General features: G+C 64.6%; 91 protein-coding genes and 1 pseudogene. 49 read left to right on the forward strand and 43 right to left on the reverse strand.

What is annotated here, in order from left to right; all coding sequences use genetic code 11:
- Positions 1–193: hypothetical protein (locus AC1DC5_RS17805; protein WP_476866023.1), on the forward strand; the 193-nt coding region annotated here is incomplete at its 5' end.
- Positions 194–658: 465 nt separating this feature from the next.
- Here AC1DC5_RS17805 and AC1DC5_RS17810 read toward each other — a convergent pair.
- Entirely contained in the window at positions 659–1330 is a 672-nt protein-coding gene (locus AC1DC5_RS17810) for a hypothetical protein (RefSeq protein ID WP_476866024.1), read from the reverse strand.
- 199 nt (positions 1331–1529) lie between these two features.
- On the opposite strand from AC1DC5_RS17810, the gene AC1DC5_RS17815 reads away from it, so the two are divergent.
- Positions 1530–1712, forward strand: a complete 183-nt coding sequence (locus AC1DC5_RS17815) for a PspC domain-containing protein (protein ID WP_476866025.1) — start codon at positions 1530–1532, stop codon at positions 1710–1712.
- Between the two features lie 165 nt (positions 1713–1877).
- Here AC1DC5_RS17815 and AC1DC5_RS17820 read toward each other — a convergent pair whose 3' ends face one another.
- Positions 1878–2072, reverse strand: coding sequence for a hypothetical protein (locus AC1DC5_RS17820; RefSeq protein WP_476866026.1), 195 nt, complete (start codon positions 2070–2072; stop codon positions 1878–1880).
- Between the two features lie 129 nt (positions 2073–2201).
- On the opposite strand from AC1DC5_RS17820, the gene AC1DC5_RS17825 reads away from it, so the two are divergent.
- A complete protein-coding gene (locus AC1DC5_RS17825; RefSeq protein WP_476866027.1) occupies positions 2202–4010 on the forward strand; it encodes an AfsR/SARP family transcriptional regulator in 1809 nt (602 codons plus the stop codon).
- A 264-nt stretch (positions 4011–4274) separates the two neighbouring features.
- On the opposite strand, the gene AC1DC5_RS17830 is transcribed toward AC1DC5_RS17825, so the two are convergent.
- The gene (locus AC1DC5_RS17830) at positions 4275–4478 is read right to left on the reverse strand and encodes a cold-shock protein (protein WP_024365339.1); all 204 of its coding nucleotides are present in this window, start codon (positions 4476–4478) and stop codon (positions 4275–4277) included.
- Positions 4479–4806: 328 nt separating this feature from the next.
- Here AC1DC5_RS17830 and AC1DC5_RS17835 point away from each other — a divergent pair, with 328 nt between their 5' ends.
- Positions 4807–5190: a TfoX/Sxy family protein gene (locus tag AC1DC5_RS17835; RefSeq protein ID WP_476866028.1), complete on the forward strand. Its 384-nt coding sequence runs from the start codon at positions 4807–4809 to the stop codon at positions 5188–5190.
- A gap of 87 nt (positions 5191–5277) precedes the next feature.
- Here the strand turns inward: AC1DC5_RS17835 and AC1DC5_RS17840 are convergent, their stop codons facing one another.
- Both AC1DC5_RS17840 and AC1DC5_RS17845 read right to left on the reverse strand, forming a co-directional pair.
- The gene (locus AC1DC5_RS17840) at positions 5278–6015 is read right to left on the reverse strand and encodes a hypothetical protein (RefSeq protein ID WP_476866029.1); all 738 of its coding nucleotides are present in this window, start codon (positions 6013–6015) and stop codon (positions 5278–5280) included.
- 361 nt (positions 6016–6376) lie between these two features.
- Positions 6377–7588, reverse strand: coding sequence for an acyltransferase family protein (locus AC1DC5_RS17845; RefSeq protein ID WP_476866030.1), 1212 nt, complete (start codon positions 7586–7588; stop codon positions 6377–6379).
- 265 nt (positions 7589–7853) lie between these two features.
- Between AC1DC5_RS17845 and AC1DC5_RS17850 the strand changes: the two genes are divergently transcribed.
- Both AC1DC5_RS17850 and AC1DC5_RS17855 read left to right on the forward strand, forming a co-directional pair.
- A complete protein-coding gene (locus tag AC1DC5_RS17850; protein ID WP_476866031.1) occupies positions 7854–8333 on the forward strand; it encodes a hypothetical protein in 480 nt (159 codons plus the stop codon).
- 106 nt (positions 8334–8439) lie between these two features.
- Complete coding sequence (locus AC1DC5_RS17855; RefSeq protein ID WP_476866032.1) at positions 8440–10020, forward strand: alkaline phosphatase D family protein; 1581 nt, start codon at positions 8440–8442, stop codon at positions 10018–10020.
- A gap of 25 nt (positions 10021–10045) precedes the next feature.
- On the opposite strand, the gene AC1DC5_RS17860 is transcribed toward AC1DC5_RS17855, so the two are convergent.
- Entirely contained in the window at positions 10046–10900 is an 855-nt protein-coding gene (locus AC1DC5_RS17860) for an esterase/lipase family protein (protein WP_476866033.1), read from the reverse strand.
- Between the two features lie 493 nt (positions 10901–11393).
- Positions 11394–11756 carry a hypothetical protein gene (locus AC1DC5_RS17865; RefSeq protein WP_476866034.1) on the reverse strand — a complete coding sequence of 121 codons (363 nt, stop codon included), beginning with the start codon at positions 11754–11756 and terminating at the stop codon, positions 11394–11396.
- 170 nt (positions 11757–11926) lie between these two features.
- Here AC1DC5_RS17865 and AC1DC5_RS17870 point away from each other — a divergent pair, with 170 nt between their 5' ends.
- Positions 11927–12502, forward strand: coding sequence for an HNH endonuclease (locus tag AC1DC5_RS17870; protein ID WP_476866035.1), 576 nt, complete (start codon positions 11927–11929; stop codon positions 12500–12502).
- A 143-nt stretch (positions 12503–12645) separates the two neighbouring features.
- Here the strand turns inward: AC1DC5_RS17870 and AC1DC5_RS17875 are convergent, their stop codons facing one another.
- The 4 genes from AC1DC5_RS17875 to AC1DC5_RS17890 all read right to left on the reverse strand — a co-directional run bounded on the left by AC1DC5_RS17875 (position 12646) and on the right by AC1DC5_RS17890 (position 16917).
- Complete coding sequence (locus AC1DC5_RS17875) at positions 12646–13407, reverse strand: HpcH/HpaI aldolase family protein (protein WP_476866036.1); 762 nt, start codon at positions 13405–13407, stop codon at positions 12646–12648.
- Positions 13408–13472: 65 nt separating this feature from the next.
- The gene (locus AC1DC5_RS17880) at positions 13473–14450 is read right to left on the reverse strand and encodes an aldo/keto reductase (RefSeq protein ID WP_476866037.1); all 978 of its coding nucleotides are present in this window, start codon (positions 14448–14450) and stop codon (positions 13473–13475) included.
- 68 nt (positions 14451–14518) lie between these two features.
- Positions 14519–15469, reverse strand: coding sequence for a phosphoglycerate dehydrogenase (locus AC1DC5_RS17885; protein WP_476866038.1), 951 nt, complete (start codon positions 15467–15469; stop codon positions 14519–14521).
- A 29-nt stretch (positions 15470–15498) separates the two neighbouring features.
- Positions 15499–16917: an Nramp family divalent metal transporter gene (locus AC1DC5_RS17890; RefSeq protein WP_476866039.1), complete on the reverse strand. Its 1419-nt coding sequence runs from the start codon at positions 16915–16917 to the stop codon at positions 15499–15501.
- Between the two features lie 169 nt (positions 16918–17086).
- On the opposite strand from AC1DC5_RS17890, the gene AC1DC5_RS17895 reads away from it, so the two are divergent.
- The 4 genes from AC1DC5_RS17895 to AC1DC5_RS17910 all read left to right on the forward strand — a co-directional run bounded on the left by AC1DC5_RS17895 (position 17087) and on the right by AC1DC5_RS17910 (position 21694).
- Positions 17087–18301, forward strand: coding sequence for a four-carbon acid sugar kinase family protein (locus AC1DC5_RS17895; RefSeq protein ID WP_476866040.1), 1215 nt, complete (start codon positions 17087–17089; stop codon positions 18299–18301).
- Positions 18298–19302: a 4-hydroxythreonine-4-phosphate dehydrogenase PdxA gene (pdxA, locus tag AC1DC5_RS17900; protein ID WP_476866041.1), complete on the forward strand. Its 1005-nt coding sequence runs from the start codon at positions 18298–18300 to the stop codon at positions 19300–19302. Before AC1DC5_RS17895 ends, pdxA begins: the two co-directional genes overlap by 4 nt.
- Positions 19303–19407: 105 nt before the next feature.
- Positions 19408–20205 (forward strand): DeoR/GlpR family DNA-binding transcription regulator, encoded by a 798-nt coding sequence (locus AC1DC5_RS17905; protein ID WP_476866042.1) that lies wholly within the window; start codon positions 19408–19410, stop codon positions 20203–20205.
- 211 nt (positions 20206–20416) lie between these two features.
- Positions 20417–21694, forward strand: a complete 1278-nt coding sequence (locus AC1DC5_RS17910; RefSeq protein WP_476866043.1) for a flavin-containing monooxygenase — start codon at positions 20417–20419, stop codon at positions 21692–21694.
- Between the two features lie 30 nt (positions 21695–21724).
- Here the strand turns inward: AC1DC5_RS17910 and AC1DC5_RS17915 are convergent, their stop codons facing one another.
- Both AC1DC5_RS17915 and AC1DC5_RS17920 read right to left on the reverse strand, forming a co-directional pair.
- Positions 21725–22483 carry a hypothetical protein gene (locus AC1DC5_RS17915; RefSeq protein ID WP_476866044.1) on the reverse strand — a complete coding sequence of 253 codons (759 nt, stop codon included), beginning with the start codon at positions 22481–22483 and terminating at the stop codon, positions 21725–21727.
- Between the two features lie 166 nt (positions 22484–22649).
- A complete protein-coding gene (locus AC1DC5_RS17920) occupies positions 22650–23588 on the reverse strand; it encodes an endonuclease NucS domain-containing protein (RefSeq protein ID WP_476866045.1) in 939 nt (312 codons plus the stop codon).
- A gap of 459 nt (positions 23589–24047) precedes the next feature.
- On the opposite strand from AC1DC5_RS17920, the gene AC1DC5_RS17925 reads away from it, so the two are divergent.
- Positions 24048–24269 (forward strand): hypothetical protein, encoded by a 222-nt coding sequence (locus tag AC1DC5_RS17925; RefSeq protein ID WP_476866046.1) that lies wholly within the window; start codon positions 24048–24050, stop codon positions 24267–24269.
- A 1136-nt stretch (positions 24270–25405) separates the two neighbouring features.
- Here the strand turns inward: AC1DC5_RS17925 and AC1DC5_RS17930 are convergent.
- The gene (locus AC1DC5_RS17930; protein ID WP_476866047.1) at positions 25406–27067 is read right to left on the reverse strand and encodes a hypothetical protein; all 1662 of its coding nucleotides are present in this window, start codon (positions 27065–27067) and stop codon (positions 25406–25408) included.
- Positions 27068–27224: 157 nt separating this feature from the next.
- Here AC1DC5_RS17930 and AC1DC5_RS17935 point away from each other — a divergent pair, with 157 nt between their 5' ends.
- Both AC1DC5_RS17935 and AC1DC5_RS17940 read left to right on the forward strand, forming a co-directional pair.
- On the forward strand, positions 27225–28436 hold the full coding sequence (locus tag AC1DC5_RS17935) for a GmrSD restriction endonuclease domain-containing protein (RefSeq protein ID WP_476866048.1): 1212 nt from the start codon (positions 27225–27227) through the stop codon (positions 28434–28436).
- A gap of 17 nt (positions 28437–28453) precedes the next feature.
- Positions 28454–29062: a hypothetical protein gene (locus AC1DC5_RS17940; protein WP_476866049.1), complete on the forward strand. Its 609-nt coding sequence runs from the start codon at positions 28454–28456 to the stop codon at positions 29060–29062.
- A gap of 839 nt (positions 29063–29901) precedes the next feature.
- On the opposite strand, the gene AC1DC5_RS17945 is transcribed toward AC1DC5_RS17940, so the two are convergent.
- On the reverse strand, positions 29902–30402 hold the full coding sequence (locus AC1DC5_RS17945; RefSeq protein ID WP_476866050.1) for a very short patch repair endonuclease: 501 nt from the start codon (positions 30400–30402) through the stop codon (positions 29902–29904).
- A 140-nt stretch (positions 30403–30542) separates the two neighbouring features.
- On the opposite strand from AC1DC5_RS17945, the gene AC1DC5_RS17950 reads away from it, so the two are divergent.
- The gene (locus AC1DC5_RS17950) at positions 30543–31736 is read left to right on the forward strand and encodes an MvaI/BcnI family restriction endonuclease (protein WP_476866051.1); all 1194 of its coding nucleotides are present in this window, start codon (positions 30543–30545) and stop codon (positions 31734–31736) included.
- Between the two features lie 105 nt (positions 31737–31841).
- On the opposite strand, the gene AC1DC5_RS17955 is transcribed toward AC1DC5_RS17950, so the two are convergent.
- The 3 genes from AC1DC5_RS17955 to AC1DC5_RS17965 form a co-directional block, all read right to left on the reverse strand.
- Positions 31842–33215, reverse strand: coding sequence for a DNA cytosine methyltransferase (locus tag AC1DC5_RS17955; protein ID WP_476866095.1), 1374 nt, complete (start codon positions 33213–33215; stop codon positions 31842–31844).
- Between the two features lie 500 nt (positions 33216–33715).
- Positions 33716–34675 (reverse strand): hypothetical protein, encoded by a 960-nt coding sequence (locus AC1DC5_RS17960; RefSeq protein ID WP_476866052.1) that lies wholly within the window; start codon positions 34673–34675, stop codon positions 33716–33718.
- A gap of 505 nt (positions 34676–35180) precedes the next feature.
- Entirely contained in the window at positions 35181–35867 is a 687-nt protein-coding gene (locus AC1DC5_RS17965) for a helicase associated domain-containing protein (protein ID WP_476866053.1), read from the reverse strand.
- Positions 35868–36578: 711 nt separating this feature from the next.
- Here AC1DC5_RS17965 and AC1DC5_RS17970 point away from each other — a divergent pair.
- The 5 genes from AC1DC5_RS17970 to AC1DC5_RS17990 all read left to right on the forward strand — a co-directional run bounded on the left by AC1DC5_RS17970 (position 36579) and on the right by AC1DC5_RS17990 (position 42806).
- On the forward strand, positions 36579–37586 hold the full coding sequence (locus tag AC1DC5_RS17970; RefSeq protein ID WP_476866054.1) for a LacI family DNA-binding transcriptional regulator: 1008 nt from the start codon (positions 36579–36581) through the stop codon (positions 37584–37586).
- 126 nt (positions 37587–37712) lie between these two features.
- On the forward strand, positions 37713–39032 hold the full coding sequence (locus AC1DC5_RS17975; protein ID WP_476866055.1) for an ABC transporter substrate-binding protein: 1320 nt from the start codon (positions 37713–37715) through the stop codon (positions 39030–39032).
- An 86-nt stretch (positions 39033–39118) separates the two neighbouring features.
- The gene (locus AC1DC5_RS17980) at positions 39119–40189 is read left to right on the forward strand and encodes a carbohydrate ABC transporter permease (protein ID WP_476866056.1); all 1071 of its coding nucleotides are present in this window, start codon (positions 39119–39121) and stop codon (positions 40187–40189) included.
- The gene (locus AC1DC5_RS17985) at positions 40186–41127 is read left to right on the forward strand and encodes a carbohydrate ABC transporter permease (protein WP_476866057.1); all 942 of its coding nucleotides are present in this window, start codon (positions 40186–40188) and stop codon (positions 41125–41127) included. The genes AC1DC5_RS17980 and AC1DC5_RS17985 overlap by 4 nt, the downstream gene beginning before the upstream one ends.
- Complete coding sequence (locus AC1DC5_RS17990) at positions 41124–42806, forward strand: alpha-amylase family glycosyl hydrolase (RefSeq protein ID WP_476866058.1); 1683 nt, start codon at positions 41124–41126, stop codon at positions 42804–42806. Before AC1DC5_RS17985 ends, AC1DC5_RS17990 begins: the two co-directional genes overlap by 4 nt.
- Before the next feature lie 302 nt (positions 42807–43108).
- Here the strand turns inward: AC1DC5_RS17990 and AC1DC5_RS17995 are convergent, their stop codons facing one another.
- Positions 43109–43903, reverse strand: coding sequence for a hypothetical protein (locus tag AC1DC5_RS17995; RefSeq protein WP_476866059.1), 795 nt, complete (start codon positions 43901–43903; stop codon positions 43109–43111).
- A gap of 44 nt (positions 43904–43947) precedes the next feature.
- The gene (locus AC1DC5_RS18000; protein ID WP_476866060.1) at positions 43948–45396 is read right to left on the reverse strand and encodes an AAA family ATPase; all 1449 of its coding nucleotides are present in this window, start codon (positions 45394–45396) and stop codon (positions 43948–43950) included.
- A 348-nt stretch (positions 45397–45744) separates the two neighbouring features.
- Between AC1DC5_RS18000 and AC1DC5_RS18005 the strand changes: the two genes are divergently transcribed.
- The 5 genes and pseudogenes from AC1DC5_RS18005 to AC1DC5_RS18025 all read left to right on the forward strand — a co-directional run bounded on the left by AC1DC5_RS18005 (position 45745) and on the right by AC1DC5_RS18025 (position 48659).
- Positions 45745–46122, forward strand: a complete 378-nt coding sequence (locus AC1DC5_RS18005) for a serine hydrolase (protein WP_476866061.1) — start codon at positions 45745–45747, stop codon at positions 46120–46122.
- Positions 46123–46577: 455 nt separating this feature from the next.
- A complete protein-coding gene (locus tag AC1DC5_RS18010; RefSeq protein WP_476866062.1) occupies positions 46578–46841 on the forward strand; it encodes a hypothetical protein in 264 nt (87 codons plus the stop codon).
- Between the two features lie 119 nt (positions 46842–46960).
- Positions 46961–47314 carry a prefoldin domain-containing protein gene (locus AC1DC5_RS18015; protein WP_476866063.1) on the forward strand — a complete coding sequence of 118 codons (354 nt, stop codon included), beginning with the start codon at positions 46961–46963 and terminating at the stop codon, positions 47312–47314.
- Positions 47315–47452: 138 nt separating this feature from the next.
- Positions 47453–47566, forward strand: a pseudogene (locus tag AC1DC5_RS18020) (ArsR family transcriptional regulator); the annotation flags it as partial.
- A 214-nt stretch (positions 47567–47780) separates the two neighbouring features.
- Positions 47781–48659 (forward strand): alpha/beta hydrolase, encoded by an 879-nt coding sequence (locus tag AC1DC5_RS18025; RefSeq protein ID WP_476866064.1) that lies wholly within the window; start codon positions 47781–47783, stop codon positions 48657–48659.
- Between the two features lie 3 nt (positions 48660–48662).
- Here AC1DC5_RS18025 and AC1DC5_RS18030 read toward each other — a convergent pair whose 3' ends face one another.
- Both AC1DC5_RS18030 and AC1DC5_RS18035 read right to left on the reverse strand, forming a co-directional pair.
- A complete protein-coding gene (locus tag AC1DC5_RS18030) occupies positions 48663–49043 on the reverse strand; it encodes a VOC family protein (protein ID WP_476866065.1) in 381 nt (126 codons plus the stop codon).
- 53 nt (positions 49044–49096) lie between these two features.
- On the reverse strand, positions 49097–49462 hold the full coding sequence (locus AC1DC5_RS18035) for a hypothetical protein (RefSeq protein WP_476866066.1): 366 nt from the start codon (positions 49460–49462) through the stop codon (positions 49097–49099).
- 239 nt (positions 49463–49701) lie between these two features.
- On the opposite strand from AC1DC5_RS18035, the gene AC1DC5_RS18040 reads away from it, so the two are divergent.
- The 5 genes from AC1DC5_RS18040 to AC1DC5_RS18060 all read left to right on the forward strand — a co-directional run bounded on the left by AC1DC5_RS18040 (position 49702) and on the right by AC1DC5_RS18060 (position 52332).
- A complete protein-coding gene (locus AC1DC5_RS18040; RefSeq protein ID WP_476866067.1) occupies positions 49702–50169 on the forward strand; it encodes an SRPBCC family protein in 468 nt (155 codons plus the stop codon).
- A 64-nt stretch (positions 50170–50233) separates the two neighbouring features.
- Positions 50234–50815, forward strand: coding sequence for a histidine phosphatase family protein (locus tag AC1DC5_RS18045; protein ID WP_476866068.1), 582 nt, complete (start codon positions 50234–50236; stop codon positions 50813–50815).
- Between the two features lie 40 nt (positions 50816–50855).
- Positions 50856–51122: a type II toxin-antitoxin system Phd/YefM family antitoxin gene (locus AC1DC5_RS18050; protein ID WP_476866069.1), complete on the forward strand. Its 267-nt coding sequence runs from the start codon at positions 50856–50858 to the stop codon at positions 51120–51122.
- Complete coding sequence (locus tag AC1DC5_RS18055) at positions 51119–51517, forward strand: type II toxin-antitoxin system VapC family toxin (RefSeq protein WP_476866070.1); 399 nt, start codon at positions 51119–51121, stop codon at positions 51515–51517. Before AC1DC5_RS18050 ends, AC1DC5_RS18055 begins: the two co-directional genes overlap by 4 nt.
- Positions 51518–51573: 56 nt before the next feature.
- Positions 51574–52332: a DinB family protein gene (locus AC1DC5_RS18060; RefSeq protein ID WP_476866071.1), complete on the forward strand. Its 759-nt coding sequence runs from the start codon at positions 51574–51576 to the stop codon at positions 52330–52332.
- A 53-nt stretch (positions 52333–52385) separates the two neighbouring features.
- On the opposite strand, the gene AC1DC5_RS18065 is transcribed toward AC1DC5_RS18060, so the two are convergent.
- The 7 genes from AC1DC5_RS18065 to AC1DC5_RS18095 all read right to left on the reverse strand — a co-directional run bounded on the left by AC1DC5_RS18065 (position 52386) and on the right by AC1DC5_RS18095 (position 58237).
- Positions 52386–52802 (reverse strand): ester cyclase, encoded by a 417-nt coding sequence (locus AC1DC5_RS18065; RefSeq protein WP_476866072.1) that lies wholly within the window; start codon positions 52800–52802, stop codon positions 52386–52388.
- 302 nt (positions 52803–53104) lie between these two features.
- Positions 53105–54466, reverse strand: coding sequence for an MFS transporter (locus tag AC1DC5_RS18070; RefSeq protein ID WP_476866073.1), 1362 nt, complete (start codon positions 54464–54466; stop codon positions 53105–53107).
- 188 nt (positions 54467–54654) lie between these two features.
- Positions 54655–54933: a hypothetical protein gene (locus tag AC1DC5_RS18075; RefSeq protein ID WP_441407061.1), complete on the reverse strand. Its 279-nt coding sequence runs from the start codon at positions 54931–54933 to the stop codon at positions 54655–54657.
- A gap of 23 nt (positions 54934–54956) precedes the next feature.
- Positions 54957–55724 carry an amino acid ABC transporter ATP-binding protein gene (locus AC1DC5_RS18080; RefSeq protein WP_476866074.1) on the reverse strand — a complete coding sequence of 256 codons (768 nt, stop codon included), beginning with the start codon at positions 55722–55724 and terminating at the stop codon, positions 54957–54959.
- Positions 55721–56740 (reverse strand): amino acid ABC transporter permease, encoded by a 1020-nt coding sequence (locus AC1DC5_RS18085; protein WP_476866075.1) that lies wholly within the window; start codon positions 56738–56740, stop codon positions 55721–55723. Before AC1DC5_RS18085 ends, AC1DC5_RS18080 begins: the two co-directional genes overlap by 4 nt.
- A gap of 6 nt (positions 56741–56746) precedes the next feature.
- Complete coding sequence (locus AC1DC5_RS18090) at positions 56747–57649, reverse strand: ABC transporter substrate-binding protein (RefSeq protein WP_441407064.1); 903 nt, start codon at positions 57647–57649, stop codon at positions 56747–56749.
- 84 nt (positions 57650–57733) lie between these two features.
- The gene (locus tag AC1DC5_RS18095) at positions 57734–58237 is read right to left on the reverse strand and encodes an alpha-hydroxy acid oxidase (RefSeq protein ID WP_476866076.1); all 504 of its coding nucleotides are present in this window, start codon (positions 58235–58237) and stop codon (positions 57734–57736) included.
- A gap of 55 nt (positions 58238–58292) precedes the next feature.
- Here AC1DC5_RS18095 and AC1DC5_RS18100 point away from each other — a divergent pair, with 55 nt between their 5' ends.
- Positions 58293–58460 carry a helix-turn-helix domain-containing protein gene (locus AC1DC5_RS18100; protein WP_476866096.1) on the forward strand — a complete coding sequence of 56 codons (168 nt, stop codon included), beginning with the start codon at positions 58293–58295 and terminating at the stop codon, positions 58458–58460.
- A 23-nt stretch (positions 58461–58483) separates the two neighbouring features.
- On the opposite strand, the gene AC1DC5_RS18105 is transcribed toward AC1DC5_RS18100, so the two are convergent.
- From AC1DC5_RS18105 to AC1DC5_RS18115, 3 genes are all read right to left on the reverse strand, one after another.
- Positions 58484–59809 (reverse strand): diacylglycerol/lipid kinase family protein, encoded by a 1326-nt coding sequence (locus tag AC1DC5_RS18105; RefSeq protein WP_476866077.1) that lies wholly within the window; start codon positions 59807–59809, stop codon positions 58484–58486.
- Between the two features lie 56 nt (positions 59810–59865).
- Positions 59866–60201 (reverse strand): cupin domain-containing protein, encoded by a 336-nt coding sequence (locus AC1DC5_RS18110; protein ID WP_441407067.1) that lies wholly within the window; start codon positions 60199–60201, stop codon positions 59866–59868.
- 224 nt (positions 60202–60425) lie between these two features.
- Positions 60426–60731 carry an acylphosphatase gene (locus AC1DC5_RS18115; protein WP_346924946.1) on the reverse strand — a complete coding sequence of 102 codons (306 nt, stop codon included), beginning with the start codon at positions 60729–60731 and terminating at the stop codon, positions 60426–60428.
- Between the two features lie 200 nt (positions 60732–60931).
- Here AC1DC5_RS18115 and AC1DC5_RS18120 point away from each other — a divergent pair, with 200 nt between their 5' ends.
- Positions 60932–61195: a YegP family protein gene (locus tag AC1DC5_RS18120; protein ID WP_476866078.1), complete on the forward strand. Its 264-nt coding sequence runs from the start codon at positions 60932–60934 to the stop codon at positions 61193–61195.
- A gap of 52 nt (positions 61196–61247) precedes the next feature.
- Positions 61248–61586 (forward strand): hypothetical protein, encoded by a 339-nt coding sequence (locus tag AC1DC5_RS18125; RefSeq protein WP_476866079.1) that lies wholly within the window; start codon positions 61248–61250, stop codon positions 61584–61586.
- Positions 61587–61598: 12 nt separating this feature from the next.
- Here the strand turns inward: AC1DC5_RS18125 and AC1DC5_RS18130 are convergent, their stop codons facing one another.
- Together AC1DC5_RS18130 and AC1DC5_RS18135 are read right to left on the reverse strand one after the other, a co-directional pair.
- Positions 61599–62420 (reverse strand): hypothetical protein, encoded by an 822-nt coding sequence (locus AC1DC5_RS18130; protein WP_476866080.1) that lies wholly within the window; start codon positions 62418–62420, stop codon positions 61599–61601.
- Between the two features lie 4 nt (positions 62421–62424).
- Positions 62425–63141, reverse strand: a complete 717-nt coding sequence (locus AC1DC5_RS18135) for a hypothetical protein (protein WP_476866081.1) — start codon at positions 63139–63141, stop codon at positions 62425–62427.
- 191 nt (positions 63142–63332) lie between these two features.
- Here AC1DC5_RS18135 and AC1DC5_RS18140 point away from each other — a divergent pair, with 191 nt between their 5' ends.
- On the forward strand, positions 63333–64598 hold the full coding sequence (locus AC1DC5_RS18140; RefSeq protein ID WP_476866082.1) for a mechanosensitive ion channel family protein: 1266 nt from the start codon (positions 63333–63335) through the stop codon (positions 64596–64598).
- 165 nt (positions 64599–64763) lie between these two features.
- Positions 64764–66557 (forward strand): glycoside hydrolase family 13 protein, encoded by a 1794-nt coding sequence (locus AC1DC5_RS18145; RefSeq protein WP_476866083.1) that lies wholly within the window; start codon positions 64764–64766, stop codon positions 66555–66557.
- 405 nt (positions 66558–66962) lie between these two features.
- Here the strand turns inward: AC1DC5_RS18145 and AC1DC5_RS18150 are convergent, their stop codons facing one another.
- Positions 66963–67757 (reverse strand): alpha/beta fold hydrolase, encoded by a 795-nt coding sequence (locus AC1DC5_RS18150; protein ID WP_476866084.1) that lies wholly within the window; start codon positions 67755–67757, stop codon positions 66963–66965.
- Positions 67758–67948: 191 nt separating this feature from the next.
- Positions 67949–68824, reverse strand: a complete 876-nt coding sequence (locus AC1DC5_RS18155; protein ID WP_476866085.1) for a pullulanase X25 domain-containing protein — start codon at positions 68822–68824, stop codon at positions 67949–67951.
- A 263-nt stretch (positions 68825–69087) separates the two neighbouring features.
- On the opposite strand from AC1DC5_RS18155, the gene AC1DC5_RS18160 reads away from it, so the two are divergent.
- Together AC1DC5_RS18160 and AC1DC5_RS18165 are read left to right on the forward strand one after the other, a co-directional pair.
- Positions 69088–69921: a CPBP family intramembrane glutamic endopeptidase gene (locus tag AC1DC5_RS18160; protein WP_476866086.1), complete on the forward strand. Its 834-nt coding sequence runs from the start codon at positions 69088–69090 to the stop codon at positions 69919–69921.
- 8 nt (positions 69922–69929) lie between these two features.
- Positions 69930–70547, forward strand: a complete 618-nt coding sequence (locus tag AC1DC5_RS18165; protein ID WP_476866087.1) for a hypothetical protein — start codon at positions 69930–69932, stop codon at positions 70545–70547.
- A 21-nt stretch (positions 70548–70568) separates the two neighbouring features.
- Here AC1DC5_RS18165 and AC1DC5_RS18170 read toward each other — a convergent pair whose 3' ends face one another.
- Positions 70569–72302, reverse strand: coding sequence for a SulP family inorganic anion transporter (locus AC1DC5_RS18170; RefSeq protein ID WP_476866088.1), 1734 nt, complete (start codon positions 72300–72302; stop codon positions 70569–70571).
- 309 nt (positions 72303–72611) lie between these two features.
- On the opposite strand from AC1DC5_RS18170, the gene AC1DC5_RS18175 reads away from it, so the two are divergent.
- The gene (locus tag AC1DC5_RS18175) at positions 72612–73586 is read left to right on the forward strand and encodes an aldo/keto reductase (protein ID WP_476866089.1); all 975 of its coding nucleotides are present in this window, start codon (positions 72612–72614) and stop codon (positions 73584–73586) included.
- A gap of 91 nt (positions 73587–73677) precedes the next feature.
- On the opposite strand, the gene AC1DC5_RS18180 is transcribed toward AC1DC5_RS18175, so the two are convergent.
- Entirely contained in the window at positions 73678–74769 is a 1092-nt protein-coding gene (locus tag AC1DC5_RS18180; RefSeq protein WP_476866090.1) for an adenosine deaminase, read from the reverse strand.
- A gap of 48 nt (positions 74770–74817) precedes the next feature.
- On the opposite strand from AC1DC5_RS18180, the gene AC1DC5_RS18185 reads away from it, so the two are divergent.
- Both AC1DC5_RS18185 and AC1DC5_RS18190 read left to right on the forward strand, forming a co-directional pair.
- Entirely contained in the window at positions 74818–77493 is a 2676-nt protein-coding gene (locus AC1DC5_RS18185) for an excinuclease ABC subunit UvrA (RefSeq protein ID WP_476866091.1), read from the forward strand.
- Between the two features lie 259 nt (positions 77494–77752).
- Positions 77753–78475, forward strand: a complete 723-nt coding sequence (locus tag AC1DC5_RS18190) for a transglycosylase family protein (protein ID WP_441407228.1) — start codon at positions 77753–77755, stop codon at positions 78473–78475.
- A 143-nt stretch (positions 78476–78618) separates the two neighbouring features.
- On the opposite strand, the gene AC1DC5_RS18195 is transcribed toward AC1DC5_RS18190, so the two are convergent.
- Positions 78619–79146 carry a hypothetical protein gene (locus AC1DC5_RS18195; protein ID WP_441407229.1) on the reverse strand — a complete coding sequence of 176 codons (528 nt, stop codon included), beginning with the start codon at positions 79144–79146 and terminating at the stop codon, positions 78619–78621.
- A gap of 214 nt (positions 79147–79360) precedes the next feature.
- On the opposite strand from AC1DC5_RS18195, the gene AC1DC5_RS18200 reads away from it, so the two are divergent.
- Positions 79361–80260, forward strand: coding sequence for an MSMEG_6728 family protein (locus AC1DC5_RS18200; protein WP_441407230.1), 900 nt, complete (start codon positions 79361–79363; stop codon positions 80258–80260).
- Between the two features lie 92 nt (positions 80261–80352).
- Here the strand turns inward: AC1DC5_RS18200 and AC1DC5_RS18205 are convergent, their stop codons facing one another.
- Positions 80353–80814, reverse strand: coding sequence for a hypothetical protein (locus tag AC1DC5_RS18205; RefSeq protein ID WP_441407231.1), 462 nt, complete (start codon positions 80812–80814; stop codon positions 80353–80355).
- Positions 80815–80984: 170 nt separating this feature from the next.
- Between AC1DC5_RS18205 and AC1DC5_RS18210 the strand changes: the two genes are divergently transcribed.
- Together AC1DC5_RS18210 and AC1DC5_RS18215 are read left to right on the forward strand one after the other, a co-directional pair.
- Positions 80985–81929 carry a response regulator transcription factor gene (locus AC1DC5_RS18210; RefSeq protein ID WP_441407232.1) on the forward strand — a complete coding sequence of 315 codons (945 nt, stop codon included), beginning with the start codon at positions 80985–80987 and terminating at the stop codon, positions 81927–81929.
- Between the two features lie 54 nt (positions 81930–81983).
- Positions 81984–83219: a GAF domain-containing sensor histidine kinase gene (locus AC1DC5_RS18215; RefSeq protein ID WP_476866092.1), complete on the forward strand. Its 1236-nt coding sequence runs from the start codon at positions 81984–81986 to the stop codon at positions 83217–83219.
- On the opposite strand, the gene AC1DC5_RS18220 is transcribed toward AC1DC5_RS18215, so the two are convergent.
- From AC1DC5_RS18220 to AC1DC5_RS18230, 3 genes are all read right to left on the reverse strand, one after another.
- Complete coding sequence (locus AC1DC5_RS18220; RefSeq protein WP_441407234.1) at positions 83216–83611, reverse strand: hypothetical protein; 396 nt, start codon at positions 83609–83611, stop codon at positions 83216–83218. The two genes, AC1DC5_RS18215 and AC1DC5_RS18220, sit on opposite strands and share 4 nt — an antisense overlap.
- Positions 83608–84264 (reverse strand): signal peptidase I, encoded by a 657-nt coding sequence (locus tag AC1DC5_RS18225; protein WP_441407242.1) that lies wholly within the window; start codon positions 84262–84264, stop codon positions 83608–83610. The genes AC1DC5_RS18220 and AC1DC5_RS18225 overlap by 4 nt, the downstream gene beginning before the upstream one ends.
- Before the next feature lie 100 nt (positions 84265–84364).
- A complete protein-coding gene (locus AC1DC5_RS18230) occupies positions 84365–84976 on the reverse strand; it encodes a TasA family protein (RefSeq protein WP_441407235.1) in 612 nt (203 codons plus the stop codon).
- Positions 84977–85235: 259 nt separating this feature from the next.
- Here AC1DC5_RS18230 and AC1DC5_RS18235 point away from each other — a divergent pair, with 259 nt between their 5' ends.
- The 6 genes from AC1DC5_RS18235 to AC1DC5_RS18260 form a co-directional block, all read left to right on the forward strand.
- The gene (locus tag AC1DC5_RS18235) at positions 85236–85580 is read left to right on the forward strand and encodes a PadR family transcriptional regulator (protein WP_441407236.1); all 345 of its coding nucleotides are present in this window, start codon (positions 85236–85238) and stop codon (positions 85578–85580) included.
- Positions 85577–85969: a DUF1129 domain-containing protein gene (locus AC1DC5_RS18240; RefSeq protein ID WP_441407237.1), complete on the forward strand. Its 393-nt coding sequence runs from the start codon at positions 85577–85579 to the stop codon at positions 85967–85969. The genes AC1DC5_RS18235 and AC1DC5_RS18240 overlap by 4 nt, the downstream gene beginning before the upstream one ends.
- 124 nt (positions 85970–86093) lie before the next feature.
- Complete coding sequence (locus AC1DC5_RS18245; protein WP_476866093.1) at positions 86094–86966, forward strand: SDR family oxidoreductase; 873 nt, start codon at positions 86094–86096, stop codon at positions 86964–86966.
- Between the two features lie 44 nt (positions 86967–87010).
- The gene (locus AC1DC5_RS18250) at positions 87011–87400 is read left to right on the forward strand and encodes a DUF1622 domain-containing protein (protein ID WP_441407239.1); all 390 of its coding nucleotides are present in this window, start codon (positions 87011–87013) and stop codon (positions 87398–87400) included.
- 30 nt (positions 87401–87430) lie between these two features.
- The gene (locus tag AC1DC5_RS18255; protein WP_441407240.1) at positions 87431–88246 is read left to right on the forward strand and encodes a YqjF family protein; all 816 of its coding nucleotides are present in this window, start codon (positions 87431–87433) and stop codon (positions 88244–88246) included.
- Between the two features lie 277 nt (positions 88247–88523).
- On the forward strand, positions 88524–90188 hold a 1665-nt coding region (locus AC1DC5_RS18260; RefSeq protein ID WP_476866094.1), incomplete at its 3' end, for a DUF222 domain-containing protein.

A 90188-nucleotide genomic window follows, 5' to 3' on the forward strand; every position in this document is an offset into this window, starting at 1 on the left:
TGGTATCAACAAACTTGGCACACTATTGAGTTCTCAAACAACAGACACACCCGGCACCACCACAACCTCAGCCGTGGATCGCTCCGGAGCAACTTATCTAACTTACCCGAACCCGGAAGCCTTAGCAAATCAGCGTTACCGCGACTCACAACTCCACAAGCAGGATCCCCACCCGAAATCAGCGCGTAACTAACCGCGCCATTTTCCAGGCTGTTCAGAAGGGGGTCGGTCGCTATCTTTCCGCATCAGCGGCGGCGACTCGAACAACAATACACGCCCCCAGCACCCGGCACAAATCCACCCCCACCACCCCACCCGCACCCCCAAAAACCCCGCCACCACACCGCAACCAGTCACCCAAAGAAGCCCCCGCCGGCCAAAACCACACCACCCGGCTTTTGTGCGGTGCATCACCCGCCACGGGCCCGCCTCACGGAATGGGGCATCCCGCCGGACGGTGTGAGCATCCGGCCGCAAGCCGGCGTCGGGCATCGGCCCACCGCCCGCCGTCGGACATCCGGCTGCAAGCCGGCATCGTCGTCACTTACGACGTCGAGCTGCGGGCCGCCGTCGGGCGGGGACGCCGGCCTTAACTAACTCTCCCCCGGCACCCGCGGAACCTTGGGTCAGCCCGGTGAGTACGAGCTGCTGGGCGCTACTAGACGGGGAGGACTTTCGTCTTCTCCTTGCTGTCCGCCCAGGCGATCGTCGCGTAGTACGTCGAAGAAGCCGGCGAGACTAGCTTTTTAGCCCCCAGGGTTACCGTGCCGGTGGCACCGCCGGTCCGGCTCTTGGTTTTTGCCGACGATACAAATTTGATGCCCTCGGAAATGTACTTGGACTTGGCAAACGTAGTGGAGGCTGGAGCCGTGGCCCGGAAGGACAGGTCGGCTGTTAGCGGCGAAACTACCGGGTTGTCGGGGTCGGCATAGTTCGTGAATTCCAGGGACATCTTCAACTGCCCCTTAGCCAACCCGTTCGGAACGACCAGGTTCAGGGATTCCGTCTCCCCGGATCCGTCGATCAGTGTTGTTTGTGTGCAGGTGTTGTCCTGCGTGACAGACACAAAGCCCAGTTTCTCGGGCGCATTGGATCCGCGGAGCGTTAGGGCGCTGCCGAACACGCTGACCCTCGTCCGTATGCAACCATCCGTCTGGTCAAATTCCGCGGTCAGCGCCTCGCCTCTCACCACGGTTTTCGTAACGCCGGGCTTCGGAGTGACGGGTTTCGGAGTGACGTGCCGCTCCGCCGCGATGCTCGCTCCGGCGCTGGCGAGTTGAACGACGAGTGTCCCAGCGAGTGCCAGTACTCCTAGTGCTGTCCTTTTCATGGCGCGTCTCTCTTTCGTCGGGCTGCGAGTCCTCACGGTTATCGGATGGTAGGACCTCGAGGTTGAGAAAACAATGGAACGCACGCTGCCAATGGAGGCCTAGGCCCGGCACTGCGTCTGGAGCGGGACTCATCGGCTGGGCCAGGGCATGTGGACGGCTTCTGTTCACCTGAAGCGCCCGCACTGCTACCTTGGCTGGATGGAACGATCACTGGTGAGGCCAAGGAACCGCAAGATCCTCGCGGGCGTGTGCGCTGCCCTCGCTGACCGCTTCGGCGTTTCCGTGAAACTGGTCCGCCTCGGATTCGTGCTGTTCGGCTTCTTTGGCGTCGGTGAGCTCGTCTACATCGCGCTGTGGATCCTCATTCCGAAAGCCAGTTAGCGGCAGGTTCGACGGCGGCTGCCGGCTGAGTGCCGACGTCGCCAACGCGCCGCCGGCGGCCGCGGCGTTGCGTAACGTGCCGGGCACCGAGAGGGCGGCGGACCGCCGGCCCGCCGCCCCACACAAGTTCGCTGTACGGGCGCTTGTCCTGGTCAAAATCAACCTCTACTGCACCCGCGACCCCGGCAGGTACCAGGCCAAGGATGACGTGAAGGGTTCGCTGGGCAGGTTTCCGGCGTTCCACGAGTCGGTGGACCGCACCACGGGAGTGTGGCCGTGGCCGTCCTTGAGCACGGCGCGGACCGTGGCGGTTCCGGCGACGATCACGAGTCCGAACAGCAGGACTACGAACAGTTCCATTTTTGGTTCCTCAGGGGTTGAGCGGATTGGATGGCTCCAGTGTCGGCAGCCACCGTGTGAGCAACCGTGTGAATCCCTGCGACTTAATTTCCCGGGACGCCAAAGAGCCCGCGGCGTAAAATGACTCCTATGGCCGAGACGTGGATCCGCCTCCTCGGTCCGCCAAAGATCGAGTCCTCGGGCACCGCTCCCCCACAGCCCAAAGGCCGCAAAGCCTGGGCTGTGCTGGCCTACCTTGCCCTGCAGCCGGACGGCGTGAGCCGCTCCCGGACCGCCATGCTGCTGTTCCCGGATGCCGCGGATCCGCTGGGCGCCCTGCGCTGGAACCTGTCCGAGCTGCGCCGGACCCTGGCTGGCGTCTCCATCACCGGCGACCCGCTCCGGCTGGCGCTCCTGCCGCCGTGGCATTGCGATGCCTTGGACCTCATCGGCTCGGCCAACGGCCACGGCCTGGACCCCCGAACGGTTAACGGCCAACTGCTGGAGGGGCTCTCCTTCGCGGACAACGCCGTCTTTGATTCCTGGCTGGCGGACCAGCGGTACCGGCTCGAGAACTGCGTCCAGTCGCTGCTGTACGAAGGGGCACTGTCCGCCCTCGCCGCGGGCGCCCCAGCCGACGCCGTGGAACTCGCCTCGCTGGCACTGCGCCGCGATGCCTTCCACGCGGACTGCACCGCGGTCCTGGTGAAGGCCCTTGTCGCCCTGGGCGATCACCGGCGGGCGCGGGAGGAAGTCGCCAAATGCGCGGACCTCTACCACCGTGAGCTGGGCCTGCCGCTGCCGGCGGAAGTCCGCCGTGCCCTGGCCGACTCGGAGCCGGTGGCCGACCCCGAGCTTCACGCCACCGTTGCCACCGTCCGGTCCTATCTCGACGCCGGCAGCGCCTCCTTGTCGTCGGGCGCCGTCGACCGGGGGCTCGACCAGTTGCGCCTGGCCGTCGTCCTGGCCCAGCGGACCGCGGACCGGCATCTCGTGGCCGAGTCGCTGGTGACGCTGTCCGGGGCGCTGATCCACCAGGCGGGCGGGCGCGGCGCCGAGGTGGCCGACTTCCTGCACCGCGCACTGTCGGCGGAAGCGCCCGACGGCGTCTCCCGGACTGCCGCCGCGGCGTACCGCGAGCTGGGCTACTTGTCGGTCCAGCGCGGGGTGCCGGACCGTGCGGCCGGCTGGCTGGACCGGGCGATTCAGGCGGCCGAGGGAATCCCGGAGGAGCGGGCCAGGATCCTTGCGATCCAGGGCATGCTGGCCTCGGACACAGCGCACTATGGCGATGCGGTGGCTGACTTCGCGGAGTCCAGAAGGCTCGCCAAGGCGGTCCCGAACCGCCGGCAGTTGGCGTTCAGCGAGGCGCTGCTGGGGCGTGTGCACCTGTTGCGCGGGGACCTCGGGCTGGCGGCCGCCGCCTTGGACCGGGCGCTTGAAGGGGTGGCTGCGGAACACTGGACCGCGTTCGAACCGTTTGTCGCCGGGGTCCGGGGTGAAACCTACCTGGCCGCCGGGCGGCTGGAGGAGGCGGCGGACCTGATCGACCGGGCCTGGGTGATGGCCGAACTCGCCGGCGACCACTGCTTCCTGGCCCTGGCGGCCGGGGCCGAAGCCCGGCTGTTCCTGGCCCACGGCGACCTCGCTGCCGCGGAACACTGGATCGACCGGGGCCTCGAGCCGAAGCCGTGGTACCTCTGGTACACGGCCCGGCTGCTGGATGTCGCGGCGGAGGTCACCATCGCCACGGGCTCGCCGCGGGCATCCCAGTTCACAGAGCGGCTGGCCAGTCTGGCCAGCCGGAGCGGGATGCGGGAGTTCGTGGTGCGGGCGCAGTCACACCGGGCGGCACTCGGCGACGAGGCCGCGGCCCAGTCCGTGCCCTGGCTCGCGAAGGAAATCGACAACCCCGCGCTGACCGCGTTCCTGGCCCGCCGGCACAGCGTCTCCCTTTGAGCTGACCGGCAGTGAGCTGACCGCCGTCGAGCGGGGCCGGAGCCGGTTCCGGAAGCCCGGTCCCGCCGTCGTCCGCGCTCCCGTGAAGCCCACCCCCAACTGACCGGCAGCAGGGGCCGCTTCGGGGGCTCAAAACGGGCCCCATCTGCCAGCTATTGGGGATGAAGCACACCCGGGTTAAACAAAAGCAGGGCCCGTCAAAGACGGACCCTGCTCGAAACCTGTAAGGTTCCGGACTCAGAAGAGTTAGCTGGAAGCTAAGTCTTAGAGAGCCTGGATGTTTACGGCCTGGGGACCCTTGGGGCCCTGCTCGGTTTCGAAGGAGACCTTCTGGTTCTCTTCGAGGGAGCGGAAGCCGGAGGAAGCGATCGCGGAGTAGTGTGCGAAGACGTCCTGTGAGGAGTCATCGGGGGAAATGAAGCCGAAGCCCTTTTCAGCGTTAAACCATTTGACGGTACCAGTAGCCATTATTTTTTGTCCTTCGTGAAGGTGGAGGAAAAGTCCCGACTTTCGGGTCCTCCGGTGTGGGGTGCTCAAAACCGCTGCTTCAGAAGAACAAGGTCTCTCAACCTTGCGTACTGCCTGAACTACGAACTGCATAAACACAACAACAGGATCAACTCTACAGGAGATTTGCGGGGCGGCTTACCACAGCCCCGCCGTCCTGCCGTCCGCGGCAGGCCCGCCCGGCCCCGGCCGGGTCCCGCACCGGACCGGCAGGCCGTCTGTACCGTACCGGGCCGCAGGCATATCCTGCAGGAAGACCAGCCCGCCGCCCGTTATAAGAGGGAGACTCATGGAAATGCCGAAAGCGTCCGACGCCGACAAGGACCACTTCCGCTCGGTGCTGCCCGACCATCCCGAGGTGGTCGTCAAGCCGATGTTCGGGAACCTGGGGGCCTTCGTGAACGGGAACATGTTCGCCGGCCTGTTCGGCCCCACCATCGGCGTGAAGCTGGACGAGCAGGACAAAGAGACGCTTGAAAGCACCGAGCGGACCGTTCCGTTCGGGCCGCCCGAGCGCCCCATGGGCGGCTACACCGGACTGCCGGAAGTCTGGAACGCCGAGGGCGACGGCGACAAGGCACGGGCCAAGGCCTGGGTGGAGAAAGCATTCGAGCACGTGGCCGGGCTGCCGCCCAAGGAGCCGAAGGCTTCCAAGCCCCGGCCCAAAAAGTAGCCCCCGCCGTCGGACTTCTGATTGCGGCGCATGGCCTCTCGAATTCGGAGGCGCCTGATGAGCCGCTGCAAGAGAGTTGTTCAACGCCTAAGGCAGGGTCAAGTTCACGAGTTCTGACCGGCTCCCTGTCGTCAGGTCCTCGGTCAGGACCAGGGCGCCGACCTCGGGGCAGTGGTATTTGTACTCCCGCGCGTTCTTTTCCAGCGGCGTCCAGTCGTAGACCTTGACGCAGTCCTTGTAGGTGCCGGATTTCGTGGTGACGGTCTCGCCGGTCGTGACGGTGTCCCGGATATCCTCCGCATGGCCGACGTAAAATTCCTGCCGGTAGGAATCGCCGGGGCGCTGCTCGGCCTTCATCCAGATGCCGGCTTTGGCCCCGTCTTTTCCATGCAGGAAGCTGCCGGAGTGGCTCAGCAGGATTCCATTCGAGTAGTTGTCCACGTCCTCGCCGAAGTACCACACGTCGCCGTTCTTGTGCTGCGCCAGGTAGTCCCGGGTTTCCTCGACGAGCTGCCCGTTCTTGTATTCCTTGTCCAGATACACCACCGTCTCCACACCCGCGATGGTCATGGTCTCGGGCAGGATTTCGATCTCGACCCTCTCGGCGACCTTTCCCTGTTCGGCGGTCTCGTACGTCAGTTTCTTGCCGACCGGGAGGGCGAAGTATTTATTGGTGATCTTGGTGGTGAAATCGGCAGGATTGATCTGCGGGTTGTACTCCGCGGTACTGCTCTTGTTTGTGGTGTCGAAGCCAAACAGCGACACCCCGCCCACAACCAGCAACAGCACGATGACACCAAAAAAGATTCTGGTTCGTGGATTCATGACCTTCCCACTCCTTCTGAGCAGAAAATCCCGTCCGGGTCAGAGCACCGCTGCGTGCTCATGGCCACGTAGAAAAGGTAGGGCAGTCCGCATCGAACCAGGACACCCTTGACGAACACCACGCGTGGAGAGGCACCGCTTCCCCGGAGCGACAGAGAAGAAACCAACGGTCGCAGCGGGCAGGCACCGTCCGGCTTTATTTTGCCCGAGTCTCTTCGGGGAAGACCAGAGGCTTCCGGGCTTTACGGGACACTATTGCGCGAGCTGCTGGCCCCTGCCGGCCTGTAACCGCGGCACCCGCTTGAACGCCCGACGGCGGCCACCCTCCGGAGTGATGGTGCTGCAGCCGGGGTCCGCGCTACTAGTAACCCGACGTCGCGTCCGCCATCTCCCGGACGGGCGGAGTCGCAGGAATGACTTTTGCGTCCGGGATGTTCGGGGTTTCCGCCCGTGTGTCGCGGCGGGTCCGGCGCGCAACGGCGCGGCCTGCCGCCGTCGAGAGCCGGTGGGCGGGCTGTTCCACGTAGCGGAAGAACAGCTCGGCGATTCCGAACGAGGCGGCCACGGAGAGCGCGAGCGCCAGGGGAAGCGAGACGGAGCGGAGCAAGGTGACGCCGGCCAGGATGATCGGGAGGTGCACCAAATAGAGGCTGAAGGACACACGTCCCAGCCATTGCGCCACGGCCGTATCACCGAGCTTCTTGGCCGAGCCGCAGGACACGAACAGCAGGACGATCAGCAAGGCCCCCACGGTGACGACGGCCTCGACGCCGGGGATCGGCTGCTCGCGGCTGATCCATTCCGCGTTGGCCAGGAACAGGCCGGCGGCGGCCACGAAGAACCAGACAAAGCGCGGCCAGGATTGGGTCAGGTCGCGGACCCGCTCACGTTCAGCGCCGAGGACGGCCCCGATGGCGAAGATCGGGAGGTACGTCAGCCAGTCCACGTCCTGCACCCCTCCCACCACAGCGAGCAGGAGGGCAAGGCCGATTTTCACGTGCCAGAGGCGCCGCCAGCGGAGGGCGAGAAAGACGTAGGCCGGCAACAGGAGGGAGAACGCGACCTCCCATTTGAGTGACCACAGCGGGGTGTTGATGGTGCTCGCGCTCAGCATCAGCAGTCCGTCCTTGAGGACCTGGCCCACGCTGGGGTGGGTCACGTACATGTCCGCCCACGGACTCTGCAGCGGCGACGCCGTCCGGGGAATCATCAGGACCAACGCCACGGCCACCGCCAGGGACGCCCAGGCCGGCAGGTAGAGGCGGAAGAAGCGCTTGGCGTAGTACTGCGCCCAACTCCTGGCGGCCCCCGGCCGGGTGAACGGCAGGACCAGCACGAAGCCGGAGAGCACAAAGAAGACGTGGACCGCCGGAGTGCCGTTCCAGAGGACGTGCAGTGGAGAAAAGACAGCCCATGACTCGGCGGTGGTGAGTTCCGTGGAGCGGTCGCCGTTGACAGCGCTCCCGATTCCGGGGAGCGTCGACATAACGTGGCAGGCGACAACCACCAGGGCGGCAATCCCCCTGAGGCCATCCAGCTGAGTGACTCTTGATTGACCAGACTTAGAGCGCATTCACCTTATGTTACCAGTTCGTTACATTGCGTCCCTCGCCGGACGATGGTTCCCGAGCCCGGCTTCGCGGCTTCGGGACGGCCCCTGCCCTTGCCGTCGTTGCCGCGGGAGACGTGGTCATCGTCTTCGCCGTCGGCGGGAGGTCCAATTGCCCCCTCGATGTGGGCCTCCCCGAGAAATAGTTCCGCATCACCGGACTGGATGCTCCCCGCGGGTCTAGGGTGAGACGGTCGGCACCCGCCGCGAAAACCCTCAAGGAGGGTGCATGACTTTAAGCCAGTCCAGCTCCGAACAATTCGGACAGCATCTGAAAAGCGTCGGCGGCTCAGAGGCCGACGCCGACGGTTCCACCTACGTCGTCACGGAGGAAGACACCGTGGAAAGCGTCGTCTCGGGCCTGCGGATGAAACAGCAGGAGCACGGAAATCAGGCCAGCGAGCCCTCCGTCCTCCATGCGTCGGCCCAAGTCCTCATCAGCAGGCGTGATGAGCAGGATCCGGCCCATCACGCCGGGACCTCCCAACCGGGGACGTATCAGCTGGACATTCACTTCGGCGGGGGCCACAGCACCCGGGAATCCATCCCCGAAAAAGACCTGGAAGCCGCCCAGATCTGGGCCCAGGGCCGGATCGACGCCGATGCCGCGGACTTCGGTGCCATCTATTTTCCCTCCGGCGGCGGCATTGCCCCCGGAACGGGTGCACTGGAGTGCAGCTACGACCGTGCGGTGGGCTGGTACCGGTAAGAAAACCGGACCTGTCGAACCCAGCCGACAGCTCTTGTCACGCAGTTAACCGCTCATTCACATCGCACTCGCAACCTGTCCAACCGGCCGCCGTACGGTCGACGGCATGGACAACATTTCACGCAGATCCCTTCTTTCCGCCGGCCTCGGGGCCGGGCTCGTCGCCGCCTGGCCGGGTACCGCCGTCGCCGTTTCCACCGCGGACGACGCCGGCCTCCGCACTGATCCGTTCCTGCTGGGCATCGCCTCCGGCGAGCCGTGGCCGGACGGCTTCGTGATCTGGACCCGGCTGGCCCTGGACCCGGTGGCCGGCGACGGCCAGGGCGGGATGCCGTCGCGCAACGTCGCGGTGGCGTGGGAAGTGGCCGAGGATGCCGGCATGCGCAGGGTCGTAGCCCGCGGCGTCGAACACGCACGGATCGAAACCGCGCACTCCGTGCATGTAGAGCTGAAAGGCCTGCGCCCGGGACGCGAATACTTCTACCGGTTCCGCACCGGCAGGCACGTCAGCGCGGTGGGCCGGACCCTCACCAGCCCGGCGCTGCACGAGACTCCGGCGGCGCTGGCCATGGCGTTCGCCAGCTGCGCGCAGTACGAGCACGGCTATTTCACCGCCTATGCGCGGCTGGCGCAGGACCACCCGGACCTGGTGCTGCACCTGGGCGACTACCTGTACGAGTACAAGAAGGACAGCTACGTGATCGGAGGCGGCAACCCGCGCGACCACGAAGGTCCCGAGACCACCACCCTGGCCGGCTACCGGCAGCGGCACGCGCAGTACAAGGCCGACGCCGACCTGCAGGCAGCGCACGCGGTGGCGCCGTGGCTGGTGGTGTGGGATGACCACGAGGTGGACAACAACTGGGCGGATGAGGTCCCGGAAAACAGGGATGCCGGGCAGCTGAACGACACCTCCGAGCATTTCCGGCAGCGCCGTGCGGCCGCGTTCCAGGCGTACTACGAGAACATGCCGCTGCGGGCCTCGTCCGTGCCGGCCAGGTTCGACATGAAGATCTACCGCACCATCCAGTGGGGCCAGCTGGCCAACTTCCACATGATGGACACCCGGCAGTACCGCGACGACCAGCTCGCCGGCGACGGCTGGAAGAAGAACGTGGCCGGGCGCTTGGCCGAGGACCGCACCATCACCGGCGCGGAGCAGGAGAAGTGGCTGCTGGACGGCTTCCGGAACTCCACGCAGCGCTGGGACATCCTGGGCCAGCAGGTCTTCTTCGCCGAGCGGGACAGGAACCAAGCGCCGGAGATCGACGACGTCTCCATGGACGGGTGGGACGGCTACGCCGCGTCCCGCCGCCGCATCACGCAGGGCTGGGTGGACGCGAATGTGCGCAACGCCGTCGTCCTCACCGGCGACGTGCACCGCAACTGGGCCAACGACATCAAGGTGGACTACAGGGACCCGGCGTCGCCCGTGGTGGGCTCGGAACTCGTCTGCACGTCCATCACGTCCACCGGCAACGGCTCAGGCTCCACAACGGACCCGGTAATGGCCTGGAACCCGCACCTGAAGTTCTACAACGACAACCGCGGCTACGTGAACACCCGCATCACGAAGGACGCGATGACCGCTGACTTCCGGACGCTGGACTACGTCACGACGCCGGGCGCGCCCGTCAGCACGAAGGCGTCGTTCGCGATCCGGGACGGGGTGCCGGGGCTGCAGTAGCGCCGCTCCCCCAGCCCTGCGCCACTTACAAGACGCAGTTGGGCTGGTAGGCCGGATCAGCGGGACCGGACGCCATGCTCAGTGCGTGGGCCACAAGCTGGTGCACCACGGGGTCGTTCGGCGTCTGGTCATGTTCGATCGGATCGGCCGGGCACTTGTCCTGGATGGTGATGTTGGTGATCTGTCGCGCCGGCCCGTCGAGGAACTGGCTGTTGTAGGGAATGACCACTTCGTCGTTCACCGTGGAGATGACGGTATAGGAGGGTCCCGCAACCGTATCGCCGATGGAGTTGAGCTTCTGCATAAAAGCCGACCCCGCTTGCTGGTCGGCGCAGGCGGCACAGCCCGCGCCGGTGTAGTTGGGGTCCGGGACAACGCCCGGCTGCGGGACAACCACGCCTTCGGTGCCGTGATTGGAGGGTGCGATCCCGATGAGATGGTGGACATTCTTGGCGCCGCCGAGGAAGCCCATGTAGTAGCGGGGCATCATGCCGCCCTGGCTGTGGCCGACGAGATCCACCTGCTTGGCGCCGGTGGCGGCACGCACCTTATCCACGAACGGGGCGAGCTGCTGCGCTGAATCGGCGACCGGCGCGGTGGCATACACGCCGCTGGTCTCGCCGTAGTTGAGGGCGAAGACGCAGTACCCGGCGTTCTTGAGGTTTGGCGAGAGGGTGGACCAGTTCTTGTCCATGCTCTCGAAGGTTCCGGGCACCAGGATGACCGGATACGGATGCTCGGCGCTCGGCTTGCAGGACCAGTCATTGGCACCCGGCGGGGAAATCTCAACAGGTTCCGCATGGGCGGGGGCCACGGCCAGGGAGCCGGCCAGAACGGCAGCAGCGGCGGCGGTGGACAGGACTTTTGCGAGCATTGACATGGAAACCTCTTTGTTCGTGTGTCAGCGGGCTGCGGGGCCGGCAGTAACCGTTGTACTGCGGGTCGGCCAGCGTTGCCCGGTTACTCAACAGTAGGCAGCCCGGAGCCCGATCCGGCCATGATTTTGCACGGATGTGCACCAAAACCGGCTCTGAGGGCGAGCCCTGTCTGCCCTGAAATGACGCCCCGCTCGAGAAACAAAGCTACTGGTCAGTACCTTCTTTTCACCCGAGACGGCCTGAGAAAACGGTCCACAGCGCCTGCACAAACGTGCATTCGGCGGCCCGTTTGCGGCGCCGGGCACCTCGTCCTCGTGCGCGCAATACGAGCACGTCAACTTCACCGCCTACGCGCGGCTGGCGCAGGTCCCCGCGGACTTGGTGCTGCAGGCTCGTGGTGCAAGCTGGACGACGTCGGGGACGTGCCCGGCTCCGTCGGCTCTCCCTGCCGTCGGACTTGCGGAAAACCGTCGTGACGCCCGCGGTACCCGGTGTCTAAACGTCCGCAAGGTACTTGACGAGGCCTTCGAGCAGTTCATCCCGGAACTGCTCGTCACCGTCCTCAATAGGGCTCGTCGCGACCAGATGATGGCCGCCCTCCCTGACCTGATACCAGCTTGGTACCTTCCGCAGGACCCAGGTTCGAGTTGCGTTATGGAGCAACCCCTCGGTGTCCACTGCAAACCGTCGAGCAGCGTCGGCCCCCAGCGTGAATGACCATCCCTCCCCGACGCCACCGGCGAAGACCCATGGATGCGTGGACTGGTCGGCGCTGACGATGTCCTCCCTCGGTATTTGGCGGCGGCGGCAGACCTGCACGAACAGGTGCAGCGCCTCGGCGAAGACCGAATCTTCCATCGTCACAACTTACCCGCCGGCCTGCAAAACCCGGCAAAGCTTCGGGTGCTTCGGCGGGATTGCGAGAAGAAGCTGCGAGGACCGCAGTATTGTGAGCCCGAAGGTACGATCTCCCTAGCTGCAGCGCTGCAGGGAATCGACCGGACTGAAGATTGATGGGGGACGACGGAATGGTGGAACTGAAACGCATCTACTGGAGCCGCCAGGCTCTGCGTGCGGCCTATTCGGCGGTCGTTGTCTGGTTGGGCGCCTCCGTTTTCCTGGCGCTCATGCCGAAGGCGACTCAGCCGGTCAACCGCAGCGCGGCCACCGCCGCTGAAATTCTTCGCGGACTGTTCGACGGCGTTCTGGCTGCGGTCAGCGTCCCCGGGCTTTTCCTGGTGGTTCTGACGATTGTTGCGGCCGTCATCCGCGCCAGAGATATAAAACGCAGGGACCCGATCCGGCGTTTCAGCCGCCAGCAACGCCGGGAGGGCATGGCACGCGCTGGTGGCCAGTGCGAGATGGAGGCCGGACTCCGGCGGCGGTGCCCGCGTCCCGCTGAGCATGGTGACCATTTCTACCCGTGGTCCAAGGGCGGATCCACCAGCCTGCAGAACTTTGTCGCGGCCTGTGCCAGGTGCAACCGGACTAAGGGAGCTGGGGTTCCCTCGCCCGGTCAACAGTCAAGGATGGCGCGACGGCGGCAGGCGTACGTTGCGCAGGGTGGTCCCGTCAGCATCGGCGCCCGGCAGCCGCTCTCCTAAGCTGCCGAGCGCCAACTCGCGCCAGTACCCTGCCGAACACTCGCTCGCCGCGACCCCACCCATCGCACGTCAGAGCCGCCTCGCCCCAAGAATAGACACTCCTGCACCCCGGGATATCCGGGGTCGCATGAGGCCCCTACCGGCTACTCCCCGCGTGCCGTCGAGAGGTGCCCGGCGGCCGCGATCTCCAGATGTGTCAGGTCCGATGCCACGGTAACGAAGGTAAAGCCCTCCTCGATGCGCTGGCGGGCGATCTCACCGCTGGCCGTGTGAATGGCGGCAATCACACCCGCGGCCTGCGCGGCCTCTCGGATAGTGACCAGCGCCGCGTTGAACTCCTCCGCCACATCAGGGTCGTTCGGGTACTTTCCGCCCACGGCCAGGCACAGGTCGGACGGGCCGATGTATACACCGTCGATGCCCTGCACCGCGCAAATCTCTTTGACGTTCGCAAGGCCTTCCGGCGTCTCGATCATTGCCAGGCACAGCACCGTGGCGTCCGCTTCTGCCGGAGTGGGCCCTATCCGCAGCGCAGACCGCATGGGACCGTAGGACCGCATGCCGTGCGGCGGATAACGAACGGCCCGGACGGCCGCGGCGGCTTCCTCGGCGTTGTTGACCAGCGGCACAATGACGCCGGCTGCCCCGGCGTCCAGCGCCTGCCCGATGAACGCCGCGTTGTTGGACGGGACGCGGACGATTCCGGCAGCCCCCGCGGCATCAATCGCCATCAGGCCATGAAGCCAGCCCGAATAGCCCATGAGACCGTGTTGCGCGTCGAGCGCCACGTAGTCGTAGCCCAGCCGTGCCACGCGCTCGGTGGACACCGGTGAGTCAAGAACCACCCAGTATCCGACGACGGGTTCATTGGCTCGGGCTTTTGCGGCAAATGATGCGGCACTCATGGGGTATTCCTCTTCAGTTCAGACAATGCGGGCACATACGGATCAGGTGGGTTCGGGCAGGAGGGCTAGCGGTTGTAGTTGGGCATCGGGCCACGCGTCTCCGCAGCCACGGCGTCGCAGGCTGCCACGACGTCCTCCGGCAACGGTCCCTTGGCGGCGGCGGCAATGTTGGCCTGCAGCTGCTCGACCTTGGAACCGCCCAGCAGGATGGAACTCACTCCCGGCTTGCTCAATAGCCAGCGGAAGGACACTTCGGGCAGCTGCAGGCCGGCGTCCTCCGCGATGTCGCCGAGCCGACGGACGGCCTCGAAGAGCCTCGGGTCCCAGTAGCGCTGCTTGTACATCTCCGCGAGGCGGGAGTTGCCGAAGCGTCCGTCGGCGGGCGACTCGGTGAAGGAGTGCTTGCCGGTCAGCAGGCCACCACCCAATGGGTTGTAGACCATGGTCAGCAGCCCGGTGTGCTGGGCGAATTCGAGGTATTCGTCCTCGATCCGGGTGGCCAGCAGGTTGTACAGCTGCTGGGCCACAACCGGCCGCGGCACGCCGGCCGCGTCAGCCGCCGCGTTCAGCTCGCTGATCTGCCAGGCCGCGTAGTTGGACACGCCCCAGGCGCGGACCTTTCCGTCGCGGATCAGCTGCCCGACGGCGTCGAGCGTCTCCGTGAGCGGCGCTTTCCGGTCCGGCTGGTGGAGGTAGAACAGCTCGATGCGGTCTGTCGCCAGGCGGCGAAGGCTGCCCTCAACGGAGCGGCGGACGCCTTCGGCTGACAGCGGTGAGTTGTCGCCGGCGTCGGGATGCGGCATCCCGGCCTTGGAGGCGAGGATAACGTCGTCGCGGTGGCCCGGCAGGAGCTTGGCGAGGATTTCCTCGCTGGCTCCCCCGGCATACCCGTTGGCCGTGTCCACAACGGTGATGCCGGCGTCGAGCGCTGTGGAAAGCATGCCCTCGGCAATCTCCTCCGTGGCCGTGTCACCGAACGTCATGGTGCCCAGCGCCAGTTGCGAAACGGGAAGGTCCAGGCCCGCCACAATAATTCCTTGCATCAGATTGCTTCCTCCATCAGAGCGGGCTGTTTCACGAGCCCGTGCTTCACATTCATTGTCCGCAGCGTTCAGGCAACGGGGTTGACCGGTTCTTCATTGCGGAGCACCCGCGCCACGTCCGATACCACCATCACGCCCATCGTGGCGTTCGCCTGGTCCGTGAAGGCGCCGATGTGCGGGGTCAGGATGACGTTGGGTGCCGTCCGGATGGCGCTGTGCTGCTGCAACGGTTCCAGGCTGAACGCATCCAACGCCGCACCTGCAAGGGCACCCGCGTGAAGACGTCCGGCGAGGGCGTCTTCGTCAACCAGCCCGCCTCGCGCTGCGTTGATGAGGAACGCTCCCTTCTTCATCGTGGCGAGCGCGGCGGCATCCAACATCGGCGGATCGCCAGGAGTCCCCGGCATGTGCAGGCTGAGGAAATCGGCGGACGCGATGCAGTTCTCCAGGCTTGTCTGCACCGCGTCCAGCGGGTGGAAGATCTCCGCGGGAAGGTATGGATCGTAAGCCACCACCTTCATGTCGAAGGCGCGGGCCCGGCGGGCCACCGCCTGCCCGATCCGGCCAAAACCCACCAGGCCAAGGGTTCGGCCGGTAAGTTCGACGCCGGTGAAACGGTCCCAGCCTCCGGCCTGGGTCGACTGGTGGGCGGGAATGATCTGGCGGGCGAGGGCGAGCATCAGTCCGAAGGTCAGGTCTGCGACGGCGCCGGAGTTGGACCCTGGCGCGTTCACCACCCGGATTCCGGCAGCCGCGGCCGCGGCGCAGTCGATGTTGTCCACTCCCACACCGTGTTTGGCAACGACCCTGAGGTTGGGAGCCGCAGCGAAGACGGACGCGTCCACGGCGTCCAGGCCCACGATCACTGCCGCGGCATCCCCGATTTCCCCGGCGAGGTCGCTGGCGGAGAGCGGGTGCGGCTTGACCGGCCGGCGCACGGTAAAGCCATGGTCCTCCAGTGCCTGCCAGGGTTCCCTGGACTGCTGGCCGAAGCTGGGGGTGGTGATGAGGATTTCCACGGAAAGAAACTCCAAACTCTGTGAGAGGGTCAGCCGATTTCCACGCCGAAGACGGTGAGGACGGAGTAGACGCCGATGAACAGAACGGAGAGGCTGCTGAAAACCAACGCTATCGTCCAGAAGTTGCTGGAGCGGAAGCGGCGGTCAACCTGCCGCCGTAGATGCCAGACGGCGATGACCACCGCCACCAGGAAGATTCCCGAAGCGACGCCGCCGATCTGCACCATGATGACCGGCGACTTGATGACGAGGAAACTGGCGGCCCAAATGATCGGCATGACCACCGTGAGCACGGAGATGATGCGCTTGCGCTTGGCCACGTCCGCCCAGTCGAAGATGCCCAGGATGCCCAGGGTGTTGGTCCACAGACGTGGCACGGAGGCGGTGGAGGCAACCAGCGTGGAGTAGAGCACTGCGAAGGCACCGATCAGGAACACCCAGTGTGCCCAGCCGCCCATGGTGTCCGTGTACATGCGGGAGAGGGTGACGATCATGTCGTTGCCCTTGGGGACAAGGTTCTGCGGGTGCAGGACTGCCGCGCCGATGATGTAGAAGGAGAGCGTGCAGAGTGTGCAGATGACCCAGGAAACGAGGGCGTCGAGCCGCATGACCTTAATCCAGCCTTCTGCGCGTTCTGCGCGTTCGGCTGTGCCGTCCTGGGGCCCGGTCCAGCGGGCGTACCCCTTTTCGAGGCACCAGTAGGTGTACGTGGTCATTTCGTCCGAACCTACGCCTGTGAGCCCGAACATGGCGATGGCGAAGCCGATGGCGCCCGCCGGCAGGGCAAAGCTCAGGCCGGTGGCGAGGTCGTTCCCGGTATAGGCAAAGGAGGTCAGCGGGAGACCCAGGGCGAGCGCCGCGGTGACCACGGTGAAGACAACCACGGAGACAAACGCTGCGCGTTCAACAATGGAGTATTTGCCACTGACCATCATGGTGATGACGGAGGCCATAACAATCACAGTCCAAAACGTGAGGGACGGCGTTTCAAGCGGGCCGCTCATGACGGGGAACATGATGGAGATACACGCAACGGCACCGCCGATGATGCCGCCGCGCTGCAGGATTTTGGCGAAGTCCATCAGGATCCAGAGGAAGTTGATCCAACCGCCCCGGCGGGTCTTGGGGCCCACCTCGCCGTAGCCCTCAAGTGCGGTCTTCCCGGTGAGGATGGACCATTGGGCGAGCTCCATCTGGACCCAGACTTTAACGGCCGTGGAGACAATGACCAGCCAGAGGAGAACAAACCCGGCCTGTGCGCCCAGGGCGGTTGTTGTGATGAGCTCTCCGGATCCGACCACAGCAGCAGACAGGATGAGGCCAGGGCCAAGGTAGCGGAACCGGCCGCGGAACGTGGTGGGGGCGGCCACCGCGTCCTCGGGCCGGAGCTTGTAGGGGTCGGCCGGTTGGGCACGATCTTGTTCCGCTGTTGTCAGTTGCGTCGTCACAGCAGTCTCCTTCGACTATGTATGTGGAACAGCTAGGAAGCCCAAATCTGAACGACTGCTCTGAGCCAGTAGACCTGTAGCGCCGCTCACATTTCCACACTTGCGCGTTTCGCGCAAGTTCTATAGCGTGATTTATGCAATCCGAACTTTGAGGGAGACCATTTTGTCCATGTATGCCATCGCAGATGACCTGTCCGGTGCGGCAGAGGTCGCCGCTGCGTTGACAGGACTGCCTGCAGGCTATGCGCACATCGCGCAAATGCCGTTGCTGGCCACACCGGCTGCCCTAGACCTCCCCTCCCCCGGTGACGCGGACCCCGCCGTGGATCCCGGTTCCCGCCGCCCGGAAATCCTGGTGGTGGACTCAGGCAACCGGCATGCCGCGGGACCGGACGCCGCAGCCCGCATCCGTTCCTTGTTGGCTGCCCGTCCCGAAGGAAGCCACGTCTTCCTGAAGTTCGATTCCCTGCTGCGCGGCAACCTGGACGTAGAGCTCGCCGCAGCAATGGAAACGGGTCCCGTCGCGTTCTGCCCCGCACTTCCGGACCTGGACCGTACTGTCCGCAACGGAGTGCTGAGGATCAAGGGCATCCCGCTGCACGAGACCAATCTGTGGCAGGCGGAGTCAGCGGACCCCGGTTACTCAATAGCCTCCCGTCTTACCGTCACATCGCCCGCCGTCGTACCCCTCAGCACTATTCGAGGCGGCGACCTGCAGGAGGTCCTCGCGGGACACGCGTCCGAAGGCCGCCTCGCCGTGTGTGACGCCGAAACAGACGACGACTTGGACCGGATCGCGGCGGCCGCGCTGGGCCAGGGCATCGTCCTGGCCGGCGCGGCAGGCCTGGCCGCAGCCATGCGCCGGAGCCGCCCGGCGCCGTCGGACGCGTCTTCAGCGACAGCGCCGCGGCTCAGGCAGTCCCCCGCGATGTTCATCCTCGGAACGGCAAGCCCGTCAACGCGCGCCCAGCTGACCGAACTGCAGCAGATGGGGGTGCCGGTCCACCGCTTGCTCCCTGCTGACATCCCCTCCTTTGATCCCGGCGGCGAGGGCTCTACCGCCGTCGTGGTCGAAGGGCCCATCGACCCTGCGCGCTCGGCGGCAATCGTTCAGTCACTGGCACAACTGGCCCGGCGCGCCCATGCAGGCCGCCACCTGGTCCTCAGTGGCGGGGAAACCGCCCGGGCAGTGTTGGACGAGCTGGGGATCCGCAGATTGCACCCGCTGGCCCAGGCCCACCCCGGCGCCGTCGTCAGTGTCACCGACTCCGGACGCCTGGTGGCCACGCGCCCCGGCAGTTTCGGGGACCGCCACAGCCTTACCCAAATCCTCTTGACCATGCAGGCACTAGAAGCCACCAACCCTGGAAAGGTCTCATCATGAGCACCCCCTACATCGCCGTCACTATGGGTGACGGCGCCGGCGTCGGACCGGAAGTCGTTGTGCCGGCCGTTCTGGACCGGAACATCCAGCAGGAGTGCCGGCCCGTGGTGATCGGGGACGCGCTGCGCCTCCGCCAGGCGGCGGACACTCTGGGCATCGAGGCGGACATCCGGGCGATTGACAACGTTGAGGACGCGGAGTTCACGCCGGGCAGGGTCAACGTCATCGACCTGGCCCTCCTGCCCGAGGACCTGCCGTGGGGGCAGCTCTCCCCGGTGGCCGGGCACGCCGCCTACGAGTACATCCGGGTGGCCAGCGAGCTGGCCATGGCCGGAAAGGTGCAGGCCATCTGCACCGCGCCGCTGAACAAGGAAGCCCTGCACGCTGCCGGGCACATCTTCCCTGGGCACACCGAGCTGCTGGCTCAGCTGACGGGCACGGAGGAGGTGTCCATGATGCTCTCCACGCCCAAAATCCGGGTGATTCACGTGACCACGCACATCGGGCTGATGGATGCGATCCGCAAGATCAACCCGGACCTGGTGGAGCGCACCATCCGCCGCGGGCATGAGGCCCTGGTCCGTGCGGGCATCCCGAACCCGAAGATCGGTGTATGCGCTATTAACCCGCACGCCGGCGAGAACGGGCTGTTCGGGCAGGGGGAGGAAGCCGAGAAGATCGAGCCGGGCGTGAAGGCGGCGCAGGCTGCCGGCATTGACGTGGCCGGCCCGCTGCCGGCGGACACGCTGTTTTTCCTGGCCGGCCGGGGCGATTACGACCTGGTGGTGGCCATGTACCACGACCAGGGGCACGGCCCGGTGAAGGTGCTGGGCATCGAGGCCGGCGTAAACATCACAGTGGGTCTGCCGGTGATCCGGACGTCGGTGGACCACGGCACGGCCTTTGACATTGCCGGCAAGGCGATCGCGGATTCACGCAGCATGGTGGAAGCACTGCACCAGGCTGCGGAGATGGCCACCCGGCCCAGCATGGCGGTGTAGGCGCTAGCTTGCGGGACATGGTTAGGGGCACAGGGCGATGCTGCGGGAAGTTTGGCGGGTGCCGGAACTAGCATGGTAACCACGCCCACGCGAAGGAGACCGGGAATGCTGTCTGCAAATGCCAGGCGCGAGGAGATCTACCACCTTGCCGTCACCACCGGCCTGGCGTCCGTGGAGGAACTTTCCGCCCGGTTCGAGGTGACGGCATCCACCATCCGCCGCGACCTGGCGTTGCTGAACGGGCAGGGCCGGCTGGCCCGCACCTATGGCGGGGCAATGGCCCTGGGCGCGCACCCGGAGGCGTCTCTGCGGCAGCGCACCGGCGAGGCGTTCGAGCAGAAGCATGCGATCGCCCGCTGGGCGGCGTCCGTGATCCGGCCCGGGGAGAACATCCTGCTCGACGCCGGCTCCACGGTGGGTGCCCTGGCGCATGAGCTGCGCGGCTTCGAGCGGTTGTCGGTGACGACTCCGGGCATCAACACCATGCAGGAGCTGGCCGATTCGGACGGCATCCAGGTGGACTGCCTGGGCGGCAGGCTGCGGAGCCTAAGCCAGAGTTTTGTGGGTCCGCTGGCCGAGGCGGCACTGGAGCGGATGAGCTTTGACCGGGTGTTCCTGGGTGCCGACGCCGTCACCGCCGAGGACGGCATCTGCGAGGCCGACCATGCCCAGACCCGGCTCAAGGAACTGATGGCGCGGCGCGGCAGGGTTGTGTATGTGCTGGCGGATTCGTCCAAGCTGGGCCTGCGACCATTCCACGCGTGGGCGCGGCTCGCGCTGCCGTGGACGCTGGTGACGGACGACGGCGCCGACCCGGGACAGGTGCAGAAGTTCCGGGAGGCGGGGGTTGTGGTGGAGTTGGCAGCCATTGCGGGATCATCGGCGGGGGCCCCGGGCGGGTAGCCTGATCGCCTGTACCCCGCGCGGCCGCGGGCATATCCTGCAGGGAGATCCACCCGTGACCGTCAGTTGCCGGAGGAAGGCCGACGGAAATATCGAAAGCCTCCGACGCCGACAAGGAGCACTTCTGCTCGGTGCTCCCGCACCACCCTGAGGGTCACGAGGCCGGACTGCCACCGAAGGCCCCAAAGGCGAACACCGCAAGGAAATAGAGATGCAATCCCGCGTCGAAGAACCTGCGCAAAGCGTCAACACCCTCATCATCGGGGCCGGGCAGGCAGGCCTGGCCACGAGCTACTGGCTCAGCCGGGCCGGCGTCGAACACCTGTTGCTGGAACGGCGCGACACGCTGGGTGGAGCGTGGCAGGACCGGTGGGACGCGTTTTGCCTGAACACGCCGAACTTCTCGCTCGCGCTGCCCGGCATGCCGTATGACGGCCCCGCCCCGGAAGCATTCATGCCGCGGGATGACCTCATCGGCTATTTCCGGCACTATGCGGAGCTCATCGGCGCTCCTGTCCGAACGGGTGCGGATGTCACGCGTATGGCGCCCGCGGAGGGCGGCGGCTTCAGCGTGGCCACAACACAGGGCAGCTGGCGGGCCCGGAACGTGGTGCTCGCCACCGGCGGTTACCAGATGCCGAAAATCCCCGCGCTGTCGGCGCAACTGCCCAGCCACCTCCTGCAACTTCACACCGACAGCTACCGCAACCCGGGCCAACTGCCCCACGGTGCCGTGCTCATCGTGGGCACCGGCCAGTCCGGCGGCCAGATCGCCGAGGAACTGCTCGCCGTCGGCCGCGACATCCACCTGGCGGTGTCCACGTGCCCGGAAGCACCGCGCCGGTACCGCGGCCAGGACCTCCTCTATTGGATGATGCAGCTGGCGCAATTCGGCCCCGGCTACGGACTGAACGGCCTCACCGTGGGGCAGCTGCCCTCCCCCGCGGCGAGGTTCGCCTGCAACCCGCTGGTGTCCGGCGCCGACGGCGGCCACGACCTCCACCTGCGGGACCTCGGCCGCCGCGGCGTCCTGCTGCACGGCCATTTGGAAGCGTCCGACGACGGCGGCCTCGTCTTCAGTGATGACCTGCCGGAACGCCTGGACCTGGTGGAGTCGGCGTTCTACCAGCGGATGAAACCGATGTTCGACAGCTATATTGCCGCAACCGGGATGCCGGCACCGGAGCCGGAGCCGCCGCGCCAGGACCGCTGGCTTCCCTCGGAGCCGGCCCGGCTGGACCTCGAAGCCGCCAACATCACGTCGGTCCTCTGGGCCACGGGCTACCGGCTGGACTTCAGCATCCTGCACATCCCGGTGCTGGACGAATGGAACTACCCCCGGCACCACCGCGGCGTCACCGAACACCCGGGCCTGTACGCCGTCGGGTTGCCGTGGCTGACCGGGCACGGCTCGTCCATCGTGGCGGGCGTGGGCCGCGATGCCGAATACATCGCGCAGCACATCGCCGGGAACATCGCCGCCCGATGAAGGCGATGTTCCAGAGGCGTGGCTACCCGGTCAAGGCCCGTCGAAGTCCACTGGTACGGCGAGGCCGGCCGCGCTGAACCATTCCCTGGCCCAGGCCTGGACCGGGGGCATCGCGAGTTGCTCGGCAACACGCTCCGGCGGACCGTCGAACACGGACCTCCCCTCCTCCACGAGGTTCCCGGTGCCGCTGCCGGCGAGGAGCCCGAAGAGGGCAGGCTGGTCGAGGAAGGGAAGCTTCCCGCCGTCGCCGTCGGTAAGCACGCCCCAGCGCGAGGTGAACAGCGAAAACTCTTCCGGAAGGTCCCGGTGGTCTACCACGAGCGGGCAGGTTTCGACGTCGAGCTGGATCCGCCGGTAGTTGGGCTCCGTTTCGTCGAGGGCCAGCAGTTGGACATCGTCCAGCCACGACAGCCAGACCGCTGTGCACTCTCCCAGCAGCAGATACGGGGCGGCGGCGATGTAGCCGCCGTTGCTCACGTGCGCGGAGTGGCCAACGGCGATGTTGTGCAGCTGCCCCCGGACCAGCGGCAGGACCGCGCTCACAGGCTGGTGGTAGCTGGCGAATTTCCGCCGCATCACGTCGGCGCTTGAATTCGAGCCGATGGAGACCACCAAGGAACGGGCGTCCAGCGGTGCCGCGCCGGCTTGCGCGAGGGCTTCATCCAGCCCGGCCGAAAGCTCAAGAGGCCGGAATTCATTGCCGTCCATGACACCCGAGGCCACGGGCGGGTCCCACGGATACAGCAGCGGATCGAGATGGCCGGCGCCGCCGGCCCCGCTCAGTCCCAAGGACTCAGCCGGGTGAAGCCGTCGGCATCGTGTTGGAGCCTGATCAAGGTGGCACGCTTTCGTCCTTCGGGACTTCCAGTGTCCCGCACTTTTGGGGTCCTGAATACGGCCCGGCCAGCGAGCACCTGAGCCCACGTGCGTCCGTCCCAGCCGCCAACGCCTCCTCTCACTGGCAGGTCACTGGCTCCAGGTGGAATTCGACGCGGTACTTCATGAACCGGATGCTCCGTGCCATGGACAGTGCCCGGCGGATTCTCAGGTCATCTTCCTGGGCGATGATGACGCCTTCGACGGTCTGTCCGGGTTCGAGCAGGGCGTCCTGAACGAACCCCATGTAGCGCTGAGTCTGGCCCACTACAGCGTCGCTGGCCCTTCCCCGCTTCAGCTCGACGACCAGGAGGCGGGACCGGTCTTTGCTGATGGCGAGGATGTCCATCGGGCCGGTGTCGGTGGGGTACTGCTGCCCCACCGGCTGGCCGTCTTCCTCGTAGATGTCGTACTCCCGCCCCAGGGATGTGCTGGCCCAGTTGTGGACCAGGAAGTCCTCGAGTTGCTTCTCCATCTGGAACGCCAGCTGGTCTTCTACCTGCAATGAGATCGCCTGGACGATGGGCTGGGCCGGGTCGGCCAGCTGGGTGAGAGTCGCGAGCTCGGCTGTGTGGGCGGTGAGCTGGAAGACTGTCATCAGTGAGCCGGCAGAGGACGCCAAGGTCTGGCTCATATCGTCCCTGCTGAGCGAGCCCTTCCAATCGACGCGGCGCCGGTGGGGCAAGTCTGTGCCGGGGCAGTATTCGTAGCCGCCTGTGACGAGACCGTACTGGTAGGTGCGGTCGGGCTTCGGAGCCAGAACGAGATCGCCTTCGCTGATCCCCTCGCAGGCCGCCCACAAGTTCCCCATCGCCAGTCCTGCTGCAATCCGGCTCTTCCCGGGGTTCATCTCCAGAAAGACACTGTTCATAACTCCACGGAAAACTTCCGCTCCGGCGCCAAGGTGGGGTTTGATGTCATAGTCGCCGATGAAATCGACGCCCAGATAGCCGGCCTCGATCATCTGTTCCGCGAACTGGCCGCCTCTGCCTTGCCGTACCACCCATGCCGTCGTCATTGCTCTCCCAGTCTCGCTTGCCAGTGAAGGCGGTTACCATTTTTCTACCCCGAACCTATCCCACGGCAGTGACGGCGTTTGAACCCCCAGCCTCGCGCAAGCGTTAGTAGGCATTCCGAGACCGGCGCCTCAGCTTGTCCAACAAACGCGTAACACTTGTCGTACGCGGGAATTCCCGAACGCCACTAAGCGAGCGTCTTGTGCGGTAAGGGTCAGGCTGATTTAGATCCAGTCGGACCCTGGCCGACACGCTTCCAGATTTCTCCCTGGAGAGCATGCGCGAAAAACCCGGGAAGTGACGTCCCCGTTAGATTTCCGTCCGGAGCCCCATAGCTAGAGTTGGCTCTGGCTGGCCCGCTGCCGTCCTCAACCTCACTCCTAGAAGCAGGCCTATCTGACTTCTGCGAACTCCGGCGCGAACGTCAGTGTCACTCCACTTTCCGTGCAAAGACTTGACCAATGCTCTACGCGCTCGGGCTGCCGTTCCAAGACCAGAAAGAGTTGCGGCTCGAATCCTCGCGTGCGGAGACGGAACCCGTAGTCGAGGACCTGCCCCAAACCGTGGCGGATCTGAAAGATCTCGTTCTCGATCGTCAAGCTCTTCACCTCAGCCACTCCGCAGGTGCCATCCCGACGATCCCACGCCAAATCAAAATTGCAGCCAATACTAAAGGCCGATAAGGGGGTGAACCCAATATCCTCTAGATGGCGTGCCAATGCATCCTGCGTGCACGAGTGCGCTTGAAGCCCTCGGTCGACTGCATCCGGATCCCTGTAGCTATCTCCGGCGAGTGCGACAGGTTCGGCGAACTGACCCGACCGGTAGGGAGCTCCGAGAGTTCCACCCAACGAGGCCGGCAGGCGAGCGGCGACATCCGGAACATGCGGTGCGATTGTCGGAGTGGGGAATCCACGTCGCAGTTCATGAAATCCGGCACTGTCGATTATGACGATGCGGTGGCCCCAGCTTTGCATCCTGGCCACTTGTTTTTCTCTATTGCCATAGTCGCCGTACTTCCATTGTGAGCTGAAGCCTCGGACTAGGATATCTGTGGAATTTCCCACGTCTCCCTTAACCGACGCACCCATACCTCGTGCTATAGCCGCGAGGTCCGACCGCTCGTACTCTTCGTCCCTGCCCGTAAACACAACTTCTTTATCAAGCAGGTCGTAGACCCAATCAACTGGCACGGTTACCTTTCGGCTGCTTCCTTGCAATGGCTATGGGAGAACGAATCTATATCAAATCAATCTGCTTCTTGCACTGGAAGAGTCGGGATTCTCGTGGGCGCCGACCGCTTGGACTGGTCAGGCCCGTCGGGGATCCTCGCAGCGAGCCCGCCGTGCACCTTCCATTTGTAGCTGGAGGTTGCGGCGTCCGGCGAACTGGAACAGCCGACCCGGAGGACTACATCGAGGATGGATGCTGTCGTAACGCCCCTAAAGCTGCTGGGGGCGATCTAGCAGAAGCTGGAGTCGTCCCCGATAGGGTAGTAAGTCCACGCTTGGGCGCTGCAGCCTGCCCCTCTTGCCTTCACCCTGTCACCCGCGAAGATCCGCTCGCATCGATTGCCCTGGATCGGCTTCGTCTGAAGCTCCGAGGACTACTCTGCCGTGTTACCTGGGCGTATCCGATGGTGCACATTTGCTCGTATACCCTGTCTCGTTTGAAGGCAGCTTGCTGGTCCTGTTTAGAACAGCATGTTGAGACAACCTCCAGCCTTATTCTCCTTTGCCCACCATGTATTGCCCGTTTGGTCGGGCTGCCCGGCTTACTGTGACCGTTCGGTGCCGCGCTAGCGGTCGCGCCGCTGTATCTAGGTGCGGCTCAGGTGCGTAGAAATCGCGCCTTCCCACCCGCCAAATAGGCCTTTCTCATCTATGTGGCTCAAACCCAGTCTGGTAGGTCCCTCCAGATCCTCGTCGTCTTCCACCAACAACAAATCCGGAACCCAAGCTACGAAAGGCTCTGGTACTGGGATCTCCATAGTGATGAGATCCTTAGGCGGATCACCGTCTAAAACCTCTGTCACCTTGCCCGGCCGCATCAACGGGTGCATGACCGCCATTTGAGGCATTGTTACAGACGTATCGTCACCCAGAATGAATGTCCATTCTGCGCTCAATACCACTTGAGGAGTGACTCCGCGTGCAGCGGTGATTTGCATCGGAGATAGTTCGAGCGGCACTAAATTGCCTTCTAGTAGTAGTCGAGCTTGCCTGAGTCTGACACGGTCGCGCACCGAGTAGGAGCCTCTGAGCGGAGCCAAAGACTTCTTCGTCACTGCCTCGATGGCTGTCAGATCGATCAAGGTGTCAATCGATACGTCTATCCAGGCAGCCTTTTTTGGCTCCATCGGGGGGACCCTGAACGAGAAGAATGGCTTTTCGGCCACGAAGAACGTGACCTCCTCGGCTTGACTCATCTCACGCTGCAGCTTCGCTTCGGTCAGCATCATCAGGTTTGTGGTCGCCTCACTTGCCAACTCGACAAGGCGGATATTCTCCACCGTCCCGCCTTCCACAAGAAACGAGAACTCTGCGGTTACGACGCCCGCAATCAACACTGCCCAGTGCAAAGCATTATCGCGGGACCAACGTCGTGCAATGGCTGCATCGTAAGCCGCTACTACCGAGCCATCCGAAGCCGTCATCACAACCTCAATCTGGTTACGTGAGTCGTTTCGCAGTAGTACTGTCGGAGTGAATTGGTCCCACCCTTTTGGTGGAAAGCCAAGTGATGCGTCCATGTTCGGCATCGGAGCACCAACTGGGCCCACGTAAGCGACTCCCTCCTCGACTAGTTCATCAATGCCAACCACCACGTCTGTTGCGAGGGAGAGCGGGTCCAGCTCTATGGCACCGGACTGGTGCAGCTCCATGATTGCGTCGTGGGTTGCCAGACTCAACAGTGCAATTCGTGAGAATACGTTTACCGCTGCTGAGTAGCGTTCTTTGATCGGGAAACGAAGGCCCTGCCGCTTCGGGCCCTTGGGGTTTGAATGGACTAGGTCGGCATACATCCAGGAAGCAGCAAGTTGGATGTCTGTCACCTGTGGGCTCCTGTCGGCACCATCTCCACGCTCAGTCTGCACCCAGAACGCAAGTGCCCCGATACCTTGCAGATCGATCGCAGCCCATTCGGCCCTGAGAGTCGCCAACCGGCCCTTGATGTTGTCGATAGGTGAATCCCGCATGCTCTTCAAAAGTTGATGAAGAGCCTCAAAGACTTTTTCCGAGTAGATGGGCTCGGTAGCTAGTGTGAAAGGGCGCACGCGGGCGGCTAAAGATTCGAAAACTTCTTCATCTGGCAACTTGCGGCGCGTTGTAAAAGTGCCATCTAGTGTTACATTCCCGGTGATCTTGAAGCCGGCGAGTTCCCGCAGTGATTCACGATTCTGAGCAAGTGAGTGAGCAGCCACACGACGAGCGCGGAGAACAAACTGTGAAACTACTTTTACGTCGCTTTCGGAAGTCATGTAAGAACTCTGCCACGGCACCGCCAATCCCCCAGCCACAGGGAACGATGGGAAGCACCGGTTCTGTGCGCCGCTTTCCGCGCCATACGGCCCCTAGGACTACGAAGCGTCTTGCTAGGGCACCCACGACTTTGAGCGCATCTGACATGATGTCTACATGAACGACAAGCTTGCAGTGGAAGACCTCATCGACGATGTTGATGACGACGAGGAACCTGTAGAACTCAACGACGTTACCTCGGCTTTCGTCACAGATACAGCCTGGACGACAGAGACTATCCTCAGCCAGATGCGACGGGGCAATATTCAGCTTAATCCTCGATTCCAACGCCGCGACGCATGGGACCGATCCAGAAAAAGCCGTTTCGTTGAAAGCCTTATTCTTGGTCTGCCAATCCCACAACTGGTTTTGGCGGAGGATAAGCGACGCAAAGGTTCTTTTATCGTTCTAGATGGCAAGCAGCGCTTGCTGACGCTGGCACAATTCGCAAAGGGGTCATCGCTAGATAGCGATGCCGACGATTCCCTACGTCAGCTCTCGCTAGGTTCACTGGAAGTTCGTCCCGAGCTACAGCGTCTCTCGCTTGCTGACCTCGAATCTCGTGCAGACCGGGTACACGACCTCAACAGTTTCCTAAACCAAACTATCCGTACCGCGGTTGTCCGGAACTGGCCGGATGATGCATTCCTCAACTTAGTTTTCTTGAGGCTGAATACCGGCAGTGTGAAGCTTTCCCCTCAGGAACTACGGCAAGCCCTACATCCAGGGCACTTCACGGACTACTTGGACGATCACGCATCCGCAAGTGAACCCCTGCAACGAGCACTAAACATCACTGGGCCAGATTTTCGGATGCGCGATGTGGAGATTTTGCTGCGATACTTTGCCTTGAAAACTGGGCTCTCATCTTACAGAGGGAGCCTCAAGAACTTTCTCGACGATACATCCGACAAGCTGAATGTGCATTGGGAATCTGACGAATCAACACTTCGTAGCTTGGCGAATGAGTTTGACCACGCCGTCGATGCCACACTTACAATTTTCAAAACAAGTGCTTTCTCGCGTTGGAATCCGGATCGTAATTCATATGAGAATCGCTTTAATCGTGCAGTCTTCGATGTTATGGTCTATTATTTCAGTACACCCGAGATTCGCCATGCCGCGATTGAAAAATCTGAACTAGTTCGGGAGACATTCCAAAAGCTCTGTCGAGATAATTCAGCTTTCGTGGAGGCCTTGCAAACATCTACCAAAACTATCGAAGCGCTGCACACACGCCTCTCCGTTTGGGGTAACGGACTTGCCTCCGTAATTGACACGAACGTTCGCGTTCCGCAGCTCGACTCCGACCGCGTTCTGCAGCCCTGAGGTTTACCGTGCCAAGCATGCGATACGTCGAGATGCAGAAGAGGATTACAGCTCTTCGCCACGCTATGTTGCCTTCCCGATTCGATGCAACCGGGTTGTATCCGGAACGAGTACACCAGCGGGCTGCGGCATTCAGGTTGCTGGCTCACGCAGAATTCGAGTCATTCGTGGAAGATATTGTGACGGGTCACGTCGCGGCCCGCATTGCGCTCTGGACTGCGAACCGAAAGCCGTCCATCACACTTGCCACCCTCATTGCCTACGACGAGGTTGGCGGTAAACCGGCAACCTCCCTCGTTGATCCTGGACAGAAAGGCGCCAAACTTTTCCCCGAACGCTTAAGGGACGCCGCGCAACGCTTCAACCATCAAGTCCGCATGTTCAACCATGGCGTTCGCGAAATAAACATACTCAACATGGTGTTACCAATCGGGTTAGAAGCCAGTGAAATTGACCTCGTTTGGCTTGAGCGCCTCGATGGCTGGGCACAGGAGCGAGGAGACTTCGCGCACAAGTCGTCGGGGAAGATAGGTATTCGGCTCGATCCCGCGACGGAGTATGCGCAAGTCAAGGTAATCATGTTGGGCTTCAAAGACCTTGATCGCCGGGTAGCCTCATTACCGTAATTCAGAAGTTTCATGGGCCGGTGACGTTTTGCAGCTCATGAACGTGACGATCACACAAATGCGCGTCTCTTCGTTCCATCCGAATACGGGCGTTTGTGATGCTGAACTTTCAAAATGTATATATCTCGGCTCAACATTCAACCGGATGAATATACGCTGGACAATTGAAAAGGGCCGCATAATCTCAGGAAGCACTGCGATAGGGGCAGTACAAAGCGTGGAATCGGGCGGCAAACTGAAACAGCATCAGTCGGCATCACAACGTTCCCGGCGAGCTGGAACGGACGTACGTTCGAGCCCTTGGCGTCAGGGCGCGCTGGCACCAGGAACGGACCACGGCCAATATCGCTTCTGAACCCACTATCCCTGCCGATATCGGAAGGGATAGTAAGGTTCCCTGCGCCATCAGTCACGCGCTGGCCGAGCAACGGCCCTATGCCGCGCAATGCTGGTGCATGAAACCGACCAGGAATAATTGCAAGGGGCTGCCGCCAGCGCCGCTAACAGCCCAACGACGGTTCGCCCTCGAAATGGCGGGCGTGTAGAGCATGCACCTCGCCAGAATAGCGAGGCCGGCGGCCAACGGTAGGAACCTCCAAATCCGCCCCTTGGTGGGAGCGCGACGATCATCCCTTGCAACGTGCTCACGGGCAATATGATGAACACAGTACCGTTGAGCTGCCCCACTACGGGAGTGAATCAGAACCCGAGGGACAAGCACATCGCTGACCTTCGGATACGGCCTCGCCAGGAATGACGTCTAGGCCATCCGCGAAGATCGGTGCGCTGCAATCGGAGTGAGCTAATCGCGGAGGCGTCTTGGGTTTCAGCGCGGCTATTCACCGAGGTGTCTTCTCGGAGAGCCCCCGCTTCGGCGGACCGAGAAAACTCATCAAACTCGCATCCAAGGGCGAATTTGGCGGTAGCTCGCACTCCCAAACTACGAGGGCACTCCACCCCAGAGACTCCAATTCCCGCAGCTGTCGGGCGTCGCGCTCCTGATTCTTCTCGCGTTTCAGTGCCCAAAAATCTGTGTTCGTCTTTGGTAGCCGAGAGCCCACTGAGCAGTCGTGTCCGTGCCAGAAACACCCGTTGACGAAGATGACCTTTCGACGGGCCGTGAAGACTAGGTCGGGCCGACCCGGAAGTGATCGCTCGTGAAGCCTAAACCTGTATCCGGCGCGATGCAGAAGACTGCGTAGTCGGACCTCCGGCTTCGTATTCTTGGAGCGGATCTTGGCCATATGAGCGCTCCGTTGCTCCGGGCTCATGAAATCTGCCACATGGTCAATCTTAGAACCCAATCGATTTCGCCGCCTGATCGAGTCTTTCGAACGCATACAGCGTCGTCGACAGATCCCACGTCCACGGTGTGGGCTTGCTGGTCCGGCACGAGGCCAGGTTTCCCCGTCAATTTAACCTATATAATTTGTGACTGAGCTAGAAAGTGCTGCGCATTATTTGAGGATAGGAATACGAAATGAGAGAATTGTCGGATCCTGAGCGTCTCAACGTCGAACTATTGGTGAGGCTGGATGTACCATTCGGACTGCTAGAGCAGACAGAAACGACTCTAGAAAAGGCTTATTCGGATGCCACGCAAGAGTTTCGGGAGTTCTTGGTTTCCACAGGAATTCACGACTACGCTAAGCAAAGCCAAGGTCAAGGAGCAAAGATCATTCGCATGGCCACAATTATTGAGAATGGCGAGTTTCTGGCGTCAGAAGTTGCCATGTACAGGCCCTGCACCAAAAAAGGTGATCCACGATTTCGAATTTCTCATATCAAGAAGATCTGCATGCCTGGCGATATATCTGCAGTGCTATTTCTGGATGAAGAACTCTTTATACTTCGCCTTGATGAATCAGATATTGAAACTGAATTAAACCGCCGAGGGGCGCTCCAAGACATTCTGGGGAGGAGAGCGAGAAATAGACTTTCGGCGTCGCGGGAGCTGCTTCAGATGATTCTTGAACTGGCGGAACGCGGTTTCATCAAGACTCACAGGTCCGGCGATACGGCAGTGGGGCATCTTCTAGAGACAGAATTGGGTATTTCGGCCAACTCCAGCAAGGCACCTGACTACAAGGGAATCGAGATTAAATCCACTAGGGCAAGAGTGCAAAATCGGCATACGATGTTCGCCAAGGTGCCTGATTGGCATATGAGTACGCTGACGAGCACAGCGGAATTTCTCGACCTTTTCGGTTACGACCGACGGGGATTTCCTGAACTAAACTGCGAAGTCGGCGCCAAACGAGCCAATTCTCAAGGTTTGAGACTGCGAGTCTCCGCGGACGAAACGGTACTCGAAGAATTCTGCGAAAGGCAGCACTCGGCATTCAGGTTGCGCTGGACTATGGAGTCGCTGCGGACTGCACTAAAACGTAAACACGCCGAAACGTTTTGGGTAAAAGCGACGTCCGAGTTGAGGCATGACGGAGAATACGTGCGCTTCGACTCGATCGTCCATACGAGCAAACCTGTGCTCAATCAGGTCGTGCCGCTTCTGGCATCAGGAGCCATCACTGTCGATCACCTCATCTCAAAGAAGCCGGGAAAAGGTGTCAAGGAACAGGGCCCACTATTTAAGATTGCCGACCGTGAATTCGACTCACTCTTCCCACGCATCGAGGTCTATCAGCTTGGTAACGGATTCGTTGGGCGACGTTGACAGAAAGCGACACGACCCGGCGCCGAGCATTGTTTGCTCGGCGCTGGAACCTCGCCTTACCGCTCTCAGTCAACACTTGCACCAGATTTCCGGCCCAGCTCAACGCTACGAGCCGCTCAACACCTTAGAGACCATCTTCCCGACCGCGAGAGATAGCCAAGGGGATACGGCGTTGCCTACTTGCGAGTATTGGGGCACTTCCACCCGCCGTCTGTGAGCCCCCGTCGTCTCTTTGCCCAGGAATTCGAATGCTGCCGGGAAACCTTGGAAGCGTGCCATCTCCCTTACTGTAAAAATTCGAGGCTCCAGCGGATGGACATAATCGTCCGGCAAGGTCACGACTGTACGCGCAGGACTCTTCCAGCCGAGGACTTTCTGGGAGTGCTTTTTTGTGGCGAGACTGATAACCAATTGGCAAAGTTCATCCAACGTGGAAGCCAAGACGGTACCATCTGGAGAGGTAGCCGGCATCTCGGCGTCCAAGAGTTGCGTCTTCACGTAGAGCATCGCATCCGACTCCGGCAGGGACGCAGCACGACTCACCACTCGTTGATCAAGACCGGCACCGGCCAAGTACTGATAAAGGCGAAAACGTTCGACCGTCCGTGCCGCATGCTTGCGCGGCACGTGATTCTGTTCGTCTTTTCTTGCTTTCAGCCGAAGACCCCAGTCCCCGTCACGCATCTCCTTGAGGTACTCGCGGTTTCGCGGCCGGTTTGCTTTGCTTGCGTGGGGTGAGAGGTCAGATATGGCATCCTCGACCGTACGAACGTTTGAGCGCTCAACGGTCGGCACTGGCGCCAGATCGGGCAAAGGAAGGGCCATGGCATCCGCGAAGTCCGACTTCCACAACGCGCCGGTAGACCGAATGCCCCGCGCCTTGGCTACATCTGCCCGGACACCGATGATCATCAATCGCGGTCGATGCTGGGGCGCACCGTAATGCATAGCATTTACCAACACACCCTGAACAACGTAACCTGGTTCCGTCTCTGTCAGGGCTTGCTGCAATTGGACGAAAGAGGATTCTTCGTCAGGTGTGAACCGCTGGTTCATGCCGACAACGTTTTCGATCACGACTGCCTTGGGTCTGGTCCGGGAAACGAATTCCAGATACTCCCAGGGAAGCTTGTTCCTAACGTCGTCCCGGTTACGGCGGCCGGCCAGCGAAAAGCCTTGGCAAGGCGGGCCCCCAACGACCAGATCGACTTCTTCTGCGGCCAATCCCGACATTATGTCGTCCTCCGACAACAGCGAGTTCAGCTCCCGTACCAGCACGCCTCTCTTAACCTGATCTGCCACTGGGCTGGAGACGTACTGAAGCCACTCGTGCATGTTCGACGCGTCATCCACCAGATTGTGGAAGAACGTCCTGGCCGCCATGTCGGACTTTTCAACCGCGACTACCAGTTCCCCTCCCGCTCTCTCAATGCCCAGAGAGAGTCCACCGCACCCGGCGAAGAGATCAACGTATTTCATCACTGCCCTATTCTGTCTGATTCTCGGATGATTTTCCAGGACCAATGTTCCCGCGGAGATCCCGTACCGGAACCATAGTGCCGAGCACTGACAGAACTTCATCTGCTGGCGTGGCCGTCAACCTCTGGGCGGCGTCGGTCTTGCTCTCGGCCGCGGCCAGTAGCCAGTTCATTGTTTCACAGACCTCGACCGCCACGTGTGCGAGGAGCTAGACCGAGTGGCGAAGCCTTCTGTCCACGTAGAGCCGAACAGTCCTCAGCGGGACGAGAAGGCCAAGCATTACTCACTCGCTAACGATAGTCCACCCCATCGACCGCCAGTCTTCCAGACGGCAGCAATCCACAGCTCCTGCACCAAGCCGACACAGTCGCCCACCGGTTCGATGAACAGGACCACTAGTCGGGCCATGCGAGGACCGCCACGAGGTCAAAGGTGATCCCGGCAAGAAACGCTCCTCGTTCGTCGGTACGCCCACAGCAAACGTTCAGGCAACTTTCCTTCTAGGAAAAGTTGAGACCTAGAAACTTTTGCATCAAGTCAGGATTGGCAGCAAGTTCGCGGTCTATGTGGTTTTGGATGCTACCTTGAAAATGCGCGCTGAAGTTGGTGTTGAGAAAGTCGGAGAATCCCCTCGCCACACCCTGTTCGGTGGGATGGCCCCAATAATTCCCGCCTGAAAGCCCACGTACGCGGTTAACGGGCACGCCGCCCGCTTTGTATTTGTTCTTCCTATTGGTGGGAACAGTCATAAACGCGTACTTGATCGACTTGTCCTTGAAGCTGCGGGGGCTGACTCCATTGCATCCAAGCTGCAAGGTCAAGTCTACGGGAACGGAACGATAGATGAGATCCCAAAGCATCGGAATCTGAGCATTTTCATTCCAATTTGTTTTGCACTGAACGATGGCAACCGAGCAGGATCCTGCATCATCTCGGATGCTCGCATTCAGATCATCGATCGTCAAGACTTCAGCAGGAATATTTTCCACTCCCGGAACTGAGAAGACAACAATGTCGGCTTCTGACATAGATGAGTACCCGTGAAGTGTCACCGTAATTGCATCAGTGATGACCGTCGGTGTGTTGAACTTGGTTCGTTTCGCGGCGATTACGTCAGTTCCATAGCAGACGAAATTCAAGTACCAAGAGATCAGGCATTCCCAAACTGCTCCGGCAGTAGCCACGGTGCTCTGGTCTCTGGACACAATTTCAGGCAGCGTCGCGACCGATTGTCCCCCCTGCACAGCCTGCTGCTTAGCAGCCTCGGCTTGGGAAGGCATTACGGAGGAGAAGATTACGCTAAGTCGATCACCCAACCGAAATACGTCTTCGCCATTGGGAGCGTCTCCCAAGGATCGAAGGATTTCTTTTTCAAGATGTGGCCACGTTTTCCGGAAGCTCGGTACTTTCGAGAGTTCTGCCATTGTCTTTAGACGGAAAATATCGAGCGGTGTCGACACTTAATTCCCTTTCAGTGACTGTTTGCGAGGACACTTCTGGTTCGGGCGCCGTCAGGGTCGTCACAGAAGTCCGCTGACCATTGTATGCGCACCTGCCATCCTTTCCTCATCGGCAGCGCGAGGACGGCGCGCCGGACTTTAAGAATCAAAATAGGTTTGTCAGAACGGTACTCGAGGGCCCGCCAACAGATTTAGCGGATCCGAGCACGTACCCCGAAATGCCCCCATCGGCAATGGGAGATCCGGGGTGACGATACCGGCGATTCGTATGGCCCCTCAGAGTTGCTGCGCGCACAGGGTGACAACTGAAGCACGGCCGCCGGCAGAAGAATCCGGACGGGCTTCTTACCTCTCGAGCAAGCTGCCCGGCGCCGTTTGCACGGTAATCTTGCCCGACGTCGTTCGCGACATATTTCGCCCGCAGGTGTCATTGCCATCATAGAGCCCTGTCGAGATTGCGTTGTCGGGTCGACGGATCTTGCAAGGCAGAACTCACAGCTGACTACTATTCTTGCTCTTCTGGGCAATTCAGTGACCGGGGAAGCTTACGTCCCCAGGTGTACCAGCCTGGAATTGATGCCTCCAGCGATTCCGACTTCGTTTCAGATAATGCAGCTCGAGATTCTTTCTGGCGCTGTGCATGGAGCCACACACCCAGACCGCGCTCTGCTTCAGACTCGGCTTTTCGCAAGCTCGGCCATCGTCCTCGTTCGACTACGAAAGCCTGAAGCTCTTCGAGCCTTTGTTGCCACCGTTTCTGTGCAAGGTCAAGCCGTTGGTTTTGCTTCCACTTTGGCAATTCACTCAGGGCGTCAAGCTTGGCCTGCGTAAGTCGCCCGTCGCGGTGCGCACACCGTTGTACGGATAGCCAATGCCCCAACCGGCGTCTTTGCGGATCAGGATCACTAGAAGTCGGATAGCGGCTCTCAGCTTCGAAGACAGCCGACAGTTCCTTGATATTGGCTAGCCAGGAGGAACGGAGCTGTGTCACCTTGGTCTGGGGTCGGCACGCCTCGTGCTCCGCCTGCATGTCTGGGAACTTCTTTAGCTCCCCCCTCAAATACCGGCCGACGGTTTCACTCCCGGCTCCGCATAGTTTCGAAATCTGGCTAACGGAAAGGCCCTTGCGATACATCAGATCCCACTCGGGGTGCCTCGACGCTTCCCACACAAATGTGCCCCCATCACTCATGGCACCAGCCTAGAGGTTCGGTCATCTTGTCGCGCACCCTGCATATTCTTCGACCAGCGATGAAATCAGTTGTGGAAGCTGTGGGCCGCATGTTTGACGAGATACTGCACCGTAGCGCGACTCGCAAGATTTCAATCAATGCACGAATTCCGTCATCCACTCACGTCAACTGATACGCGAAGCTCGACTTCAGCTACGACCGAACTCCCAGGCTCTTGCCCATCTGGCAAGCGTGTCCGCGGCCTGCAACTCATACTTACACGCAGCGAGGAGGACCCCGGAAAAATGATCAGTATTCGCTGATGACTCCGCGATCTGACCTTGACCAGCAGGCGAAGGAACTCGCCAACCGGGGCCGCATCACCTATCGGGCACCAGACCTATCGGGCACCAGATTCTTACGCCTTCCTCTCACCCATAGTGGCCAAACAGCGGGCCTCATCGAGCCAATCGTTGCTACCTCAGCCCGCAGGCTTGCCTGACGTAGATGGCACTGCCCGCCCACCCTCGAGTTCTGTCCGTGGTCAAGCTTGGATCTCCTCGGTACCCGTCTTCACCGTTCCCGCACGTTTACGAAACGCAACGCTATCCCCCACCCACCCCTTACTGTTGATCCTGCACCTAACGAAACCGTTTACGTAAACCGTTTTCCGAAACCGATTACGTAACGCGAACAGCAGACAACAGAGACACCCTCAGGGAGGAGGAACAGTGGTCACCATCCGCGATGTCGCCAAGCACGCCGGCGTCTCCCCGGCCACCGTCTCCCGGGTTGTCAACGGGCTAGTCGGCTACTCCGACGAAACAAGGGAACGCGTCGAAACCGCGGTCAAAAGCCTCAGCTACGAAACCGACTACCTCGCCCGGGGCCTCAAGACCCGCCAGACGTCCGTGGTCGGGCTCCTCGCCCCCATGGTTTCGGACGCCCTGGCCTCCCAAGTTATGCAGGGTGTCGAGGAAGAGGCGCAGGAACGCGGCTACGCCGTGATGCTCGGCCGCACCGGCGCCAAATCCGCCTACATCGCCGGCTACCTCCGGACCCTGCGCACCTACCGGGCCGCCGGCGTCATCCTCATCTCCGCGGTGATCACGCCGGAGACCAGGCAGCTGCTGGGGCCCAACGTGCCCATCATCTCCGTCGCCATCAGCGACAAGTCCGGCTCCCCCAGCGTGGCCATCGACGACGAGCAGGCAGCCTACGACGCGACCCGTCACCTGCTGCGACTCGGCCACCGGCGCATCGGCCTATTGACCGGGGATCCGGCGTCGGTCCACGTCGCCCAACCCCGCAAGCGCGGCTACCTCCGCGCCATGACCGAAGCGAACTGCACCCCGGTCACCGCCACCGGCAGCTTCTTCTACGAAAGCGGCGCTCCCGGCGTCGACGACCTGCTGCGGCAGGAACCCGGACTCACCGCGATCTTCGCGATGAGCGACGAGATGGGCGCCGCCGTCGTCAATGAACTGCAGCGGCGCGGTCTCCGGGTGCCGGAAGACGTCTCCGTCCTGGGCTTCGACAACACCTCCACCTCCCTGCACGTGAACCCGCCGCTGAGCACCATGGCGCAGCCGCTCGAGGAAATGGGACGGATGGCCGTGAAGAAGCTGCTCCGCTCCCGCGACCTGGGGCCGAAGATCATGCCGCACCGGCTGATCGAGCGCGGCTCCACCGCGCCGCCCAGCCCAAGACCGCCGGAACAGCAAGAACCGACGAGCTAGACCCACACAAACCACCGGCGACAGCCGGCACTCCCCCGTGCCACGAGGCAACTCGCCGCAGTTCCGCATGCACCAAACCACCCGCACCACCCACCTCGCACCACCCCACTTAACAAGGAGCAACACATGAGGCAGCGCCGCCGCACCTGGCAGACTCTTCTCGCCACAACCGCATCCCTGACCGTCGCCGCCGTCGCCCTCACCGGCTGCGGCGGGACCGGCACGGAAGCGAAGAGCACCCCGAAGGCCGCCGCCGCGTCCTTCGAGGGCAAGGGCCCCATCAACTACGTCTCCAACCGCGACGCCTCCGGGGCCGCGAACAAGACCATCGAGGAGTGGAACGCCGCCCACCCGGAGGAGAAGGTCACGTTCATCGAACTGCCGGACTCCGCGGACCAGCAGCGCCAGCAGCTCATCCAGAACGCGCAGATCAAGTCGGACACCTTCAGCGTGCTGAACCTCGACGTCGTCTGGACCTCCGAGTTCGCCGCCAACAAGTGGATCCTGCCGCTGCCCGCGGACGCCGTCCCCACCGACAAGATGATCCCCGCCACGGTTAACGCCGCGACCTACCGGGACTCCCTGGTCGGCGCCCCGTACTACACCGACGGAGCCCTGTTCTACTTCCGCTCCGACCTGCTCCAGGCCGCCGGCATCGCCGCCCCGCCCAAGACCTGGGACGAAATGAAGACCGCCTGCAAGGCCATCCTGGCGCTCCCCGAAGCCGCCGGCATGTCCTGCTACACCGGCCAGTTCGACAAGAACGAGGCCCTCACCGTCAACTTCTCCGAGGCCGTGGCCTCCGCCGGCGGATCGATCGTCGACGCCGACGGCAAGCCCACCGTCAACACCCCCGAAGCCAAGGAAGGCCTGAACCTGCTGGTGGACGGCTTCAAGGACGGGCTCTTCCCGTCCGACGCCATCACCTACCTCGAGGAGCAGGGCCGCCGCGCGTTCCAGGACGGCAAGCTCGTCTTTATGCGCAACTGGCCCTTCCTGCACGCCTCCCTGAGCGCCACCGACGGCTCCAGCAAGGTGGCCGGCAAGTTCAGCATCACCTCCATCCCCGGCACCGACGGCCCCGGCGTCTCCACCCTGGGCGGCCGCAGCCTCGCCATCTCCCCGTTCACCCCGAACAAGGCCACCGCGCTGGAGTTCGTCAAGTTCTTCACCAGCGAGGAGCAGGCCCAGAAGCGCCTCGCCCTGTCCTCCCGCGCCCCGGTGTACGCCTCCCTGTTCGAGGACCCCGCCGTCGTCGCCAAGCGCCCGTTCTTCCCCACCCTGCTGACCTCGCTGAACAACGCCCAGCCGCGCCCCAAGGTGGTCCAGTACGGCGCCACCACCAAGGCCATCCAGGAAGAGGCCTACGCGGCCATCACCGGCGCCAAAGACACGGACACGGCCCTGAACGACATGCAGGCCAAGCTCACCGAGCTCACCAAGTAATCCAGCCCAGCAGTTCAGACCACACGCCTGGCCGGCCGGTCCACCCCGGCCGGCCAGGCAGCTGCAACTCCAGTTAGGTACCCAGCATGACGACGACGACCGCCCCGCCCGCCGGCGCGCAGACCGGCACGCCCAAGCCAGGCAGCCCGCGCAGACGCGGCAAACGCTCCCCCGGCGAAGGCCGCATGGCCGCGATGCTGCTCTCCCCCACCATCCTGGTGCTGGCACTGGTGATTGTGTACCCGCTGCTCTCCGCGGTGCACCAGTCCCTGTTCCGCGCCGAATCCGGCCTGGACGCGGACGGCTTCGTCTCCGACGTCGACTCCTTCGTGGGCCTCGCCAACTACGCCGACCTGTTCGTCGGCGAATCCGGCCGTCGCTTCCTGAACGCCTTCGCCAACACCACCTTCTTCACCGTCACCACGGTGTTCCTCGAGACCGTCCTGGGCCTCTGCCTGGCCCTCGCCATGAACCGCGCCTTCCGCGGCCGGTCCTTCCTGCGCGCCAGCATCCTGGTCCCGTGGGCCGTCCCCACCGCCGTCTCCGGCCTGCTCTGGCGCTGGATCTTCCAGTCCGACGGCATCGCCAACACCCTGCTCGGCTCCGAGATCCTCTGGACCGCCGAAGGCAACGCCTCCAAAATCGCCGTCATCATCGCCGAAGTCTGGAAGACCGCCCCGTTCATCGGCCTCCTGGTCCTCGCCGGCATGCAGGTCATCCCCGGCGAAGTCTACGAAGCCGCCCGGATCGATGGCGCCGGCTGGTGGCGCCAGCTCGGCTCCATCACCCTCCCGCTGGTCAAGCCCACCCTGCTGGTGGCCGTGCTGTTCCGCATGCTCGACGCCCTGCGCATGTTCGACCTGCCCTTCGTGCTGATCGGCCCGGGCAAGGAATCCGTCGAGACCCTCTCCATGCTGGCCTGGGACGAATCCAACCAGCTCCGCTACGGCTCCGCGTCCGCGTTCGCCGTCATGCTCTTCCTGTACGTCGCCGTCGTCGCGATCGTCTTTGTGAAGGTGCTCGGCGCCGACGTCACCGGCGCCAAGGAACTGAAGCTGCTGTCGAAGAAGACCGCCCGGAAAAACCGGCTCGCGGCCAGCCAGACGCCGGCGACCGCTGAACAGACAGACCCCAAGAAGGCCGAGGCCACCCGATGACCATCTCCGACCTCCGCAACGCCGCCGCCGATTCCGGCGCGACCGGTTCCCGCGCACCCAAGGCGACGGCCGCCGTCGTGCGCGGCTCATCGAAAGCCGGCAAACCGAAACCCAAGCGCACCTGGCGCTCCTACAGCGTCTACGCCGGCCTGGCGCTGATCTTCGTGTACTGCCTGGCCCCGTTCTACTGGATGCTGGTCTCCAGCCTGCGCCGCACCGCGGATATCTTCGACAACACCCTGCTGCCGGCGCCGTTCTCGCTGGAGAACTACGCCAAGGTGTTCGACGGCTCCACGATGTTCGGCCAGGCGCTGCTCAACTCCCTGATCGTCGCCGGCACCACCACCACGTTCGCGCTGGTCCTGGGCGTGTTTGCCGCGTACGCGATCTCCCGGCTGAACTTCCGCTTCAAGTCGCTGATCCTGGGCGTCATCATCGCGACGTCGATGTTCCCCGGCATCTCCGTCGTGGTCCCGCTGCTGCGCCTCTTCACGGACATCGGCTGGATCAACACCTACCAGGCGATGATCGTGCCGAACCTGTCCTTCGCGATCCCGCTGGCGGTCTGGAACCTCACCACGTTTATGAAGGCCCTGCCGTTCGACCTTGAAGAGGCCGCCATGATCGACGGCTGCACCAAGTGGCAGGCGTTCCGCCGGGTGCTGCTGCCGCTGGCCGCGCCGGGCGTCTTCACCACCGCAATCCTGACGTTCATCCACAGCTGGAACGAGTTCATCATCGCGCTGTCGATGATCAACGATCCCAAGATCCAGACCGCCACGGTGGCGATCTCCAAGTTCACCGGCGCCACCGAATTCCAGGCGCCGTTCGGCGAGCAGATGGCGGCCGGCGTGATCGTCACCGTCCCGCTGGTGATCATGGTGCTGGTCTTCCAGCGCCGGATCGTCGAAGGCCTCACCGCCGGCGCCAGCAAATGAGCCGTGCTTCGGTCGAGGAGACCGCTGTGGCGCCCGCCGCCGAGTGGTGGCAGTCCGCCGTCATCTACCAGGTCTATCCGCGGTCCTTCGCCGACGGCGACGGCGACGGCGTGGGCGACCTCGCCGGGCTGATTGCCCGGCTGCCGTACATCGCCTCGCTCGGGGTCGACGGCATCTGGATGACCCCGTTCCAGCCCTCCCCGCAGGTGGACCAGGGTTACGATGTGTCCGACTACTGCGGCGTGGACCCGCTGTTCGGCACCATGGAGCAGTTCGATACCTTGCTGGAGCTGGCACACTCGCTGGGCCTGCGGATCCTGCTCGACGTCGTCCCCAACCACTGTTCCTCGGAGCACCCGCTGTTCCAGGCTGCTTTGGCGGCCGGGCCGGGCTCGCCGGAACGGGACATGTTCCACTTCGTCCCCGGTCCGGCGGACATGCCCGACGACGGCGGCGCTTCGGCTGGCGCTGCTGGCGTTGCTGCTTCCGATGGCGCCGGCGGCGACGTTCCGCCAAACAACTGGCAGAGCGTCTTCGGCGGCCGCGCCTGGAGCCGCGCCAGCCCGCAGTCCGAGACGGACACGGACTGGTACCTGCACCTCTTCTCCCCCGAGCAGCCGGACTGGAACTGGCGCAATCCCGCCGTCGGCGAGTATTTCGACGGTGTACTGCGCTTCTGGTTCGACAAGGGCGTGGACGGCCTCCGGATCGACGTCGCGCATGCCCTGTTCAAGGCCGACGGCCTGCCAGACTCGCCCTCCGAGGGCGGGGTGGTGGACGGGCTGCGGTCCAACCCGCAGGTCTCGGACCAGGAGGAAGTCCACGAGGTCTACCGCCGCTGGCGCACCCTGGCCGAGAAGTACGAGCCGCACCGCCTGCTGGTGGGCGAGGTCAACCTGGAACCGGCCCGCGCCGCCCGCTACACCCGCGCGGACGAGATGCAGCAGGCCTTTGCGTTCGCGTTTGTGAAGCTCGGCTGGGACCCGGAGGCGTGGGCCGCCGTCGGGAATGAGCTCGAAGCCGCGCGGCAGCTGCACGGCGGCACGCCCACGTGGGCGCTGGAGAACCACGACATTGTCCGTTCCGTCACCCGGTTCGGCGGCGGCGACGTTGGCGCACTGCGCGCCCGCGCCGCGCTGGTGGCGTTGCTTGGGCTGCCCGGCCCGGCATACCTCTACCAGGGGCAAGAACTCGGGCTGCCCGAGGTCGATGTCCCGCTGGAGTCCCGGGTGGATCCGATGTGGGCACGCGGCGGCGTCTGCCGCGACGGCGCCCGCGTCCCGTTGCCCTGGACCGCGGACGCTGCGCTGAGCCACGGCTTCTCGCTGGCTGAACCGGCGGCTCAGCCATGGTTGCCGGTCCCGGAGGGCTGGGGAGCACACGCCATCGAGCTCCAGCAGCAGGACGCAGAGTCCTCGCTGTCGTTGGTGACCAAAGCGCTGGAGCTGCGCCGGCTGCTGTGGAAGACGGAGGTCTTCGGCCCGAACGACGGCGGCACCTGGCGGATCGAAGCCGGGAACCTGCTGATCTGCGAACGCAGCGCCGACTTCTTCGTCGCCGTCGCAATGGGCACCGAGCCGGTGCGGCTGCCGGCCGGATCGGTCCTGCTCAGCGCCGCGCCCCTGGCCGAGAACCGCTGGCTCCAGCCGAACAACGCTGTATGGGTGCTGCGCGGCTGAGACGATCAGAAACACGGAAATGAACTGTCCACTCTTGCTTGGAAAACGTGGAAGGCTCTTTCCAATGCGGGCGACGGTGGCGCTGCCGGCCGCCGTACCTAAGTCATCCCGCCGCACGGTCGTAGGAAAGTTGCCAGCCACGCTATCTGCGGCCGGGCTCCGGGTCGGGTCGGGCCTCCCAGTTTGCTGGGATTTCCGCCCCGAGAGTCGGGACTGGAGCGCCGAGCGGCCGATTCGTCGCCAGCACAATCCACTTTGATCGTCTTTATGACTGGAGAATGATTTGCCGCCCGCCGCACAGCTCATCCCATGAAGACTTGTCGGCAATACCACTCGCTTGTTGCCATGGCCGCGTATGCAGCCGCCCGCCAACCGTTTGGGGCAACATTTGCTCTGCTAACGGCAATATCATGAAGATGATCCTGTACAGCTAAATGACCATCGGATTCCCCACCGTGCAAATCTGAGAGATAACTCCACATCTCCGACAATTCAGTCGCTGCTTCAATGCTGTACAGCTCTGCTAGCCCTAGCATGTCGAACTGAAATCTGACACGAGCGGAAAGATCGTCCGACCAGCTCTCCGGGGGATCCACGAAATACGAAATAGTAGGGGGATTAGTTTCCTCTACCACGGCGCGAAGCCATACTTGACCGGAAATATCTTCAAAATAGGGATGAAGCAAGACTTCAGCTGAAATACGAGGATTGTGCGCCCGCTTGGCATAATTGCAATCAGAACATGAAGGTACAAGATTAAGCGGCGTTACAGCCAAAAGAGGAAACTTATTCTTCGGCAAATAGTGGTCGAGTTGACTGATTGTCCTGACGCGACATGTCGGGCATTTTCCAGATCCCTTGATTCGATCGTAAATAACACGCCCACTGGAGTAACTTACCATACCTTTGGTGTATAAATTACGTATTTCCCGCTTAGTCAGATCGAGCTTTTTGTAGTCCAGCGTCAATGGTTCATTGAAACAAAGTTGCCCCCCAGAAAATGCCAATTCAAAATCCGCAGAAGCGCTAATAACGCTTTCAGCTAGCAATCCCAACCGCAGCCTAAGATCAGGATCTGGGAAACCAGAAACCGACATTCGGAATGAATACTCAGAGGAAAACGGAGGTCGAGGCAAAGGAATCATCGGCGGTCACCTCTGCGGGTCCGAGTAACGCTCATAGCTCTTAGAATGGCTTTACCTTCGACGCCCAAGGAACCTCCAAGTGATGCAAGTGCCGCCGCGAAGTCGTTAGAGTTTAGAGCAAGAGCTTCTTCAAGCCGGGCATGAAAGCCTGAACTTGTGACTTCCAGACCAAAGACTTCCCTCGTGAGCACTCCGACATTTTCTCCGAATGTCTCTATTTCGGGTCGCTGAACCCTTGCGTAACTCCCCGTTCTACCCAATATGGAAACACAACTCCGCGGCACCTCCTGAAGAACTACCGGTGAATGAGTAGCTACTACAGCAACGCCGTTGCGATCGATCATTAGATCCGAAATCGCGGTCATGAGCGCCGATAGGAGCGGTGGATGTAGATGAGCCTCTGGTTCGTCTAGAAGAACAAGCGTTCTTTCCTCTACCGCCTCGATAAGACGTGCCATGGTAAGCAGGGCAATTTTGTGGCCAGAACTCAATCTTTTGAAACGACTATGGGCAATCTCAAGAACATCACGCCGATCTATATCCGAAAGGTCATTCAGGTTCTCCTCCATAAAAATCGGATCTGAAGAAAGGGTCGTGAGTGCAGCCTTCCATCGACTGCGACGACCGCGCTGTGCAACAATGCGGCCTACGCTGCCCGCAAAGGCACTGCTGAGTTCTTCAGTGTTCATCACGCGCGGTTCATCCGGGCCCGTAACAGCATCGTGTTCCTGCTCGCGTTTAAGTCCTATGTAGGTATGAGTGACACCATCCGATTTATTGATATTTGTCTTCCAGGGCAAAAATGGGTCAAATGCGCTGAAGGTGACAGAGACAATGCCGGCGAAATTGTCATTTGCATTTGAATCTTCTTGATTTTGGAACTTTCCTTTAGTGCGCGCCTCTCCCAAAAAAGCTTCAACCATTCCATTTAGGACAGTGGTTTTCCCGGCCCCATTTCCGCCTATTATGACATGAATATTGGTTGGAGGCGTTGAGTTAGCCTTGACATCAAAGTCTAAACGAATTTCGTTTGTCACTGCTTTACCGGGACCCAACACGAAGTTAAACTTGAAGTCAGAAAGCGTTGGGCCGCCACGAAGTATTCTACGGAACTGTCGGGTGACGGTAATTCGTTCGACCGAACGAAGCAGCGAGATTCCCATCACTGGTTCATGCAATACCTCCTCAAATAATGCTTCATCGGCAGCAACGTCACGAAGAGCAGCCAAAATTTCTCTTGCATCTGCCGGATATGCGGAAATTAGCCTAAGATAGTAAAGCTCATCTTGCCCAAGTGAAAAGAACTCATCGCTGAGTTGCCTGAACCGCTCCGGCAACTCAGGTGAAGTTTGATCTTCGGCCATTTCGCGTTGACCGAATTTCACATATCCGATTTCATCAAGCTTTCCTCGGCCATCATGAATAACCAGCTGGTACTGCGTCACGTATCCGTAGTCGTTCCAGTTGTCCTCGATAAGATAGGCAACCCGCGTCGGACTTGGATTCCTAGGGGGTCGAGAACGATGCGACAAGAACAGAAATTCCACGATACTCCTCGGCATCCCAAGATGCGTTGATGGTGACAGACTTTGCTCTGCTTCTACAACTTAGGATAGTTCTTGTCGGGGTGTTCTCTCGATTCCGTCAAGGTGCCCTATTCCCCCGTAGTTTTCCTACGCTGACGACATCATTCGGAAACGCACGCGGTCGCCACACTCCAATCGACAATATACGGCGGGCCCCACCTTGAAACTCAGTCGCGAGGACCTGCGGCAGCGGATTTGGCCCGAACTATGGACTCGAAGCCCACGGCCTTCGAGGCCTCCGACGCGCAAGGCCCGGACGCCCTCGAAGAAGGGGTGCAGGCCCTGGCAGAATCCAGGCTGGCCGGCGAACCGGGCGCGGCCTTCCGGTATGCCAACGCCAACTTCAACAGCGCGGGCCTCCTGGTGCAGACGGTCTCCGGCCAGCCGTTCGGCGAGTACGTACAGCAGCACGTCTTCGGGCCCCTGGAGATGGCCGACAGCCATCCGACGCGGGCTGATGCCCGCGCAGGCAATGCGACTGCCGGCTACTCGCGGTGGTTTGGCGCGTGGTGGCGGCAGACCGACGTCTCGCTCCCGCCACCGGAATGCCGTCCTCCACGATGTATTCGTCGGCCGAGGACCTGAGCCACGAACTGATGGCACTGCTTGACGGCGGCCGCTACGGCGACGCCCGCATCCTCCAGCACGGGAGCGTTGCGGCAATGTTCGAGCCACGGGCGCAGGTGGACGGATCCACGCGCTACGCCATGGGCTGGTACTCCCGGCCGCTGGTGGAGTCCGCCGGTCCCGGAAGGGACGTTGCCGGTTCCTGGAGCATCAGGGGAATGGGGCAACAGCCACACCTACCTGGCCATGATCCCGTCCGCCCGGCTTGGCGTCGCCCTGGTCATCAACGGCAATGACACGGCCGCCCCGTCACGGCTGAAGGCGATCGACACCAACCTTCTGCGGATTCTCCACGGCCACCCGCCGGTACCTGCGGTGAGCACGAGGACTGGCTGCAGCGCTACAGCTGGGCGGTCGCACTCGCACTGCTGCTGGCGGAGCTGCTGAGCCTGTGGCTGGCGCTCCGGTTCCTGTTGCCGCGGGGAGACGCACCTGCCGAAAAGCGGCCGATTCTCCTGGCCTTAGCCGCCGCGGCTCTCGCCCTCGACGGGTTCGCGCTGTGGCTCTGCCTCGTCTACGCCCCCACCCGGTTCGACACCAGCCTGTCCGTCATCGTCCGCCAGTTTCCCGACGTCGGCATCTCCCTGGTGCCGGTTCTTGCGCTGGCAATCCTGTGGCCGGTCCCGCGGACGGTTTGGGTGCTGATGGCGATGCGGGCCTCGCAGGCAGCACCCTGAGAAGAGAGATGCCGGCCCGCTTGCCGCAGCCTCCTCGCCGGAAGCGGAACCGCCGGACCTTCACGGGCCTCGTAGATAGACTGCCCGGGTACGTGTCCCTCGACTATTAGGAGAAGTTCATGAGCTACAGCGGAAGTCCGTCCGAGAAGCCGGTCGCAGCCGGCGACCTGGACCGCAGCCATATCGGTCAGACTGTGAGCTTTGAACCCAACGACTTCACAGTTGTCTTCGGAACACTCGCGGGCGTTGCCCGGACGGACGCCATGGTGTACCTGTCTCTGCAGGGCGTGGGCGGCGGCACGCATCTGAAGGACGAGTACGACGTGCCCGTCGGCCAGAACGTCTACGTTCAGTTGGATCCCCTGAGCAGTGCCAGCAAGACCCTCTCGGAGGCGGAACGGGTCATCAAGGAGAAGTTCGACGAGATCAAGAAGAACCTCCGGGACCGGGAACAGAAACCCGGTTCCGAGTAACAGGCGCCTAGCCACAGAGGAACCCCGCCGTGCTCAGCACTGCGGGGTTCCTCTGTTTGTCTTTGTGCCCAGGGCCGGCCGCATTCGCGGAGGTCCTTCGCGGCAAATTCGGCCGCTCAGGAACGCAGCGCACACCCGAAAAACGCCAACGACCAACTCTATGGCGGCTGGCCGACGATCCTCTCCGGACTGAAGACCTGGCTGGAAACCGGCGAGCTCCTCACCACTCCCGGCTCCCTCATGTACACCTGAGCCGGCACACCCCTGACGGGCGGCCGCCAGCCCGATCGCCTTCCGTCAGAGTGCCCAAAATGACAGAGTTGAACGATGAATGAAGAAACTGGCGGGCGCAGGGACCGTTCCTGACGGAAGAGCGGGTGGACCTGCACCGCAACGGATGGACCGAGTCGTTCGAGAAATTGCAGACAGTATTACGTAGCCGCAGCTGAAGAAGCCGGGAGGAAACGTGCCCCACACTCTTGAAGCTGTCCTGCACGACAGCACTGCCATCCCCCTGTCTGTCCAAGGAGCGGGGCGTTCCGTGCTGCTCCCCGTCCGGATTGAGCCTTATCCGCCGAACGAAGCCGAGACGATGCGGCGGTGGGGCGCGGACCCTGAGCTGGGGCCGAACCTGGTGGCAGGCCTTTCCCGCACGCATCGCGTCATCTCGGCCGACTACGAGGGCCACCGGATGGCACACCCCGCGCCGGACACCCTGACCCCGGCCAATATAGCGGCCGACCTCCTGGCGATCGCGGACGCGGCCGGGGCCGATACTTTCGCCTACTACGGTTACTCGTGGCTGGCGCTGGCCGGGCTGCAGCTCGCCGTCCGCACGGAGCGGCTCTGGGCGCTGGCCATGGGCGGCTTTCCGCCTCTCGACGGCCCCTACAAGAGCATGCTCTCCGTTACACGGTCGGCGCACAGGATGGCCACCGAAGCGGCCGCCCACAGCCAGCCGGCCGACATCGAAGCTGGTGTCGCCGGGATTGAACTCAGCGAGATCGAACCCGGCGACTGGGACGCTTTCCCGGTCCAGACGTCAGAGGCGCAAACCCGGCAATTCGTCACGTTATATGAGGCGCTTCAAGGCTTCGACGACGCCCAGGTGACTTTGCCGGCGCGTCTACCGCGGCTGGCTTTTGCCGGCTCGGCAGACAGGATCGACTACGGCCCGGCCTGGGACAACGTGCAGGTGAGAATCGGCGAGCCCCTTGCCGCCCACGAACGGGACCTCACCGTCGCCGGTTGGGATGTGCGCGTCCTCCCCGGCCTGGACCACATCGGCGCAATGAACAGCAGGATCGTGCTGCCCGTCCTTCAGGACTGGCTCCGGAATCTCTAGCGACTACGCGCGTTGGGAGAGGTTGATGATGTTGCCCTCGCTGTCCAGGAACCAGGCTGCCTTCCCCCAGTCGGCGGTGGCCACGCCGTTTTCCGTCTTCAGACCGGGAAAGTCGTACTCTTCAAAGACGACGCCGCGGCCGCGCAGTTCCTCCATCTCCTGTTCGAGATTATCTGTTTCCCAGCCCATCTGGGTGTTTTTGGCTGTTCCTGCATTCTCTGTCTGGTAGATGAGGAAGCCCGTTCCTTGGCCGCAGCTGTACATCAGGCTCCCCTCCTCCATGGAATCAGTGGGCTCTATCCCCAGCTTGTCCCGGTAGAACTCCTTCGCCCTGTTGATGTCCTTCGCGGCGAGGACAGCGATGATGTTTGAATCCTTGAGCATGATGATTCCCTTCTATTCGTTGATAATCGCAGCGATGGCGTTCGTGGCGGCCCTCAGCGTTTCTTGCCCGCTTCGGTGCCCGTGATGTTGAACGAGGCGTCCAGTTTCACCGTCGCTTTTGTCCCGTCGGCCTTCCGGATGTGTGCCTCGTAGGCAGCCCCCTCGGCATCGGTTTCGACGCGGACGACGGTCGCGTCAGGGTTGGCGGCCCTCACTGCCGCTTCCACCCGGGCGGCAGTGTCGCCGGTCAGCAGTTGCTCGGTGATGCCGTTGGCCTGGTGGCCACCCTTTTGCTGGGAGGCCGACGATGTTGTGGAGGTCGCGGCGCCGTCGGGCGCGGCGATTGCGAGATACATGCCGCCGCCGACGAGTGCGGCAGTTAGTGCTGCGCCCGCTGCGACGTTTTGAGCTGTTTTCATCACGTGCTCCTGATTTCTGCGATCAGGCCCATCGGTGCTTTCGCTGACCGCTTTATCGTCCTGGCCATCGCGTCCCCAGCAACGCCCAGCGCGGGTGAATTCAGTAGGGACAATGTGGAGTCTACGCAGGTGTGAGGGTGACGGCTAGGGGACTTCAGGACCCGAATTATCGCCTCCCTGACCGGCGCTGTTAGGCCGGCCCACTTCCTTCGGCGTCGGCAGGATGCCAGAGTTAAACGATGAACGAGGAAACCGGAAATGAGGAGACCGGCGGGCTGATCCTGGACTTGGAATGCACGCTCGACGCTCCCCCGGAGGAAGTCTTCAGGATGCTGACGGAGTCCGCCGAACTGGTGAAGTGGTGGGGTCCGCACGGCTTCACCATCCCCGCAGCCGAGGTAAGCCTGACGGAAGGCGGCAGCTACCGGTTGCGGATGACGCCACCGGACGGCGATCCGTTCCACCTTTCGGGCGAGTTCCTGGAGATCGATCCGCCATGGCGCCTCGTGTACACCTTCCGCTGGGAGGAACCGACGGCGGACGACCGGGACACCGTCGTCGACCTCGCACTGGGGAGCACCGACGAAGCCACGCGCCTGGTGCTCTCGCAGGGACCGTTCCTGACGGAAGAGCGGCTGGACTTGCACCGCAGCGGATGGACCGAGTCGTTCGAGAAATTGCAGGCGGTACTGAACAGCCGCACCTGAGAAGGCCCGGACCCCCCTTGTCAGCGATGTCCGGTTCCACCGCCCGCCAAGGCAGACTGGAACCATGACCGTTACAACTTTCGCGCTCATCCGTCACGGCCAGACCGACTGGAATGCGCAGCGCCGGCTGCAAGGAACCACCGACATTCCGCTGAACGACGTCGGGCGGGACCAGGCGCGGGACGCCGTCGAAACCCTGGCCGGCTACGGGTGGGACGCCATCGTGTCTTCGCCGCTGAGCCGCGCCGCGGAAACCGCCGACCTGATCGCCACCGGGCTCGGGCTCACCGTGGCCCGGCGCGTCCCGGAGCTCACCGAGCGCAGCTTCGGTCCCGCAGAGGGCCTGCAGGACGGTGCCGAGCTCGATGCCCTGCGCACCCCCGGCGGCTTCCGCGGCGCCGAAGGCGAGGACGAAACAGCGGACCGCGGGCTTGCCGCACTGGAAACGCTGGCAGCGGAGTTCCGCGGCGGCCGCGTCCTGGTGGTCACGCACGGCTCCCTCCTCCGGGTGAGCCTCAGCCGCGCGGTCGGCCGCACCCTGCCGAGCGTCACCAACGCCGTGCTCAACCTGGCCCACCATCACCCCGCGGAGGGCTGGAACCTTGAGTACTTCAACGGCGAGCGGCTGACCGCCGCCGTCGGCTGACCACAAACCGGCCGGGGCTACGATTGCTACGGAGGCAGTCATGGCAACCATCCCGCACCGCGAGCTCCGCAATCAGAGCAGCAAGATCCTTGAGCGTGTGAAGAACGGCGAAACACTCGACGTCACCAACAATGGCGAAGTGGCCGCCACCCTGATCCCGCCCGCCGCCTCGCCGTTCGAGCGCCTCCTGCTGTCCGGAAGCGTGCGCCGCGCGACGTCGGAACCAGTGGACTTCCAGATCCTTCGCCGCGTCAGCAGCGGCACCGGCAGCGCAGAAATCCTGTCCGAACTGCGCGGCGACCGTTGATCATCTACGTTGACGCTTCTGCTGCCCTAAAGCTTGTCGTGGAGGAGACCGAGTCCGCCGCAGCGGCGCGGTACCTGTCAACGGCAGCGCATCGAGGCGACCAGCTAGTCGCCTCCATGCTGCTCTATACGGAACTCCACTGTGCGGGCCACCGCCGGGGGCTGCCGGCCGATTTGATCACCACAGTGTTGGACGGGATCAATCTCGTGGACATGGCGCGTTCGGACCTTTTGTACGCCGCCGCCATGTCCGGAAATTTGCGCAACGCCGACGCCGTCCACCTGGCCACCGCCGTCCGGCTGCAGACGGACATCCTGGTGGCCTACGACGTCGAACTCGTCACCGCAGCGACGGAAGCCGGGCTCCGGACCCAGTCACCGGGGATGACCCGGTAGCTGAATCCGGTCCGTTTCGGGTGCGTCCGCGTGAAAAGCGTGGGACAGTTTTCGCCATGGCAGCCTTTGATCAGTCCGATGACCTCCGTGGAGCACAATTCGTGGATGCGAACCTGCGGGGAGCCCGGTTCGTCCGGTCCGACCTTTCCAACACGGTGATGCGCGGCGTGGACGTCGGCGGGGCAGACATCGATGCGCCGTGGCTGTTCGACGGCGGAGAGTTCCTGCGCGTCAACGGCGTCGACGTGGTCCCCTTCGTCGAGGCCGAACTCAACCGCCGCTTTCCCGGCCGCGCCGAACGACGCGCCGGCGATCCGGACGGTCTGCGCGCCGCCTGGGCCGCCCTGGAGCGGACCTGGCAGGCGACGCTCGAGCGGGTCGCGGCGATGCCGGCCGGCACGGTCGATATTTCGGTGGATGGCGAGTGGTCATTCGCCCAGACGCTCCGTCACCTGGTCATGGCCACAGACACGTGGCTGCGGCGGGCCATCCTGGAGATCGAACAGCCGTACCACCCCGCAGGCCAGCCGAACTTTGAGTATGAGCCTGACGGTTACGACATGTCGGTCTTCTCCACGACCGCGCCGACGTACGCGGACGTGCTCGAGGTGCGGGCGGGCCGGGTAGCCATGGTGCGCGACTTCCTCGCCGCAGCCACCCCGGCTGACCTGGCCAAGGTGCGCAAGAACCCCTGGGGCCCCGAACACCCGGTGACCATCCTGTCGTGCCTGCACACAATCATCAACGAGGAGTGGGAGCACCACCGTTACGCCGTCCGTGACCTGGACGCGATCGAGGCAGGGTTCGGCGCGTAGGGCCTTGACGCACGACGGCGGTCTTGCCGGCCGCCGTCGTGCTTCAGTTCCACTCAGCCGACGGCCCCGGCGCCGATCTGCTGCATGAGGGCCATGATGTCCGTGGCTCCCCAATGTTCGACGACCTTGCCGCCGTCGATGCGGATGATGTCGATGCCGCTGAATTCGACGCTGTGGCCGGTGGGCTCGACACCCATCAGTTCGCCTTTGTGCGTGCCGGTCAGGACCACGTAGAGCGCCTCCAGATTTCCGTCCACGAGCGCCGGTTCGCTGGTTGTGGCCTTGAGGTCAGGGAAGGCCGCCCGCATCGTGTTGACGAAGAACCCGACGCCGTCCTTGGAGGGCGATTGTCCGGGCATGGGATTGTGATCGACGAAGTCATCACTCACCAGTTCATCGATGAGGGCGAGGTTTCCGTCCCCAATCACCTCTGTGTAGAACCGCTTGATCAATCCAGTTCCTTCAGCCATTTCCGACTCCTTGCAGGCTCGAGACCGAATTGGATCCCCCAGACGTTTGGCGCCCGCCATGACGTACCACCGTCGGCCGTGCCACTTTTCGTGGGCTGGCGCCGGACGCTGGGAAGTAGTGTCAAAGACTTGTGAGTCGGGCGATACGCCCTGTTAAGGCAGAACCTAATCCGGGGTTTTGAGCGTGTCAAGATGCCGTGGCTACCGCCGTCGACGGCCCATCTGGCCCCCGAGTTCGCCTCCGGATAGACCTCCCTGCGGAAGCCCACCCGGCGGGGAAACGGAGTCCGCGCCGGCGGCCCTCAGCCCCGTCGCTCCCGCCACAGCAGCGACACCGCAAGCACCACTCCGCCGAGTCCCAGCATCGCCAACACGATGAGTCCCCAGTTGGCCTGGCTGACGCCCGTGCCATAGGAAATCCCGATCAGCACCGTGGCCGTGATCGCCCCGAGGTACCGGCAGGTCTGGAAGATCCCGGCGGCTACCCCGCGTTCCTCCGGCCGGGTGGAGAGGTACATGCCCTGGTTGTAGGCGATGCTCGCCACGCCGTAGGGCACGCCCAGCAGTGCGGTCAGCGCCACCACCAGCGGGATAGCGAACGAGGCGGTCAACAGCCACATCGCCCCCGAGGCCATCATGAGCATCACGACGCCGGCGACCAGCACGCGCTTAACCCCGAACCGGTCCATCCCGCGGACGGCCACCGGCGTCGAGACCACCGAAACCGCGGCCAGCGGCAGCACCAAGAGACCGACAACTCGGGGATCGTAGCCGCCGGCTTCCTGCAGCAGCTGCGGCAGGCCGAAGAACGCGAAATAGTAGACGCAGCTGAACAGGGCGAAGCCCAGATAGACCAGCAGCAGTGGCCGGTTCCTGCCCAGCAGCCGCAGGTCGAGGAACGGCGGGGCGAAGCGCAGTTCGCGCCACACGAACAGCGCGGCCAGCAACGTTCCTCCGCCCAGCAGCCACCAGCGGTAGCCCGGCAGGACGTTGAGCAGCGCCATCATCACCAGCACCATGGAGCCGATGAAGGCCAGGATGCCCGGAATGTCCGAGTCCCGCAGCAGTTCCGACGCCGAGCCGCGTTCCCGGGCCCCGTCCGGCGGGGCGAACCGCCCGACCAGGAGGATCGCGGCCAGGGCCAGCGGGACGTTCAGCAGGAACAGGGCCTCCCAGCCAACGAAGCCCACCAACAGCCCGCCCACCACGGGCCCGACGGCCGCCGCGGAAGTGTTGGCCATCTGGATCCGGCCCAGCGGCCGGGTGGACTTCACGTTCGCCTGCTTCGCCAACTCCCCGACCATGACGACGGCGCTCGGGTACGCCGCCGCCGTGCCCAAGGCCATGACGGCGCGGGCCACGCAGAGCACCGCGAAGTTCGGCGCGAACGGAGCCAGCGCGCAGGTCACGGCCACCAGGGCCATGCCGAGCATGAACAGCCGCCGCGGGCCGAACCGGTCAGCCAGCCTGCCCATGAGCGGCTGGCCCGCCGCCGAGGTGAGGTAGAAGGAGGTGATCACCCAGGTGACGGTGGCGACGTCGAGCCCGAAGTCCGTGCGCAGCACCACCAGGGCGACGGCGATCATCGAGGAGTTCAGCGGGTTCAGGGCCGTGCCCAGGCTGAGTCCTGCGACGGCGTGGCCCGTCCGGGGAGAGTTGCTCACGGCAACAGTCTGTCGCAGAGCGCCTGCCAAAATCGAACCGGACGCCACTTTCCGCGGTGACGGGCGTGTCACGCACGCCAGGCTTTTGGCCCTGCGGCGCCGGGGCTCCGGCGGAATGCCGCGGAAGTCCTCTCGGCGGGGAGGCAAAAGCCTGCGTCCCGTGACACCTGCCCGGCCGCGAGTCACGGTTAGCGGGCGATCACGTCGAGAATGTGAACGCCGTGGCGCCGGAGGGCGCTCAGCAGCACGGCGCAGAACCCACCGACCTGGTCCGGGTGGATGCGGGGCAGCGAGTAGCCAGCGAAGATGAGGTCCGACGGCAGGACGACCCGGAGGTCCTGGAAGGCCCGCACCCCGATGCTGAGCCGGCCGTCCGTCTCCGCCTGCTCGATCCCCAGCAGCCGTTCCCTGGTGTCCGGCAGGGAGCCGGCGGCGAACCCACGGGCCCCGGCGAAGCCCAGACCCACCGCCGAGGGGTCAACAGCAGATGTCAGAGGACCTTGGAAAGGAACGCCTTGGTCCGGTCGTGCTGCGGATCGCTCAGGATCTGCCGGGGTGGTCCGGCCTCCACCACCACGCCTTCGTCCATGAACACCAGCGTGTCCGCCACTTCGCGGGCGAACCCCATCTCATGCGTCACCACAATCATGGTCATGCCGCTCTTGGCCAGTTCCTTCATGACGTCGAGCACCTCGCCCACCAGTTCGGGGTCCAGGGCGCTTGTTGGCTCGTCGAAGAGCATCAGCTTCGGGTCCATGGCCAGTGCACGTGCGATGGCCACACGCTGCTGCTGCCCGCCCGACAGGTGCGCCGGATAGGCGTCCCCCTTGTCGCCCAGCCCCACACGCTCCAGCAGTTCCATGGCCCGGGCGGTGGCTTTGGCCTTGGAAAGACCTTTCACCCGCATGGGGGCGAGGATGATGTTCTCCACAGCGGTCAGGTGCGGAAACAGGTTGAACCGCTGAAACACCATGCCGATTTCCTGGCGCTGGAAGGCTGCTTCCTTGAGCTTCAGTTCGTAGAGCTTGTCTCCCTTTTGACGGTAGCCAACAAGCTGTCCGTCGACCGAAAGCCTGCCGCCGTCAACCCGTTCCAGGTGGTTGATGCACCGCAGGAACGTCGACTTACCAGAACCGCTGGGGCCCACAATGCAGAGCACCTCGCCGGGATCGACCTCGAGACTGATCCCGCGCAGCACCTTGTTGGTGCCGAAATTCTTGGAGACCCGCTCCGCGAGCACCATCGGCGCGTCCGTCATCCTTTTCCTCCAAAATCTGTGCCGAGCGGCGGGGTGGGCTTACCGGGAACCGCCGTCGGTGCCGGCTCCGGCGTCGCCGGTTCCTTGCCCGTCTTGACCCGACCGGTTCCGCGGGAGAACCGCTTCTCAATGAAGTGCTGTCCCACCATCAGGATGGAGGTGAACAGCAGGTACCAGAGGGAAGCCACAATCAGCAGCGGCACCGGAGTGAAGGTCACCGCGGAAATACCGCGGGACACGCCGTAGAGGTCGATGCTCAACGGAATCGCGGCCACCAGCGAGGTGGTCTTGAGCATCGAGATCACCTCGTTGCCGGTGGGCGGAATGATGATCTTCATCGCCTGGGGAACCACGACATACCGCATCGTCTGCCCCCAGGACATGGCCAGCGCCGTCGACGCTTCCTCCTGGCCCTCGTCCACGGACAACAGCCCGGCCCGCACGATTTCGGACATGTAGGCGGCTTCGTTCAGGGCCAGCCCGATCACGGCCGTGATGAAGAGGTTGGTAAAGACCTCATTCGGGATGGTGACCCACGGCTCCGTAAACGGAATGCCCAGCGTGAACACCGGATAGATCAGGGACACGATGCCCCAGAAGACCAGCTGCACGTAGACCGGGGTTCCCCGGAAGATCCAGATATACAGCCAGGCAATGCTCTTCAGGACCGGGTTCGGCGAAAGCCGCATGATGGCCAGCAGCAGGCCGATCACGATCGCGCCGATCATCGAGTAGATGGTCAGCCACAACGTCACCCAGGCGGCCTGGCTGATCCGCCGGTCGAAGATGTACTTGCCCACGTCCGGCCAGCCATAGTCAGCGCGCTGGGCGGCGTCCAGCACAAATACCGCCAGCCCGAGGATGAGGAGTACCGCCACCACGTTCCGCCAGGGGTGGCGCAGCGGGATGGCGACGATCGCCTCCGGCGGCGCTTCCTCCGCGCTCCGTCCCCTTCCGGTCCGCGGCGTCCTGCCGGGTTCCGCCTCAATCATCCGGTCGGATTCCGGCTCGCTCATCTGTCATCACCCTTTGGCTGCCACATTGAGGTCCGCCGTCTTCACTCCGCCGGCTTCCACTCCCCACTTGGACAGGATCTTGACGTAGGTGCCATCGTCGATCAGCGACTGGAGGGCCTTCTGGAGGACCGGCGTAAATTCGCTGCCTTGGGCCACCGGAATGCCGTACGGTGCCACTTCGAAGGCGTCTCCGGCGGTCTGCAGCTTGTCCTTGGTCTTGGAGATCGCGTAGAGGGTGACGGGCGAATCGGCGCTCATGGCGTCCACCTGTCCGACCACGAGGGCGTTGGTCGCCTGATCCTGAGCGTCGTACCTGAAGATGGTGATGGCCGGCTTGCCGGCGTCGGTGCAGGCCTTCGACTTTGCGGGCACTTCGTGGGTGTCCTCATAGGTGGTTGCCTGGACGGCGACCTTGAGTCCGCAGGCGTTGTCGGGGTCCACGGTCTTGCCCTTCGGGGCGGCCCATTGGATCCCGGCGGAGTAATAGTTGACGAAATCCACCTGCTTTTCGCGTTCCAGCGTGTCGGTGAAGGAGGACATGCCCATGTCATCCTTTCCTGCGCGCACGGCCGGAAGGATGTTGTCGAAGGTGCCGATGTCGAAGTTGACCTTCAGGCCCATGACTTGGCCCAGGGCGTTGGTGAGGTCCACTGACCAGCCTGCCGGCGCACCGTTGTCGTCCTTGAACTCGTTGGGTGGGTAGTTGTTGGCCATGCCAACGTTGAGGACACCCGCGGTTTTCATCTTCTCCGGGAGCATCGCGGCAATGGAGTCATTCTTCTTCACCTCAATAGCGTCGGCGGTTCCGGATGCCGAGCCGGTGGCTGCAGGTTCGCTGTTGTTGACGCAGCCGGAGAGCGAGAGAGCCGTGGCTATGGTGAGAACGGGAAGTAGGTATCGGGTGCGCATGGTTTCCTTAGCTGTTCAGAGAATCACAAGGTTCCCGCAAGTCTGCGGGAGGAGGGCACTTTGTGCCCGCAAATTCCGAACTCCTCAATGAGTGTTGCCTGACGCTGTAGTTTCAACGATCTCTCCCGAATGACGGATGTCCCGCAGAATTTCCCCGCCTCGAGCTTTCAACTCCGAAATGCTGGAAACGCCCACTAACGTCATCGTACGCCGCAGCTCGTCCGCGAGGATCTCAATGATGCGCCCGACGCCGGGCGAGCCTGCCGCCACCAACCCGTACAGGTAGGCCCTGCCGATCGAGCCGGCATCGGCGCCCAGCGCCAGCGCATTGAGGATGTCGCTTCCCCGGCGGATGCCCGAGTCCACGTAGACCTCGATCGAGCCGACCACCCGTTGCCGGGATTCCTGCAGCACATCCATCGGACTCAACATGTGGTCGAGTTGGCGGCTGCCGTGGTTGCTCAGCTGGACGGCATCAAGGCCGATGCGGGCGGCCTTTTCGACGTCGGCCGGGTTGACGCAGCCTTGACGGCGTCCGGCCAGCTGCCCGGCGCCCACGCACTCCGTATCGCCGAGTACGGCGAACACCAGAAGAAATCTTTCGAGGAAACCATCTGCGCCTACCTGAGCTGCAGCGGTAACGCTGTGGAGGCCGCCAAATCCCTGGACGTACACGTCAGTCAATGCAGTCCGTTACCGCCTGTCCCGTGTAGAGCCGCTCTTCGGCATTGACCTGGACTATCCCGCAACGCGCTTGCTTGTATTGCTGCAACTATGGGCGAGGCGTCAACTAGCACTTGCGAGCTATTAGCCACTCGCAGCCTCCGCGACAGACTATGCCGCCCGACGCCCCCACGCCACTTCGCGGAGCCGGATCAGGTCCAGCGCCGGCTGGGCGGGCGGGACCCCCGGGCGTTTCCGCGGAACCAGGACGCGCAGGGCGGCGGGTTCCACCGTGCACCGCACCGGGGTGGGAATCAGCAGGGCCTCGCCGTCCACGCCGACGGGGATCTGGGGCACATCGGCGTCGACCACCACTTCCACGGCGGCCCGCTGCACCAGTCCGCGTTTCGTCGCCCGGCGCAGCAGCCCGACGGCCTCACGGGTACTGGACGCGGAGAGTGCCACCGCGCCGAGCACGCCGCGGTCGAGCCGGGTGCGGCGGCCCAGGCCCGCGAGATCATGGCTTCCGTAAGGGCCGTTGCTGACCAGCACCGCCTGCGGCCCGTCCACGGTGGTGCCGTCGAACTGGGCGCGCAACCGAGCCCCCTTGTCGCCCTTGATCAGGTCCGGGAGCATTTGCAGCACGGTGCCGGTCTTGTCGTCGCGGTACTCCGGGCTCTGCACCACCTCGGCGTAGACCCCGAAGGAGGAATTGTTGACGAAGGTGCGGCCGTTGATCTTGCCCAGATCAACGTGCAGCTCCACCCCGTCGCGGAGGGCGTCCAGGCATCCCGTCGGGTCCTCGCGGTCCAGGCCCAGATCGAGGGCGAAGTGGTTGCGGGTGCCGGCGCTGATCACCAGGAACGGCAGGTTGTGTTCGGCCGCGATGCCGGCCACAAGGGCCTGGGTCCCGTCACCACCGGCGACGCCGAGCAGGTCGGCTCCCCGTTCCACCGCCTGCCGGGCCAACGCATCCACATCCACCTGACCGGGTCCCTCGAGCAGCGCCACCTCGGCCCCGAGTTCCTCAGCCTTTCGCTGCAGGTCAAACTTGACCACCTTGCCCCCGCCGCTGCGCGGATTCATCACCAGGAAGGGATGCCGCCAGGCAGGAGCAGGGTACTCGGTCATCTTCGATCCTGCCCGGGGTTCCCGCAGGGCCGCGCGGGCACAGACCACCGCCACAACCACCAGCCCCACGGCGATCATGACCTCCAACAGCAGGCCCGCCTGGACGTACAGGAACACGACCACCAGCGGGGCGAGCACCGCGAGCGCCAGCGCACACCAGCGCAGGAATCCGCGGCTGATGAGGAACCAGTAGATTCCGGCCACGGTCACGACGACGGCGCCGGCACCGGTCAGGAGCAGCGCGACAATGCCCGCCACACCGGCCGCCGTCAGCGGGACCAACACCGCGCAAACCACCGCGAGGTAGGCGGCCCGCGCCCACCACCGCCGGGTCGACGGGACCTCTTCGAAGGGAACGACAGTCATAGCTGGCTCCTTGCCGTGTCCAGCCCCGGCCGATCGCACCGACCGAGGCCCGGCCGTCAGGTCTTGATCTTCGCGACGGTCATCAGGATCGCCGAGTCCTCTTCAGCTTCCAGGCTGTGCAGCCCGTCCGGCACAATCAGCAGGTCCCCGGTCTTCCCCTGCCAGGATTCCTTGCCGGCCCTAAGCCGCACGCAGCCGCGGAGCACAAACACGGTGGCTTCGCCCGGGTTCTGGTGCTCGCTCAATTGCGTCCCCGCCCGGAACGCCATCACCGTCTGGCGGAGCGTCTTCTCATGTCCGCCAAACGCCGTATCCGCAGCACGTCCGCTCGGTGCCGCCACCGCAGCCGCCATCTGCTGACGGGCAAGCGCATCGAGCGATATCTTCTGCATGGGGCCACCCTACTCAGAATCGTGCCCGCTGCCGAGGGTCCTTTGCCCCGGTAACGGCCGGCGCCTGCCCTGCCAGCGGCACGTCGCCAGGCTCGTGACGGTGCCGGTGGGACATGCCCATTTTTCAGGCCCAGGAGTGGGCACAGCGGGAGTATGTCCACTGGCCGGGGCGGAGGCGGGGCATGTCCCCTGCGAAGAGGAGCGCGGATGACCCCGGCCTACCCTCAGTACACCACCCGGAAATTACTGAACGCCCCCGTGGCCCGGGAGATCGATTCGTCCACGTTCTCCACCCGCCCGGGCGCGTCCGGCGAGCGCAGCCAGCGCCGGAACTCCAGCACCACCGACTGGGGCCCCTCCGCGGCGATGCCCACCGAACCGTCGCTGTTGTTCCGGACCGTGCCGGTCAGCCCCAGCTCCTCGGCCTTGCGCACGGTCCAGTAGCGGAAGCCGACCGCCTGCACCACACCGTCCACCCGCGCCGTCAGCCGGACCCACTCGCCGGAATCGCCCTTCGGAATCTCAGCCATGCCCCAATCTAACGCCCACCGCTGAGACCACCGCCAGAGGACTGGCGCACCTTCCACATAGGGACCTTCGCCCCTTACCTTCCGTAGAGCGCAGCCGTAAGGATGGTCAAGTGCACTGGGGGGACTTGTCGAGAAACGGCATGGCACATGGAAGTGCTTCACCCGCCCGCCGTGCCGCATTGCCCGAAAGGACACGAACGATGGCAGGACAATTCGAAATCTTCACGGACGCTGAGGCGAACGTCCGTTTCCGGCTTCTCGGCGCCGACGGAACGGTCTTGGCGGTTTCCAAAGCCTTCGAGGACAAGCGGGCAGCAGCGGACGGCATCATGGCCGTCCGTGAGTGCGCCGGCACGGGCCTGATCAAGGAGTCCCGTACCAACGCCTGGGGCGGTACCGGCACCACCAGGGCGGGGCTGCCGACGCCGGCCCGGCGCCGGCACCGGCATATCCCCGCCGTCTAAACGGCGGCTCAGCAAGACCCGGGCGGGCGGCCCGGCATAATCGGGAGCCGCTATGGGCGTGATGATGGCGCTGATCTTTGTGCCTTTCTACGCCATTTCCCTGGTGATCTCCGATCCGCAGTCCGTGATCGTGCAGATCTTCACCTTCTTCCCATTCTCCGCCCCGGTCACCGCCCTCTTGCGGAACGGCTTCGGCTCCCTGAGCCTGCTGGAGGCAGGCATCGTGATCGCGATCCTGTACGTGGGCGCCGCCGTGATGCTCCGCATCGCCTTGCGGCTGTTCCAGTACGGCTCGATCTCCTACACCTCGAAGGTCAACGTCCGCACGGCGCTCAGGTCAGGCTCGCGGCGCACCACCGCTGTTGAGCCCCCGACGACGGCGGGCCGCTAACGGGAATTGCGGCTACTTCCCTGACGGGGTGCCGGTGCCGGCCGAAGCGGTAGAGCTGGGTCCCGGCCGCAGCGACGTGATCATCTTCCGGATGTCCTGGTACTCCGGGGTGGACGCGTACAGCTTGGCCTTCTCCAGGTACGGCAGCGCGGCATCACCCGGCGTGGCATTGTTCTCCGGGTTGTAGGTCCCGCCGAAGAAGGCACCACTCGGCGGCCACAAGAACAGATGGAACATCGGGCACGCCAGATCGCCGGACTCCTCGGGGATCATGGTGATGCCATAGGCGGCGATAGTGGACTTCGTGGCCACTGCATCAGGGTCGTCACCCCGGGACTCGAACACGTAGCGGGGCACCCCGCCGTCGGCGCCGCCGCCTTCGCCGAGGGCCACCATCGGCTCGGTGTCATAGACCTCGTACGGGCTCTTGCCGATGCACTCCGCACCGGTGACGATGTTGGTCCGCAGGCCGGCCAGGGGTTTCCCCCCGGCGTTGAGCACGTCCACGAAGTCTCCGCCGAGCGCCCCGCCGGGATCCTTGACTGTCCAACCCGCGGGGTAGTCGAACGAGAGGCCGCCGTCCGCCGTCGTGAACGTCTTCCAGCCCGACGACGGCGTCCCCTCAGTGGGCGAGGCGCTCGGCGCTGTGCCCGACGTCGTGGTCGGTGCGGTGCCCGACGCCGTGGGCGCGCCGCTCCCGGACGGCGGGCCCGGCACCAGGCCGCAGGACGTCAGCAGCAGGACCAGAACGAGGGCCGTCCCGGCGGCGGTGCCGGCTGTGGCGCGCGCCTTCCCGTCCAGCGCCGTGCCGGATAACCCCGCCGGTTTCCTCACGACCCTACTTTCCGGCCGGCCGCAATGAAGTGATCGCCTGCTTGACGTACTTGTACTCGGGGGTGTCCATATACACCTCGGGGGTGTCCACGTTCTGGGGACCGCCCGGCATGGTGTCGAAAGGGTCATAAACGCCGCCGAACGTGGCGCCGCTGGGCGGCCAGGTGAAGATCTGGGAAATCGGGCAGGCGGTGTCCCCGGTGGGCTCCGGCCCGGAGGTGATGCCGTAGGCCAGGCTGAGGGACCCCGCCGGGTCACCAGTCTCGGGGCCGGTCCGGCCCTCGTAGACGAACCGCGGCGTCGCTCCGCCCTGGGCCAGTGCAGGGACGGGCTCGGTGTCGTAAACCATGAAGGGGAACTTCACCGTGCATTCGGCACCGGTGGAAATGTTGGTCCGCAGGGTAGCCATAGTCTTGCCGTAGTCACTCACCAGATCCACGGCGACGCCGCCCTCGGCGGGTTCATCGGCCGGGTCCTTGATGGTCCACGACTCCGGATAGTCGAACGCGAGCGTGCCGTCCGACGTCGTAAATGTCTTCCAGCCCGCCGGGACCGTGGCGGCGGACGAGCCGGTCGGGGCCGGCGACGCTGCGGCGGTGGCCGTCGATGGCGGCGGAGAACTGGTGGGTGCCGGTGCCGGTGCCGGTGACCCGCACCCTGCCAGTAGTGCCGCCGCGCAGAACGCGGAAATGACTGTGGCCAACGATGCGGCTGGGCGCATGACACCCTCCCCCTGGGAATATTCAGTGATTGGTCAATTCTCGGTGCTTCCCGCGGGGAAACTAGGGCCTTTGGACCCTTGGTTTCGCGGCTGTGCGGGTCCGCCGGCCAGGGGATCGCCGGCCGTGATGCTTCCCACGTTGACATCCCGCCGATTTCAGTTGGCCGTGGAAGCTTGCTAGAGCTTAAGTAATGCACGACGTCCTCGATCCCGCCATGCCCTTCCTGGCCCCCATCCTCGCCGTCACCCTCGCGGTGGCCGGCGGGCTCCTCGCCTCCTGGCTGCTGCGCCGGATTGTGCTCCGGTTCAACCGCAATCAGCCGGCCCTGCGCGAGACCTCCCGGGTGGCCCGGCTGCCGCTGCGCCTGGCGCTCTGCCTCATCGGTGTCCGGATCGCCCTGGGCCTGACCACGGAGGATGCCGAATGGCGGCGCAACGTGGACCACGCGCTGCAGATCGCGCTCATTGGGTCGATCGCCTGGCTGGCCATCGCCGTGCTCCTCATCATCGAGACCCTGGTGCTCACCCGCTACCGGGTGGACGTGGCGGACAACCGCCGTGCCCGCAGGCTCCGCACCCAGGTGATCCTGGCCCGGCGGATCGGGGTGGCCCTGATCGCCATCGTGGCCCTGGGCATCTCGATGCTCACTTTCCCCGCGATCCAGGCCCTCGGCGCCGGGCTGCTGGCCTCCGCCGGCGTGATCTCGATTGTGGCCGGCCTCGCCGCCCAGACCTCCCTGGTGAACGTCTTCGCCGGCATCCAGCTCGCCTTCACGGACGCGATCCGGGTGGACGACGTGGTGGTGGTGCAGAAGGAATGGGGCCGGATCGAGGAGATCACCCTGACCTATGTGGTGGTCCACATCTGGGACGACCGCCGGCTCATCCTGCCCTCCACCTATTTCACCACCACCCCGTTCGAGAACTGGACCCGGCGGCAGTCCGAAGTCATGGGCACCGTGGAGTTCGACCTCGACTGGCGCGCCCCGGTAGAGGACATGCGCGCCGAGCTCAAAAAGGTCCTGGCCACCACCGACCTATGGGACGAGCGGGTGGGCATCCTGCAGATCACGGACGCTACCGCCGGCTTCGTCCGGGTCCGCATCCTGGTCAGCGCCGCGGACAGCGCCCAGCTCTTTGACCTGCGCTGCTTGATCCGCGAGGAACTGGTGCTGTTCCTGCAGCAGGAACACCCGACGGCGCTCCCCCACGTCCGGCTCGAGTCGCTCGGTGCTGCTTCGCTGGGGTCCGGGACGACGGGTGCGGCCGACACGGCTGCCGCCAAGCGGCCCGGCAAGGTGTCCGCCGCCGATGAGCCCGCCCGGCACCCGGCCGATCCGCACGACTCCCAGCTGTTCACCGGATCGATCGAGGCGATCCAGCGCTCCAAGGCCTTCACCGGCCCCGGCGAGGAAGTGTTCGAGGACCGGGACAAGAGCATCGCCGCGCAGAACTAGGACGCCGCCAGCCGGCTGCACCGGGCGCTGTCGCCGCCGGACGGGCACCGTCCACATGGCGCCGCCGGGGGCTTCCCTGCCTGCGGGAACTGTTCAATAATCAGACGTTGGTGGGTCAGCGTCGGCGCTGGCCGACGCGCGTGCTGGACCAGCTGAGGAGTTCCGATGACGGTAGAACAGCCCACAGAAGAATCCGCTGAGGCTCCTGACCGCGACTGGTTCCAGAGCGCCGTCGTCTATCAGATCTATCCGCGCAGCTTCGCGGATTCCAACGGGGACGGCATCGGGGATCTGCGCGGCATCATCAGCAAGCTCGACTACCTGCATCGGCTCGGCGTCGACGTCGTCTGGCTGTCCCCGATCTACACCTCCCCGCAGGACGACAACGGCTACGACATCAGCGACTACCGCAACGTGGACCCGCTTTTCGGCACCCTCGAGGAGTTGCGGGAACTGACGGACGGGCTGCACGCCCGGGGCATGAAGCTGGTTATGGACCTGGTGGTCAACCACACCTCGGACGAGCACCCCTGGTTCGTCGAATCGCGGTCCTCGAAGGACAACCCCAAGCGGGACTGGTACTGGTGGCGGCCGCCGCGCGGGGCCGCCTTTGATGGCTCCGGCGATGGCCCCCGCCCTGGCTCCAACAACGTGGCACCGAACAATTGGGGTTCGGTGTTCTCCGGCCCGGCCTGGGAGTTCGACCAGGCCACCGGCGAGTACTACCTCCACATCTTCTCCCGGAAGCAGCCGGACCTGAACTGGGAAAATCCGCAGGTCAGGGCAGCGGTCTACGAGATGATGAACTGGTGGCTGGACCGGGGCGTGGACGGCTTCCGGATGGACGTCATCAACTTCATCTCCAAGGACACCGCCCTGCCCGACGGACCCATCGCCGCCGGGATGCTCTACGGCGACGGCACCCCGTTTTACATCGGCGGCCCGCGGATCCACGAGTTCCTGCAGGAGATGCACCGGAAAGTCTTCGCGGGCCGCCCCGGACAGCTGCTCACGGTCGGCGAAATGCCCGGCGTCACCGTGGACGAGGCCGCCCTGTTCACCGACCCCGCGCGGGCCGAGGTGGACATGGTCTTCCAGTTCGAGCATGTGGCCCTGGACCAGGAGGACGGCAACAAGTGGCGGCCCAAGAAGCTCAAGCTCACGGACCTCAAGAGGACCCTGGGGCACTGGCAGACGGGCCTGGCGGAGCGCGGCTGGAACAGCCTCTACTGGGGCAACCACGACCAGGCCCGGGCGGTGTCCCGCTTCGGCGACGACGGCCGGTACCGTGAGCTCTCCGCGAAGATGCTCGCCGGCGTCCTGCACCTGCACCGCGGCACGCCCTACGTCTACCAGGGCGAAGAACTCGGCATGACCAACATGACCTTCGGTGCGATCAGCGACTACCGCGACATCGAGGTCCTCAACCACCACCGCGAAGCCACCACCCATCTGGGCCACACCGACGCCGAAGTCCTCGCCGCGCTGGCGCCGCTGAACCGCGACAACGCCCGCACCCCGGTCCAGTGGGACGCCTCGCGGCACGCCGGCTTCACTACCGGTTCGCCCTGGATCGCGGTCAACCCGAACGCCAACCACATCAACGCCGCCGCGCAGGTGGACGATTCCGACTCGGTGTACAGCTTCTACCGGAAGGTGATCGCGCTGCGGCACAGCGAGCCGGTGGTGTCGCACGGGGACTTCACGATGCTGCTGCCGCGGGACGAGCACGTGTACGCCTTTGTCCGCTCGCTGCCGGACACCCGGCTGCTCGTGCTGGGCAACTTCACCGGCCAGGACCAGGACGTAACGCTCGACGACGCCGACGTGCCGCTCGCCTGGGGCAGCGCGGAACTGGTGTTGGGCAACTACCCCGCCGACGCCGCGGTGTCCCGGCTGCACCTGCGGCCGTGGGAGTTGAAGGTCTTCCGCGCCGGAGCAGCGCGGTCTGGCGGGTAAACGCGGGCAGGACCGGTAACGCAGGCCGGACCGTTGGCCCGCGGGAGGCAAGCCGGCGGAACAACCACCATCCATTACGAGTGAGGGAGCCAGGCATGACCATTCCACCGCCACACGAACCTGAGCCGTTCCCGCCGGAACCCGGGCCCACCACGCCTGAGCCGCAGCCCGGGGATCCGTTTCCGCCGGAGCCCGGCCCGGTCACTCCCCCGCCGCCGATCCCGGAGCCCGGCCCCGCGCCAACTCCCGGCCCGTTCCCCACACCGGGTCCGCTGCCGATTCCCGACCCCGGCCCGGTCCCGCCAGCCCGGCCGGACCCGACCCGGTTCCAGCGGAGCTGAGCGCGAAAGACGCACAGCGGGAGGGCCGGCTCAGCCGGCGCGCTGGTTCAATCGGCGTGCTGGTTCAACCGGCGATGCCGTGCAGGAAGGTCCGCACTTCCGTGTTGACGGCGTCGGGCGCTTCCATCGGAGCGAGGTGCCCGACGTCGGGAATCACCGCAAGCCTTGACCCCGGGATCTGCCGGTGCAGCTCGTGGGCGACGTTCAGCGGGGACCGCTGGTCGTCCGCTCCGTACAGCAGGAGCGTGGGAATGGTGATGGTGGGCAGCACCGGGCGGTAGTCGGCCCGGCCGCTGGCGGAGAGCAGGGCCCGCATCCCGGCCGGGCGGACGCCGGCCATGATCGTGGCAACTTGGGCCACCACGGCGGGATCGGCCTTGTCCGTGAACAGCGTCGGCAGCCACTCCTCGATGAACTTCTCCGGAGGCTGATCGACCTCGGCCAGCACCTGGGCGTAACGCCGTTCCACCTCCTGGGGCGGCAGGGAGCCGGCCCAGCCCGCATAGGCGGACACCAGTACCAGGGACGCGGGAATCCCGGGGTACCGGCGATACAACTCGAGGGCCACCATGGAGCCCCACGACAGCCCTAAAAGGTGCGGCTTCGCTGGAACGGCTGCGCGCAGAAATCCGGCTGTGAGGTCACCGAGGTCTTCAGCGGACAAATCCTGGGCGGGGTCGTCGGACTGGCCGCACCCGGGAGCGTCCCAGGCGAACACCGTGAAGACATCTGAGAGTCCCCCCAGCTGCGGACGCCAGATCCTGCTGTCCTCCCCGACCCCGTGGAACAGGACCAGCGGCGGACCGTGGCCAACCCGCTCGTAGGCGATCCGCAACCCGGCAACCTCGACGGCTTCCATAAGCCAATGCTAGGCCGGTTAGGGGGTGCCGGGCAGGTTCTGGCCGCCGGAGTCCGCGGGGTGCCCCGAACCGGAGAGCGGCCTTGTCAGCTCGCGCAAACCCGCCCGCGACGCTCTATCCTGCCCGCGCTAAGCAAAAGACCCTTCGACACCCGAATTCTGGTGTCGAAGGGTCTTTTGCGCGTCAGCGCTTACGCGAAGACGATGTCGCGGGTCCGGTGGTCATAGTGGATGACCAGCTGGCCGCCGGAGTGGTGCACCTCGTGGTTGGCGCCGTCGAAGGCACCAAAGGCACCAAAGTTCACATCCCAGGAACGGTTGAGCGCGATCTTGAAGCTGTAGGTACCGGCCGGGAGGTCCGCCGCGATCTTCCAGAGCTGATCGACCAGATCCAGTTCCATCTGGGATTCGTCGTACTGCGGTGCCCAGTTGGCCGGCGCGCCCAGCAGGACGTTGAAGTCCCCCGCCACGGCAACTGCTTCAGGCTGGTCGATGGTCTCGACGCTAACCGCCGGGGCCTCGACTGCAGGAGCCGCAGCACCCGGGGCCGGAGCGGTGCCGTTGTCGGCAGACTTGCGCTTGCGGACCGCCTTGGCGACGGGAGCAACGGCCTCTTCCACCAACTTGGCAGCCTTGCCGGCCACCTTCTCGGCAACCTTGGTGGCCTTCGGAGCGGCCTTCGCGGCCGGTTTCCCGGCGGGCGCCGACGGTAGAGGGGTGTCGGCGGGAACGGGAGTCCCGGCGTCGAGCGCTGCGGCGAAGGCGGCAGGGTCAGCGAACGCCACGGTGGCGCGCTGGCCGTCCTCGGTGATGGTCCAGCCGGCACGGCCCTTGACCAGCCAGCCGGCCTTGACCAGCTTTGCGGTGGCGGTGGTCAGCGTCTTGTGGCCGCGGGGAATCCCGCCGCTCAGCAGCTCACGCTCGAACTCGTTGAGCGGAACGCGGGCGATCGCTTCGCCCAGCACCGCTCCGGCGTTCAGCTTCTCATCCGTCCACACCCCCTCGGTCAGAACTTCCAGCACGGCCTTCAGTCGTCGGTTGGTGTTTTCGGCAGTGTTCGCGCCCATGGGTCTCCTCTAGAAGCAATTGATCCACCTGCATTTTGCCAAGAATGGATGCGTTTCCGCGAGTAAAAACTGTTAACTCTGTGTGTCGTGACCCACTATTACACCCCATTCCGGTCGGCGCGAGGGGCCCAAGTCAGGGGTACCCGCGAGTAGCTTTTTCGGCGGCGGTGCCCCTGTGCCTGGGCACGGGGACGGCCAGCGCTGGCATCCGGCCCCCGGCGGGCGCACACTGGGCCGTATACGTCCTGATCCCGGGAGCCGTCATGCCTCGTTTCACGGCCTGGCTGCAACGCCATCGTCTTTCGGCATTCGTTGTCCTGGCCTTCGCGATTTCCTGGTCCTCCTGGCCGCTCTACGCCGCCGGGCTGATGCCTCGGATGGAATTCCTGCCCATCGGCCCGCTGGTGGCGGCAGTCATCGTCATCGCGCTGGCCGAAGGCGGGCCGGGCTTCAGGGTGTGGGGCCGGCGGCTGATCCGCTGGCGCGTTGGCTGGGTCTGGTATGCCGTGGCGCTGTTCCTCCCGGCCCTGCTGGCCCTGGTTACCGGCTTGACCAACGTGGCGCTCGGCGCCGCGGCACCAGGACTGGCGGAGGTGAGCTGGTCCGGGCTCCTGACGGTCTTAGCGGTGCGGCTGGTCAATCCGCTGGATGGCCCGCTGGGTGAGGAACCCGGCTTTCGCGGTTATGCCCTCCCGCTCCTGCAGGTGGGGCGCGGGCCGCTCCCGGCTGCCGCTGTCCTGGGCGTCATCGTGTCCGTGTGGCATCTGCCGCTGGTCCTGTTCGGGGGCCTGAGCCTGATCGGGCTGCCTTCGACGTTCGTGATCACCTTTCTCTACGTGTGGCTGTTCAACCGCACCGGGGGCAGCGTGCTGCTGACAGTTCTTTTCCACATCAGCCAGGGCACCTTCACCGTGGGGTCCTTCGGATTCTCGGGCGCCGATGCAGGCCGCGCTGAGCTCATCTACCTTCTGGTGCTCATCGTTGCCGCCCTAGCCACAGTTCTTCTGGACCGGAGCGGCTGGCGCACGGCGCCCGCATCCGCCGTCGACGCCGGACCTGGCCAGTCCGCCGCCGCTGTCCCCCGACCCACTGCCTAGGAGGAATCGTGTCGTCACCGCTCACCAACGCCGCCGGACCCATTGCCCTGGTTGCCGGCCTCAGCTTCGCCGCCGTGGACCTGGCCCGCCTGCTCGCCGCCGACAGGAGCCTCGACCGGATTGCGATGATGCGCCAGATGCCGTTTATCGTCACCAACGAGCTCTACTTTGTGGTCTTCGTCGGGCTGGTTCTCGCCCTGGTGGCCGTCTACTTCAGGAGCGCGGACAGCGCCGGCGGCCTGGGCGTCTTCGCCTTCTGTGCCGCGCTGGTGGGCACCATGGATATGGCGGGGAACATGTGGTTCGACGGCTTCGCCGGGCCCTGGATCGCCGAAACGGCGCCGCAGGCCATTCTTGCGGGCGGGTCAGGGATACTGGCGGTCGGCGGGCTGTCCAGCTATGTCTTGTTTGCCCTGGGCTGGCTCATCTTTGGCACCGCAGGCTGGCGGGCGGGCATGTTCCCGGCCTGGGCCGCCGCGGCATTCGTGGTGGCCGGGTTCCTCGGCTTCAACGCTGGCCTCCCGCCGTACGGGATTCCGATCGGACTGGCCATGGCGGCCCTGGGCTGGTGGATTACCCGCACCTCGCGCGCCGCCGCAGCGGGGCCGCCGGCGCAGCGCCCCTGACACTCCCGACGTCGGGCACCGCTACTCCCCGGCACTCCATTCGACGCCGGTCTCTGCCATATAGGCGGCCACGGCCGCGTCGATAGTGCGGTAGAAGTGGCGCGGATCGATTTGGCGGGTCAGTTCGTAGCGTTCGATCTTGGTCCGGACCCCGTGCTTGAGCTCCGCGAACACCAGCGACGTGCCCTGCGCGTTCAGCTCGGCGTCCAGCTCAAGCAGCACGTCCGAGGCAGTGGTGTCCACGTCCGTGATGGGCTCGGCCGCGATGACGATCCACCGCGGCTTGGGTTCGGTCCGGGCCAGCCGCCGGATGTTTTCGCGGAACGGCCTGACGTTGGCGAAGAACAGGGGCGCGTCGAACCGGTAGATCACCAGGCCGGGCAGGTGCTTCGCGTCCGGGTGGAAGTGCACGTCATGGAACCCTTCGACGCCGGGCACCCGGCCGATCACCGTCTCGTAGGGCCACCACGCCCGGCGGAAGATGTTGAGGATGGACAGCCCCACCGCAATCCCGATGCCGGGCAGGACCCCCAGCAATGTCACGCCAAGGAAGGCCGCGATCGAGAGGTTGAACTCGGTCTTGCGCTGGTGCCAGAGGCGCACCGTGCCCGGGATGTCGGCGAGGGATATTGATGCGGTGATCACGATGGCCGCCAGGGCCGGCTGCGGCAGGTTCCGGAACAGGCCCGGCAGCAGCACCAGCATCAGGATGATCAGCACGGCACCCGTCACACCCGTGAGTTGCGTCTTCGAGCCGGAACGTTCCGCCACGGCGGTCCGGGAGCCGCTGGTGCTCACCGGGAACCCCTGGAACAGGCCCACAGCGAGGTTCGCCGCACCGATGCCGATCATTTCCTGGTTGCCACGGATCTCGTCGCCGGAGCGCGCGGCGAACGCCGACGCCGTCGAGATCGTGTCCGTCAGGGAGACCAGCGCGATGCCGAGGGCGCCGGCGAACATCAGGGCAATGTCCGAGAACTCCAGGTAGGGGATGGTGAACGGCGGGAAGCCCTGCGGGAGTTCCCCGACGAGGGACACCCCGCGATCGGCGAGGCCAAAGAGTGTCGCGGCTCCGATAGCGAGCACCACCATGACCAGCACCGACGGGACCTTAGGCAGCCACCGCTGCAGCGCCAGGATCAGCACAATCCCGACGATCCCGACGGCGGCCGCGGCCACCACCGCCTCGCCGTTGGCCAGCCCCCGGACGAACCCCACGAGGTCCCCGATGAAGTCATCCGCGCTCACGGAGAACCCGAAGAGCTTCGGGAGCTGGCCGACCAGGATGGTGACCGCGAGACCATTCATGTACCCGATCATCGTGGGCTTGGAGATGAGGTCCGCGATGAAGCCGAGTTTCGCAACGGACGCGAGGATCATGATGACGCCGACCATAAGCGCGAGCATCGACGCGAGGACCACTGCCTTCTGCGGGTCGCCGTCGGACGCTACGAGCGGCAGGACCGTCGCCGCGATCATCGGGCCAAGCGAGGAGTCCGGCCCCAGCACCAGGATGCGGGACGGGCCGAAGACCGCATAGGCAAACAGGCAGAGGACGGTGGTGTAGAGCCCGGTGATCGTAGGCAGCCCAGCCAGCTCCGCGTAGGCCATGCCCTGGGGAACCAGCAGCGTCGCCAGGACGATTCCGGCGACGATGTCCTTGCCGAACCAGCTCCGCTGATACGACGCGGCGACGTCGACGCCCGGCATCACCTGGCGCAGCCAGCCCGTCCGCGGCTGTCGGGTCTCGGTCATACCTGCACTCTGCCGGGCGGGGGCACCCGGTGCATCCTCCGTCGAGGGTGACCCGGACACAGCAACGCGGGGTCACTTCCGGCCCATGGGATGCCCCGGGATGGGCCGGAAGTGACCCCGCGTTGCTTGGTCTTGGTACCCGGACGCCGGCCGCGGGGAGCAGACAGGGGCCGCGCAGGCGAGACTGAGCAGGCACCGGGGGGCGGTTGTGCCCCCGGACCGATAGGCCTAGAGTGGCCAACTGCGTGCCGCCCCCTGCACGGACATGCGCCGGAGGCCGCTCCCACCATTTTGATCGAGGAGATATCTATGGAAACCCGTACACTCGGTTCGCTCACCGTCTCCGCCCTGGGTTTGGGCTGCATGGGCATGAGCGAGTTCTACGGCCACGGTGAGGACAACGAATCCGTCGCCACCATCCAGGCCTTTCTCGACGCCGGCGGAAGCCTGCTCGACACGGCTGACATGTACGGCCCGTTCACCAATGAGGAGCTTGTGGGCCGGGCCATCGCAGGCCGGCGCGACGACGTCGTACTGGCCACCAAATTCGGCAACGAACGGCGGCCCGACGGATCCTGGGTGGGCATCAACGGCTCCCCCGACTACGTACGCGCCGCCTGTGACGCAAGCCTGCAGCGGCTGGGCGTGGACCACATCGACCTGTACTACCAGCACCGGGTGGACAAGACCGTCCCGATCGAGGAAACCGTCGGGGCCATGGCTGAGCTGGTACAGGCTGGCAAGGTCCGGCACCTTGGCCTGTCCGAGGCCAGCGCCGACACCGTTCGCCGGGCCCACGCGGTGCACCCCATCACCGCCCTGCAGACCGAATACTCGTTGTGGGAGCGCGAGCCGGAAACGAAAGTCTTCCCGGTCCTCGCCGAGCTCGGCATCGGTTTTGTCCCCTACAGCCCGCTGGGCCGCGGCTTCCTGACCGGCCAGTTCCGCAGCCCCGAGGACTTTGCGGCAGACGATTTCCGCCGGCACTCCCCGCGTTTCCAGGGCGAGAACTTTGTCCGCAACCTGCAGCTCGTGGACCGGGTCAAGGAGTTGGCCGACGCGAAGGGCTGCACCCCGGGGCAACTGGCGCTGGCATGGCTGCTGGCCCAGGGCGAGCACATCGTTCCGATCCCTGGCACCAAGAGGGTGGACCGCCTGCGGGAAAACCTGGGCGCTGCCGACGTCGAACTCTCCGCCGAGGACCTGACCCGTCTGGACGAACTCGCTCCGGCCGGCGCGGCCGCCGGGGCGCGGTACCCGCACATGGATTCGATCGACGTCTAAGCCGGCCCCAGCGGAACGGCAACGCGGGGTCACTTACGGCCCATCCCACGCCCCGGGATGGGCGGTAAGTGACCCCGCGTTGCTTTGGGGGTTAGTGCCCGGATGCGGCCAGTTCGGCCAGCAGTTCCGTCTTGCGTTCCTCGCTCGCGAAGGACGAGCGGATCGAGTTGGCCGCCATCCGCACGCAGTCGAACTCGGACAGGCCGATCACGGACTTCAGCTGCGCGAAGTTGTCGTCAACGTACCCGCCGAAATACGCCGGATCGTCCGAGTTCACGCTCACGTTCAGCCCGGCCGCGAGCATCGCCGGCAGCGGGTGCTCCTTCAAGGTGTCCACTGCCCGGAGCCGGACGTTGGACAGCGGGCACACCGTCAGCGGCATGAGCTCCTGCACCAGCCGTTCCACCAGCTCCGGATCCTCCATGCAGCGGATGCCGTGGTCGATCCGCTCCACCTCCAGGAGGTCCAGCGCGTCGGTGATGTACGACGGCGGGCCCTCCTCACCGGCGTGCGCGATCCGGTGCAGCCCGGCGTCCTTGGCCCGGGCGAACAACCGCTGGAACTTCGCCGGCGGATTACCCACCTCGGCCGAGTCGAGGCCGATGCCCGCGATCGGCGCGTCCATGGCCAGCAGCTGTTCCAGCACCTCCAGCGCGGAGTCCTCGGACAGGTCCCGCAGGAATGCTGCGATCAGCAGGGTCGAGATGCCGAACTCCTCCCGGGAGTTCGCCAGCACCGACGCCACGCCGTTCACGCAGGTCTCGAGGGCCACCCCGCGGGACACATGTGCCTGCGGATCCAGCATGATCTCGGCATGCCGCACCCCGGCGAGCGCAGCCCGGGACAGGTACGCCCGGGTCATGTCCGCGAAGTCCTGCTCGGTCTGCAGCACGGCCATGTTGGCGTAGTACAGGTCCAGGAACGATTGCAGGTCCGTGAACTCATAGCGGGAGCGCAGCTCGTCCAGGTCCGCATACGGCAGCTGGATCCCGTTGCGTTCCGCGAGCGCGAAGATCAGCTCGGGCTCGAGGGTGCCCTCGATGTGCAGGTGCAGTTCCGCGACCGGCAACGGGCCGTGCACTTCCTCGGGGACCTCGGCGAATTCGGGAACCTCGGGGGTGGCGGTTGCTGGGCTGTCCGGTGCAGTGCCCTCGGTGGGAGCGGCGCCGTCGTTAGTTTCCATTCGGTAAGGATATGCCCGCCGGCGTCCGACCCGGATAGAGTCAATTGGATGCACAGTGATCAGCATGCTTCCAATTCCACCGGCCCGGCCGTCCCGGGGCTGGGCGCCAGCCATCCTTCGGACGGCTTCGTCCGGGTGCGCGGCGCCCGGGAGAACAACCTGCGGAACGTGGACGTGGACGTGCCCCGCGACGCGATCGTCGCCTTCACCGGCGTCTCAGGCTCCGGCAAGTCCTCGCTGGCCTTCGGCACCATCTACGCCGAAGCACAGCGCCGCTACTTCGAGTCTGTGGCGCCTTACGCCCGGCGGCTGATCCAGCAGGGCCACAACCCCAAGGTGGAAATGATCACCGGGCTGCCGCCCGCCGTCGCGCTTCAACAGCGCCGCGGGACGCCCAGTTCCCGCTCGACGGTGGGCACGGTCACCACGCTCTCCAATTCGCTGCGCATGCTCTTCTCCCGCGCCGGCAGCTACCCCGACGGCGCCAGCCCGCTCGATTCGGACGCGTTCTCCCCCAACACCGCCGCCGGCGCGTGCCCGGAGTGCCACGGCCTGGGCATCGCGCACACCGTCACCGAAGCCTCGCTGGTCCCGGACACTTCGCTGAGCATCCGCGACGGCGCGATCGCCGCGTGGCCCGGTGCCTGGCAGGGCAAGAACCTGCGCGACATCCTCACCCATCTCGGCCACGACGTCGACACCCCCTGGCGGAAGCTGCCCAAAAAGGACCGCGACTGGATCCTCTTCACCGAGGAACAGCCCGTGGTGGAAGTGACGCCCCAGCGCGACCGGGTGGCCAAGCCATACAAGGGCCGGTTCTGGAGCGCCAAGAGCTACGTCCTGCATACCCTCGCCGATTCCAAGAGCACCACCATGCGCGACCGGGTGTTGCGCTTCATGGAAACCGGCCCGTGCCCGGTCTGTGGCGGCGCCGGCCTGACCCCCGCCGCGCTGGCTGTGACGTTCGCGGGCCGCACCATCGCGGAGCTCAACGCCGTCCCTATGAGCGACCTTGCCGAAATCATCCGCCCCACCGCCGAACTTACGGAGGCAGGGACCGCCTCCCGCAAGCAAACCTCCGGCGAGGGCAACGAGGTGGCCGTCGCCATCACCCGGGACCTGTTCCAGCGGGTCACCGTGCTGCTGGACCTCGGCCTGGGCTACCTCGCGCTGGGCCGGTCCACGCCCACCCTCTCCCCCGGAGAGATGCAGCGGCTGCGGATCGCCACCCAGCTGCGGTCCGGCCTTTTCGGTGTGATCTACGTGCTGGACGAGCCCTCCGCCGGTCTGCACCCGGCCGACGCCGAGCCCCTCCTCGCGGTGCTGGATCAGCTCAAGTCTTCGGGGAACTCGGTGTTCGTGGTGGAGCACAACATGGACATCGTCCGCCGCGCCGACTGGCTCGTCGACGTCGGCCCGCGCGCCGGTGAGGGCGGCGGCGAGGTGCTCTACAGCGGCCCCGTCGCCGGGCTCGCCGAGGTGGACGCGTCCGTGACCCGGCCGTTCCTGTTCCCGAACGGGTCAGGTGCCGCGGCCCCGGCCGCAGCAGCCGCCTCCCGGACCGCGGACGGTTCCGGTACCGCGGACGGTTCCGGAACGGACGACGGCGGCAACGGTCACCGGCGCGACTCGGCCGGTTCTTCTGCGGCCGGTAACCGGCGGGAGGCTGCCGGCTGGCTGGAACTGCGCGACATCAGCCGCCACAACCTGCGCGAACTCGACGCCGATTTCCCGCTGGGCGTGCTGACCGCGGTCACCGGCGTCTCCGGCTCCGGCAAGTCGACCTTGGTCAGCCAGGTGCTCGCCGAGGTGGTGGGCGCCCGGCTGCATCCCGACGTCGACGCCGCGGCAAACGTCACCGACGCGGAGACCGCCGACGCCGAGCCCGCCGGCCTGCCCAGCGCCCCGGTCAGCGTGGGCCCGGTCTCCGGTCTGGACCAGCTGGACCGCCTGGTGAAAGTGGACCAGAAGCCGATCGGCCGCACCCCGCGCTCCAACCTCGCCACGTACACCGGCCTTTTCGACGCAGTCCGCAAGGAATTCGCGGCCACGGACGAGGCCCGGGCCCGCGGGTTCGGCGCCGGCCGTTTCTCCTTCAACGTCGCGGGCGGCCGCTGCGAGATCTGCCAGGGCGAGGGCTTCGTCGCCGTCGAGCTCTTGTTCCTGCCCGGCAGCTACGGCCCCTGCCCGGAATGCCACGGCTCGCGCTACAACCCCGAAACGCTCGAGGTCACCTATCGCGGCAAGAACGTCGCGGAGGTCCTCGGCATGACGGTCAACGCCGCCGCCGAGTTCCTGGACGCGGTCCCTTCCGCCGCGCGCAGCCTGCAGACCCTCCGTGAGGTGGGCCTGGGCTACCTCCGGCTCGGCCAGCCGGCAACGGAACTCTCCGGCGGCGAAGCCCAGCGCATCAAGCTCGCCACCGAACTGCAGCGCGCCCAGCGCGGGCACTCGCTGTACCTGCTGGATGAGCCCACCACGGGTCTGCACCCGGCCGACGTCGAACTCCTCATGGCGCAGCTGCACCGGCTGGTGGACGCGGGCAACACCGTGATCGTGGTGGAGCACGAGATGGACGTGGTGGCCGCGGCGGACTGGGTGATCGATCTCGGCCCTGCCGGGGGCGACGCCGGCGGCAAGATCATCGCGGTGGGGACGCCGGCCGCCGTCGCGCGTTCCAAGAAGAGCCGGACGGCGCCATACCTCGCCGCGGTCCTCGGCTGAGGCGGATCCGGGTGCCCCGGCAGAAAGACGACTGATTTTACCGGGAACGCCGCGGAAAATAACGTCTTGATAACGGCGGGGCCTTGTCTTAACCTTGGGACCATGCCCGGACACCGGGCATTGAGTGCCCGGTGCTGCCACCACCAGATACTGCCCGACCGGTAGACACCGTAATGACCTCTATTGTCAGGGGCGGGCAGTAGTGCGACAACGTCCGGGGACGGACCGAGCACCGGTGGCCCTCAGGAGCATCTGTCCCATGAAAAAATCAACCTACAGCACTGCCGCACGCCGCGGCGTCACTCTTGCGGTCGTCTCGATCGCGGGCGTCGCGTTGTCCGCCTCGGCTGCCAACGCAGCCGTTCCGGCTACAGCCCCCGCTTCCACGTGGGATTCGCTGGCCCAATGCGAAAGTGGCGGCAACTGGGGCATCAACACAGGAAACGGTTTTAGCGGCGGGCTGCAGTTCACCCCCAGCACCTGGGCCGCGTACGGCGGAACGGGGTCTGCTGCCAACGCCAGCCGTGAACAGCAGATCGCTGTTGCCGAAAGGGTGCAGGCAGGCCAGGGCTGGGGAGCGTGGCCGGCCTGCGCCGCGAAGCTGGGCCTGAGCGGCGGCACGATAGCTCCGCAGAGCTCGTCGAAGTCAGTGGCGCCGGCCAAGGTGCCCGCCAAGGCACCCGCACGGACCGTCGCCCCCAAGGCGGCTCCCAAGACCGTGGCACCCAAGGCAGTCCCGAAGGTTGCCGCTACTAAGGCGGCGCCTCAGGTCGCGGCCACTAAGGCCGCAGCACCGCGCCACGCGGCGGCCGTCGCCCTGAGCGGCAAGACCTACACCATCCAGAGCGGCGACACCTTGAGCAAGGTCGCCGAGCAGCTCAACATCGCCGGCGGCTGGCAGTTGCTGGCCGACGCCAACGCCAACACGATCGGCAATCCTGATCTGGTGTTCCCGGGCCAGGTGCTGCAGCTGCCGGCCTGATCGGCCCGGCTGAGCTGATCGGCTGGCTCGCTTGGTCGGCTCGCAGCAGGCGGTTAAACCACGACGCCGGAGCGTTCCCTCAGGGGGACCCTCCGGCGTCGTGCTGTGTTGTGTTGTTGTGCAGTATTGCGTTAAGCCCTGACCTAGGCGGCGATCGGAATCTCCCGCACGATCCGCACTTTCCAGGCAGTGTCGTCGCTGGTGTCCAGCAGGGCCACGGTGCCCATGGCCAGGTGCAGGGCGACGCGCTTGGCGGCGAGGAGTTCGAGGTAGAGGTTCTCGTTCATTCGCGCCGGAGCGTCGATGACGTACTTCACGGCGTCGCGGACCTTCCGGTAGTTGTCGCTCTTCTCGCGGTGGAGGTGCAGTTCCAGCATCTGCCGCTGCTTGATCTTCGGTTCGTGGCGGTTCAGCCACGACACCGCAGCGTGGACCGCCACGACGACGGTCAACGAGACCACATAAACCTCCCAGCCGCTGGAGAGCAGGAAAAGGGGAAGGTTGGCGATCGCCACCACCGCGATGAACAAGCGGAGTGCCAGGAGGCGCCGCATGGTCAGCGCGACAGACGCCATCGCCGTCCGGAAGCCGTTCTGCTCAGAACGGGCCGCGGCCGGATCAATGGTGAACTCTTCCAGGACGAGGATCCCGTGTGCTTCCGGGCCCAACATTCGTCCGTACTTGGGCAGGCTTGCGGGCGCGGGCGGCGCCTCAGATGCAGTTACTGAAATATTCGACATGGGCGTGTCTTCCGTGCGCGCGGTGGTGTTTATGCTAGTTTACGCGCCGATCGCGGGGGCTGTCTGTCCCATTCCAAAATGTGAACACGCTCACCCGCGGCCTCCCGCAATTGGTGCATTGGCTCCGTGGCCTCAAACTGGAGAGATGCAGACTTTTCTCCCCTTCCCTGATTTCCAGCAGAGCGCCGCGGCCTTGGACCGAGCGCGGCTCGGCAAGCAGCGCGTTGAAGCGCTGCAGACCCTGCGTGCGCTGGTGATCCCCGAGTACGGGTGGCAGTCACACCCGGCCATCCGGATGTGGATGGGGTATGTTCCCGCGCTGACAATGTACGGCCTCGCTATGGTCGACGAGTGGACGGCCCGCGGCGGCGAGGACACCACCCGCGAGAAGATCATGGAATTCGCGCCCCAGGCCGCACACCCCGACTATGCAGCGAAGATCCCGATGCCGCCCTGGCTCGGCGCCCCCGAGTTGCACCTCAGCCACCGCTCCCGGCTGATCGCCAAGGACCCGCGGTTCTACACGGAACTTTTCCCTGATACCGATCCTGACCTGGAGTACGTCTGGCCCGAGCCCAGGCATGAGCTGGTCCCCGAGGACCCTGCCGGTGACCGCATGTGGGTCCTCCGCCTCCCGCTCGGCGACACCAAGCCGGACAAGCTGGACACCGTCAGCCTGCCGCCCGTAGGCAAGGCCAAAGCCGCCCCCGCGGGCGAAGACGATTACCAGTTCGTGTACGCCGACTCCGGTTCCCGCCGGCCCAAGGTGCGCAAGCTCCCGCCCAAGCAGCTCGTCAAGAAGCCCACGCGCAAGCGCCAGCACCAGGAAGATGCCTTCACCACGCTTCCGGGCAACTCGACGATTGCCGTTCCGTTCGACGGCGGCGCGTCTTTCGCCGTCGGCAAGGTCCTGGGCCGTCCGATCACCGTGGAAGGCCGCTTCGCACGCAACTTCAAGGTGGACGAGATCCTGAGCCGCTCGGACTTTGACTACCCTGCGCTACTGCAGGATCCGCGCGTCTTCTTCCCGATCCCGGCGCAGTAGGGACGCGTTCGACGGCAGGCGGGCCAAGTAGCCCGACGTCGGCCGCCGCCGTTGGTGTTCGGCGGCGAAAGGCTGTCGGGACAAAAGGCGGCCTATCTGCAGACGTAAGTCTTTTCCCACTCGGCCCCTGTCCAGCTGCCCACCCGGGCTTTGATGACAAGCGTGTATGTTCCGCCCGTTGCCGACGTCCTGCTGATGGCAAAACCGCCGGGGACCACAGACTTGCTCGTGGTGCTGCCATCGGGCGCCGTCAGGGTTGCGATATACGAAGTTGCCTTGCTGACCGCCGCGAAGCTGGTGATGTTGACGGTGATGCCACGAGGGCTGTTGTTACATGTACGGTTGCCGTTCGCCGTCGTAGGCGCCGGGATGGAATACGTCCCGACGGCCAGCGTGCCGCCGGTTTTTGCTGTGAAGGTTGCGTAGGCAAGCCCGGGAGCGCCCAGTACTATCGCCACGGCCACCGGCACGGCCAGCAGACGGCGCAGTCGCACCAGCCACGCGGACGAGAACCGCGGGGCTGCTGAAGCTGAAGTGGGCTGGACGACGTTCACTGCGGACTTTCTCTCTGGCGGCTGACTTCCTAGCTATAACTCTGACAGCCCAGCCTCAAGTCGAAGCGGGGCTCAAGTTCAACATTTGCTCAAGAACAAACCGTGTTAGCCTGAAACCGCTGTGACACGTGGGGTTTGTGTGACTTGAGTTCTCTTCAGAAGCTGGGTTCATGTTTGATTCACCGGGACAACTGCGAGCTGTAGTCGTCGACGACGACAGTGACGTCCGCCTGCTTATTCGCCGGACGCTGGAAATGCAGGGCTTCGCCGTCACCGAGGCCACCACCGGGACCGAGGCACTCCTGGTCATCAATGAACAGCGGCCGGACGTCGTAACCCTGGACCTGAACCTTCCCGATTTGGACGGCGTGGAAGTGTGCCGCCGGCTCCGGAAGTTCTCCGACGCCTACGTCTTTATGATCACGGCCCGGGTGGACGAGATCGACGAGCTGATCGGCCTGGAAACCGGCGCCGACGACTTCATTGGAAAGCCGTTCAGCCCCCGCACCGTCCAGGCCCGGGTGGCTGCCGTGCTCCGCCGTCACCGTCCCACGCCGCAACGCCCGACTCCCCAGCGCCGTGCCAGTGACTTCCTGCCTCCCGGGGCCACCGACCACCGCTCCACCACCCGCTCCGGCTCAGGCGCGGAGGACCGCAGAGTCCCGCAACGCAGGGCCTCCGACGTCGGACCAGTTCCGGCGGAATCCTCGCCAGCCGATTCGGTAGGCGCAGCCGGAGCCGATCGACGTGCCCCTGAGACTTCCCGCGCTGCGGATCCGTCCCGCAGTCCAGAGTCCGCCGACGTCCTCCGACACGGGCCCCTCGTCGTCGAACCCGAGGGCCGGACTGCCTCCCTGGACGGCGTCGAACTGGTTTTGACCCGCACGGAATTTGACCTGCTGGAATCGTTGACCGGCGCACCGCGCCGGGTGTGGACCCGCAAAGCCCTCCTGACCAAGGTCTGGGGCAATGAATGGGCCATGGACGAACACCTCGTTGAAGTCCATATCGGCAACCTGCGCAGGAAGCTTGGCGACAAGGGCCGGGAACCGCGGTTCATCCGCACCGTCCGCGGCGTCGGGTATCGAATGGCTCCAGCGGAAGAGGTGGGGTAGCTGTCCCCGGCATCGCCAGCCCGCTCCGCGGCCCCTGGCTCCTCAGCCACTGACGTGAGCCGGGATTCCCAGCTCCTGGAATACGGACTGCCACACCTCGAACCCCTCACAGTCCAGACCGGACCGGGGACACCCGATACGCTGGGCCAGCTCCAGAAACTGCTGGTTCTTGCCACCAGTTCAACCGGCATCCCGTTTGGCGCGGTCAACATCATTACCGCTGACAGGCAGCACCACGTTGCGGCATTGGGGATCGACCCGGGCGTCTGTTCCCTCGAGGATTCGATGTGCGCCAGCGTCTTCCTCCGCGGCGAGACCACTGTTGTTCCCGACGCGTCCCGGGACCCGCTGTTCCGGGACCACCCCTTTGTCACAGGAGACGTCGCGTCTATCCGGTTCTACGCTTCGGTCCCGCTCACCACGGCTGCGGGATTCGTCCTGGGTTCGCTGTGCGTCTTTTCGCCCGAGCCCGCCCGACTCTCCCCAGACCAGAAAACGGCGCTGGAAATCATCGCCTCGCAGGTGGTTGAGGTGTTCGAACTCCAGCACCACGCCCGCATGCTCGCCAGAAGCCTGGATGAGGCACGGAACAGCAACGCGCTACTCGAATCGTTCGCCGGACGCATCAGTCATGATCTGCGAACTCCGCTGACCAGCGTCATCGGCTTCAGCGAGCTCGGTGAGATGAGAAACCCGGCGGAGGCCGAAGACTTCCGGATTATTGGCAGGACTTCGCGCCGGATGCTGGCCATGGTGGACGACATTTTGTCCTTCTCCCGGATCGGCGGCGTGCTCCGGCCCTGCCAGGTGTCTCTCTCCGCTTTGGTCCAGGAAGTTGAAGAGGACCTGACTTTCGGCTTCAAGGAGTCCGGGGCGGAAATCAGGGTTTCCGACGCCGCCCTGCACGCGGACGCCGAACAATTGCGCATTCTCCTGCAGAACCTCATCCAGAATGCCGTGGCCTACCGTCGGCTGGACGTCCCTCCGAGAATTCAGGTCACGGCCGAGGCTGTTCCTGATGGCGTGGCCGTCCACGTGCGGGACAACGGCAAGGGCATACCCGCTGGGGAACGGATCAACGTCACTGATCCCCTTGTCCGGTTGCACCGCGCTGACGACCCTCCCGGCTTCGGGCTGGGGCTGGCAACCTGCGTGCGGATTGCCCAGGCCCATGGAGGACGGCTGGAGATCGGCTCGGCCCCCGGCGGCGGAACCACCGTCTCGGTAATTCTCCCTGCGTTGGCGCTTCCCGGCTCTGCGCCGACTACAGCTACGGCCGACGCCGGCTAAGACTCCGGGTGTGTCCTCGCTGGTGCGGGGCCGGAGGATCCAAGGAGCGCATCCAGGTGGCGGGCGAAGTCGGCCGCATTGGAATCGAGTCCCCCGGCAGCAGCCAGGGCCGCTTCGAGGTTACCGGCGCGAATGCACTGTTCGACCGCGCGGCTTTGGGTTTCGAGTTGAACCGCACCGGCCATCGCCGCAGATGTCGCGACACTGCGGATCGCGGCCAGGGCGCCATCGCTCTTGCCCTCAATCAGGTTTTGGTGAATGCGCGTGAGCTTGTCCGGCAGGTGTGAGACGAACCGGCAGACGAAACCCACGGCATATGACCTCGAATCCAGCTCGACGGCAAGGCGGTCGAGCTGGCTGGTGTCCAGGACCATTCCGTTGCGGTAGCTCATGCCCGGCCCACGCCCGCGGCCTCCTGATTTTCCGGCAGGGCCTGCTGAGCAGGCTTCCGCCAGATCGATGTCAGCAGCACTACGACAAGCAAGGCGGGCGCCCCATAGAGGAGTACAGACTGCACCAGCGGCTGGCGGAGCGCCCGGATGCCGTCGCCGAGGTAAGGGACGACGCCTGCTGTGGTGTACACATAGTCCTCGGACAGCACAGCCGTCCACGGGTCGGCCCCGGGGTTCGCGTCACCCTTCGTGGTGACGGACGTCGTGCCGGCACGGTTGATGCTTGTCACCCGGTGGGTCTCAATCCGGCGATCGTCAACCGGAATGCTGTAGGTGATGATGTCGCCGACCTTCAGCTCGGAAACCGGAGTCCGCACGCTGACCACAACATCGCCCGGGTTGATCCCGGGCGACATGCTCCCGGTGAGCATGGTGGACGTCTGGTAGTTCAGGAACCGCGGCCCGACGGCGAGAAAAAGAAACAGCAGGGCGGCGATGACCAAGACGATCGTGAAAACCGCCCGTCCCGCCGCGACAACGGCCTTCGACGCCGGGCGCTGTTCGGTTGCCGATGATGTCGTGGCACGCCGCCGCCCGTGAGGAGCGCGAGGGCTGCTGGCTGCCGCCGATTCGTGAGCCTTAAGGTGATTCATGGTGCTCACGGGCGTTCCTCCTGCCGGGGTGGATACTGCGGAAATGGAAGGAATCCGGTCCGGCTGCTCTCAGGCCGGACCGGATTCCAGTCGGAGCAGCCTACTTGCTGGTCGCTCCGCGGAATGTTGCGTCGAAGCTGAACTTGATGGAGCTGTTCTTGCCCTGGAAAGTGTTGTCCGCTGCCGTCGGAACGGACATCGTGACGCGCAGGAAGTCGGTGCTGCCTGCCGTCAGGGACTTCAGGGTATTCGGCAGCGCGTAGACGCCGACCACCCGGCGTGAGGACAGAACGGTGGTCGGAGCACCTGATGAACACGTGTAGGTGAACGCCGGAGCCGTGCCGGCTTCAGTCCAGGCAACAGGGCAGCTATCAACTTGCAGCTGGAGCCCGTTGGTCGCGTCCGTGTCCAGAACTGACGACGTTGTGGCGGAAGTCGTGAGAGTAAGGCCGGTCAGGTTCTGGTCGCCATTGTTGAACAAGGTGACCGCGCGCTGCATAGTATCGCCCGGAATGGCGCCCGTGGCCGCCACGTTGAGTCGGTCGCTGGCACCACCGACCAAGTTCACCGTCGCAGAGTTGACCGCGGTAGAGGCCGAGGTGCTGGCGGTGAAGCCACCGTAGGTGCCCATTCCGGCCACGCCGGCAGCAGCGGCGAGGAGTGCGGCGGAGGCGAGGACTTTGCTGGACGTGGACTTGAGGTTGAGACCCATCGGATATCCGTTTCGTGGAGCCGGGCCGTGAGCACCGGACTAAGTGATTGTTGTAGCCGGCCCCCAAAGGCTGACAAGAACAACGATCCCCGGTTCCTTTCAAGGCAAGGCCTCTGTGGAAGACAAGATCACTTCAAGATTTCCTCAAGCCGACTCATTGTGGCCTTCGGCGTGATGGTTGTAAACGACCGACGTTGGCCCATCAACGCGAAGCCAATTTAGCCTTGCCAACCTACCTACTTAGTGACACTATCTATCCGTGGACGACATCGACTTTGAGCATGAGCTGACCCGCGCTGCGCTTCCGCAGGCGGTGCTCGCTGTGCTCAGCCATGGCGAAAGCCATGGGTACGCCATCGCCGAGGTCCTCCGGCAGCACGGTTTCACCCGCATCAAGGGCGGGACTCTGTACCCCCTCCTGAAGAGACTTGAAGATCAGGGCTTCGTTGAGCACACGTGGGTGCACGAGCAGGCAGGTCCGGGCCGCAAGCAGTTCACACTCACCGGGCAAGGCCGCAACGAGCTGGAGCGCTCGGCAGCAGCCTGGCACCGAATGAGCCGGGCCCTCAACCACATCCGCACCATCCGACAGGAACAATCATGAGCTACGAGCGACGCCTGGCCTTCAATCTCAGAATCCGCGGGTTGGCCGAACCCGAGATCGCCGAAGTTATTGGTGAGGTGCGGGCGCATCAGGTCGCCGCAGGAACTCCAGCGGAGGCTGAATTCGGCACAGCCGCGGAGTATGCGAAGCAGTTCCCCAAGATGAAGAGACGGTCGCGGGGACAAACCATCGTGACGATCGGGACGGTATTGGCGATCGCCTACGTACTTTTCGCAGTCCTCCTCACGGTCCTCTTCAGAGTCGACATTCGCGAGTACGTCGGTCCGATCACCCTCCAGCCGGGGCTCGCGCTGATCGTGGCTGGTTTCCTGGCCGGGTTCCTGACCGACTACTTCCAGCCCGTGCAGAACTCACGCGCCTCACGCTGAGGTTCCCTCAGTGGGCAGCTGGCAACGCCAGCCGGGGCTGCTGATTGCGTGCCAGTCTTCCGATCACGGACCCGGAGGGGCTCCCGGAGCGTGGCAGCGCCGCGATTGCTGGCAGACTGGACCTATGACTGTACTCATGGCCGGTTGCGGCGATCTGGGCACCGAGGCCGGGCTGCGGTTCGCCGCGGACGGACACCGTGTGGTGGGCTGGCGGCGTTCGCCGGAGAAACTTCCGGCCGCTATCGAAGGCGCAGCGGCTGACCTGGGTTCCGGGGAACTGCCGGCCATCCCGGCGGACACCGCCGTCGTCGTCGTCGCGATCGCGGCGGACTCGCCGACGGAAGCTGCATACCGGACGGCGTATGTGGACGGGCTGTCGAATGTGCTGGACGCCGTCCTGGGCTCGAGTGCGCCGGTGCGGCGGGTGCTCTTTGTCTCCTCCACCGCGGTGTACGGCGACGCCGGCGGTGGATGGATCGATGAAAGCACGACGCCGGAGCCCGGCGGGTTCTCCGGCCGCATCATCCGCGAGGCCGAGGAACTGCTCTTCAGCCGGCTGGGCGGCACCGGGATCACGCCGGTGGTCCTGCGGCTCGGGGGCATCTATGGCCCGGGCCGGACCCGGCTCATTGACCAGGTGCGCGGCGGAACAGCGGTGGTTCCCGCGGAGCCGCGCTTCACGAACCGCATCCACCGCGACGACGCCGCAGCGGCGATCGTCCACTTGTGCGCCATGGACCCCAGCCCTGCACCGGTGTATCTGGGCGTGGACAACGAACCTGCCGAGCTTGGCGAGGTGCTGCGCTTCCTGGCCGCCGAGCTGGGACTCCCCCAGCCGCCGTCGGATGCGTCTGACGGCGGCGGCGAGCCGTCCCGCGGCGGCAACAAACGGTGCAGCAACGCACTGCTGCGGAGCACCGGATTCGAGTTCGTATACCCGAGTTTTCGGGAAGGTTACCGGGACATCCTGGCCGGCGTAGGCGTACGGTACCCCTAAGGCTTCCCCGTTCGAGCCACCAGCAAGCTTTCCAGTGAGGGACTATGGAACTTCCGGAGATCATCGAAGCCGCCGGCCGGTACATGGACGTGGCCGGCGTGGCCATCATGGTGATCGGCGCCGTCGTGTCCATCCCGCTGGCGCTGCGGGGATTCCAGCCGCGGGGCCAGACGCCGGGCGCCGAACCGTTCTCCGTCTACCGCTCCTACCGGCAACTCCTGGGCCGCTCCATCCTGCTCGGGCTGGAATTGCTCGTGGCGGCCGACATCATCCGCACGGTCGCCGTCGCACCCACCTATGAAAGTGTGGGCGTGCTCGCCATCATTGTGCTGATCCGGACGTTCCTGAGCTTCTCCCTCGAGCTGGAAATCACCGGCCGCTGGCCGTGGCAGAAGGAACCCGACGGGTCCCCGGCTGCTGCGCGGGTGGGCTGAACGCCGCCTGACCTCCTAGTGGACCGTGCTATGGATCCCGACCCCTGGCCCAGGGCCCCGCAACTTCCGGCCCCGATCATCATGGATCAGCGCTGGACGGACGCGGTCTTCCTCCACTGGCGCATTCCTGAGTCTGTTGCCGGCTCGTTTATGCCTCCCGGCGTGGTTCCGGACAACTTCGACGGATCCGCGTGGGTGGGGCTGATCGGCTTCCGCATGCAGGGCGCCGGACTGGGCCGCGGGCCCGGAATTCCGTATTTCGGGAGTTTCACGGAGATCAACGTGCGCCTCTACTCCCGGGAGCCCGACGGAACCCGGGGCGTGGTTTTCCTCAGCCTCGATGCGTCGCGGCTCGCTGTAGTGCTGGCTGCGCGGGCGGCCGGGATTCCTTATGTGTGGTCGCGGGCGGGGTTCCGCGGGGCGGGGGTTTTAGACCCTGTGGCGGCTGTGGATGGCGGGGGTCCGGCGGCAGGCCCCCAAGCTGGGTACCGGGTGCGGCGCTTGCGTGGCGGGGCCCAGAGCAACTTTGCGGTGGCGCCGGAGTTCGACGTCGGAGCAACCGACCCGCTGTCCCTCCACCTCACTGCCCGGTTCGGCCTGCACACCCGGTTCCGCGGGAGGACCCTGTACGTTCCCAACACGCACACGGCGTGGCCGCTGTACCGGGCGCACCTGATTTCTTGTGAGGACCAGCTGGTTGCAGCGTCCGGCATCGACGTCGAGGGACCGCCCGAATCTGTCCTCTTCTCCCCCGGCGTCCGCACCCAGTTCGGCCGCCCGCGAGTCCTCAGCGGGCGGGCCGGACCCAGGTTAGCGGCGCCATCTGGCAGGCCGGACCCGGGTTAGCGGCATCATCTGGCGGGCCGGGTCCCGGGTTAACGGCATCATCTGGCTGAAATTTGTGCACTGCTTCTGGCCGCCCTATTTCTGTCGGTGGTCTCTGGTGCACTGGGTTTATGGAAGCCGCCAAGGATTTCATCACCGTTGAGGATCCGGTCTGGGGCAGCGCTCCGGACGGGCACTTCGGTGCGGACGGTCCGGTGCCGCTGGTAGAACTCCGGTCCTTCCAGTGCGGGTTGCCGCGGTCGCGAAAATTGTCGGTGCTCGCTGATGGAATGGTTCCATGAAAGCCGCCAAGGATTTCATCACCGTCGAGGATCCTGCCCGGGGAACGACTCCGGCCGGGCACTCCGGTGAGGGCCGCGTTGAGGACGTGGGCGGCCAGCCCGGCGCGGACAGCGCAGACAGCGTGGACGTGATGTTCGGGGTAGACGGCGCATTGGCGGCTCTGCGGGGCGTGGGTGCGACCGCGATCGGGGACTCTGCGTTGTGGGGGTTCCGGGAGGCGTCGGACTTCGCGGGGCAGGTCGAGGAGCTCTCGCGGACCGTCGAGTATCTCCAGCTCGTCGGGGCCGCCGCCGTGGACCGGACCAGGAAACAGTCTGCAGCCGCCGCCGCGAAGACCACGACGGCGTGGACCACCGGTTGGCGCGATGACGGCACCTACGGAACCCCTGCCACGCCGGATAGCTCAGATTGCGGCTCCGATGCGGTGGCCGATGCCCCTGCCATGGGGGCGCCCCGCGGCACCGCGGGTATCGCGGTCACCGACGTTTCTTCGGGTTCGGCGGCCGCGAGGGATGGCACGGCGGGTTGCACGGGGGCGGCGGTGCCGTCAGGTTTGGTGGGCGCGGTGAAGGACTCGGTTGCTGTGGATGACGGTTACCGGAACACGGCGGAGTTTCTGCGGGCGCGGCTGAGGATCAGCGCCGCGGAGTCCCGCCGCCGGCTCTGTCTCGGCGAGGCCCTCCTGCCGCGGCAGGGATTCGCCGGGGAACTCTTGCCACCCGTCCACGCGGAACTCGGGTCCGCTGTCGCCTCCGGTGAGGTCGCGTCCCGGGCCGCGACCATCATCAGCCTGGCCCTAGGCCGGGTCCGGCACGTCTGTGACGCCGAGGCCGCCGCCCGGATGGAGCACGCCCTGACCCGCACCGCGGCCGAGAACGACCCGGACTTCCTCTCCCGCATGGCCCGGTCCTGGGTTGACGCGCTGGACCAGGACGGCACTGAGCCCTCGGAGGAACTCCTGCGCCAGCTGCAGGGTGCATTCATCCGCAAACCCCGCCACGGACTCCAGCACCTGGAGATCTTCGCGACCGCCGAACAGTTCGAACACCTCCTCACCGTCATGAACACCGCCACCAACCCCCGGCCCGCCGGCCCGGATCTCATCGGCGGCCCCGAGACCGCCGCGGGTAACGCGGCAGCCGACGCCCAGTGCACTGGCGTCACGGGCGCCGGGACCTTCGCTGCAAGCTCCGCCGCCACCGGCAGCTCTTCGACGTCGGCCGACGCCACGAATATCGGCGGTAATCCCGGCCTTGACGTCCCCCTCGACCTCCGATCCCGCCCGCAGAAACTCCTCGACGGCCTGGTCGGCGCCTGTAAAGTCGCCCTCGCCGCCGGCACCCTCCCGACCGCGGGAGGACTCCGCCCTCAGGTCATGGTCACCATCGACTACCGCGCGCTCTTCGACCGGCTCGGAAACATTGACGGTGTGGGCGGTCAGCCCGGCGGGAACGGACAGAGCACGGACACTTACACCGGCACCGGCAGTTCCTTCCGCCCGGGCACAACTAAGGCGCACACCGGAACCCTGCTCTTCACCGGGCCCGTCACCGCCTCCACCGCCCGGAAAATCGCCTGCGACGCGGACATCATCCCCGTCCTCCTCGGCGGCGAAGGACGGATCCTGGACATCGGCCGCGCCTCCCGGGTCTTCCCGCCC

This window comes from Arthrobacter sp. 10L424, from assembly GCF_056395325.1.

Coding starts and splice junctions, on each gene's coding strand:
- AC1DC5_RS17810 (WP_476866024.1), bottom strand. CDS start 1,330: ATGAAAAGGACAGCACTAGGAGTACTGGCACTCGCTGGGACACTCGTC.
- AC1DC5_RS17815 (WP_476866025.1), top strand. CDS start 1,530: ATGGAACGATCACTGGTGAGGCCAAGGAACCGCAAGATCCTCGCGGGC.
- AC1DC5_RS17820 (WP_476866026.1), bottom strand. CDS start 2,072: ATGGAACTGTTCGTAGTCCTGCTGTTCGGACTCGTGATCGTCGCCGGA.
- AC1DC5_RS17825 (WP_476866027.1), top strand. CDS start 2,202: ATGGCCGAGACGTGGATCCGCCTCCTCGGTCCGCCAAAGATCGAGTCC.
- AC1DC5_RS17830 (WP_024365339.1), bottom strand. CDS start 4,478: ATGGCTACTGGTACCGTCAAATGGTTTAACGCTGAAAAGGGCTTCGGC.
- AC1DC5_RS17835 (WP_476866028.1), top strand. CDS start 4,807: ATGGAAATGCCGAAAGCGTCCGACGCCGACAAGGACCACTTCCGCTCG.
- AC1DC5_RS17840 (WP_476866029.1), bottom strand. CDS start 6,015: ATGAATCCACGAACCAGAATCTTTTTTGGTGTCATCGTGCTGTTGCTG.
- AC1DC5_RS17845 (WP_476866030.1), bottom strand. CDS start 7,588: ATGCGCTCTAAGTCTGGTCAATCAAGAGTCACTCAGCTGGATGGCCTC.
- AC1DC5_RS17850 (WP_476866031.1), top strand. CDS start 7,854: ATGACTTTAAGCCAGTCCAGCTCCGAACAATTCGGACAGCATCTGAAA.
- AC1DC5_RS17855 (WP_476866032.1), top strand. CDS start 8,440: ATGGACAACATTTCACGCAGATCCCTTCTTTCCGCCGGCCTCGGGGCC.
- AC1DC5_RS17860 (WP_476866033.1), bottom strand. CDS start 10,900: ATGTCAATGCTCGCAAAAGTCCTGTCCACCGCCGCCGCTGCTGCCGTT.
- AC1DC5_RS17865 (WP_476866034.1), bottom strand. CDS start 11,756: ATGGAAGATTCGGTCTTCGCCGAGGCGCTGCACCTGTTCGTGCAGGTC.
- AC1DC5_RS17870 (WP_476866035.1), top strand. CDS start 11,927: ATGGTGGAACTGAAACGCATCTACTGGAGCCGCCAGGCTCTGCGTGCG.
- AC1DC5_RS17875 (WP_476866036.1), bottom strand. CDS start 13,407: ATGAGTGCCGCATCATTTGCCGCAAAAGCCCGAGCCAATGAACCCGTC.
- AC1DC5_RS17880 (WP_476866037.1), bottom strand. CDS start 14,450: ATGCAAGGAATTATTGTGGCGGGCCTGGACCTTCCCGTTTCGCAACTG.
- AC1DC5_RS17895 (WP_476866040.1), top strand. CDS start 17,087: ATGTATGCCATCGCAGATGACCTGTCCGGTGCGGCAGAGGTCGCCGCT.
- pdxA (WP_476866041.1), top strand. CDS start 18,298: ATGAGCACCCCCTACATCGCCGTCACTATGGGTGACGGCGCCGGCGTC.
- AC1DC5_RS17905 (WP_476866042.1), top strand. CDS start 19,408: ATGCTGTCTGCAAATGCCAGGCGCGAGGAGATCTACCACCTTGCCGTC.
- AC1DC5_RS17910 (WP_476866043.1), top strand. CDS start 20,417: ATGCAATCCCGCGTCGAAGAACCTGCGCAAAGCGTCAACACCCTCATC.
- AC1DC5_RS17920 (WP_476866045.1), bottom strand. CDS start 23,588: ATGACGACGGCATGGGTGGTACGGCAAGGCAGAGGCGGCCAGTTCGCG.
- AC1DC5_RS17925 (WP_476866046.1), top strand. CDS start 24,048: ATGCTCTACGCGCTCGGGCTGCCGTTCCAAGACCAGAAAGAGTTGCGG.
- AC1DC5_RS17930 (WP_476866047.1), bottom strand. CDS start 27,067: ATGACTTCCGAAAGCGACGTAAAAGTAGTTTCACAGTTTGTTCTCCGC.
- AC1DC5_RS17935 (WP_476866048.1), top strand. CDS start 27,225: ATGAACGACAAGCTTGCAGTGGAAGACCTCATCGACGATGTTGATGAC.
- AC1DC5_RS17940 (WP_476866049.1), top strand. CDS start 28,454: ATGCGATACGTCGAGATGCAGAAGAGGATTACAGCTCTTCGCCACGCT.
- AC1DC5_RS17945 (WP_476866050.1), bottom strand. CDS start 30,402: ATGCGTTCGAAAGACTCGATCAGGCGGCGAAATCGATTGGGTTCTAAG.
- AC1DC5_RS17950 (WP_476866051.1), top strand. CDS start 30,543: ATGAGAGAATTGTCGGATCCTGAGCGTCTCAACGTCGAACTATTGGTG.
- AC1DC5_RS17955 (WP_476866095.1), bottom strand. CDS start 33,215: ATGAAATACGTTGATCTCTTCGCCGGGTGCGGTGGACTCTCTCTGGGC.
- AC1DC5_RS17965 (WP_476866053.1), bottom strand. CDS start 35,867: ATGAGTGATGGGGGCACATTTGTGTGGGAAGCGTCGAGGCACCCCGAG.
- AC1DC5_RS17975 (WP_476866055.1), top strand. CDS start 37,713: ATGAGGCAGCGCCGCCGCACCTGGCAGACTCTTCTCGCCACAACCGCA.
- AC1DC5_RS17980 (WP_476866056.1), top strand. CDS start 39,119: ATGACGACGACGACCGCCCCGCCCGCCGGCGCGCAGACCGGCACGCCC.
- AC1DC5_RS17985 (WP_476866057.1), top strand. CDS start 40,186: ATGACCATCTCCGACCTCCGCAACGCCGCCGCCGATTCCGGCGCGACC.
- AC1DC5_RS17990 (WP_476866058.1), top strand. CDS start 41,124: ATGAGCCGTGCTTCGGTCGAGGAGACCGCTGTGGCGCCCGCCGCCGAG.
- AC1DC5_RS17995 (WP_476866059.1), bottom strand. CDS start 43,903: ATGTCGGTTTCTGGTTTCCCAGATCCTGATCTTAGGCTGCGGTTGGGA.
- AC1DC5_RS18005 (WP_476866061.1), top strand. CDS start 45,745: ATGGACTCGAAGCCCACGGCCTTCGAGGCCTCCGACGCGCAAGGCCCG.
- AC1DC5_RS18015 (WP_476866063.1), top strand. CDS start 46,961: ATGAGCTACAGCGGAAGTCCGTCCGAGAAGCCGGTCGCAGCCGGCGAC.
- AC1DC5_RS18030 (WP_476866065.1), bottom strand. CDS start 49,043: ATGCTCAAGGATTCAAACATCATCGCTGTCCTCGCCGCGAAGGACATC.
- AC1DC5_RS18035 (WP_476866066.1), bottom strand. CDS start 49,462: ATGAAAACAGCTCAAAACGTCGCAGCGGGCGCAGCACTAACTGCCGCA.
- AC1DC5_RS18040 (WP_476866067.1), top strand. CDS start 49,702: ATGAACGAGGAAACCGGAAATGAGGAGACCGGCGGGCTGATCCTGGAC.
- AC1DC5_RS18045 (WP_476866068.1), top strand. CDS start 50,234: ATGACCGTTACAACTTTCGCGCTCATCCGTCACGGCCAGACCGACTGG.
- AC1DC5_RS18050 (WP_476866069.1), top strand. CDS start 50,856: ATGGCAACCATCCCGCACCGCGAGCTCCGCAATCAGAGCAGCAAGATC.
- AC1DC5_RS18060 (WP_476866071.1), top strand. CDS start 51,574: ATGGCAGCCTTTGATCAGTCCGATGACCTCCGTGGAGCACAATTCGTG.
- AC1DC5_RS18065 (WP_476866072.1), bottom strand. CDS start 52,802: ATGGCTGAAGGAACTGGATTGATCAAGCGGTTCTACACAGAGGTGATT.
- AC1DC5_RS18080 (WP_476866074.1), bottom strand. CDS start 55,724: ATGACGGACGCGCCGATGGTGCTCGCGGAGCGGGTCTCCAAGAATTTC.
- AC1DC5_RS18085 (WP_476866075.1), bottom strand. CDS start 56,740: ATGAGCGAGCCGGAATCCGACCGGATGATTGAGGCGGAACCCGGCAGG.
- AC1DC5_RS18090 (WP_441407064.1), bottom strand. CDS start 57,649: ATGCGCACCCGATACCTACTTCCCGTTCTCACCATAGCCACGGCTCTC.
- AC1DC5_RS18105 (WP_476866077.1), bottom strand. CDS start 59,809: ATGACTGTCGTTCCCTTCGAAGAGGTCCCGTCGACCCGGCGGTGGTGG.
- AC1DC5_RS18110 (WP_441407067.1), bottom strand. CDS start 60,201: ATGCAGAAGATATCGCTCGATGCGCTTGCCCGTCAGCAGATGGCGGCT.
- AC1DC5_RS18115 (WP_346924946.1), bottom strand. CDS start 60,731: ATGGCTGAGATTCCGAAGGGCGATTCCGGCGAGTGGGTCCGGCTGACG.
- AC1DC5_RS18120 (WP_476866078.1), top strand. CDS start 60,932: ATGGCAGGACAATTCGAAATCTTCACGGACGCTGAGGCGAACGTCCGT.
- AC1DC5_RS18125 (WP_476866079.1), top strand. CDS start 61,248: ATGGGCGTGATGATGGCGCTGATCTTTGTGCCTTTCTACGCCATTTCC.
- AC1DC5_RS18135 (WP_476866081.1), bottom strand. CDS start 63,141: ATGCGCCCAGCCGCATCGTTGGCCACAGTCATTTCCGCGTTCTGCGCG.
- AC1DC5_RS18140 (WP_476866082.1), top strand. CDS start 63,333: ATGCACGACGTCCTCGATCCCGCCATGCCCTTCCTGGCCCCCATCCTC.
- AC1DC5_RS18145 (WP_476866083.1), top strand. CDS start 64,764: ATGACGGTAGAACAGCCCACAGAAGAATCCGCTGAGGCTCCTGACCGC.
- AC1DC5_RS18150 (WP_476866084.1), bottom strand. CDS start 67,757: ATGGAAGCCGTCGAGGTTGCCGGGTTGCGGATCGCCTACGAGCGGGTT.
- AC1DC5_RS18155 (WP_476866085.1), bottom strand. CDS start 68,824: ATGGGCGCGAACACTGCCGAAAACACCAACCGACGACTGAAGGCCGTG.
- AC1DC5_RS18160 (WP_476866086.1), top strand. CDS start 69,088: ATGCCTCGTTTCACGGCCTGGCTGCAACGCCATCGTCTTTCGGCATTC.
- AC1DC5_RS18170 (WP_476866088.1), bottom strand. CDS start 72,302: ATGACCGAGACCCGACAGCCGCGGACGGGCTGGCTGCGCCAGGTGATG.
- AC1DC5_RS18175 (WP_476866089.1), top strand. CDS start 72,612: ATGGAAACCCGTACACTCGGTTCGCTCACCGTCTCCGCCCTGGGTTTG.
- AC1DC5_RS18180 (WP_476866090.1), bottom strand. CDS start 74,769: ATGGAAACTAACGACGGCGCCGCTCCCACCGAGGGCACTGCACCGGAC.
- AC1DC5_RS18185 (WP_476866091.1), top strand. CDS start 74,818: ATGCACAGTGATCAGCATGCTTCCAATTCCACCGGCCCGGCCGTCCCG.
- AC1DC5_RS18190 (WP_441407228.1), top strand. CDS start 77,753: ATGAAAAAATCAACCTACAGCACTGCCGCACGCCGCGGCGTCACTCTT.
- AC1DC5_RS18195 (WP_441407229.1), bottom strand. CDS start 79,146: ATGTTGGGCCCGGAAGCACACGGGATCCTCGTCCTGGAAGAGTTCACC.
- AC1DC5_RS18200 (WP_441407230.1), top strand. CDS start 79,361: ATGCAGACTTTTCTCCCCTTCCCTGATTTCCAGCAGAGCGCCGCGGCC.
- AC1DC5_RS18210 (WP_441407232.1), top strand. CDS start 80,985: ATGTTTGATTCACCGGGACAACTGCGAGCTGTAGTCGTCGACGACGAC.
- AC1DC5_RS18220 (WP_441407234.1), bottom strand. CDS start 83,611: ATGAGCTACCGCAACGGAATGGTCCTGGACACCAGCCAGCTCGACCGC.
- AC1DC5_RS18225 (WP_441407242.1), bottom strand. CDS start 84,264: ATGAATCACCTTAAGGCTCACGAATCGGCGGCAGCCAGCAGCCCTCGC.
- AC1DC5_RS18230 (WP_441407235.1), bottom strand. CDS start 84,976: ATGGGTCTCAACCTCAAGTCCACGTCCAGCAAAGTCCTCGCCTCCGCC.
- AC1DC5_RS18240 (WP_441407237.1), top strand. CDS start 85,577: ATGAGCTACGAGCGACGCCTGGCCTTCAATCTCAGAATCCGCGGGTTG.
- AC1DC5_RS18245 (WP_476866093.1), top strand. CDS start 86,094: ATGACTGTACTCATGGCCGGTTGCGGCGATCTGGGCACCGAGGCCGGG.
- AC1DC5_RS18250 (WP_441407239.1), top strand. CDS start 87,011: ATGGAACTTCCGGAGATCATCGAAGCCGCCGGCCGGTACATGGACGTG.
- AC1DC5_RS18255 (WP_441407240.1), top strand. CDS start 87,431: ATGGATCCCGACCCCTGGCCCAGGGCCCCGCAACTTCCGGCCCCGATC.